Here is a 111,851-nt window from a genome sequence, read left to right on the forward strand (position 1 = left end):
CCTCGTCGACCATGCGGGCCCAGCGCGACCGCCGCGAGGTGCCCAGCACCAGCTGGGTGGCGTTGACCTGGCGGGCGAAATCGAGCAGTGCCACGGGCACGTCCTGGCCGGTGACGGTGTGCAGTCCGGCGCCGAGACTGTCGGCCAGGTCCCGTAGTCGCGCGAGGCGCTGGGCGGACACTCCGGCCAGGCCGTCGCCGCGGACCACGTGCACCACGATCAGATCGGCGCTGGATTTGGTGGCGATGCGGCTCGCGCGGCGCACGATCGTCTCCGATTCGGGCCCGCCGGTCACCGCGACCACGACGCGCTCGCGCGTCTCCCAGGTATCGGTGATCCGGTGGTCGTCGCGGTACTTGGCCAGCGCCGCGTCGACCTGGTCGGCCAGCCACAGCAGCGCCAATTCCCGTAGCGCCGTGAGGTTTCCGGGTCGGAAGTAGTTGCGCAGCGCGGCGTCGACCCGCTCGGCGGCGTAGACGTTGCCGTGTGACATCCGCCGCCGCAGCGCCTCGGGGGTGATGTCGACCAGCTCCACCTGCTCGGCGCCGCGCACCACCCAGTCGGGCACGGTCTCGCGCTGCACCACGCCGGTGATCTGCTGCACGACGTCGTTGAGGCTCTCCAGGTGCTGCACGTTGACCGTGGAGATCACATCGATGCCGGCGTCGAGCAGTTCGTGCACGTCCTGCCAGCGCTTGTCGTTGCGGGAGCCGGGCACGTTGGTGTGGGCCAGTTCGTCGACGAGCACGATCGCCGGGCGCCGCCGCAGGACAGCATCCACATCGAGTTCGGGCAGGGTGGCGCCGCGGTATTCGATCAGCTTCGGCGGGATGCGCTCGAGGCCCGCCAGCAGTTCGGCGGTCTTCGCGCGGCCGTGCGTCTCCACCACGGCGGCGACCACGTCCCGGCCGCGTTCCAGCCGCCGGTGCGCCTCGCTGAGCATCGCGAACGTCTTGCCCACGCCCGGTGCGGCGCCGAGGTAGATCCGTAGCTGCCCGCGCTTCACTCGTCCATCATGGCGCGGGTGGCGCGGCGTCCGTCTCGCGCCACGCGCTCGGTCGCCCGTGGGCGGCGCTGCGCGGTCGCGAGTATCCGCAGGGCCAGCGCGCAGGCCAGGAACCCGAGAAGGACCGCGGTGGTGACCGCGAAATCCGGCACTGTCTTCTCCTTACCGTCACTGTCGAGCACTCCACTGTCTACCGGGGCCGCTGCCGGACAGATGGATCTTTACGGCTTCTTGACGGCCGTCCGGCCGACGTTGACGGCATTCCGGTGCCCGGCGTGCACACCCCCTGTAAGTGGGACGTCAATTCGCGGCGGCGCAACGCTAAGAACGCGTCAACGACCTCGAAAACGGCCGAAGCAGACGCTTGACTCGCTCTGGCGCACCTCGGGTGCGCCGTGTCGAGAGAGGTTGTTTCCACATGTCTGTCGTGGTGTTCACGCTGCTGACCGTGGCGGTCTTCGCACTGCTCGGTCTGATCCAGCGGGGAGTCGAACGGCTGTGACGCAGAACATCATCGGCCTGGTGCTGGCCGTCGGCGTCGCGCTGTATGTCCTTGCCGCCCTGCTGTTTCCGGAGAGGTTCTAGGTGAACACGACTACCGCGGGGATACTGTTCGCGGTATCCCTGGTCATCGCGCTCGCGGTGGTGCACGTCCCCCTAGGTGACTACATGTACCGGGTCTACGCGGGCGCGAAGCACTCCCGACTCGAGCGCGGTATCTACCGGCTCATCGGTGTCGAGCCGGGTGTCGAGCAGAACTGGGGTGTCTACGCCCGCAGCGTGCTCGCGTTCTCGGCGATCGGCGTGCTGTTCCTGTTCTTCCTGCAGTTGCTCCAGGGCCGGCTGCCGTGGCACCTGAGCGATCCCGGTACCGAGATGACCGGTGGCCTGGCGTGGAACACCGCGATCAGCTTCGTCACGAATACGAATTGGCAGAACTACGCCGGTGAGTCCACGCTCGGGCACACCGTGCAGATGGCCGGGCTGGCGGTGCAGAACTTCGTCTCGGCCGCGGTCGGTATCGCCGTGGCGATGGCGCTGGTGCGCGGCTTCGCCCGCCGCGACACCGGCGACCTCGGCAACTTCTGGGTGGATCTGGTGAGGGGAACCATCCGGCTGCTGCTGCCGATCGCCTTCGTGTTCGCCGTCGTCTTCGTGGCGGCGGGCACGATCCAGAACTTCCATGTCTACGATCAGGTCGCGCGGACGGTGGCCGGTTCGGGATCGCAGACCCTGCCGGGTGGTCCGGTCGCGAGCCAGGAGGTCATCAAGGAACTGGGCACCAACGGCGGCGGCTTCTTCAATGTCAATGCCGCGCATCCGTTCGAGAATCCGACGACCTGGACCAACTGGCTGCAGATCTTCCTGATCCTGATGATCAGTTTCTCGCTGCCGCGCACCTTCGGCCGCATGGTCGGCAGTCCGAGGCAGGGATACGCGATCACCGCGGTGATGGGAACGCTCGCGATCCTCAGCGTCACCCTGACGAATCTGTTCCAGTTGCTGCATCACGGCACCGTGCCCACGGCGGTCGGTGCGGCGATGGCCGACGTGGAAACCCGCTTCGGCGTATCGAATTCGGCGACCTATGCCGCGGCCACCACGCTGACCTCGACCGGTGCGGTCGATTCGGCGCACGACTCCTACACCAGCCTCGGCGGGCTGTGGCCGCTGTTCAACATGCAGCTCGGTGAGGTCGCGCCCGGCGGTGTCGGCGCCGGGCTGTACGGCATGCTGATCCTGGCCGTGATCACGGTGTTCGTCGCCGGGCTCATGGTCGGGCGCACGCCGGAGTACCTGGGCAAGAAGATCACGCCGCGCGAGATCAAGCTGGCCGCCACCTATTTCCTGGTGAGTCCGCTGATCGTGCTGGTGGGCACGGCCGCCGCGATGGCCATGCCGGGGCAGCGCGCGAGCATGGCCAACACCGGGCCACACGGCCTGACCGAGGTGCTGTACGCCTTCACCTCGGCGGCCAACAACAACGGCTCCGCCTTCGCGGGCCTGTCCGGCAATACCGACTGGTACAACACGGCGCTGGGCCTGGCCATGGTGTTCGGGCGTTTCGTCCCGATCATCCTCGCGCTCGCGCTGGCCGGTTCGTTTGCCGCCCAAGGACATACCCCCGAGTCGATCGGCACGCTGGCGACGCATCGGCCGCAGTTCGTCGGCATGGTCGTCGGAGTGACGCTGATCCTCGTCGCGCTCACCTTCCTGCCCGCCCTCGCGCTCGGGCCGCTCGCCGAAGGAATCCACTCATGACCGCCCCCACCCTGGCGAAACCCCGTGTCGGCAAGGGCCTGTTCGATCCGCGGATGCTGGTGCGGTCCCTGCCGGACGCGTTCCGCAAGCTGGATCCGCGCACGCTGTGGCGCAATCCGGTGATGCTGATCGTCGAGATCGGCGCTGTCTGGTCGACGATCCTGGCGCTCGCCGAGCCGACCTTCTTCAGCTGGGCGATCGTCGTATGGCTCTGGCTCACAGTGCTTTTCGCTAATCTGGCCGAAGCCGTCGCCGAGGGCCGGGGCAAGGCGCAGGCCGACACGCTGCGCAAGGCCAAGGCCGACACCGTCGCCCGCAGGCTCGTGGATTGGCGGCCCGGGCAGCACCGCTACACCGAGGAGCGGGTCTCGGCGCCGCAGTTGCGGCGCGGTGACCACGTGGTCGTCGAGGCGGGCCAGGTCGTTCCGGGTGACGGCGACGTCGTGGAAGGCATTGCGTCCGTGGACGAATCGGCGATCACCGGGGAATCCGCGCCGGTGATCCGCGAGTCCGGCGGTGATCGCTCGGCGGTGACCGGCGGGACCACGGTGCTGTCGGACCGGATCGTCGTGGAGATCACGCAGGAGCCGGGCGGTTCGTTCATCGACAAGATGATCGCGCTGGTGGAGGGCGCGTCGCGGCAGAAGACGCCGAACGAGATCGCGCTGAACATCCTGCTGGCCGCGCTGACGATCATCTTCGTGTTCGCGGTGGCGACCCTGCAGCCGCTGGCGATCTTCGCCAAGGCGAACAACCCCGGCGTGCCGAGCACCGCGGCGCTGGGCGTGCACGGTGTCACCGGCATCGTGCTGGTGTCGCTGCTGGTGTGCTTGATCCCGACCACCATCGGCGCCCTGCTGTCGGCCATCGGCATCGCGGGCATGGACCGGCTGGTGCAGCGCAATGTGCTGGCCATGTCGGGGCGCGCGGTGGAAGCCGCGGGCGATGTGAACACGCTGCTGCTGGACAAGACCGGCACCATCACCCTCGGCAACCGGCAAGCGTCGGGATTCGTGCCGATGCCGGGGGTGACCGAGGACGAGATGGCCGACGCCGCACAGCTTTCCAGCCTGGCGGACGAGACGCCCGAGGGCCGCTCGATCGTGGTGTACGCCAAGCAGGCCCACAACAAGCGCGAGCGCACCCCCGGCGAGCTGACCGGGGCGCAGTGGGTCGAATTCACCGCTCGGACCCGGATGTCGGGTGTGGATCTGTCCGACGGCCATCGGTTGCGCAAGGGGGCGGCCAGCGCCGTCACCGAGTGGGTGCGCGCGCACGGCGGCGAGGTGCCCGACGCGGTCGGGGTGACCGTGGACGGAATCTCCGCTTCCGGCGGAACGCCGTTGGTGGTGGGGGAGTTCTCCGGCGGAAAAGCCCGGCTGCTCGGGGTGATTCACCTGCAGGACGTCGTGAAGCAGGGCATGCGGGAGCGTTTCGACGAGATGCGGCGCATGGGCATCCGCACGGTGATGATCACGGGCGACAATCCACTCACAGCCCGCGCGATCGCCGACGAGGCGGGCGTCGACGACTTCCTCGCCGAGGCCACGCCGGAGGACAAGCTGGCATTGATCAAGCAGGAGCAGGACGGCGGGCGGCTGGTCGCGATGACCGGTGACGGCACCAACGACGCGCCCGCGCTCGCCCAGGCCGACGTCGGCGTCGCGATGAACACCGGCACCTCGGCGGCCAAGGAGGCCGGCAATATGGTCGATCTGGACTCGGACCCGACCAAGCTGATCGAGATCGTGGAGATCGGCAAGCAGCTGCTGATCACGCGGGGCGCGCTGACGACGTTCTCCATCGCCAACGACGTCGCCAAGTACTTCGCGATCATTCCGGCGCTGTTCGTGGGGTTGTTCCCCGGGCTCGACGTGCTCAATGTCATGCGGCTGCACAGCCCGCAGTCGGCGATCCTGTCGGCGGTGATCTTCAACGCGCTGGTCATCGTGGCGCTGATTCCGCTGGCGCTGCGGGGTGTGAAGTACACGCCGTCGAGCGCGTCCGAGCTGCTGTCGCGCAATCTCGCCGTCTACGGCGTCGGCGGCATCGTCGCGCCGTTCCTCGGCATCAAGCTCATCGACCTGATCGTTCGATTCCTCCCCGGGATGTCCTGATATGCCTGCCTTTTCGATGCGCAAGACAACCTGGATCCGGCAGCACGCCGCCGCGCTGCGGGCGTTGCTGGTGCTGACCGTGATCACCGGAATCATCTATCCGGTCGCGGTTTTCGCTGTCGCGCAGCTACCCGGCCTGCACGACAAGGCGGAGGGGTCGCTGCTGCGGCAGGACGGCCGGATCGTCGGCTCGGCGCTGATCGGCCAGTCCTTCACCGACGGTAACGGCGCCGCGCTGGCGCGGTACTTCCAGAGCCGTCCGTCGAGTTCGGGGCCGGGCGACGGCTACGACCCGACCTCGACCAGCTTCACCAACCTCGGTCCGGAGAGCATCGTCGACACCCTCGCCGACGATCCGGACGATGCGAAACAGAGCCTGCTGACTCAGGTGTGCGCGCGCAGCAAGGCCGTCGGGGAACGCGACGGCGTGGACGGCCGCCGCCCGTTCTGCACGGAATCCGGTGTGGGGGCGGTGCTTTCGGTAATCGGTCCGCGTGACGCGAAGGGCGCCGTGCCCGTACCGGACAGGGTCGTCAGTGTCAACGAATCCTGTCCGGCCACACCGTTTCTCGAGACCTACGAGGGCGTGCGGGTCGAGTGTGCGAAGGTCGGCGAGGACTACTCGGCCGGGCTGATCGTGCCCGTCCGCGGTGCCGCCCCGGCCGGACCCGCCGTGCCCGCCGACGCCGTGGTCACCTCCGCCTCGGGTCTGGATCCGGATATCTCCCCGGAGTACGCGGGCATCCAGGTGTCGCGAGTCGCCAAGGCGCGCAACATCTCCGACGCCGATGTCCGAGCGGTGGTCCATGCGCACACCCGCGGCCGTGACCTCGGCTTCCTGGGCGAGCCTCGGGTGAACGTGCTGGAGTTGAATCTCGAGCTGGACCGTAGGTACCCGGTCAGGAACTGAGGGACTGTCGCAGCGCCGGGGCCACCCAGGTGGCTAGGTAGTCGCGCAGGTCGCGGCCGGTGCGCGGGGGGCGGCCGGGGTCGATGACGAAGGACTGCACGATGCGCAGCATGTGCTCGACCAGGCCGTCCAGGGCGGCGTCGGTGAGGCCCGCCGCCGCCCAGTCGACCGAATAGCGACGCAGGATCGAGCGGCCGAACGCCATCGCGGTATCGGAGGTGACTCCGGCCGAGAACGCCCCGGCGCGGCCCGGCGCGAGCAGCAGGCCGAGGTACCTGTCCTGCGGCAGGCGCTCGAGGGTGTAGGCGATGCCTTCCACCACGGCGGTCGCGGGATCGTGGATCCCGCTCAGATGGTCGGCCAGGATGTCGAGGAACTGTTCGGTGTGCGCGACGGCCGTCGCGATCAGCAGCGCTTCGGCGCTGGGGAAGTAGCGGTACACGGTCTGGCGGGTGACGCCGAGGTCGCGGGCGACCTCGGCGATGGTGAACTCCGCGCCGGAGCGGTCGATCGCGGCCGCCGCGGCGGCCAGGATTCGCTGCACGGCTTCGTCGTCGTCGCCGGGCGTCGCTCCGGACCATCCATGCGTGCGCACCGGGCTCACTCCTCACCTGCACCGATCATCGCCGACCTTACCGGCCGTCGGCGCGGACCTTGACCATACACATGGTCGAGGATGTATGGTCTTCGGCAGCTTACCCGGAGAAAAGGCACACCATGTCCGCCACGACGCCACCGCGCCCCAAGCAGCTCGATTCGCCGATGCTGCCGAAGATCTTCAAATACGCGGGGCGAGCGCAGGTTTGGGTGTACAAGCGGACCGGCGGACGCATCGGCGGGAAGTGGCGCATCGGCGCGGGCTTCCGCAAGCCGGTGCCGACGCTGCTGCTCGAACATCGGGGCCGGAAGTCCGGCACCACCTACACCACGCCGCTGCTCTACATCGCCGACGGTGACGACATCGTCATCGTCGCCTCCCAGGGCGGACTTCGTCACCATCCGCAGTGGTACCACAACCTGTGCGCTCACCCCGATGCCCACATTCGGATCGGTCGTGACCGCCGAGCGGTCCACGCCGTCACCGCCGACCCGGACCAGCGCGCCCGCCTCTGGCCCATGCTCCTCGACGCCTACGCCGACTTCGAGACCTACCAGTCCTGGACGGACCGGGAAATCCCGGTGGTGATCCTGCATCCCCGCTTGTCTTGACGGCCGACGCGGCTCCGGGTCCAGCCGGTCGCGGGCTACATCGGGAAGCAGCGGGCGAAGGCGAGGAGCAGGCGGGGGGAGCCGTGGGGGCGGATGCGGCCCAGGAGGAGTGCTCGGGGGAGGACGGACTTGTCGGTGAGGACGCGGAGCCAGGTGTGGGCGTCCGCGGTGATTCGGATGTCGGGGGTGCCTTGGTGGCCGTCGGTGATGTCGAGGGTGCGGTCGTGGATCGATACGGTGATCCGGCGTCGCTCGGCGCCGGTGAAGGTGAAGTGGTAGGTCGCGTCGAGGCCGCGGGATTGCTCGCGCTGGAACAGCAGTGGCATCCCGGCGACGAATCGGGCGATGCTGGTGGGGCGTAGGCCGCGGCCGACGAGCTTGGTTCGCTTCTCCGGGAAGCGGTGCGCGACATACTGTTCGGCGTCCGAGCCGCGGACGACGTAGACGGTTTCGGCCTTGTGCTGCAGCGGGCGCACCACGTCGTTGAGGTGGGCCCTGCTGTCGTCGAGGTAGGCGCCGATGACGTCCTCGCCCGCCGGGCAGACCGACATGCAGTACGCCGCTTTGTAATTGGCGCCGAACGACAGGCTCTGCCACATGGACGCGGTCTCGTTGTCGGCGACCCGCGATCGGTAATCGCCGGCGTCGCGGCTGTCGGCGAGCTGTTCCACCCACTCCCCGAAATTGCCGAGGAACTCCCGGTAGTTGTGGGTGTAGCAGGCGGAGAAGTCGAAGTAGCCGTCGGGGGAGATGGCCCCGGTCGGGCAGGCCGCCACGCACAGCTTGCACTCCAGGCACGGATCGAAGTCGATCGGCCGGGAGTATTCGCCGATCTCGGCGTCGATCACCACGGTGCCGAGCAGCACGAAGGACCCGAACTTCGGATGGATGACATTGCGGTGGATGCCCATCTTGCCCAGCCCGGCCGCCACCGCCACCGGCTTGTGCGAGACGACCCAGATCCGGTCCGGGAAGCGGTCCATCTCCATCGGGAAGCCGACGGCCGGATTCAACGCCCGCACACCCCGCTCCTGCAGCGCCGACACGATCCGGCGCGCCACGTCGTTGGTGTCGTCGGTGGCGTGGTGGAACTCGAGATTCGCCACCGACCGCGCGGGGCTGCGGATGCTGTCGCGGTTCATCCGGCACACGAAACCGATCAGTGCGCGGGCGCCGGGCAGCGCGGACTCGATCTCCGCGCGCTCGTCGGCCAGCTCCGGACGGTCGATCTCGACGAACCCCACGTCGTCGGCACCGGCCTGTAAGGCCAACTTTCGCAACCATTCCGCATCCAGCGGCCCCGGCCGCAGGACCGCATCGGCGGAGCGCTCACGAACCCGCACGACGGTGGGGTGCTCGTCGAACTTTCTCCGTTTGTCCATCCGGCAGCACCCGTCCGTCGACCGTGTTCCCTCGCGTGCGCATCGTATCCGCGCGGTCGGCACCCGGCGTGGACTTCGCGAATCATGCCGCGCGATAGTGAATTTCGCCGAAAATACCTACCGGATGGTTGTGACCGGGTACACCTACATCACCGGCGAAGCCGATAGCCGGACGGAAGCCAGGCGACGGTGAGTGTGATGACCAGGCGCGAGAACGCACCGGGACCGAAGCTGCCTATCGATATCCGGCGCTATCGTGTCGATGCCGCCGACCTGATGCTGGAGTTGCACCGCCGATACGGCGATATCGTCCGCTACCGGGTGGGCCCCCAACTGGTCCATCAGATCACCGACCCGGAACTCATCGGGCCGATCCTGCACGACAGGGACTCCTTCCGGCGCGGCAAGGTATATCGCGGATTCGACCTGTTCCTCGGCGACGGCATGCTCACCGCCGACGGCGAGAACTGGCGGGTCCGCCGCCGCGCCGGGCAGCCGCATTTCCGCACCGGACGACTGGCCGGGGCGATACCCGCGCTCACCGCCGCCGTGCGCGACCTACTGGCCCGCTGGGAAGTGCGCCTGGCCGCGGGCGAGCCGGTCGATCTCGTCCCCGAGATCATGCGGCTGACCTTGGACGCGGTGAGCCGCTCGCTGTTCGGCCGCACCCTGGGTGAGCACGGCGAGCGGGTGGTCGCGCTCGGTCCGGCCGTCCTGTCGGCCATGTTCCCCGGCAGCCCCGAGCAGTTGCTACCGTCCTGGCTGCCGACACCGGTGCGCCGCAGGCTGCGCACCGCGCAGGGGGCATTCGACGCGGCCGCCGCGGAGATCCTCGCCCGGCATCGGTCGGACCCGTCGCCGGACGGTCTGGTCGGCGACCTGTTGCGCGCCCAGCGCGCCGATACCGGAGCGGCGCTGACCCGGCCCCAGGTCGCGGAGGAGTTGCGGACCTACCTGTGGACCGGATACGAGACCACGGGCTGCGGCCTGGTGTGGACGCTCTACGAGATCGCGCGGCATCCGGCGGTCCAGGACCGGCTGCGCGCGGAGTTGCGCGCGGTGCTCGCGGGCCGGGCCCCGGCCGCGGCGGATCTCCCGCGCCTGGGGTATCTGCGGCAGGTGGTCGACGAGGCGTTGCGACTGCATCCGCCGATCCCGAGCTTTCCGCGAGAACCGGTGCGCCCCATGATTATCGGCGGCTACCGTATTCCGGCCGGTTCCACGGTCTTCCTCGGTTCCCGGGTGGTGCACCGTGATCCACGGTACTGGCCGGACCCCGAAGTCTTCGATCCCGGCCGGTTCGCACCCGATCACCCGAAACCGCTGCCCTACACCTACTTTCCCTTCGGCGGCGGTCCCCGCCGCTGCATCGGGGCGCCACTGGCCGAGTTGGAACTCGCGGTGGGCCTCGCCATGATCGTGCAGCGTTTCCGGCTCGGTCTCGACCCGGAAACGACTGTGCGCGAACACTTCCTGATATCGCTGCGGCCCCGCCCGGGCGTGCGGCTCACCCTCCGGGAGTGACCGGTCTCAGTGCAGCGCGCTGCCCGCCTGCCATTCCTCCCACGGAATGGTCCAGTCCCCGTTGTCCCACGACTGCAGCGGCGGCCCGGTGGTGTTGCGGACCTCCACCACATCGCCCGGCACCGCGAAGTTGTAGAACCACTTGGCGTTCTCGCCGTTGAGGTTCAGGCAGCCGTGCGAGGTGTTCTGACTGCCCTGCGCCCACACCGTGGAGTCCAGCTGGTGCAGGTAGATGCCGTCGCTGCTGATGCGGGTGGCCCAGTTGATGGTCTCCTTGTAGCCGAGCCGCGAGTTCACCGGCAGGCCGTAGCTGGCGGAGTCCATGATCACCGGATTGCCCTTGTCCATGACCGTGTAGACGCCGGCCGGCGTGTTGAAGTAGATGGTCTTGTTGCCGACCTGCTCGCTGCCGCCGCGCCCCATGGAGGTGGGCATGGTGCGGATCAGCTTGCCGTTCTCGAACACTTGCACCTGATGGGTGTTGTCGTCGGCGATCGAGATGTGCGACGGGCCGATGGTGAAGGTGGTCTTGGAGTCCTCCTGGCCGTACATGCCCTCGCCGAGTTCCGCGCCGAAGATGTTCGCCGCCACCGTCACCTTGGTGTTCGACGCCCAGTACTGCTGCGGCCGCCAGTGCGCGTTGCGGTCGTCGAACCAGTACCAGGAGCCCTGGACCGGCGGGTCCGATGTCACGCTCAACCGCTTCTCGGCGGCGGCGCGGTCCGGAATCGGCTCGTCGAAGTGCGCGACGATCACGGTGCCGACCCCGTAGGTGCCGCCGTCGGCCAGCGGTAGGCCACCCGTGGTGGTCAGGTACGCCTTGGTCTGGTTGCCCGGCGTCAAGGTCGAGAAGGAAGCCGTCAAGGGTCCGCTGGGACCGCTGATCGTCAACCCCTGCGCGGTAACCCGGTAGGTATGGCCGTAACCGAGCGGGCCGGTCGGTTTCCAAGCCGTTTTGTCCGGTGTGAGAATTCCTTCCACCGGTTTGCCCTGTTCGTTGGTCATCGAGACCGACGTCAGAATGCCATCGGAGGTGGAGACCTCGATTTTGCCTAGCGGGTCGACATCCTCACTCCCGGCTGCCGGGGTCACCGAGAGCACCGGCGCCGCCGGTTTCGGTGTGGCCGGGCCCGATTTCGAATCGGATCCCGACGAGGATGAGCACGCGGCCATCAGCATCGTCACCAGGGCGATTACACCCAATGCGACACAGAATCGGCAGCGGCGACCTGACATGGTGTCTCCTGCGCTCGCCGTGCGCTTGCCGAGCGAGTCCCCCGCAGCGCACCATCGCCTAACTGTCTTGCCGGGTAGTTTACGGGGAGACCCGGTCGGGAGGCACATCGAGGTGTTGCCCCAGGTTTACGAAACGGTTGTACGGGTACTCCCGTTACCGTTCTCTGCCCTCCGTAACCGCGCTGTCGTGGCGCTGGGGCACCAGGCCGAGTATCTGCTAGGGAAGAAGCTATGAGCGCTAACCTGATGATCGTAGAAGACGACGACCGGGTCCGGAGCGCCCTGCGGCTGGCCATGGAGGATGAGGGCTACGACGTCGAGGAGGCCGAGGAGGCGGAGGACGCCCTCGAGCACCTGCGCGACAACGGCGCACCCGATGTGATGATCGTCGATCTGATGCTGGGGGAGATGGACGGGTTCTCGTGTATTCGTGAGATCCGCCGCGATCACGATGTGCCGATAATAGTGGTCAGCGCGCGTGACGATACTCACGATGTGGTGGCCGCGCTGGAGGCCGGTGCCGACGATTTCGTCACCAAGCCGTTCGAGATCAAGGAGATCACCGCGCGGATGCGGGCACTGCGCCGGCGCGCGCAGCAGTTCGCCGAGCCCGATCCCGAGCCCGCCGCCCCCGAGGAGATGGTGCTCGACGCCGACCCCGACGAGCCGCTGGTGTTGTCGGTGGACGGCGGCACGGTGCGCCGCGGCGACGAGGAACTGCACCTGACGCTCACCGAGTTCCGGCTGCTGTGCGAACTCGCGGAGACGCCGGGCCGGGTGCTGTCCCGCAGCGTCCTGCTCGAAAGAGTCTGGGACCGCGGCTTTTTCGGCGACGAGCGGATAGTGGACGTGCATGTGCGCCGACTGCGCACCAAGATCGAGCGGGACCCCTCGGAGCCCTGTCTGGTCGTCACCGTGCGAGGACTCGGTTATCGACTCGATGTCCAGCGCTGAGCCGCGCCGGGGACTGCGCGAGCTGAGCCGCCAAAGTCTGCGCGGCCGAGCGATTTTCGCGTTCGCCGTGATGTCCGGCCTGGTGTCGGGGCTGTTCGTGGCGGTCGTGTCGGTCCTGTCCGAAGGTTTCTGGCTGCCCCTCGCGATCTGCCTGGTCGGGGGGACCGCGGTGGGCGCCGGATTCGGGTTGTGGCTGTCGCGGCGGTTGCTGGTGCCGCTGCGGCGGCTGACCCGGACCGCCGCGCGGATCGCCTCGGGCGAACTCGGCACCCGGCTGCCCGACACCGACGACCCCGATCTGGCGCCGACGGTGGACGCGTTCAACACCATGGTCGATTCTCTACAACGACGTATCGATCGCGAGCGGCGGCTGGTCGGTGACGTGAGTCATGAACTGCGTACGCCGTTGACGACGCTCACCACCAGCGTCGGGGTGATGTCGCGCTACGAGGAGGAACTCCCGCAGCGGTCGCGCCACGCGCTGGTACTGGTGCGCGCCGAACTGGAACATCTGCGCCGCCTGCTCGACGACCTGCTGGCGTTGGCTCGCGCGGAGGCGCGTATGCATCGCGCCGACGCCGAACCGGTATCGGTGCGCGAACTGCTCACCCACACCCTGTCCGAACTGCGCTACCCGCCCGATCTGCTGCACGTCGCCACCGATGCCACGGTGACCGGCCGCAAGCTGGAACTCGAACGGGCCGTGGTGAATCTGCTGGAGAACGCCGATCGCCACGGCGGCGGCGTGATGTCGGTGGGTGTGGATCGGGCCGGTGCGCAGGTGGTCATCACCGTCGACGACCACGGACCCGGTGTGGCACCGGAGGATCGGCAACGCATATTCGAACGTTTCGTGACGGTGCGTCGCGGCCGCCGCGCCGCCGCGGGCACCGGCATCGGGCTGGCGCTCGTCGCCGAAACCGTTGCCGCACATGGCGGAACGGTGGTGTGCACGGATCGGCCGGGAGGTGGTGCGCGCTTCGTCGTGCGGCTGCCCGCGAAGTGACGAAATTCACTGATTAAACGGATGTAACGTAACCGTAATGAACTCGACAGGTTGGGCTCAAAGTTCATTGGCAATTCTGGAAGGGTGATAGAGACCCGAACACGGAGTACTCCATTCGGTTCCCCTTCTCCCGATAGGCAGGATTCAGATCGGGATACCTCTGCGCCGGCGGTCATTCGCACGCCGCGGCTTGGTGACGGGGCGCCGATGTGGCGTATTGCCGTCGAATCCCAGGTATTGGACGCAAATTCCAGCTACGCCTACCTTCTGTGGTGCCGAGATTTCCGGGCGACCTCCGTCGTCGCCGAAATCGGATCGGAAATCGCAGGCTTCGTCACCGGATATCTCCGGCCCGAAGCGCCGGACACGGTATTCGTGTGGCAGGTCGCCGTCGACCACGCCTTCCGGGGCCGCGGACTCGGTGTGGCGATGCTGGATCAGTTGGTGGACAACGTCGCCGAGCACGGGGTATCGATGCTGGAGACGACGATTTCGCCGGACAACGCGGCCTCGCGGGCGATGTTCGCCTCGTTGGCGCGGCGCCGGGGCGCCCAGCTGACCCGAGAGACATTGTTCGAACCGCAAGATTTCCCGGACGGTCACGAATCAGAGGACCTGTACCGGATCGCGCCATTGCATTCCGTGGCGCACACCACACGAAAGGATCATCGATGACCACCGCTGAGATGACCGTTTTCGAATCGCTCGAATCCAATGTCCGTGGCTACTGCCGATCTTGGCCTACCCTGTTCGACACCGCGCAGGGTTCGTGGATCCGCGACGGCAGCGGACGCGACTATCTGGATTTCTTCGCCGGCGCCGGCGCATTGAACTACGGCCACAACAATCCCGTGCTCAAACAGGCGCTGATCGATTACATCTCGCGCGACGGCATCACGCACGGACTCGATATGTCCACCGTGGCCAAGCAGCAGTTGCTGGAGACGATCGACAGCGTGCTGCTCGATCCGCGCGGGCTGGACTACAAGGTGCAGTTCCCCGGCCCGACCGGCGCCAACGCGGTCGAGGCGGCGCTGAAGCTGGCGCGCAAGATCACCGGGCGCACCACGATTCTCAACTTCACCAACGCCTTTCACGGCATGACGCTGGGCGCGCTGTCGGTGACCGGCAACGCCACCAAGCGGGCCGGCGCGGGCGTCCCGCTGGTGCATGTGAATCCGATGCCCTACGACGGCTACCTGGACGGCGCCGACGAGCTGGCCTGGATGGAGAAGGCCCTCGACGACGGCTCCTCGGGTGTGGACAAGCCCGCCGCCGTGATCGTGGAGACCGTGCAGGGTGAGGGCGGTGTCAACGTCGCGCGTGCGGAGTGGCTGAAGCGGCTGTCGGAGCTGTGCGCGGCGCGCGACATCCTGCTGATCGTCGACGACGTGCAGATGGGCTGCGGCCGCACCGGACCGTTCTTCTCCTTCGAGATCGCGGGCATCACCCCCGACATCGTCACGCTGTCGAAGTCGATCGGCGGCTACGGCATGCCGCTGGCGCTGGTGCTGATGCGCCGCGAGCTGGACCAGTGGGCGCCGGGCGAGCACAACGGCACCTTCCGCGGGAACAACCCGGCCTTCGTGACCGCGACCGCCGCGCTGGAGCACTTCTGGTCCGACACCCGCCTCGCGGAGGCCACCGCCGCCAAGGGCGCGCGCATCCACAAGTCCTTCAGCGAGCTGTCGGAGAACTACGAGGGTGTGTCGACCCGTGGCCGCGGCCTCGTGCACGGCCTGGTGTTCGACGAGCCCTCCGAGGCGAACAAGGTCAGCCGGATCGCCTTCGAACAGGGGTTGCTGGTGGAGACCTCGGGCGCGGAGGATGAGGTGGTGAAGCTGCTGCCGCCGCTGACCATTACCGATGACGAACTCGACCACGGCCTGGGCATCCTGGGCAACGCGGTCGACATGGCCCGAGGAGGCAACTGACCATGATCGTGCGCACTACGGAGGAGATCACCGGCACCGACCGCGACGTCGCGGACGCCGGCTGGCGCAGCAAGCGGATCATTCTCGGCGGCGACAAGGTCGGTTTCTCTTTTCACGAGACCACGATTCAGGCCGGCACCGTGCACGAGTTCCATTACGCCAACCACGTCGAGGCGGTGTGGTTGATCGAGGGTGAGGCCACTCTCACCGATCTGGACAACGGTGTCACCTACGAATTGGGGCCTGGCTCGATGTACCTGCTGAACGGGCACGAGCGCCACCGCATCGAGACACGCACGCAGATGCGGGCGTTGTGTGTGTTCAATCCGCCGGTCACGGGCCAGGAGGTGCACGACGAGAACGGCGTCTATCCGTTGGTCGCCGTTCCAGACTAGGTAGGAGGACAACACCGCGATGACGTTGGCCGACAGTCGAATCGATCGCTACCGCACCCGAACGCTGACCGCGGTGCCGCCGATCGAACGCACCGATCCGACCGTGTGGGGCCGGATCACCTCGCCGGAACTGGCGAACTTCGACGCCGACGGGTACGCGATCATCGACCAGTTGCTGTCGCCGGAGGAGGTGGCCGACTTCTCCCTGGAGATCGACCGCCTGGCCGCCGATCCCGAACTGCGCCTGGACGATCGGGTGATCATCGAGAAGAAGTCGAACCGGGTGCGGTCGATCTTCGAGGTGCACAAGATCAGCCGGGCGGTCGCGGATCTGATCCGGGACGAGCGTGTGGTCGGGCTTGCCCGGCAGGTGCTCGGCTCCGAGGTGTACATCCACCAGAGCCGGGTCAACTACATGCCGGGTTTCGAGGGCGCGGGGTTCTACTGGCACTCCGACTTCGAGACCTGGCACGCCGAGGACGGCATGCCGTCCCCGCGGGCGGTGAGCCTGTCGATCGCGTTGACAGAGAATTATCCGTTCAACGGCAGCCTGATGGTGATGCCGGGCTCGCAGCGCACCTTCGTGCCGTGCCAGGGTGAGACTCCGGCGGAGCACTACCGGGAATCGTTGCGGGAACAGGAGATCGGCGTGCCCTCGCACGCCGACATCACCGATCTGGCCAACAAGCACGGCATCGCGCAGTTCACGGGGGCGCGCGGGTCGGCGCTGCTGTTCGATTCGAACATCATGCACGCCTCGGCCAACAACATCACGCCGTTCCCGCGCTCGAACATCTTCCTGGTGTTCAACAGCGTGGAGAACACCCTCGTGCCGGAGCCGTACGCGGCCAGGGAGATCCGGCCGACGTACATCGCCGCCCGGGACTTCGATCCCGTGCGGTAGCGGGGTTCGGGCCGTGCGACGGAGCACGGTGTCCGGTCGGGCCCGGCCGTCGAGCGAGCGCGTACATCACGGCCGGGTTACCGAAAGACGAGGCGCCGCCCGCTTCTTCGGAAGCGGGCGGCGCCTCGTCGGTTCGGATCAGTTCGGGCGGGTGAGCGCGGCGTAGCGGGCGATGTGGTGGTCCGCCGAGCCCCATTCGTACTGTATCGCGGTGAGGCGCTTGAAGAAATGACCGATGGCCAGTTCTTCGGTCATGCCCATGGCGCCGTGCAGCTGCACGGCGTGCTGACCGATGAAGCGGGCGGCGCGGGCCACGGTGGCCTTGGCCGCGGCCGCCGCGCGGGCCCGCTCGCCGGGTTCGGCGTCGAGCTTCAGCGTGACGAGATACGTTGCGGCGATGGCCTGTTCGAGTTCCAGGTGCATGTCGACCATGCGGTGCTGCAGCACCTGGAAGCTGCCGATCGGCACGCCGAACTGGCGGCGCTGTTTCGCGTACGCCACCGTGTCGGCCAGTACCTTGCGCATGCCGCCGACGGCCTCCGCCGCGATGGCGGCGATCGCCTCGTCCACGGCGCGGGCGAGCGAATCGTCCGCGCCCGCTTCGGTTCCCAGCAGGGCGTCGGCCGGGACCCGCACGCCGTCGAGCACCAGATCTGCGGCCCGGCGTTCATCGATGGTGCGGTACGGATGCTGGGTGAGGCCGGGCGCGTCGGCCTCGACCACGAACAGCGACAGCCCGGACGCGTCCGGCGTGCGGGCCGTGACCAGCAGGTGCGTCGCCAGTGGCGCGCTGGTCACCACGACCTTCGCGCCGTCGAGCACCCACGCGTCCCCGTCGCGCCGCGCGGTCGTCGCCACCCGGGTGATGTCGTAGCCCGAATCCGCTTCCAGCGCGGCCAGCGCCGTGATCACCGTGCCGGAGACGATGCCGCGCAACAGTTCCGTGGCGCGCTCGCCACCGGCCCGGCGCAGCAGCCCGCCGCCGAGCACGACTGTGTCGACGTACGGTTCGACGACCAGCGCCCCGCCCAGAGCCTCGGCGATGAGCAGCGTCTCGACCGCGCCGCCGCCGAATCCGCCCACCTCCTCGGGCAGGCTGGCGCCGAGGATGCCGACCTCGTCGGCGAAGGCGCGCCAGATCTCCGGCTGCCGACCGGCGCCCAGGCGGGCCGCGGCGCGGCTCTTCTCCAGGTCGTAGCGCGCCGCCAGGAACTCGGTGACCGTATCGCGGAGCAGTTGCTGTTCGGCGGTGAATTCGAAGTCCATGTCTACAGTCCCAGGGTTGCCTTGGCGATGATGTTGCGCTGAATCTCGTTGCTACCGGCGTAGATCGAGCCGGCCCGGTCGTTGAAGTAGCGCTGCGGCGCGACCGCCTGCCACTCGGCGCCGCTGAGGTAGCCGTCGGCCGGTGCGGTGAAGTCGGCCACCGGGCCGCCGGGCATGGTGCCGTGCGGCTGGTAGACCCGCCCGCGCGGGCCCGCGGCCGCCAGGGCGAGTTCGGTGAGCTGCTGGCTGAGTTCGGTGCCGAGGATCTTCAGCGTCGAGGCCGCCGGGCCCGGGTTTCGGCCCTGCGAGATCGCGGCGACCGTACGGTACTCGAGGATCTCGAGCACGTCGGCGCGGATGCGGATATCGGCCAGCCGGGCCGCGAACGCCGGATCGTCCAGCAGCGTGCCGCCGTTCGGACCGGGCTGGCTTCGCGCCTGTTCGGCCAGCGATTCGGCCATCACCTGCAGCATCGGGCCCAGGGCGCCGCCGCGCTCGAAGTTGAGCAGGTATTTGGCGACGGTCCAGCCGTCGTCGATGCGGCCGAGCACGTTCTTCTTCGGCACCCGGACCTGGTCGAAGAACACCTGGTTCTGCACCTGCTCACCGGAGGTCATCACCAGCGGGCGCACCTCGATGCCGGGGGAGTCCATCGGGATCAGCACGAACGTGATGCCCTGCTGCTTGCGCTCCAGCTTCGAGGTGCGCACCAGGCAGAAGATCCAGTTCGCCTCGGTGGCGTGCGTGGTCCAGATCTTGGAGCCGGTACAGATCAGATCGTCGCCGTCGTCGACGGCGGCCATGGTCAGCGAGGCCAGGTCCGAACCGGCCTCGGGCTCCGAATAACCCTGGCAGAAGAAGACCTCACCGGTGAGGATGCGGGGCAGGAAGTAGGACTTCTGCTCCTCGGTGCCGAACGCGATGATCGCGTGCGACACCATCCGGATCCCCATGGGCGACAACGCCGGTGCACCGGCCAGAATCGACTCGCGGTCGAAGATGTAGTGCTGGGTCATGCTCCAGTCGCAGCCGCCGTATTCCACCGGCCAGGCCGGCGCGGCCCAGCCGCGGGCGTGCAGGATGTGCTGCCACCGCATGCTGGCCTCGTGATCCGGGTAGACGCTCGTGGCGAGCTGCCCGGCGCGCCGGAGGTCGGGGGTCAGGTTCTCGTCGAGAAAACGCCGCACCTCGTCGCGAAACGCCAGATCGGTGGGCGACCATTCCAGATCCACGAAGAACTCCTTGTCCGATAAACGGAGCTTCACCTTCTCATTTACCGGCACCCGAACGCAAATGGTCGTTAACTTAATGCCGCTCTGTGCCATGGGCTCGCGGCCAGCCCTTGACATTCCACTGTGGAGGTAGGATCCTGATTACGTTCCACTTTGGAATATTGAATCTCGTCGACAGGAATACGGGCCATGGACATCACCACCGGCACCCGCGCCTCCGACGCCGAGCGTCAGCAGGTCGCCGACCTGCTGTCCCGGCACCTGAGCGAGGGGCGCATCGATCTCGCCGAATACGACCAGCGGGTGGCGCGCGTGTACGCCACGACCACGCGCGACGACCTGCAGCTGGTGCTGTCGGATCTGCCGAAACTGCCGCGGCGGCGGGCCGCGGCGCCCGGCCGGAATCCTGCGCGACTGCCGATCTGGCAGCGCATCGAGGGTGGCGCCTGGCTGGGCGTCGGGGTGCTGTGCCTGGTGATCTGGGCCCTGATCTCGCTGGGCGCGGGCGAATTCACCTACCCGTGGCCGCTGTGGGTGATCGGGCCGTGGGGTGCGGTGCTGGTGTTCCGCGTCCTCACCGGCTGGGAGTCGCGCGGATGCGGCGGGCCGCGCACGAACATGCCGTGACGACATCAGGACCCGGCATACGCGGAGCTACCCCCGGCTAGCGGGTAGATTGGCCTGCTGTGCACCTGAAGAGTCTGACGCTGAAGGGATTCAAGTCCTTCGCGTCCGCGACGACCCTGCGCCTGGAGCCGGGCATCACCTGCGTGGTGGGGCCCAACGGCTCGGGTAAGTCGAATGTCGTCGACGCGCTCACCTGGGTGATGGGTGAGCAGGGCGCGAAGGCGCTGCGCGGCGGCAAGATGCAGGACGTCATCTTCGCGGGAACGGCCGGGCGTGCGCCGCTGGGGCGCGCCGAGGTCACCCTGACCATCGACAACTCCGACGGCGCGCTGCCCATCGACTACTCCGAGGTGTCGATCACCCGCCGCATGTTCCGCGACGGCGCCGGTGAATACGAGATCAACGGCAATACGTGCCGCCTGATGGACGTGCAGGAACTGTTGTCGGACTCCGGCATCGGCCGGGAGATGCACGTCATAGTCGGGCAGGGGCAGCTCTCGGCGATCCTGGAATCGCGCCCGGAGGACCGCCGCGCCTTCATCGAGGAGGCGGCCGGTGTCCTCAAACATCGCAAGCGCAAGGAGAAGGCGGTCCGCAAGCTGGAGGCCATGCAGGCCAACCTGGCGCGCCTGACCGATCTGACCACGGAATTGCGCCGCCAGCTCAAGCCCTTGGGCCGGCAGGCCGAGGTGGCGCGCCGCGCCGCGACCGTGCAGTCCGAACTGCGTGACGCCAAACTCCGGCTGGCCGCCGACGATCTGGTGACGCGGCGCCGCGAGCTGGAAAGCCAGCAGAGCAAGGAGTCCTACGCCCGCGAGCAGCAGATCAACGTGCAGGCCGAACTCGACGCCGCCAATGCCGCACTGGCACAGCAGGAATTCGAGCTCTCGCGGCTGACGCCCGGCGCCGAGGCGGCCGCACAGACCTGGTTCCAGCTGTCGGCTCTGGTCGAGCGCGTCAACGCCACCATCCGCATCGCCCGCGACCGGGCCCGCAACCTGACCATCGATCAGCCCACCGGCACCGGCCGCGACCCGGAGCAGCTCGAGGCCGAGGCGGCGCGGGTGGAGGCCGAGGAGGCCGAACTGCTGGAGGCAGTCGAGGTCGCGACCGCGACCCTGGAGGCCGCCCGCGACCAGCTGCACGACCGCGAGCAGGCGGCCAAGGCGGCCGAGCAGGCGCACCTGGCCGCCGTGCGCGCCATCGCCGACCGGCGCGAGGGCCTGGCCCGGTTGTCCGGTCAGGTCGACAATCTGCGCACCCGCGCCCAATCCGCCGATACCGAGATCACCCGGCTCTCGGCCGCGCTGAGCGAGGCGCGGCAGCGCGGGGAGGACGCCGAGGCCGAATTCGAGTCGGTACAAGCCGAATTGAGCGAACTCGACGCCGGTGAGGAGAGTCTCGACGCCGCCTACGAGCACGCCGCCCAAGCCCTGGAGCTGGCCGACCGGCGCGTCACCGAACTGCGCGAATCCGACCGTGAGGCCGGGAAGAAGGTCGCCTCGCTGACCGCCCGCATCGAGGCGCTCACCATGGGCCTGTCCCGCAAGGACGGCGGCGCCTGGCTCCTCGAACACCACGCCGACGGCCTCCTCGGCCCCCTGTCCGGCCTCCTGCGGGTGCACCCCGGCTACGAATCCGCCGTCGCCGCCGCCCTCGGCCCCATGGCCGACGCCGTCGCCGCCGAAACCGGTACCACCGCCCACGCCGCCCTGACCGCCCTGAAGCAAGCCGACGGCGGCCGCGTCGCCCTGGTATACGGCCATGCCGCCACCCTTCGCCGAACCGATGCGGATGTGACCGGTGGCGCGCGAGCCTCGGAAGGTGCCGCGGACGTCGCCGATGGTGGGTCACACACCGAAGTCGTTGCGGCAGTAGACGACTCATCCGCCGAGCGTGGCCCGAGGAGGTCGGAGCGGGCCGGATTGCCGGAACGGGCGCGGTGGCTCGCGGAGGTGGTCGACTGTCCGGCGGAATTGCGGCGGGCCCTCGACGCGCTGACCGCCGGGACCGCGGTGGCCGATGATCTCGACGCCGCGGCCGAGGTGCTCGCGGCGTATCCGGACCTGCGCGTCGTCACTCGCGAGGGCGACCTCGCCGGGACCGGGTGGGTGCTGGGCGGGTCCGATCGCGCGCCGAGCCGACTCGAGGTTCAGGCCGACATCGATGCCGCGCAGGCCGAGTTGGAGTCCTGGCAGCGGCATGCCGAGGAGTTCGAGGCCGCGCTGTCGGGCGCCGAGGCCGAGCAGACCGACCGCAAGCAAGCCGCCGACCAGGCGCTGCTCGCCCTGCACGAATCCGACCAGGCGCTGGTGTCGATCTACGACCGGCTCGGCCGGCTCGGCCAGACCGCGCGCACCGCCCGGGCCGAATGCGAACGCCTGCAGCAACAGCGCGCCGCCGCCGAGGCCGCGCGCGAGGAGACCCTGCAGAAACTCGCCGAGCTGGAGGACCGGCTGCGGCACGCGGAATCCGAACAGTCCGAATCGGATTCGGACGCCGACGCGGGCACCGAGACCGCCGGCTTCGCGCGCGAGGAGGCCGCAGGCGCCCTCGCCGAGGCCCGCTCGATGGAAGTGGAGGCCCGGCTGGCGGTGCGCACCGCCGAGGAACGCGCGGAATCGGTACGGGGCAAAGCGGATTCGCTGCGCCGCGCCGCCCGCGCCGAACGCGAGTCCCGGGCCCGCGCCGAACGCGCCCAGGCCGCGCGCCGCCGGGCCGCCGAGGTCGCCGCCGTCGTCGCCGAATCCGCCGAGCGGGTCGCCGCCGAACTGGAAACCGTTGTGGGCGAAGCCTCCTCGCGCCGCGACGAACTGGTGCGTCGCCGCACCGACTGCGCCGCCCAGGTCGATCAGATCAAGGAGCGGGTGCGGGCGCTGACCACCCAGCTGACCCAGCTCACCGACGCCGTGCACCGCGACGAGGTGGCCCGGGCAGAGGCGGCGCTGCGCATCGAACAGCTCGAGCAGACCATCTCCGAGCAGTTCGGGATCGCCCTGGACGACCTGATCGCCGAGTACGGCCCGGACGTGCCGATGCCGCCGACCTCGCTGGAGCTGCAGGAGTACGAGCAGGCCAAGGAGCGCGGCGAGCAGGTCAGCCCGCCGCAGCCGATGCCCTACGACCGCGCCACCCAGCAGCGCCGCGCCAAACGCGCCGAGAAAGACCTCAGCACCCTCGGCAAGGTCAATCCCCTTGCGCTGGAGGAGTTCGCGGCCCTCGAGGAACGCTACAACTTCCTGTCCACGCAGTTGGAGGACGTCAAGAAGGCCCGCCAGGACCTGCTGGACGTGGTCGCCGAGGTGGACGCGCGGATTCTGCAGGTGTTCACCGAGGCATGGGAGGACGTCGAGCGGGAGTTCGTCGGCGTCTTCGCCAAGTTGTTCCCGGGCGGCGAAGGCCGGTTGCTGCTGACCGATCCCACCGACATGCTGACCACCGGGATCGAGGTGGAGGCTCGCCCGCCGGGGAAGAAGGTCAAGCGGCTGTCGCTGCTGTCCGGCGGCGAGAAGTCGTTGACCGCGGTGGCGCTGCTGGTGTCGATCTTCCGGGCCCGGCCCTCGCCGTTCTACGTCATGGACGAGGTGGAAGCGGCGCTGGACGATACCAACCTGCGCCGCCTCATCGGCCTGTTCGAGCAGCTGCGGGAGAAGTCGCAGCTGATCGTCATCACCCACCAGAAGCCGACCATGGAGATCGCCGACGCGCTCTACGGCGTGAGCATGCGCGGCGACGGTATCACCCAGGTGATCTCCCAGCGGCTGCGCGGGGAGAACCTGGTCGGGGCGGCCACCTAGCCCGTCGACGAACCGTCGAGCAGCGACTTCAGCTGTGCCGCACCGGTTTCGGCCAGCCAGTCGGCGAAGGTCCGCAGGCCCGGATGAATGACGCGCAGCGCCTGGATATCGGCGTGCCAGCCCGCGCCGCCATCGCCGACCAGCCGGGCGACCGAGGCGATCGGCTCGCCCAGCGCGGCCACCTCCGGCCCGGTGAGCTGGTGGTACCGGACTGGGATGCCGGTGGCCTCGGAGATCCGCGCCGTGGCGGCGGTCGGCGTCTGCTCGTCACCGGCGAGCTCGAGGATTCGGCCGTGGAAGCGCTCGGGTTCGGCGAAGGCCAGCGCCGCGATGACGCCGATATCGTCGACGGCGATCATCTGAACCGGGTGATCGGGTGCGAACAGGTGCCGGTGGACGCCGCCGGAGATCCCATCGATCGGTGCGCCCCGCACCAGATAGTTCTCCATGAACCGGACCGGCCGCAGCAGGGTGTAGCGCATGCCCCCGGCGATCACGGCCTGTTCGATCGCGTCCTTTCCGGCGGCTATGCGCTCACCGCCGGAGAACGAGCCGATGCCGGTGAAGACGAAATGATCCACCCCGGCCGCCCGGGCCGCCTCGACCAGGTGCACCCCGCGCCGAGCCTCCAGATCCTTGGCGTCGCTCGTCGGATCCATGGGGCTCGGCGGTACGGCGAAGACGCCGCGGGCTCCGGCGACCGCGGTGCGGAGCGTGGCGGGTGCGTCGAAATCGCCGGCCACGAGTTCCGCGCCGAGACGCGAGAGTTCCCGCGCCGCGGCGGTTTCCGTGTCGCGAACCAGCGCACGGACCGGATGCCCGTGCGCGAGGAGGTGGCGGGCCGTCGCGCCGCCCTGCTTGCCGGTCGCGCCGGTGACCAGAATGGGACCGTTCGATTCGGACATGAGCTTCCCTTCGATAGAATGCGGGTTGTTCGACCCGTATTCGGACCATAGGAGGGGCGAAGTGCCCGCTGCCAGTGTCGGATCGACGGCGCGTAACGAAACCGATCCGCGGCCGGGCAACCGGGCCGATGCCCGGCGGAACCGGGCGCGGATCCTGTCGGCCGCCCAGCGCGCCTTCGCCGAACACGGCACCTCGGTGTCGCTCGCCGAGGTCGCCCGGCGCGCCGGTGTCGGCGCCGGTACCGTGCACCGGCATTTTCCGGCGAAGACGGATCTGGTGGAAGCCGTTGTGCAGCAACGGATCGACCGACTGACCGCGCTGGCGATCGGCTATCGGGACGCGCCGGACGCGGGCGCGGCCTTCCTCGAATTCTGCGCCACGGTGGTGATCGGCGCGCCCCGCAACAAGGCGATGTGCGATGTGCTGGAGTCCGACGACGGCTGGCCCCGCGACCTGCTGCGCGGCGCGGGGGAGCGGTTCCACCACGCGCTGGAGGCGCTGCTGGTCGCCGCGCAGCGCGAGGGTTCGGTGCGCGCGGATCTCACCATGTCCGACGTGGTGGCGCTGTTCGCCGGATGCCTTGCGGTGCAGCGCTCTTCGGGCCGGCTCGACACGCTGTCACGGCCCGCCGCCCTGGTGCTGGACGCGATGCGCACCACCTCCTCCGAGCGCGTGACGAAACTCGGAACCCGACGCCCGGGCCGTAACGAAACGCATAACGGAACGGGTCGGTGCCCGGTCTGCGGCGAGGCGCTGCGGCCGGCCGTCACCGGCCGCCCGGCCCGCTACTGCTCCCCGGCCTGCCGCCAGAAGGCGCACCGCCGCCGCGTCGCCGCCGGGATCCATGGCACCGAGTCGGCCATCGAGCCTCGAATGGAACCGCTAACCTCGTCGCGTGCGAACCTTCGTGTGGCAGGGGATCGATGAGCCGCGGATGGAGATCGTCCGCGTCGAATCGCTGGACCGTGCCGACGGTACCCAGATCGGTCTGGCCTATGAATTGCGCTGGCGCCTCGACGGTCCCGAGTTGACCGTCGACCTCGGTGACGGTCCGGTGCGGCATCTTCTGGACGGCGCCGACTACTTCGATCTCCAGCACTCCGCGTACTTCAACTCCCTGCCCGCAGTGTGCGACGACCTGCTGGGTGCGGCGTCCGCGCCGCGGGACTACACCATGCGATTCGTCGCGGTGCCCGACCTGACCGCCACGCTCACCCCGCAGCGGTACGAACCGCGCGGCGGCGGCACGGTGCGGTTCGTCTCCGGCGACTACCGCGCCGACATCGATTTCGACGACGACGGATTCGTCCTGCTGTACGAGGACTACCTGCGCCGCGTGTATCCCTGACCCTCGCGGTCGTGAGCCGTGATACTTCTCACGCCGCGGCCGACGCGCCCGGGCCTACAGGAGATCGCTCACGTCGTCGGGAACGTCGACGGCGTATTTGCGGAGCGTGTCCATCGGGACGACCTCGAGCGCGTTCTCGTGGGTGGCGGCCAGGACGACCGGAGCGGCGACACCGTCCTCGTGGGCATGCAGCCAGCGCACCGCGACCACGCACCAGCGGTCGCCCGGTTGCAGCCCGGGGAAGTTGTTCTCCGGGCGCGGGGTGATCAGATCGTTGCCGATCGACTTCTGGTGCTCCAGGAACTCCTGGGTAACGACGGTGCACACCGTGTGGCTGCCCAGGTCTTCGGGACCGGTGCTACAGCAACCGTCCCGATAGAAGCCGGTGAGAGGATCGGTGCCACACTCCTCCAGCGGTCCCCCAAGCACATTTCGATCGGTCACGTCGCCGATCCTATTGTCTCGGTATCGGATTCGCCGAGCCTTCCGCCGTGTGGTGCTCACACGAGCAGACCGGTCGGTAGTTGATGGTGTCTACTACGCCGATTCCGGCGTGTCCTTTCCGGCCGGTGACCACCGGTTGTGTTAATGCGCGGTTCGAAGGTCGTACCCTCGACACATGCGGATCGCCTTCGGTACCGACGAATCCACCGACCTGACCCGGCACATGAAGGAGTGGCTGGCCGCCCAGGGTCACGAGCTGCTGGTGGTCGGCGAGGACATCGCGTGGCCGGAGGTGGGCAGCGGAGTCGGCGAGGCGGTCGCGCGGGGCGCGGCCGACCGCGGTGTGGTCTGCTGCTGGACCGGTACCGGCGTGTCGATCGCGGCGAACAAGGTGCCCGGCGTGCGGGCCGCACTCTGCACGGACGGCTCCACCGCCGCGGGCGCGCGGAAGTGGAACGACGCCAACGTGCTCGCCCTGGGCCTGCGGCTGACCTCGCCCACCCTCGCCGAGGAGATGCTCGACGCCTTCCTCACCACCGACCCCGATGTCTCGGAGGCCGGCAACTACACCCGGCTCACCTGAGCGATCCCCGTCCTTTCGACGACTCGGTCGCTGGTCGCGGGCCGACGCGCCCGCTGTCCGCCACCCGACAGCTGTAACTCCGGGTTCTGAAAGGATGGGGGCGTGACTGCGCAAGCTTGGATTCTGATCGCCGCGATCGCCGCCGTGCTGCTGGTGGCGTTCGTGTCCGGATTCGTTCTGTACCGGCGTCGCCGGGTGCGGCTGACACCGGCCGCGCCCGAGCGGGAGCTGACCGACCGGTCGGGCGGGTACACGGCGTCCGGCGGATTCAACTTCAGTCAGGGTGGCGCGGGAACCGCGACGCCGGCCCGTCCGGAACCGGTACCGCTCGAGCGCACCGACGACGAGGGCCAGCCGCACATCGGGGACGACGCTGCCATCCCGCGCGATTCGGCGCGCCGCACCATCACCGACGTCCGCCTCCCCGAGCCGGACACCGCGGCCACCACCGAGAAGACCGTCGGCGACGATGCCACGGCCGAGGACACCACAGCCGCCATCGAGGACACGACGGCCACCGAGGGCACGGCGGCCACCGAGGGCACGGCGGCCACCGAGGGCACGGCGGCCACCGAGGGCACGGCGGCTGCCGAGGACACGACGGCCACAGCGGACACGACGGCCACCGAGGGCACGGCGGGTGCCGAAGGTGCCGCAGCCGCCACTGCGGGCACCGCGCCCGCCACCAAGGAGACGGCGCCCGCCGCCAAGGACACGGCGCCCGCCACCAAGGAGACGGCGCCCGCCACTGACGGCACGGCAGCCGCCACCCCGGGCACCGCGCCTGCCACCGAGGCTGCCCCGCCCGCCGCCGGAACCCCTACTCCCGCACCGCAACTGGAGGAGATCGAGCCCACGGCCGGACGCCTCACCCGGCTGCGTGGCCGCCTGTCCCGGTCGCAGAACGCGGTGGGCAAGAGCCTGCTGGGGCTGCTCGGGGGTGGTGATCTGGACGAGGACTCCTGGGAGGAGATCGAGGACACCCTGGTCATGGCCGACCTTGGCACGGCCGTCACCGGCACGATCGTGGGGCGGCTGCGGGAGGAGCTCGCCGCGCGCAGCGTCCGGACCGAGGAGCAGGCCCGCCACGTGCTGCGCGATGTGCTGGTCGAGGCGCTGCGCCCCGAGCTGGACCGGTCCATCCGCGCACTGCCGCATGCCGATCATCCGTCGATCCTGCTGGTCGTCGGCGTCAACGGCACCGGCAAGACCACCACCACGGGCAAGCTGGCCCGCGTCCTGGTCGCCGACGGCCGCCGTGTGCTGCTCGGCGCGGCCGACACCTTCCGCGCCGCCGCCGCCGACCAATTGCAGACCTGGGGCGAGCGGGTCGGCGCGGAGACCGTGCGCGGCCGCGAGGGTGCCGACCCGGCGTCGGTCGCCTTCGACGCGGTCAGCGCCGGAATCGACAACGGAGTCGACGCGGTGCTGGTCGACACCGCGGGTCGCCTGCACACCAAGACCGGTCTCATGGACGAGCTGGGCAAGGTCAAGCGGGTGGTGGAGAAGAAGGCCGCGGTCGACGAGGTGCTGCTGGTACTCGACGCGACCGTCGGTCAGAACGGCCTGACCCAGGCCCGGGTCTTCGCCGAGGTCGTCGACATCACCGGCGTGGTGCTGACCAAGCTGGACGGGACCGCGAAGGGCGGTATCGTCTTCCAGGTCCAGCACGAGCTCGGCGTGCCGGTCAAACTGGTCGGTTTGGGTGAGGGCGCCGATGACCTGGCTCCCTTCGAGCCCTCCGCCTTCGTGGACGCGTTGCTGGGCTGACCTGCGGGAATCTCACCGAAAAAGCTCACCGCGGACACCTGCGCACGCTGCGTCCCGAACCGGTGTGAACGGCGCGAAACGCACTGGCAACATTGCAAGTTCATCCGTTCACCCAGCGGAAACATCGCGGCGTCACGGCGGAAACACCGACTGAGGAACCTACTCAACAGGCTCGTTTGCCGTAATCGGCAGGGCCCGAGATGAGGAGGAACAAAGGTGGCGTTTCCCGTAATCGGTGAACCCAATACCGGCGACACCGCATGGATGCTGGCGAGCTCGGCACTCGTGCTGCTGATGACACCCGGCCTGGCCTTTTTCTACGGCGGCATGGTGCGCGGCAAGAACGTACTCAACATGATCATGATGAGTATCAGCGCGATGGGCCTGGTGACCGTTCTCTGGTCGCTCTACGGCTTCTCGCTGGCCTTCGGCGACGACAAGGGCAACCTGTTCGGCGATCCGGCCCAGTACTTCGGGCTGAAGTCGGTCTTCGGCGGCAGCTACCTGGCCACCACCGACCCCGCCTCGCCCGCCGCGATTCCGGTGGCCGGCACGATTCCGCTGTCGGTGTTCGTGGCCTTCCAGCTGATGTTCGCCATCATCACCGTCGCTCTCATCTCGGGTGCGGTCGCCGACCGCCTCAAGTTCGGCTCCTGGCTGCTGTTCGCGGGTGTGTGGGCCACGGTCGTCTATTTCCCGGTGTCGCACTGGGTGTTCTCCTTCGACGGCATCACCGGTGAGCACGGTGGCTGGATCGCCAACAAGCTGAAGGCGATCGACTTCGCGGGCGGCACCGCGGTGCACATCAACGCCGGTATCGCGGGCCTGGTGCTGGCGATCGTGCTCGGCAAGCGCAAGGGCTGGCCCAAGACCCCGATGCGCCCGCACAACCTCCCCTTCGTGATGCTCGGCGCCGGACTGCTGTGGTTCGGCTGGTACGGCTTCAACGCCGGGTCGGCGACCGCCTCCAACGGCATCGCGGGCGCCACCTTCGTGACCACGACCATCGCCACCGCGGCGGCCATGCTGGCCTGGCTGGTGGTGGAGAAGATCCGCGACGGCAAACCCACCTCGCTGGGCGCGGCCTCGGGCATCGTGGCCGGTCTGGTCGCCATCACCCCGTCGTGTTCCTCGGTCAACGTCGTGGGCGCCCTGGCCATCGGCATCGTCGCGGGCGCGCTGTGCGCCCTGGCGGTCGGCCTGAAGTTCCGGTTCGGGTTCGACGACTCGCTCGACGTGGTCGGCGTGCACCTGGTCGGCGGTCTGATCGGCACCCTGATGGTGGGCCTGGTCGCCACCTCCGAGGCGCCCGCGGGAGTCGAGGGCCTGTTCTACGGCGGCGGTTTCGATCAGCTGGGCAAGCAGGCCGTCGGCGCGTTCGCGGTGCTGATCTTCTCCGGTGTCGTCACCGCGATCATCGCGCTGGCGATCAAGTACACCATCGGCCTGCGCGCCGGCGACGAGGCCGAGTTCCGGGGCATGGACGAGTCGGAGCACGCGGAAACGGCATACGATTTCGCTGCTGTGGGTGGCACGGCACGTACCGCCGTCAAGGAGGCATGACGCAATGAAACTGATCACTGCAATCGTCAAACCGTTCACGCTCGAGGACGTGAAGAGCGGGTTGGAGCAGGCGGGTGTGCTGGGCATGACCGTCAGCGAGGTGCAGGGCTACGGACGGCAGAAGGGCCACACCGAGGTCTACCGGGGCGCCGAGTACTCCGTCGACTTCGTGCCGAAGGTCCGCGTCGAGGTGGTCGTGGACGATGCCTCCGTCGAGAAGGTCGTGGAGGTGATCGTCGAGGCCGCCCGCACCGGCAAGATCGGTGACGGCAAGGTCTGGGTCACCCCGGTCGAAGCGGTGATCCGCGTCCGCACCGGCGAACGCGGGGCCGACGCTCTGTAGCGAACTACACCGCAGCGAACACAGAGAAGTGAGCGGCGGCCCCGCTCCGGCCGGACCGGCCGGGACGGGGCCGCGCGCATGGGACACCGTCGGCGCGGGTCCGCGGTTCGTCTCCCGCACCGGGTGCGCGGGGACACGGAATGGGTGGTGGTTGTGGGTTTGCAGGCGAACGACGACATGCCGGGCGGGGCAACGGATCTGGTGCGTGCCCGGGACCAACTGCTCGACGGCGGTGATGCCCGCCGGCCCCGCCTGGACGCCGAGTCGCTGCGCCAGGCCCTGGTGGATCTGCACGATCTGTGGCTCACCACCAAGGGCGCGGACCTCGGCATCACCGCCGACAGCGGTCTCGCGGTGGTCGCGGTCGGCGGCCTGGGGCGGCGGGAGATGCTGCCGTACTCCGATCTGGACCTGGTGCTGCTGCACGACGACGTGGACCCGAAGCGGGTCGCCGAGGTGGCCGATCAGCTGTGGTATCCGCTGTGGGACGCCCACATCAAGCTCGATCACAGCGTCCGCACGGTCCCGCAGGCGCTGCGGGTGGCGTCGGAGGATCTCACCGCCGCGCTCGGCATGCTCGAGGCCCGGCACATCGTCGGTGACCAGGAACTGAGCAACCTGCTGATCGGCGGGGTACGCCGGGAGTGGCGCACCGGAATCCGTTCGCGCTTCGGCGAATTGGTGGAGCAGGCGCGGGTGCGGTGGAAGCGCAGCGGCGAGATCGCCCATCGCGCGGAACCCGACCTGAAGAACGGCCGCGGCGGGCTGCGCGACATCCAGCTGCTGGACGCGCTGGCCATCGCCCAGCTGACCGACGCCATGCCCGGGCTCGGGCCGGACGTTCCCGGCGGCGGCCTGAAGCAGGCGCACCGGCGGCTGCTCGACGTGCGGACCGAACTGCACCGGGTGGCGCGCCGCTCTCGCGATCAGCTCCGCGCCCAGGACGCCGACGAGATCGGCGCCGCGCTGCGCATCGGTGACCGTTTCGATCTGGCCCGCACGCTCAGCGACGCCGCGCGCACGGTGGGCTACTCGGTCGACGTCGGGCTGCGCACCGCGGGCAACGCGCTGCCGCGTCGCGGACTCGCCCGGCTGCGCCGGGTGCCGGTGCGTCGACCACTCGATGAGGGGGTGGTCGAGCACGCCGGCGAGGTGGTGCTGGCCCGCGACGCGCGGCCGCAGAAGGACCCCGGCCTGATCCTGCGGGTGGCCGCCGCCTCGGCGCAGACCGGGCTGCCGATGGCGGCGACCACGCTCAACCGGCTGTCCGAGGACGCTCCCGAACTGCGCGAGCCGTGGCCGCGCGAGGCGCTCAATGATCTGCTGGTGCTGCTGGGCGCCGGGCGCGGCACCGTCGACGCGGTCGAGGCGCTGGACCGAACGGGCTTGTGGGGCAGGCTTTTTCCGGAGTGGGGCGCGGTGCGCGACCTGCCGCCGCGCGACCCGATGCACACCTGGACGGTGGATCGCCACCTCGTCGAGACCGTCGCCTATGCCAGCGCGCTCGGCACCCGGGTGTCCCGGCCCGATCTGCTGCTGCTGGGCGCGCTGCTGCACGACATCGGCAAGGGCCGGGTCGAGGACCACAGTGTCGTCGGCGCCGAACTGGCCACCCACATCGGCCGCCGGCTCGGGCTGTGGCCCACCGATGTGCGGACCGTGTCGGCGATCGTCCGCTACCACCTGCTGCTGCCGGAGACCGCGACCAAACGCGACCTCGATGATCCCGACACAGTGCGGCGCGTGGTCGACGCGCTCGACGGCGACCCGCAACTACTGGAACTGCTGCACACCCTCGCCGAGGCCGACTCGCTGGCCACTGGCCCGGGCGTGTGGGGCGACTGGAAGGCCGCGCTGATCGGGGAACTGGTCCGGCGCTGCCGCCTGGTGATGGCGGGAGAGCCACTGCCGCAACCGGATCCGATCGCCGACGAACTGCTGGAGCAGGCGAAGTCCGGCGGCGTGCACGTACAGCTGGTGCCCGGCGAGGGCCGCTACACCCACGTCGTCACCGTGATCGCGCCCGATACGCCGGGCCTGCTGTCCGACGCGGCCGGGGTGCTGGCGCTGCATTCGCTGCGGGTGCTCTCGGCGTCGCTCGCCGGTTCGGACGGAATCGCGATCGACCGGTTCGTGGTGACGCCGATGTTCGGCGATCCTCCGGACGCCGGCCTGCTGCGGCAGGAGCTGATCCGAGCCGTCAAGGGCGACCTGAACACCGGCGCGATGCTGGCGAAGAAGGAACGCGAGGCGAGCGTGCGAATCGGCCCGTACGCCCAGGCCCAGCCCCGGGTGATCTGGAGCGACACCGCCGTGCCCGGTCAGCCGCTGCTGCAGCTGCGCGCCGAGGACCGGATCGGGCTGCTCAGCCGATTGGCCGCGGCGCTGGCGGCCGCGGGAGCGAATGTGCGGTGGGCCAAGGTGGTCACGATGGGGTCGGCCGTGGTCGACGCCTTCTGCCTGGACCTGGGTGACGACGACACGCCCCAGCGGCGCACCGCGATCGAGGCCGCGGTGCTGGCGGTGGTTCCCCAGCCGGAACCGAAGAAACCGGCGGAAACGGACAGCGGCGCCAACTCCGGAGCGATTTACTGAGCGGTCGCCCCGTCTGCGAATTTCCGCGCAAACTGGTCATTTGCTGGTTGATCAGATCGTTGCGCGCAATTTGCTACAACCTGTAGCTCGTGTGACGCGCGCCACTCTACTATCGGAACCGTTTGATGTTCTTCCGTCGGAGCTGTCGCAGTACCTGTCATGGTGTCCGGAGCACGAGGGGAGCAGGTCGGTGGCTATTGAAGTGGTGTCCGCATCGACGATGACCAGCGATCTGACCCGGCACATCGCGCGCTGCGTGGGCGGGGACCGCTGGGTGGTGTCCTGGCTACCCGGTCGCACACTCACCGGTCAGCAGGCCGTGACGGCGATGACCATCGCCGCCACGGGCACCGATCACGACCCCTCCGACGCGGAGTGGGCGATGCTCGACAACATGGCCCTGGAACTGGGCCTGACCGCCCGCGAGGCGATGTACATGGTGGCCTCGGAGGATCACGACATCCGGCAGGCCCCGCGCCCGCGGCGCCGCTCGCTGGACTGACACCCCGGCGGACCCGATACCCTGGTATGTCGAGTGACGTCCGTCGAGATACCAGGAGCGCGATCGGTGTTCGAATCCCTGTCCGACCGGTTGACCGGTGCCCTACAGGATCTGCGCGGCAAGGGGCGGCTGTCACCGGCCGATATCGACGCGACCGCCCGCGAGATCCGATTGGCCCTGCTCGACGCCGACGTCGCACTGCCGGTGGTGCGGCAGTTCATCGCCCGGATCAAGGAGCGCGCCAAGGGCGCCGAGGTCTCGGCGGCGCTGAATCCGGCGCAGCAGGTCGTCAAGATCGTCAACGAGGAGCTCATCGGGATCCTCGGCGGTGAGACCCGCCGGCTGCGGTTCGCCAAGACCCCGCCGACGGTGATCATGCTCGCCGGTCTGCAGGGCGCCGGTAAGACCACGCTGGCGGGCAAACTCGCGAAATGGCTGAAGGGGCAAGGGCATACGCCGCTCCTGGTGGCCTGCGACCTGCAGCGTCCGGGCGCCGTCACGCAGTTGCAGGTGGTCGGTGAGCGGGCCGGGGTGCCGGTGTTCGCGCCGCACCCGGGCACCTCGATCGGCGGCGAGCACCCGCAGGGCATCTCGGTCAGCGAGCCGATCGACGTGGCGCGCCGGGGTATCGAGGAGGCGCGCGGCAAGCAGTACGACGTCGTCATCGTCGACACCGCGGGCCGCCTCGGCATCGACGCGGAGATGATGGGGCAGGCCGCGGGCATTCGCGACGCCGTGCAGCCCGACGAGATCCTGTTCGTGCTCGACGCCATGGTCGGCCAGGACGCGGTCAGCACCGCCGAGGCGTTCCGCGACGGCGTCGGGTTCACCGGTGTCGTGCTCACCAAGCTCGACGGCGACGCCCGCGGTGGCGCCGCGCTGTCGGTGCGCGAGGTGACCGGCCAGCCGATCCTGTTCGCCTCCACCGGTGAGAAGCTCGAGGACTTCGACGTCTTCCACCCGGACCGGATGTCGAGCCGCATCCTGGGCATGGGCGATCTGCTCACCCTGATCGAGCAGGCCGAACAGGTCTACGACCAGCAGCAGGCCGAGGAGGCCGCGCGCAAGATCGGCTCCGGCGAGCTCACCCTCGAGGACTTCCTCGATCAGATGCTGGCCATCCGCAAGATGGGCCCGATCGGCAACCTGCTCGGCATGCTGCCCGGCGCGGGCCAGATGAAGGACGCGCTGGCCCAGGTCGACGACAAGCAGCTGGACCGGGTGCAGGCCATCATCCGCGGCATGACGCCCGCCGAGCGCGCCAACCCCAAGATCATCAACGCCTCCCGGCGGCTGCGCATCGCCAACGGTTCGGGCGTCACCGTGACCGATGTCAACCAGCTGGTCGACCGCTTCTTCGAGGCCCGCAAGATGATGGCGCAGATGGGCCGCCAGATGGGCATGCCCGGCGGCGCGCGCCGAAATGCCAAGGGCAAGAAGGGGAAGAAGGGCAAGAAGGGCGGCCGCGGGCCGACGCCGCCGAAGGTGCGCGGCGGGTTCCCCGGCATGCCCGCGATGCCCCCGGGTGGCCTGCCCGGCGGCATGCCGGACCTGTCGAACATGCCCGCGGGCCTCGACGAGCTGCCCCCGGGTCTCGAGGGTTTCGATCTGTCGAAGCTGATGAACCGCAAGCCGAAGTAGGCTTCCGGCTTCTCTCTCGTCGGTTCGGGCCGTGGCGCGGCACCGACCGCGGGTGAGGCACAACGGTGCGACCAGGAGGCGCGATGCGACTGCACCTGCGGGGAGTGGTGCTCCCGGGGGGCGAGGTCCGGGACCTGTGGGTGCACGACGGCCTGATCTCCTTCGAACCCGTGCGCGAGGCCGAAACCCTGTGCCGCACAGGGTGGATCGTGCCCGGGCTGGTCGACGCCCACTGCCACGTCGGCATCCGGTACGGCGGCGGGCACGAGGACCGGGCGGGTGCCGTCGCCCAGGCCGAGACCGAACGTGACGCGGGCGCGTTGCTGCTGCGCGACGCGGGCTCGCCCATCGACACCCGGTTCATCGACGAGCGCGCGGACCTGCCGAAGATCATCCGCGCGGGCCGGCACATCGCCCGGCCCAAGCGCTACATCCGCGAACTGGGCATCGAACTGGACGACGAGCGCGACCTGCCGGACATCGTCGCCGAACAGGCCCGCCTCGGCGACGGCTGGGTCAAGATCGTCGGCGACTGGATCGACCGTTCCGTGGGCGATCTGCGCCCACTGTGGAGCGACGCCGTGCTGAAAGAGGCCATCGACGCCGCACATCGTGAGGGCGCCCGCGTCACCGCGCACGTGTTCGGCGAGGACGCGCTGCCGGGTCTGATCGGCGCCGGTATCGACTGCCTGGAGCACGGCACCGGGCTCACCGACGAGACCATCGAGATGATGGTGCGTCACGGCACGGCGCTGGTGCCCACCCTGATCAATATCGATACCTTCCCCGACATCGCCGACAGCGCGTCGAAGTTCCCGGTCTACGCGGCGCACATGCGGGACCTGCACCGCCGGGTCCGTGACACCGTCGCCGCCGCCCACGCCGCCGGTGTTCCCCTTTACACCGGCACCGACGCCGGAGGCTCGATCCGCCACGGCCGAATCGCCGACGAGATCGATGCGCTCACGGGTGCGGGCCTGACCCCGGACGAGGCGCTGGGCGCGGCCTCGTGGCGGGCGCGCGAGTGGCTCGGCCGTCCCGGCATCGAGCAGGGCGCCCCGGCAGATTTCGTGGTGTACGACGCCGATCCCCGCACCGGGCCGGATGTGCTCGCGGCCCCGGCGTTCGTGGTGCTGCGCGGGCGGGTCCACAACCGTCGTGACCCGGTGACCGCGCACCGCTGATTCGGCCACGGCCTGCGGACCGCCGCGTACATCGGGGAGCGTCCGGACAGTGGTCCCGAGCCCCGGCGGAGCCGATTTCATCCGGTCCGGGAACATCTGGCAGAATGATCGACCGTCCGCATCGGCGACCTCGGCTCATGCCGCAGCCGCCGATCTCGGGACAGTGTCAGCCCGTCTCCGGTTACGCACCGCGCGGCGGTCACACACTCTACGCAAAACCGGGCCCGCATCCGTGCGGGTCGCTGAATTGCGCCGTGACCAACCGGCTGCCCTCGAGCGGCCACCACCGAAAGGCAACAGCCATGGCTGTCAAGATCAAGCTCACGCGGCTCGGAAAGATCCGCAACCCGCAGTACCGCATCGTCGTCGCCGACGCGCGCACCCGCCGCGACGGCCGCGCCATCGAGAGCGTCGGCAAGTACCACCCGAAGGAAGAGCCCTCGCTGATCGAGGTCGACTCCGAGCGCGTGCAGTACTGGCTGGGCGTGGGCGCGCAGCCGACCGAGCCGGTCAAGCGCATCCTCGAGATCACCGGCGACTGGCAGAAGTTCAAGGGCCTGCCGGGCGCCGAGGGCACCCTGAAGGTCAAGGCCGCCAAGCCGAGCAAGCTCGACCTGTTCAACGCCGCGCTGGCCGCCGCCGACAGCGAGCCGGTCGCCGAGGCCGTGACCCCGAAGAAGAAGGCCGCGAAGAAGGCCGACGAGGCCGAGTCCGAGGCCGCCGAGGCATGAGCGCCGTCGTCGCCGATGCCGTCGAGCACCTGGTGCGCGGCATCGTCGCCAATCCCGACGACGTCCGCGTCGAGCTGATCACCAGCCGGCGCGGGCGCACCGTCGAGGTGCACGTCCACCCGGAGGATCTGGGCAAGGTGATCGGCCGCGGCGGACGTACCGCGACCGCGCTGCGCACCCTCGTCGCCGGTATCGGCGGCCGGGGCATCCGGGTCGACGTGGTCGACACCGACCAGTAGATGGAACTCGTCGTCGGGCGGGTCGCCAAGTCGCACGGCGTGCGCGGTGAACTCGTGGTCGAGGTGCGCACCGACGAACCCGAGGCGAGGTTCTCGCCCGGCACGGTGCTGCGAGGGCGGCTGCCCCGGACGCAGCAGACGCGGGAATACACGGTGGAGTCGGTCCGGGAGCACTCGGGCCGACTGCTGCTCTTCCTGTCCGGGATAACCGACCGCACGGCCGCGGATGCGTTGCGCGGCATGCTCTTTCTGATCGACACCGCCGACCTGCCGCCGTCGGAGGACCCGGACGAGTTCTACGACCACGAGCTCGAGGGCCTGACCGTGCGGCTCGGCGACGGCACCGAGGTCGGCACGGTGACCGAAGTGCTGCATTCCGCTGCGGGAGAACTGCTTTCGGTCCGCGCCGCGGACGACGGGCGTGAGATTCTGGTGCCGTTCGTGACCGCGATCGTGCCCACCGTGTCGCTCGCCGAGGGCCTGGTCGTCATAGATCCGCCCGAGGGACTGCTCGACAAGGAGTGAGCAATGAGTGCCGACGCCGCGCTCCGCATCGATGTCGTCACGATCTTCCCCGAATATCTGGAGCCGTTGCGAACGGCGTTGCTGGGCAAGGCGATCGACAAGGGGATCGTCGAACTCGGCGTGCACAACCTGCGGCGGTGGACCCACGACGTCCATCAGGCGGTGGACGACGCGCCGTACGGCGGCGGTCCCGGCATGGTCATGAAGCCGACCGTCTGGGGTGACGCGCTGGACGAGGTGTGCCCCGACGACGCGCTGCTGGTGGTGCCCACGCCCGCCGGTGTCCCGTTCACCCAGGCGACTGCCGAACGCTGGTCCAGCGAACGGCATCTGGTGTTCGCCTGCGGCCGATACGAGGGCATCGACCAGCGGGTCTTCGACGACGCCGCGCGCCGGGTGCGCGTCGAGGAGGTCAGCATCGGTGACTACGTGCTGATCGGAGGCGAGGCCGCGGTGCTGGTGATGGCCGAGGCGGTGGTCCGGCTCGTGCCCGGCGTGCTCGGCAATCAGCTGTCCCACCAACAGGATTCGTTCTCCGACGGCCTGCTCGAAGGACCCAGCTACACCCGTCCGGTCAGCTGGCGCGGACTCGAGGTCCCCGAGATCCTCTTGTCGGGCAACCACGCCCGGATCGAATCCTGGCGCCGCGAACAGTCCCTGTCCCGCACCCGCGCCCGCCGCCCCGATCTACTGCCCGCGGATCTTCCGGACGGCGGATAGCCGCACCGCGTGCGTGGGACCGGCCCTGAACCCGGCCGGAGCGGACACTTTCGGCGTGAGCGGGCGAGAACGGCCGCGTGCGTGCGCTCGGTGACCACCTGAGCGGAGGACAAGGGGAGCAGGAATCGCGACTGCCTGGTCGGACGGCAGTCTGCACGGATCGCGGTGGTTCTGGGCCGGTTGGCAGTGTGTGGGGATGGTGACTGCTCGGCCGGACGGCGGCGCGTACGGATCATGGTGGACCGGCCGGAGGACGCTGGTGGGCGGACGTTGCCTATACACGCCGCGGGTTTGCCCGGCGAGTTCGGTCGGCGTGCCCGTCGCGTGTCGCCGCTGTTGAGGCGGGTGCGGGGAGCGTGAGCGAATGCCGCTGCGGCACTTGGGGCGCGGGGCTGTGGCTTGCTGTCGGCGGGCGACGGTAGTGTCTGCGGGCGTGACGACAGCCCCAGAATCCGCCAGCGCCGGACCCGTCAGCACCGCAGCCGCTGGTTCCGTCTCGGCCGATCCGCCGGTCGTCGGGACCGTCCGCCTCGGCACCGTCAGCCGTCGCATCGCCGACGAGCTGAGCGTGCGCGACGAGCAGGTCCGCGCCGCCGTGGAGCTCCTCGACGGCGGCTCCACCGTGCCGTTCATCGCCCGGTACCGCAAGGAGGTCACCGGCGGGCTCGACGACGCGCAGCTGCGCCAGCTCGAGGAGCGCCTGCACTACCTGCGCGAACTGGACGAGCGCCGGGCGTCGATTCTGGAATCCATTCGCGGCCAGGGCAAATTGGACGCCGCTCTCGAACAGCAGATCATGCTCGCCGAGACCAAGGCCCGCCTCGAGGACATCTACCTGCCGTACAAACCCAAGCGGCGCACCAAGGCACAGATCGCCCGCGAGGCAGGTCACGAGCCGGTCGCCGACGCCCTGCTCGGCGACCCCACCACCGACCCGGCCCAGTACACCGCCGAACAGCTCGACGGCGCCCGCGCCATCCTGGTCGAGCGCTTCGCCGAGGACGCCGACCTGGTGGGCGAGCTGCGCGAGCTGATGTGGAACCGCGGCCAGATCACCTCGCGGGTGCGGCCCGGCAAGGAGGAGGCCGGCGCCAAATTCGCCGACTACTTCGAGTTCGGCGAGCCGTTCACCAAGCTGCCCTCGCACCGGATCCTGGCACTGCTGCGCGGGGAGAAGGAGGAGGTGCTGACGCTGCACCTCGAACCCGACATCGAGGAGCCGGAGCCCGGCGAGCGGTCGATCTACGAGGGCCGCATCGCCCTGAAGTTCGACATCGCCGACCAGGGCCGCCCGGCCGACACCTGGTTGCTGGACACCGTCCGCTGGGCGTGGCGCACCAAGCTTCAGGTGAGCCTCGGCATCGACATCCGGATGCGGCTGCGGCAGTCCGCCGAGAAGGACGCGGTCGACGTGTTCGCCGCCAACCTGCGCGACCTGCTGCTCGCCGCCCCCGCCGGCACCCGCACCACGATGGGCCTGGACCCGGGGTTCCGCACCGGTGTGAAGGTGGCGGTGGTCGACGGCACCGGCAAGGTCGTGGCTACCGAGACCATCTACCCGCACAAGCCGCAGGGGCAGACCGAGAAGTCGCTCGCCGTCCTCGGCGCGCTGGTCGCCCGCTTCGGCGTCGAGCTGATCGCCATCGGCAACGGCACCGCCTCGCGCGAGACCGATGCCCTTGCCGCCGAACTCATCTCGCGCATTCCCGAGAACAAGCCCACCAAGATCGTGGTGTCCGAGGCCGGGGCGTCGGTGTACTCGGCGTCGGCCTACGCCTCGCAGGAGCTGCCGGAACTGGATGTGTCGCTGCGCGGCGCGGTCTCCATCGCGCGCCGCCTGCAGGACCCGCTCGCCGAGCTGGTGAAGATCGACCCCAAGTCCATCGGCGTCGGCCAGTACCAGCACGACGTGTCGGAGACGCTGCTGGCCCGCTCCTTGGGCGCGGTGGTCGAGGACGCGGTGAACGCGGTCGGCGTGGATGTCAACACGGCCTCGGTGCCGCTGCTGGCGCGGGTGTCGGGCGTATCCACCGCGGTCGCGGAATCCATTGTGGCGCACCGCGATCAGAACGGCCCGTTCCGCAACCGCACCGCCCTGCGCGACGTGCCGCGGCTGGGCCCGAAGGCGTTCGAGCAGTGCGCGGGCTTTCTCCGCATCCGCGAGGGCGACGACCCGCTCGACAACTCCGCGGTGCACCCCGAGGCATACCCGGTGGTGCGGCGCATCGTCGACAGCACCGGGCGCGGCGTGCTCGAGATCATCGGCAACACCACCGTGCTGAAGTCGCTGCGCCCCGCCGACTTCACCGACGAGCGGTTCGGCCTCCCGACCGTCACCGACATCATCAGCGAGCTGGAGAAACCGGGCCGCGACCCACGCCCGGAGTTCAAGACCGCCGAATTCGCCGCCGGTGTCGAGAAGGTCGCCGACTTGCAGCCCGGCATGGTGCTTGAGGGCGTGGTCACCAATGTGGCCGCGTTCGGCGCGTTCGTGGATGTCGGCGTGCACCAGGACGGCCTGGTGCACGTATCGGCCATGTCGCACAACTTCGTCCGCGACCCGCGCGAGGTCGTCAAGTCCGGCGATGTGGTGAAGGTCAAGGTGCTGGAGGTCGACGTGCCCCGCCAGCGCATCGGCCTGAGCCTGCGCCTGGACGACGAGCCCGGCAAGCCGGAGAAGGGCGGCCAGGGCCAGCGCGGCCAGCGCCCGCAGGGCCAGGGCGGCAGTGGTCAGAATCGCGGCGGCCAAGGCGGCGGTGGTCAGGGTCGCGGTGGTCAGGGCAGTGGCACCCAGAATCGCGGCGGGCAAGGCGGCGGTCAGAATCGCGGCGGTCAGGCCCGAAACCAGCAGCGGCGCAACACCCCCGCGCCCAGCAACGGAGCCATGGCGGACGCACTGCGCCGGGCGGGCTTCGGCAAGTAGCCGAAACGGCGGAGTCGGAGCCGACACTCGCCCGTACCGGGTATCGGCCTCGAGCACTGTCCGGGGCGTGCATCGGGCGTCGACAGCTTTCGTCGTCCCAGCGCGCACCGTTCGAACCTCGTTCCGCTCATCTCGGCCATCGCTATGTCGGTCCGCATGATGTAGGCCCTCGCTATGTCGGCCCTCGCTATGTCGGCCCGCGTGATGTCGGCCCTCGCTATGTCGGCCCGCGTGATGTCGGCCGGACGCATCGATCGGTTCAGCCGGTCGATGCGTGCGTCCGACGAGGCTCGGACCTGCGACGGGGCGCAGATCTGCCAAGCTGATCTTCGCGTGGGCCGGGCGCGTGGGCGGCGAACATCCGGCCCGGCGGGTTGTGCGGTGTGTTGCGTGCGGTTCGGCTGGGCGTCACGAGCTTGCTGCACAATGTGGCTGAGGCGGGTCGGGCGCCGAACATCGAGTCCGCACGCCGACAGTGATCGCATATCCACGGCCGGAGCGATGGGGACATGGCAGCAATACGACGGTGGCTAGACGACTCCGTCATGGCGCAGGGCCGCCTGCCGCTGCTGTGTTTCCTGCTCGGCTTCATCGTCGGATTCCTGCTGATCCGGTTGAGCGTCCGGCTGATTCGCAAGCGGGTGCGCTGGTGGCCCGGCAATCTGCGCGCCGGTGACGTGCACATCCACCACATGGTGTTCGGCGTGGTGCTGGTGCTGCTGTCGGGGATCGGGCTGGTGGCGTCGTACGGCAGCGGGGTCGGTCCGGTCAGCGCGCTGGCCGCCGCGTTCGGCGTCGGCGCGGCCCTCGTGCTCGACGAGTTCGCGCTCATCTACTACCTGCGCGACGTGTACTGGGAGGAGCAAGGCCGCACCTCCGTCGACGCCGTGTTCGTCGCGCTCGCGGTGACCGGACTGCTGCTGCTCGGATTCCACCCGCTGTGGCTGCTGGAGGTCAACGACATCCGCTACGACGGCAGCGAACTGGGCCGAGTGCTGCTCGCCCTGTTCGCGCTGGGAAACCTGGCCCTCGCCGCGATCGTCATCGCCAAGGGCAAGATCTGGACCGGGCTGTTCGGCATGTTCTTCCTGCCGCTGCTGGTTGTCGGCGCGTTGCGGCTGAGCCGTCCCGGCGCACCCTGGGCGCGCTGGCGGTACGCGGGCCGGGCCAAGCTCATGCAGCGGGCGATCCGGCGCGAACGCCGCTATCGGCGGCCGGTCATCCGAGCCAAGATCTTCGTGCAGGATCTGATCGCGGGCAGCCCCGACGTCGCGCACGTGCGCCGGGCGACCGAGGAGGAACTGGCCCGCCGCGTGGTCCCCGCGCCCGCCCCGCCGCACCCGCTGCGCGTGGGCCGTAAGGTGGCGGACTGACCCCGCATCCGGCGTGGCATACCGGTCGGCGACCCGATTAACCGTCCGGTCCGGGGGTCTGGCACAATAGCCGGGTTGCCCTGGGCGAGTAGGCCCAGCGCACCGCCCATATCCGGAGCACGAACCGGTCGAGCCAGAGCCGCCAGGTTCCTCTGTTCACGCGAACTTCCAAAGGACGGAAATGAACACCCTCGACTTCGTCGACGAAAAGTCGCTGCGCACCGATGTCCCCGACTTCCGGCCGGGCGACACCGTCAACGTGCACGTGAAGGTCATCGAAGGCAACAAGGAGCGCATCCAGGTCTTCAAGGGCGCCGTCATCCGGCGCCAGGGTGGCGGCATCCGCGAGACCTTCACGGTCCGCAAGGTGTCCTTCGGTGTCGGCGTCGAGCGCACCTTCCCGGTGCACAGCCCCAACATCGACCACATCGATGTCGTGACTCGCGGCGACGTCCGCCGGGCCAAGCTGTACTACCTGCGCGATCTGCGCGGCAAGGCCGCCAAGATCAAGGAAAAGCGCTGACACGGCGACTTCCCACGAGAAACCCCCGGCCGGTCGGCCGGGGGTTTTTCCTTTCGTGCCGCCGGGGCGGCAGCGCGCGTCCCGTCGGACCGCCGGGCTACGCTGTTCGGCGTGGCAGACGAAATCTACTCGGTGCGGGTATCCGGAGCGGATGACGAACGCGCAGGGGCAACCACGCCGAGGCAGCGGCGCGCGCGATCGAAGAAGCAGAAGAAGCAGCGCCCGTTCTGGCAGGAGCTGCCGATCCTCATCGTGATCGCCGCGGTGATCGCCGCGCTCGTGGTGACCTTCATCGGCCGCCCGTACGTGATCCCCTCGCAGTCGATGGAACCGACCCTGCACGGCTGCGCCGGCTGCACCGGCGACCGCATCTACGTCGAGAAGCTCAGCTACGACTTCGGCGATCCGGGCCCCGGCGACGTGGTGGTCTTCGTGGGGCCGAGCAACTCCTGGAACAAGGCCTACCGCTCCAACCGGTCCGGGAACGTCGTCGTGCGCGGGGTGCAGAACTTCTTCTCATTCTTCGGGCTGGTCCCGCCGGACGAGAACGACCTGGTGAAGCGCGTGATCGCGACGGGCGGGCAGACGGTGCAATGCTGCGACACCGAAGGCCGGGTGCTGGTCGACGGCAAACCGCTCGACGAGCCGTACGCGCACTACAACTACCCCTACCAGCAGGGTCTGCCGTACGCCGTGAAGACCGCGGGCGGTCTGTCGATCAATCCGCGCGGCCGGGAATTCGGCCCGATCAAGGTGCCCGACGGCAACGTCTGGGTGATGGGCGACAATCGCAACGAATCCGCCGACTCGCGTGCGCACGTCGACGACGAGTACTCCGGCACCGTGCCCGTCGACGACATCCGCGGCAAGGCGGTGTTCAAGATCTGGCCGCCGAACCGGATCGGGCCGATCCGTTCCCAGGATCCCCAGAGCTGAGCGGCGCGCGTCGGGCGGACATAATCGAATGGTGGGTGTTGTGGCGCGGAATCAACAGCGCGCCGTCCGCAAGGGCAAGGGCGGCAAAGGGATTCGACCCCTCGCTGTTCGCAGTGGCGACTGGCCGCCGCGGGTGGTGATGCGCAAGGCCGGTGGCCTGCGCACCCTGGAGGCGGCGCTGATCCGCAGCGGGCTCGGGCCGGTCGCGGGCGTGGACGAGGCCGGGCGCGGATGCTGCGCGGGCCCGCTGGTGGTGGCCTCGTGCCTGCTGGCGCCGAAGGCGTACGACTCGCTGGCCGACCTGGACGACTCCAAGAAACTCACGGAGGCGACCAGGGAACGGCTGTTCCCGATCATCAAGCGGCGGGCGCTCGCGTGGCAGGTCGTGGTGATCCCCGCCTGGGAGATCGACGCCATCGGCATCCACGTCGCCAACATCGAAGGTATGCGCCGGGCGGTGGCCGGACTGGGCGTCCGGCCCGGCTACGTGCTCACCGACGGATTCCGGGTGCCCGGCATCACGGTGCCGTCGCTACCGGTGATCGGCGGGGACGCGGCCGCGGCCTGCATCGCGGCGGCCAGCATTCTCGCGAAAGTGACCCGCGACCACATCATGGTCGATATGGACCGCCGCCTGCCCGGTTACGGTTTCGCCGCGCACAAGGGCTACAACACACCCGAACATCTGGCGGCCCTGCGAGAACTCGGCCCCAGCAGTGAACATCGCCGATCGTGGCGGAACGTGCGGCTCAACGGCCGAGCCGAGGTGATCGACATCCAGGACGAACTGACGGAGGCAGAGCTGGCGGTGGAAATGATCGAACCGGACGCGGAGATCGCCGCGCCGGACATGCCCGGAACCAGGCGAGTGGCTACCGGCACCGCCCATGCGAGATGATGTGGTCAGCACCGCGTCATGGCGAGAAGGAGGACGTTCCACCAGATGAGCGCCGAGGACCTCGAGAAATACGAAACCGAGATGGAGCTCTCGCTGTATCGCGAGTACAAGGACATCGTCGGCCAGTTCTCGTACGTGGTGGAGACCGAACGCCGCTTCTACCTCGCCAACTCCGTCGAACTGCGACCGCAGAACGCCGATGGAGAGGTGTACTTCGAGGTACGCATGTCGGACGCGTGGGTGTGGGACATGTACCGGCCGGCTCGATTCGTGAAGCACGTGCGGGTCATCACGTTCAAGGATGTGAACATCGAGGAGTTGGAGAAACCTGACTTGAGGCTGCCCGAGTAGGCGGCGGCAGGTGGGCGTGTTGTCCACAGGTTCTCGGTTACTCACAGGGTTTCTGTTTGTGCTGGTCGGTGTCGGTGCGGGAGCTCGGCATTCGTTCACGCTGGGTGGGTGGCACATAATCTGGCGCTCGGCGCACACGGGGAAGAGCTGGCCGCGCAGTTCCTGCGTGAGGCCGGTATGGAGATCATCGAGCAGAACTGGCGGTGCCGGTACGGCGAGCTGGATCTGATCGGGCGGGAGGGCGACGTCACCGCCTTCATCGAGGTGAAGACTCGATCGGGGGTGGGGTTCGGGATACCGGCAGAGGCGGTGACCTTCACCAAACAGCAGCGCATTCGGCGCCTGGCATTGCTGTGGCTCGACGAGCAACCGGGGCCGTGGCGGCGCATTCGCTTCGACGTGGTGTCGGTGCTGCTGGTTCGCCATCGCGAGCCGGTGATCGAGCATCTTCCGGCGGTGTTCTGATGGCGCTCGGCCGGGCATACTCGGTCGCCGTCACGGGAGTCGACGGGCAGCTGGTGGAGATCGAGGCCGATATCGGGCAGGGCTTGCCCTCGGTCCATCTGGTCGGGCGGCCCGACACCACGCTCCAGGAATCCAGGGACCGGGTACGGGCCGCCGTGACCAATTCCGGCGAGAAGTGGCCCGACGGCCGGGTCATCATGGCGCTGTCCCCGGCGACGCTGCCGAAGATCGGCAGTGTGTACGACCTGGCACTCGCCACGGCCGTGCTCGACGCCGGTGACGCGATCCCGTCCACGCGGCTCGCGGGCACCGTGCTACTCGGCGAATTGGCGCTGGACGGACGAGTACGCCGGGTACGCGGCATCCTTCCCGCGGTGCTGGCCGCGCGCGGTGCCGGCAGGTCCACAGTGGTGGTGCCGGAGTGCGCGCTGGCCGAGGCGGGCTTGGTGGACGGAGTCACTGTGCTGGGCGCGTCGACCCTGCGCCAGCTGATCGACTGGCTGCGCGGCGAGGCTGTGCTGCGCGAGCCGGACGGCGCGCCGCCGCCGACCCAGCGCACCGGCGGCGACCTCAACGAGGTGGTCGGGCAGGACGAGGCCCGCTGGGCGCTCGAAGTGGCCGCGGCGGGTGGCCATCACCTGCTGCTCACCGGCCCGCCCGGCATCGGCAAAACCATGCTGGCGCAGCGCCTTCCGGGCCTGTTGCCGCCGCTGACGGAATCGGAGTCGCTGGAGGTGACGGCGATCCACTCGGTCGCCGGAACGCTGCCGGGCGACCATCCGCTGATCACCATGCCGCCCTTCGTCGCGCCGCATCACTCGTCGTCGGTGAGCGCCATGGTCGGCGGCGGATCCGGTTCGGCGCGGCCCGGCGCGGTCAGCCGCGCTCATCGCGGCGTCCTGTTCCTCGACGAGTGCGCCGAGATCGGCGCCAAGGTGCTGGAGTCGCTGCGAACTCCGTTGGAGGAGGGCGAGGTACGCATCGCGCGCCGGGACGGGGTGGCCCGGTATCCCGCCCGGTTCCAGCTGATCCTGGCCGCCAACCCGTGCCCGTGCTCACCCGCCCGCGACGTGGATTGCATCTGTGCGCCGTTGGCGCGGCGGCGATACCTGGGCAAGCTGTCGGGTCCGCTGATGGACCGCATCGATCTCTGGGTCCAGATGGTCGGCCAGGCCGCCGGAGCCTTCGCCTCCACCGAAGCCGAGAGCAGCGAGACGGTACGCGGGCGCGTGGAGGTGGCGCGGCAGGCCGCGGTGCGGCGGTGGGCGGCGTACGGCTGGGCCTCCAACGCCGAGGTCCCCGGACATGTGCTGCGCCAACACTTCCGCTTGCCGCGCGAATCGCTGGCCCCGGTGGAGAGTGCGCTGCGACAGGGCCGCATGTCGGCTCGGGCGGCCGACCGTGCCATCCGGGTCGCCTGGACGGTGTGTGATCTGCGCGGTGGCGATGTGCCGAGCACGCAGGACGTGTTGCAGGCGTTGAACTTCCGGCAGCGCGGGCCGTCGTGAACGCGTCCTCGGCACGACCTGCGGGTTCGTCGCTGGTGACCGCGCCCGGAAGACCGAATTATGTTGCGGCGCAGACGTACTCGATTGACAACGGACCGATGGAAATGGGGGGAGCGGTGAGCGATCAAGAGATGGATCTCGACGGCCTGGAACCATCCGGTGCGGGCTGTGGGCCACGACCTGGCGCTGGTGGCCCGCGAGGCGGTGCCACCGAACTGATGACCGTCGACACCGATGAGCGGCGCCTGGCGTGGATCTACCTGTCGCGGGTGGTCGGTGGACCCTGCGCGCCGCTGTCGGCGCTGATCGAACGAGTCGGTGTGGTCGAGGCGGCGCGGGCCGTGCGCGAATGCGATCTACCGGAGTCGCTGCGCGGCCCCACCGAGGCCCGCCGCGGAATCGACCGCGCCGAACGGGATCTGGAGGCCGTCACCGGTCTGGGTGGGCGCGTGGTGACGCCGGACGATCCCGAGTGGCCGGCCTGGCGCCTACTCGGCCTGAACCAACTCGACCCGGCGCGTGACGCCGGAGCCGCGGTCCCGCTGGTGCTCTGGGCACGTGGGCCACTGTCGCTGCTCGACTCGACGGACCGCGCGCTGGCCGTCGTCGGCGCCCGCTGCAGCACCGGCTACGGCGAACACGCGACCGCCGAGATCGTGGGCGAACTCGCCTACGGCGGTTGGACGATCGTGTCGGGCGCCGCCTTCGGCATCGACGGCACTGCCCACCGCGCGGCCCTGGCGGTCGGCGGCGCCACCGTCGCCGTCCTGGCCTGCGGTGTGGACCGGCCCTATCCCGCCCAGCACGAGCGCCTGCTCGCCGAGATAACCGAAACCGGCCTGGTGATCAGTGAATACCCGCCCGGCACCGCCGCGCACAAACACCACTTCCTCGCCCGCAACCGCCTGATCGCATCCCTCGCGGACGGCGTCCTGGTCGTCGAGGCGGGTCTGCGCAGCGGCGCCAGGAACACGATCAAATGGGCGCGACGCCTGGGCCGCCCCACGATGGCCGTCCCCGGCCCGATCACCTCATCCGCCTCGGTCGGCTGCCACCGCATGATCCGCGAAGGCGAAACACTGCTGGTAAGCCGAGCCGAAGAGGTCCTCGACGAACTGGGCCCACTGCGCCTCCCGCTCCCCACCACCCGATCGGACCCAGCCGAAGCCTTGGACGGCGATCCAGCCCTCATCTACACCGTTCTCCCCGCCGTAGGCTCCCGCAGCCCACTCGAACTAGCCCACCACACCGCGCTTCCCCTCCCCGCTGTCCGCGCAGCCCTGTCCGCCCTCGAACTGGGAGGCTTGGTAGCGCTGGACGAAAATGGTTGGTACCGAACGCATCCCGCCGAACCACCCCACCTCGACGACCCTCCCACCCGAGCCCTCCGCCCGCGCTCGGATCTACCGCCTCGCTAGGTGAGTCCGCCCGATTACGGGGTTTCGCTGAAGGTGCGGCGGTAGGCGCCGGGGGTGGTGCCGAGGTGTTCTCGGAAGTGGCGGCGGAGGTTGACTGCCGAGGCGAGGCCGACTCGGGCGGCCACGGCTTCTACCGGGAGATCGGTTTGCTCCAGCAGGGCGCGCGCGGCGTCGAGGCGCCGACCGAGTAGCCATTGGCCCGGACTGGTGCCTAGCTGGTCGGTGAAGCGGCGGGCGAGAGTTCGGGTCGACAGCCCGGCGTGCCTGGCGAGGCGGTCGACGGTCAGCGGGGCATCGAGACGGGAGGTGGCCCAATCCAGCAGCGGTGCCAGTGACTCGTCGGCCCTGGCGGGGGCGGGCTGGGTCGCGTACTGGAGCTGGCTGCCCTCTCGATGCGGCGGCAGCACCATGTGCCGGGCGATCTGGGCGGCATGCGCCGCGCCGTGGTCGGACCGCACGAGGTGCAGGCACAAGTCGATGCCTGCACCGGTTCCGGCGCTCGTCGCCACATCGCCGTGGTCCACGTAGAGCACGTCCGAGGCCAGCTCCACCTCGGGGAAGTCGGAGGCGAGTCGATCGGCGTGGCGCCAGTGGGTGGTGGCGCTGCGGCCGTCGAGCAGTCCGGTCTGCGCGAGGACGAACGCTCCCGTGCAGATGGCGACGATCCGCGCCCCGCGCCGGTGAGCGGTACGCAACGCCTCCACCACGGTCGAAGACGCGGGCGTGGCCGGTGGCTGCCAACCCGGCAGGACGACGGTGTCCGCCTCCCGCAACGCCGACAGGTCCGCGTCGACGAGCATCGCGTAGCCGGCGGTGGTCTGCACGGGCCCGGGCCGCTCGGCGCAGATTCGGAAGTCGTAGTGGGCCGGAAGGCCCGGCCGCACGGTACCGAATACCTCCGCCGCACAGCCCAACTCGAACGGCGACTGCGGCGGATTGACGAGTGCCACCACCCGATGACGACGCATGGCAGAAATATACCTAATGATGTCTTTTCGGACTCTCGGCGGGGAGGCATACTCGGGTCACAGTGGTCCCATGAGCGAATCCACGGAAACGGAAGTGGTGAGAAAAGAAGTCCGTGTCGACGGCGAGACGACCTCCTACCTGACCGCAGGCCGCGACGGTCCTCCGGTGTTGCTTCTGCACGGGACCTACTGGAGCCGAGTGTGGTTGCCGATACTGGAACCCCTCGCCGCGGCCGGGTTCCGTCCGATCGCGGTCGATTTCCCGGGACTGGGTCATTCGGGAGGCGAACTCACGCTGGAAACCGCCAGTGTCCCGGCCCTGGCGCAGTGGGTGCCGCGTTTCGCAGCCGCGCTGGGCCTCGCCGAGCCGATCGCCGTGGCAGGCCACGACATCGGCGGCGCTGTCGCTCAACATCTGCTCACTCGCGACTGGCCGATATCCCGGCTCGCCTTGGTCAACTCCGTCGCCTACGACTCCTGGCCCGCGCCGCACGTGGCCCGATTCCGCGACCCGGAGGTCATCGCGGCCACCACCGCCGAAGAACTCCTCACCGCCCGCCGCGAGGCGGTGACCAGAGATCTGGCCGGTGCCGCCACCCCACCGCTGGTCGCCGACTATCTGGAGCCGTGGACCGATCCACGCGTCCGCCGTTCCTGGCTGGCCATGGTGGGCGCGGCCGACAGCCGCCACACCCTCGACCTCGTTCCCGCATTGCGCCGCTCCACGACCCCCAAACTGCTGATCTGGGGCGAGGACGATCGCTTCGAGAAGATCGAGTACGCCGAAAAGCTCGTCTCGGAGATCCCGCACACCGCCCTCGTGCGCATCCCGAATGCCGCACACATCCCGACGGAGAACGCTCCCGGCCGAGTATCTCGCGCCCTTGTCGACTTCCTCACGGCGTAGCGGTGTCATCCAGGCCCGCTCACTGGTAGCGGCGACCACGGCGCCGCGCAGACCATGCGGAAACCGTTGTGGCAGGCAGCCTCCGGCGCGGGAGCTTGCGGCGAGCCTCGGTCCGGGCGACGGTGGAGGCATGGCCGACCTGCCCGAGGACCTTTCCGCTCTGCTCGACGAGTACGGGCGGCACCTGCGACTCGGACGGAACCGGTCGGCGCACACCGTGCGTGCCTACCTCGGCGATGCGCGCTCGTTGCTCGAACATCTGCTGTCGCGGTCGCCGGATTCCGGTGTGGCCGAGGTGGATCTGCCGCTGCTGCGGTCCTGGCTGGCCGAGCAGGCCGGCGGCGGCGCGGCGCGCACCACGATGGCCCGCCGGGCCTCGGCGGCGCGGACATTCACCGCGTGGCTCACCCACACCGGGCGGCTCGCGGTCGATCCGGGACCGCGGCTGGGTTCGGCCAGAGCCCACCGGGTGCTGCCCGCGGTGCTCGGCCTGGAGCAGGCGAGCACAGCCATGAAAGCCGCCGAATCCGGTGCCGCGCAACATGATCCGATGGCGTTACGGGACCGGCTGATCGTCGAGATGCTGTACGCGACCGGCATCCGGGTGAGTGAGCTGTGCGGGCTGGACATCGATGACGTGGACCGCGAACGCCGCTTGGTGCGGGTGCTCGGCAAGGGCAACAAGGAGCGCTCGGTCCCGTTCGGATTGCCCGCCGACCACGCCCTGGAGGCCTGGCTGCGCTCCGGTCGCCCGTCCTTCGCGACCGCCGACTCCGGCCGCGCTCTGCTGCTCGGCCGCCGCGGCCGCCGCCTCGATCAGCGCCAGGCCAGAACGGTGGTGCACGAGGTGGTCGCGGCCATCCCCGGCGCTCCCGACATGGGCCCGCACGGCCTGCGCCACACCGCCGCCACCCACCTGCTGGAGGGCGGTGCCGACCTGCGAGTAGTCCAGGAACTCCTCGGCCACGCGAGCATGGCCACCACCCAGCTCTACACCCACGTCTCCATCGACCGCCTGAGAAAAGTCCACGACCAGGCCCATCCCCGCGCCTGACCGATCCGCCCGCGTCGTTCTCGTCCACCCCGCTGCCTGCACTGTCCCGCTCATGGCGACCGACCGCGCGCGTCGTTCTCGTCTATCCGCTGCTTGCACCGTCCCGCTCATGGCGACCGACCGCCCGCGTCGTACTCGTCCACCCCCCGCCACCTGCACTGTCACGCCCATGGCGACCGACCCGCCCGTCGAACTCCCGGTGCGTAGCGGTCTGCCCACCGAACAGCCCTCCGCGAGCGGGCCGGCCCACCGAGGGCTTCTGTCGGCGCCGCGCTGCGGAATCGTTCCGCCAGGTGGGTGGCGCTACCCGAGCCTGCGTGGGTCTTGGCTGAGGCGCGCCTCCCGCAGCAGGCACAGAGCCGGTCCGAGGCATTGCGGTATGACGGAGCGCCGTCGTGACCTTGCTGTGCGAGCGATCGAGATTCGAACCGGCTTGTCGCGGTACCTTCGGCGCGATCGCCGCGTGCGGAAGTCGCGTTGCCGTGCCGTGGGGCCTAGCGGGGACGGACGGCGTCGATGTACCGGCCCGCGAAATAGCGTTGTGCCAGACGGCCGATCGGTCCGGCGAGGCGGGTGTACCAGGCGCCGGGGCGGGAGAAGGCGGCGATCAGGCCGTATACCGCGTCGTCGGCGGGGTCGTATTCCGCGGCGAAGAGTTCTTCGCCGATCTCCGGATGGCCGGGCAGTGTGCCGTAGGCGAAGCCGCGGCGGTTCGGCTCGTCGAGGACGTAGACGACTCGGCACGGGGCGACGATGCCGACGGGGCGCGGGCCGAGCCGGACGGTCAGCAGCGTGCCGGGCTCGGCGGTGGGGGTGCTCGCCGAGTGGAAGATGCCGGTGCCGTGCTGCATTCGATACGCGAGGATCTCGTTGCCCGCCGACTCGAACAGCGGCCGCCCGTAGCCGATGCGGCGGCGCAGCCGAAAATGGTGGTAACCAGGTGGGAATTCTCCATTGGCGGCACCGGTTTCGGCATAGGTGAACGGGGGAGTGTCGCTCGAATCGGGCATGAGGCCATCCTCCTCTCGACCGGGCCGGCCCGGGAACCACCGCTGCGGAGAAATGCCGAGATGTATCGCGAGCTATCGGCGATACTTCATGCTACCGTCGCTTAGGTAACCCTAATTATGGAGGTGTCTTCCTTGGCTCGCCCCCGTCACAGCTTCGTGGTCAGCCGTACCGAACGCCTGACCGACCACCTGATCCGGGTCTACCTCGGTGGACCGGGTTTCGCATCCTTCCAGCCCAACGGCTACACCGACGCCTACGTGAAATTGGCTTTCCCCGCCGCGGACGGCGAAACCGTGCGCACGTACACGGTGCGCGCGATCGACCCGAACGCGCAGGAGATCGCCATCGATTTCGTCTACCACGGCGACGAGGGCGTCGCCGGACCGTGGGCCGCGTCGGCCCAGCCCGGTGACGGGATCGAGCTCATGGGTCCCGGCGGGGCCTATTCGCCCAACCCCGAGGCGCGGTGGCATCTGCTGGCCGGCGACGAGGCCGCACTGCCCGCCATCGCGTCCGCCTGCGCCGCACTGGCGCCCGACGCGGTGGGCCGGGTCTTCGTCGAGGTCGCCGGTCCCGCGGACGAACTCGAATTCGACCGTCCCGCAGGCGTCGAGCTGACCTGGGTGCATCGCGGCGACGGTGTGCCGGGCGAGGCGCTCGCCGCGGCCGTCCGGGCCGAGCCCTGGCGCGACGGGCAGGTGCACGTGTTCATCCACGGCGAGGCCGAAGCGGTCATGCACGACCTGCGCCCCTACATCCGCAAGGAGCGCGGTGTCCCCGCGGCGTGGGCGTCGATCTCCGGATACTGGCGCCGCGGCCGCACGGAGGAGACCTTCCGCGAGTGGAAGCGCGAACTCGCCGAACGCGAGGGCACGGTCCCGGCCGGACGCTGAGCCCGAGCCCGCGCTTGAGCCCGAGCCCGAGCCGCGAGGGCGATGGATCGCGCGGCGTCCCTCGCTGCTGTGGTCGCCCGGGCAGGTCGGCCGATCGACATCGAGTGCGCATCTCCGGTCGGCCGCCGCGGGGACATGCCGATTGCGTGAGTCCCCGCCGCATGCGGGCGTACCTGCTGTGGCGACTTCCCGGAGCCCGCACACGCCACCGGACTCGACGGCTCCGTACACCGCCGAAGCCTCGGACCCGCTGCAACGGCGAGGCGATCACGCCGCCTCCACCGGTTTCAATCGCAGCGGCACAGCGCGGATCAGCGCGAGGGGGTCCAGGTACTCCCGCCCCCGCCGGACTCCCCAGTGCAGGCACGCGCCGTCGCACCCCGCGTGACCGGCCTCCAGCACTCCGAGCACCGAACCTCGGGAAACCCTGTGCCCCAACGTAACTGCGGCACGTACCGGCTCGTATGTGGTGCGCAGGCCGCCAGGATGATCGACCGACACCACGGGTTTGCCACCGACCTCCCCGGCGAAGGCGACCACTCCCTCACCCGCGGCCAGCACGGCCTGCCCGGCGCTCCCGCCGAGATCCACTCCGCGATGCCCGGGCAGCCAGTCCTGCGGCGGCTTGTCGAACCGGCGCAGCACCGGCGGCCGCGGCTGCAACGGCCACCCGAAGACCGCGCCCGGCGCCGCATCGGCCTCGGGCGCGGGCAGCAGAACCGGCAGCAACAGCCACCCCAGCACGAACACGATCACCCGGCGCATACCCCGACCCTGCCGCCCGCCGCGGCCGCGCGAAAGCCTCGCTCCGGCGAGTGTGGATGAATCCGGAATTGTGAACAACGCGCACTCCGACCCCCACACCCACCGATTAGGTCCCCAACAGGCCGGGAGCGTAGACTGGCCGGGCGGTTCGCCCAGGGTGGACCGACTTCGCGCGCCCGCATCGCAAGGGTCGCCGGCTGGTCCCGAGTGTTCTTCCGAAACCCGGGTCCGGTGGCCTCGGGCGCCAGGGCGGGGATCGCCGATCCCCGCGTCAACCGGCAACGAAAGCGAGATACGAGAGCCATGGCTGTCGTAACAATGAAGCAGCTGCTCGACAGCGGCGCACACTTCGGGCACCAGACCCGCCGTTGGAACCCGAAGATGAAGCGGTTCATCTTCACCGACCGCAACGGCATCTACATCATCGACCTGCAGCAGACGCTGACCTACATCGACAAGGCGTACGAGTTCGTCAAGGAGACCGTCGCCCACGGTGGCACCGTGCTGTTCGTCGGCACCAAGAAGCAGGCGCAGGAGTCCATCGCGTCGGAGGCCACCCGCGTCGGCATGCCGTACGTGAACCAGCGCTGGCTCGGCGGCATGCTCACCAACTTCTCGACCGTGCACAAGCGCCTGCAGCGCCTCAAGGAGCTCGAGGCGATGGAGCAGACCGGCGGTTTCGAGGGTCGCACCAAGAAGGAAATCCTCATGCTCACGCGTGAGAAGAACAAGCTGGAGCGCACCCTCGGCGGCATCCGCGACATGGCCAAGGTGCCCTCGGCCATCTGGGTCGTCGACACCAACAAGGAGCACATCGCCGTCGGCGAGGCCCGCAAGCTGAATATCCCGGTCATCGCGATCCTGGACACCAACTGCGACCCCGACCTGGTCGACTACCCGATCCCGGGCAACGACGACGCGATCCGGTCGGCCGCCCTGCTCACCAAGGTCGTCGCCTCCGCGGTCGCCGAGGGCGTGCAGGCTCGTGCCGCGCGCGCCGGTGGCGACGCCAAGCCCGAGGCCGGCGCCGGCGAGCCGCTCGCCGAGTGGGAGCAGGAGCTGCTGGCTCAGGCGACTCCGGCCACCGACGAGGCTGCCCCCGAGACGGCCGCCGAGGCGGAGCTGAAGGAGGAGCCGGCCACCAAGACCCCGGCCGACTTCTGATCGCTCGCGAAATGTTTGTTCACCGTGCCGACCCTTCCCATTCGGAAGCGGTCGGCATGGTGTTGCCAGAGACCTGAACCTTTACCGTTGAAGGAGGCTCGCCAGGATGGCGAACTACACCGCCGCGGATGTCAAGCGGCTCCGTGAGCTCACCGGCTCCGGAATGATGGACTGCAAGAAGGCCCTCGAGGAGACCGACGGCGATTTCGACAAGGCCGTCGAGGTCCTCCGCATCAAGGGCGCCAAGGATGTCGGCAAGCGTGCCGAGCGCGCCACCGCCGAGGGCCTGGTCGCCGCCTCGAACGGCGTTATGTTCGAGATCAACTCCGAGACCGACTTCGTCGCCAAGAACGACGAGTTCCAGAACGTCGCCGGCGACATCGCCGAGGCCGCGGCCAAGGCCCGCCCGGCCGACCTGGACGCGCTGAAGGCGCTCGACGTCAACGGCAAGACCGCCGACCAGGTCGTGCAGGAGCTGGCCGCGAAGATCGGCGAGAAGCTGGAGCTGCGCCGCGTCGTCTCCTTCGACGGCCCGGTCGCGACCTACCTGCACAAGCGTTCCTCGGATCTGCCGCCCGCTGTCGGCGTGCTGGTCGAGTACCAGGGCGAGGGCGAAGCCGCCGCCGAGGCCGCGCGCGCGGCCGCCATGCAGGTCGCCGCGCTGAAGGCCCGCTACGTCAGCCGCGACGAGGTCCCGGCCGACGTCGTGGAGAAGGAGCGCGGCATCGCCGAGGCCACCGCCCGTGAGGAGGGCAAGCCGGAGGCCGCGCTGCCGAAGATCGTCGAGGGCCGCGTCAACGGCTTCTACAAGGATGTCGTGCTGCTGGAGCAGCCGTCGGTCACCGACTCCAAGAAGACCGTCAAGCAGCTGCTGGCCGACGCGGGTGTCACCATCACCCGCTTCGCCCGCTTCGAGGTCGGTCAGGCGTAGTAGTTCGAGAAGGGCTCCCGCGCAACCGAACCGGTTGTGCGGGAGCTTTTTGCTGCGCGGCATGATTCGGACGCTGTCCGAAGTGCGCCGGGATGGTCACGAAACAGTGGGTCGGTGCGCGTTCGGCCAGGGGTGTAGGGCAGGATGGACGCAGCTTTTGTCACCGTCCCGTGTACCTCCCGACACCGGATGGTCTTTTCGCGTGTGTACCAGGTTGCCGAGGAGAAGGAGACCGATGTCGGACCCGGAACCGGCCCGAAAGGGCTATCGCCGAGTACTCCTCAAGCTGGGCGGGGAGATGTTCGGCGGTGGCAACGTCGGGCTCGACCCGGACGTGGTGCAGACGGTGGCCGAGCAGATCGCCGAGGTCGTCGGCTCCGGTGTGCAGGTGGCGGTCGTCATCGGCGGCGGAAACTTCTTCCGTGGCGCCGAACTCGAGGAACGCGGCATGGAGCGGGCCCGCTCGGACTACATGGGCATGCTCGGCACGGTGATGAACAGCCTTGCGCTGCAAGACTTTCTGCAGCAGCAGGGCGTGGACACCCGCGTGCAGACGGCGATCACGATGGGCCAGGTCGCCGAACCCTATCTGCCGCTGCGGGCCAAGCGGCATCTGGAGAAGGGACGGGTGGTGATCTTCGGCGCCGGCATGGGCATGCCGTATTTCTCCACCGACACCACCGCCGCCCAGCGTGCGCTGGAGATCGGCGCGGAGGTGGTGCTGATGGCCAAGGCGGTGGACGGAGTGTTCGACGACGACCCGAAGGTGAACCCCGACGCCATCCAGTTCACCGAGGTCACACACAAGGAAGTGCTCGAACGCGGGCTGAAGGTCGCCGATGCCACCGCATTCAGCCTCTGTATGGACAACCAGATGCCCATGTTGGTGTTCAATCTTCTGACGAAGGGCAATATCGCCCGTGCGGTGGCCGGTGAGAAGATCGGCACATTGGTTCGGTCCTGAATCGTGGCCCGCGAAGCCCGGTACCGACATACGACGAATGCTGTGGAGGAAACGGTCGTGATTGAAGAAGCGCTCTTCGACGCCGAGGAGAAGATGGAGAAGGCCGTCTCGGTGGCGAAGGACGACCTCGGAGGCATCCGGACCGGACGCGCCAACCCGAGCATGTTCAACAGGATCGTCGTCGACTACTACGGGGCGCCGACGCCGGTCACACAGATGTCGAGCATCACGGTGCCCGAGCCGCGCATGGTCGTCATCAAGCCGTACGAGCAGGCACAGCTACAGGCGATCGAGACCGCCATCCGCAACTCGGACCTGGGCGTGAATCCGACCAACGACGGCAACATCATTCGCGTGTCGATCCCGCAGCTGACCGAGGAGCGCCGCCGCGAGTTGGTCAAGCAGGCCAAGTCCAAGGGCGAGGACGCCAAGATCAGCATCCGCAACGTGCGGCGCAAGGCGATGGAAGAACTGGGCCGCATTCAGAAGGACGGCGAGGCGGGCGAGGACGAAGTGGGCCGCGCCGAGAAGGAACTGGACAAGACGACGCACCGGTACGTCGCCCAGATCGATGAACTGGTCAAGCACAAGGAATCGGAACTGCTCGAGGTCTGAGGCCTTCGGCAGTTTGCCCGCCGGGGCCGGGGACGGAGTAGACGACAAGTGAGCGACGGGACAATGGTGGCCGAAGAAGCCGCCGCCGGCGATGCGGTGCCGGCGAGCGAGGCGCCCGGTGTGACGCCGGCGCGGGAAACACCGTCGGCGGCGCAGCCGGACGGTAAGACCTCGCGTGCCGGCCGGAACTTACCCGCGGCGCTGGGCGTCGGCTTGGCGCTCGGCCTGTCGCTCATCGCGATCCTGTTGTTCGTCCCGAAGGTGCTCGTCGGTGTGGTGGCGGTGGCCATCGCGGTCGCCACCTGGGAGGTCGCCAAGCGGCTGCGCGAGGCCGATGTGCTCGTGCCCCGCATCCCGCTGCTGCTCGGCGGGCAGGCGATGCTGTGGCTGGCCTGGCCGTTCGGCACCGAGGGTGTGGTGGGGGTGTTCGCGGGCACGGCGCTGGTGTGCATGGGCTGGCGGCTGTTCGACCACGGCTTGGCGGCGACGCCGCGAAACTTCCTGCGCGACACCGCGATCACGCTGTTCGTACTGGCGTGGGTGCCGCTGCTGGCGTCGTTCGCGGTGCTGCAACTGCTGCAGGACGACGGCAACCTGCGGGTGCTGACCTTCATGATCCTGGTGGTCTGCTCGGACGTCGGCGGCTATGTGGCCGGGGTGCTGTTCGGCAAGCATCCGATGGTTCCGGCCATCAGCCCGAAGAAATCGTGGGAGGGTTTCGCCGGGTCGTTGGTGTTCTGCATCATCGGCGGCCTGCTGACGGTAACCCTGCTGCTGCAGGCGAACTCGATGATCGGCGTGCTGGCCGGTATCGCGGTGGTGCTGGTCGCGACCGGTGGCGACCTGGTCGAGTCGCAGGTGAAGCGCGAGTTGGGCATCAAGGACATGGGCACGCTGCTGCCCGGGCACGGCGGCATCATGGACCGGCTGGATTCGATGCTGCCGTCGGCGTTCGTGTCGTGGGTGGTGTTCACCGCACTGCTGTAGCCGCTCAGCCCCTTTTGGCGGCCCGGCGCAGCTGCAGGATTCGCCCGCCGCCGACGAGTGCCATCACGAGAGCTCCGGCGATCACCGAGAGCAGAATGGTGATCCCGAGAGGTAGCGAGAAGCTCCAGAAGAACAGTGTCACCTCGGCCTTGTCCAGGTTCTGCAGGATGAAGACCAGCAGGATGATGCCCAGTACCGCCGCGGCGACGAGGGCGACCCAGGTGTAGCCGGTGCGGGTTCTGAGCGAGCGTTTGCGCGGTGTCGTCGGCGGGGCCTGTGTGGCGGGCGGTGACTCCGCGCCGGGAGCCGCGGGCGTGGCGGGGGTTACCGGTGTGCCGGGCCCGGTGCCGGTGTACGGGTCGGATCCCGAGGTCGGTGTAGCTTCGCTAGTCATATTCCGATCATTGCCGGTAGCTATCGTCTTTACACGCATATCCGTCCGCTGATCTCGGCATGTGACCGCCGCCTCCGCGCCCACCTGCCGGTTCGGTCCGCGCTGATGGAACAATGGGGTGGTTATGGCTACCTCCCTCCCGCTCGTCTTCGACGCCCCGCGCCGGGGCATGCCGCCGCGTCACCTCGCCGATCTCGACGCGGACGAGCGGCGCAGCGTGATCCAGGAACTCGGCCTGCCGAAGTTTCGCGCCGACCAGATCGCCCGCCAGTACTACGGCCGCCTCCAGGCCGACCCGGAACAGATGACCGACCTGCCCGCCCCCCTGCGCGCCACGGTCGCCGAGGCCCTGTTCCCGCCGCTGCTGACCGAGGTCCGCCACGTGGTCTGCGACGACGGCACCACCCGCAAAACCCTCTGGCGCGCCGGCGACGGCACCCTGCTGGAGTCGGTCCTCATGCGCTACCCCGACCGCAACACCCTGTGCATCTCCAGCCAAGCCGGCTGCGGCATGGCCTGTCCGTTCTGCGCCACCGGCCAGGGCGGCCTGAACCGCAACCTCTCCACGGCCGAGATCGTCGACCAGGTCCGGGCCGCCGCGGCCGCCCTGCGCGACGGCGAGGTGGCAGGCGGGCCGGGGCGGTTGTCGAACATCGTGTTCATGGGCATGGGGGAGCCGCTGGCCAACTACAAGCGCGTGGTCGCGGCCGTCCGCCGAATCACATCGCCCGCGCCGGACGGACTGGGCATTTCGCAGCGAAATGTCGTGGTGTCGACCGTCGGCCTGGCCCCGGCAATCCGCAAACTGGCCGACGAGGGCCTGTCGGTGACTTTGGCTGTCTCCCTGCACACTCCGGACGACGAACTACGAGACACGTTGGTTCCCGTCAACAATCGCTGGCCGATCGCCGAAGTCCTCGACGCCGCAAAATATTACGCCGACAAATCCGGCCGCCGAGTCTCCATCGAATACGCCCTGATCCGCGACATCAACGACCACCCCTGGCGCGCCGACCTCCTCGGCTCCAAACTCCACAAAGCCCTGGGCCCCCGAGTCCACGTAAACCTCATCCCCCTCAACCCCACCCCAGGCTCGAAATGGGACGCCAGCCCCAAACCGGTCGAACGCGAGTTCGTCCGGCGAGTAGAGGCCCAGGGCGTGCCGTGCACGGTGCGCGATACGCGGGGGCAGGAGATCGCCGCAGCTTGCGGGCAATTGGCGGCTGAGGGCTGATTCTGACAGCGAGTTCCGAGCACGAGCTCTGATGTGTCGACCTGAATCCCGATCGACTTAGCGATGCATCGACATCTGTGGTAGCAGTTCCTGGGTCGGCGTTATAGTGGCGCTCTTCTTATTGCGGATCTTGGCGGACGTCAACGAATTGACTCCGGCGATGGCTTCGGCGACTGCGTAACCGACCTCTTTAGGCCCCGCGACAGTCGTAATTCCCCGCGGTGTCTTCCGCGTCGCGATCCCGTCCCAGTAACCGCCATCCCGTGCCCAATGGATCTCATCGAGCATCTCGAGCAGTTCCTCACGACTGGTAGAGGGGTATCCAGAGGTGTTCGGAACAGTCGTGACAGCACGATTGGCTGCGACACCGATGCCAGCCATAATCGCGGGCGACCCAATTAGGTTGGTGTCCTTATCGGCGAAATGTTCCGCGAACTGTTGCAAGATTGCGTGGACGAGATCGGTAATCTCTTCCAGCACAGAGTCGAAATCGGATCCTTCTGGCAGTGGAACCGGTTTGGCGCCGTATTGCAGGCCGGAGCGGCCCAGCAACGTGGTAACTACCAAGGTACGCAACGCGCTGAGGGTGACCCACTGCGGTGACCGCTTGCCGACCTGACGACTAGCCTGTTGAACGATGCTCGCGACGGGAACCATCTGGCCGTTCGGTTGCAGGATGGGCTTTGCCATGAGAGCCCGAACGATCTGGGTGGCCGGGTCACGTTGATCTTTCGCGATTGCCTCGTTGGCATTTACCTGGGCACCGAGAACGTTCCGCTCGTAAAAGAGGGCTTGTAAACGTTCAACAGGCAGTCCATGATGGATCTCCACCGGGATACGGACATTCTCTAGTGCGTCCTCGCTCTCCGGATCCGATCGCACAAGTTCCGCGTATTTTCGGTGGGCATCTTCCCACGCTGCGCGCTGAGTTTCGCCGTCCACCGCCAGAAAGAGTCGGCCGAAAGGTATCCCTATTTTTGCTGTGCCGTCCTCGGACGGCACGACGGTAAGCTTCGTAGGAGTCCCGAGGCAAATTGGAGGTGTGCCTCGATGTTTCTGCTCACGTACCCGCTCGAAAATAAAGTCGGCGTACTTCGGCACATTTGTCTTCTTGGCGCCCGTGAAATACCGCTGGACCGTCTCTCGGCGTTCAGCAAGCTCGGCGACCATGGGGTTTGCCATCAGGGCCGGGCGTAAACGCTTGTCTTCGAAAGTGCGTGGATCCGGCACGAGCTGCATCAAATGTCCGAGCGAGATGGTGGCCAGAACCTGGTTTTCGTCTACAATCAAGCAAGGAATAGCTGATGCTTTACTCGGATCGATCGACTGGCGCTGATATGGATTTGCCATCGCGGTGAATTCTCCTTCGGGAGCTTATCCCAGCACGACGGCAGCATAGAATGACGGTCTACTTTGCGGTCGAGGACTGCGGGAGTGTTCGCTCTCCAGCTCTTTGTTGGAGGCATAGCCATTAGAGCATCTCGAGCGGGGAGAGCGCCACTACTCGAGTAAGATCTTTTCCGTCTCGAGTATCAACAAATAGAACCGGGCGGTTGCCAAAACGAGGTGCGGCGCTGTCCAGTATGCCGCCTTAGCTGCGGAAGTCATCTCTTGATCATGATCATGTGTGGTGGATGCGGCTCGCACCGCCGTGTATGGGTGCCGTGTTTACCCCTCTGAATCGCGGCAAAGCCATGGTCTATGTTGACTGAGGTCTGTGCTTGCCATTTCGATAGTTTCAATTGGATCCCTAATACCAACTGGTCTCGATAAACTGCTGTGGTTTGGCTAATAGGCTGCGGGGCCGTTGCCGCGATGGCGGTGTTGTGCGGCACCGGTCTGCTCAACGGTTCGGATCTTGGAATCGCCGAGAACGCGGACGAGGCCCGGGGCATGCTCGACCCCGGGCCTCGTCGGACTGCGTACAGCGGGTGGTCGGCGGCTTGGGCTGCTGTCGACCACCGTGTCCTCGGGGGCACCCGGGGACGGGGGAGAGTTTACGGCTGCGGGACCGTGCGGGAAGGTGGTTCCGGACGGGAGCAATTGATCTGTTATCTCCAACCGAACGGTTCGGTTCGGGGTCGGCGTGTGAAGATGCATCGATCCACGACACGCCGCGGTGCCATCTCCGGTTTCCGGCAACAGCTGGGCAATATGTCGGCGATTGCCATTCGGAGGAAGGGGACGGTGTGGCGATGGTCGACACTCCGGTGCCGCAAGTGTGGCCGCGGCGGGTGGCGCGGCGGCGGGATCGGCGGCGGTTCGCGTTGGGTGCGGTTGCGGTGCTGTCGAGTCTGGCGAGTGTGGACGCGGCCGTGCACGCGGTGGCGATGCCGCAGGTGACACGGGAATTCGAGATGGGTTCGGGGACTGCGGCTCCGGCCTCCTGGATCGGTAGTGCGGTGACGGTGGCGTTGCTGCTGGGGTCGGGGGTGCTCGCCGACCGTACCGGGCGGCGGGCGCTGTTGCTCGCGGGTGGGATCGGCATCGTGATCGGTTGTCTGATCAGTACTTTCGCTGCCGACGAATGGATCTTCCTCGGCGGTCGTGTGGTGACCGGGATGGCGACCGCGGCGGTCGTGGTGACGGCATTGTCGGTGTTGCCGCGTTTGTTCTTCGCGTCCGAATTGCCTGCGGTGGTGGGGATGTGGCTGGCCGTGCAGTCGGCGGCGGTGCTGGCCGGTGGGCTGGGTGGTGGTGTGCTGGTGACAGTGATCGGCTGGCGGACAGGGTATTTGCTGACCGCCGGGTTGGCGGTGGGCGTACTGGGGCTCGGATGGTTGGTGGTGCCCGCCGCGGAGCCTGCCGGGGATCGGCGCGCCGACATCGTTGGTGCGCTGCTGGCAGGGTCGGCACCCGCCATGCTGTTCATCGGCATCGGGCGTGCGGTCGAGAACGGCTGGCGCAGTCCGCTAGTGGCCGGTTCGGTAGCCGCGGCCGCCGGGCTGGCGGTGATGTTCGTGTGGTGGGAACGCCGTCGGGCCGACCCGGCACTGCCTGTGCGGCTGATGCGCTCGACGCCGTTCGCCGCGGCCTGCGTGGCGGGCCTCGCGAGTGAGGTCGCGGCGGCCGTGTATCTGTTGCCTATCGTCGCGCTCCTGAGCAGTCCGGCCGAACCGGCGCTGACCGCGCTGGTGCTCGCCGTTCCGATGTTTCTCGGCATGATCATCGGCGCGGTGCTGTCCGGATCCGCGCGGCAGCAACTGGTGCCGCTGCGAGCGCTGCTCGTCTCCGGCCTGCTGTGCTGCGCGTGCGGTGCGACTCTGGGCGCGGGTGTGGATGTGCGGGACGAATCCTGGCTGTACGCGACGGCGGGGACGGTCGTCGGATTCGGCGTGATGTGGACGCGCGCGCCGCAGACGTCGGTGATCATCGCGGCTGTTTCACCGCAACACGCTGGGTCTGCCGCCGCGGTACAGGCCACGGCCCTGCGGATCGGTTCGGTGCTCGGCCCCGCGGCGCTGGGACCGATCGTGGTGCTGTTCGGTGGTGGCGGCACGGCCGCGTTCTTCCACGGATTTCCCGCGGCGCTGCGGGTGACGGCTGTGGTGCTCGCTGCCGCGGCCGCCGCCATCGGCATCGGCATGTACAACCATCGAGCGCGCACGACGGCCGAGGCGGCTACCTATTGCCGCTACCGCGCCCGACCGAGCCGCCGAGTGCGCCGAGGCTCGGCAGCCCTGCGATACGCGACGTAATGCGTTGTGCCGTCGGGCAACCCGCCGCGGACGAACCTACGTCGGCTCCACGGCAGGATCGACTCCGGCTGGCCCGGAATGACGTACTCCACCCGCACCGAATCGGGAGAATGCACGAATTCCTGTGTCGTGACCGTCAATTCGACGTGTCCCGGCCCCGACAGAGTCCGCGCGGAGTTGCACCACGACCCGACCGGTTTCACGGTGATGTCGCCGCGCGCCCCGGTGTCGATGTTGTGCCAGGACACGTACGCGGTGGTGGCGCACGTGCCGATGCCCTGAAACGCGCTGGTCCAGATGGATCGAGGACACGAGTCCTGGTCCACGTTCCCACGGATCGTGCCGTAGCAGAGGCCCGCTTCCGTGGCGGAGGTTTCGAGGACGGGATCTGCCTCGATTCGCTGTGAGATCTACGTCACAGCAATAACATCTTCCTATGTCAGCCCTGCGGAACGGATCAATGGCGATCGAGGGCCGGGTCGAGCGCATTCAGGCAGGCGCGCCCAAGGTGACCTTTCGCGCCGGAACGGGACAGATATTGGCGGCCGCCGTGCGCGCGGCCGATCGCGAACGGTACCGGATCGACTATCCCGAGCGTCCCGAGGTGTGGGTGGAACCGAAGGATTCCTCGTCCACCTCGATATACCGTGCGGACGGAGCGGTCGTCGGCACCATTCTGCGCGCGGCGTCGGCCACCGCGGTCACCGCGACAGGCGGCACCCTGTTCCATTTCGTCCGAGATCCGGGCATGCTACGCACCCCCGAACGTGCGCGCCTGCTGGTGCTCGACCGGTCCGGCGGCGAACTCGGTTGCCTGGACATCGGATACACCGGGCCTCGCCCCGACCGGATCGCCGTCCGCGGGCTGCTCCTGCGGGACCGGGTCGAGCAGGACATGCTGCTCGGCGCCTGCGTGGACATGACGCTCGGCCTGCGAAACTACGGCGGCGGGCGGGAACAGGGCTCCCCATGACCCACCCGATACCCTTACCGGAATGAGCGAATTCGCCCCCGATGCGCTGCGCGTGGGTTACGTCCCCGGCGTGATCGTGGCCAAGTGGGCGCGCCGGTGGAGCGAGCGATTCCCGGACAGTCCGATGGACCTGATCGGCGTACCGCAGGCCGAGCAGGACGCGGCGCTGCGTGACGGCCGCGTCGACATGTGTTTCGTGCGCCTGCCGATCGACCGTGACGGCATGCACGCCATTCCCCTCTACCGCGAACTGCCGGTCGTCGTCGTGCCCAAGGACCATCCGATTTCGCTGTTCGACGAGGTGACCGAGGCGGACCTGGCCGACGAGCGGATGCAGGACGCCGGTGACATCGACGAGCTGGCGGGCACGGTCGAACTCGTCGCGGCGGTCGGCGGCGCCGCCGTCATGCCGCAGTCGCTGGCCCGGCTGCATCACCGGCGCGACCTCGTCTTCCGCACCGTCACCGACCTGCCGGGCACCGAGGTAGCCCTGGCGTGGCCGGTCGAGCGGACCACCGAGACCGTCGAGGAATTCATCGGGATCGTGCGCGGCCGCACCGAGCGCAGTTCCCGATCACCCTCGGGTCGTGCGAAAGACGTTGCGGCCGAACGCGACACACCGCGGCGGAAGGAGCCGGGCAAACGAACGTCCGGCGGTCGGGGGACCGCCGGACGCGGAAATCCGGGACGCGGCAGGCCGACCCGCCGCCGGGGGCGTTAGCGCGGCTTGTTCTTCAGGAACGAATCGCGGATCAGCACGCCCGCGAGCGCGACGGCGAAACCGATGAGAAACAGGTAGCCGATGTTGCCGGTGCCCGACGAACTGCCCTGCGGACCCTCGAACAGCATGCCCAGCAGGATCACCACGACCACCCAGCCGGCGGCGCGGAAGGTGCGCCGCGACTCGCCGCTCCAGCCCCACGCCGCGGAGGGAACCTCGGCGGGATCGACCTTGGTGACGACGGTGCTCTTGGCGGGCTCCAGTTCCGTGGCGGCCACGTTCGCTCCCATCCGTTCCAGTTCGTTGCACAACCAGTGCGCACTCTCGTCACTATGTTGGCATACGACTGCCCGTCGTAGCCAGCGGGGTGAGCGGGTGTCGGCGGCGGCTGATCGGGAACAATGGAAGGGTGTCCGACATCGTGAGAGTCCTGCTGCTCGGTAGCACCGGTTCCATTGGCACACAGGCGCTGGAGGTGATGGCCGCCGACCCGGAGCGGTTCCAGGTGGTCGGTCTGGCCGCTCGCGGCGGCAACACCGAGCTGCTGGCCGAACAGATCCGGGCCACGGGCACCGGCAACGTCGCCGTCGCGGATCCGGTCGCGGCCGCGAAACTCGGTGTCGCGCTTGCGGGTCCGGACGCGGTGACCGAACTGGTCCGCCGCACGGAGGCGGACGTGGTGCTCAACGCGCTGGTGGGCGCGCTGGGTTTGGAGCCGACGCTGGCGACCCTGGAGTCCGGCAAGCGGCTCGCGCTGGCGAACAAGGAATCCCTGGTAGCGGGCGGTTCGCTGGTGACCCGTGCGGCCGCGCCCGGCCAGATCGTGCCGGTGGATTCGGAGCATTCGGCGATGGCCCAGTGCCTGCGCAGCGGCCGCGAGAGCGAGGTGGACCGACTGGTGCTTACCGCCTCCGGGGGACCGTTCCGCGGCTGGACCACCGAAATGCTCGAATCGGTGCGCCCGGAGGAGGCGAAGGCGCACCCCACCTGGTCGATGGGCCTGATGAACACCCTGAACTCGGCGACGCTGGTGAACAAGGGCCTGGAGCTGATCGAGGCGCACATGCTCTTCGGCATCGACTACGACAGGATCGACGTGAGCGTGCACCCGCAGTCGATCGTGCACTCGATGGCGACGTTCACCGACGGTTCCACCATCGCCCAGGCCAGCCCGCCTGACATGAGACTGCCCATCTCGCTGGCGCTGGGCTGGCCGGACCGGGTGCCGGGGGTACTCGCTCCGCTCGACTTCGGCAAGGCCTTCACCTGGGAATTCGAACCGGTGGACAATGTCGTGTTCCCCGCCGTGGAGCTGGCGCGGCAGGCCGGAAAGGCCGGCGGTAGTGTGACGGCGGTCTACAACGCGGCCAACGAGATCGCGGTGCAGGCGTTCCTCGACGGGCAGATTCGTTTCCCCGACATCGTGGGTACGGTGGCGCAGGTGGTCGAGTCGGCCGATCAGTGGAGCGCGGAACCGGCTACCTTGGACGAGGTGCTCGCGGCCGACGCGTGGGCTCGGCAGCGTGCGCGCAAGCACGTGGGTAATTGACGCAGGAGGGTTCGATACCGCATGGGGTTCGCGATCGGGTTCGTGCTGTTCGCCCTCGGTATCACGGTATCGGTGGCCCTGCACGAATGTGGCCATATGTGGACGGCGCAGGCCACGGGCATGAAGGTGCGCCGCTATTTCGTGGGGTTCGGGCCGAAGATCTTTTCCTTCCGCCGGGGTGATACCGAATACGGTCTGAAGGCATTGCCGCTGGGCGGTTTCTGCGATATCGCGGGCATGACCGCTCTCGACGAGCTGGAACCGGAGGATGTGGACCGGGCCATGTACCGGCAGGCCACGTGGAAGCGGTTGCTGGTGATGTCCGGCGGCATCCTGATGAACTTCTTCCTCGGCTTCCTGCTGATCGTGTTGCTGGCGGTGGCGTGGGGGCTGCCGCGCCTGGACGCTCCGCCGGAGACGCAGATCATTCCGGCCGGATGTGTGGCGCCGCAGAATCCGGACGGCAGCGCGGCGCCGTGCACTGGCGAGGGTCCCGCGCAGGTGGCCGGTCTGCGGCGCGGCGATTTGGTGAAGGCCATCAACGGTGTGCCGGTGAAAAGCTGGAACGATTTCCGCAAGATCACCGAAACCCAGTCCGGCCCGATCCTCTACACGGTCGAACGGGACGGGCAAAAGCTCGACATCTCGGTCATGCCGGAGCGCGTGGCCACGTATCCGCTGAAGCCGGATTCGGACGAGCGCGTGACCGAGCCGGTATACGTCAGCAAGGTCGGAGTAGGCCAGGATTTCTATCCGCCGACGAAATACGGTCTGCTGCCCGCGATTCCGGCCTCGATTTCCTTCACGGGGGAGATGTTCGCCAAGACGTTCCAGTCGCTGGCGCAGATGCCGACCAAGGTGGTGAACCTGTGGCACGCGGTCACCGGAGGTGAGCGAGACGCGGACACTCCGGTCAGCGTGTACGGCGCCAGCAAGATCGGCGGCGAAACCGCCGAGCGCGGGCTCTGGGGCGTATTCGTACTGGTGCTGGCGAGCCTGAACTTCTTCCTCGGGGCCTTCAACATTCTGCCGCTGCTGCCGCTGGATGGCGGGCATATCGCGGTGGTGCTGTATGAGAAGGTGCGCAATGTCCTGCGCGGGCGCAAGGGTCTGCCGCCGGGCGCTCCGGTGTACTATATGAAGCTGCTACCGGCCACCTATGTAGTCGTTGTCATCGGAGGTGCCTACATGATCCTCACCCTCGTAGCCGATATCGTGAACCCTATTAAACTGTTTCCTTAGGAGTTTCCTTTCTCGCGGTATGCCGATAAGGCCGCCGAGGTAGCCGTTGGTAAGCGCGATAAATTCGTGTCGATAGGTCGCGAAGCGGTATTTCCGCTGTCCGGAGCGGACGGTGATCGAATGCTCGGACGGCACCAGCCCGAGATGGGGCTTCACCTGATGGACAGGCCCGAGGCGGCATTATCGCCGAACGGGTGGCTGGTTGTGCTCGCTCGGCTGTCGGATTTGGTCGTTCGGGCTGCCAGATCGTTTTATCCCGGTGTCGCGACCAGGGCGGTCTTGCAGGTCGCGATTCGATGCTGCAAGCCAAGAATTTAACCTGGTGGGAATGTTCGGGCGGTAGCGTCCTTCGGGTTCGCAGATGTGAGGAGGCGTGATGGTGTCGAAGAAGGACGCGGGGTTGGCTGTGGTGGCGGCTAAACAGCGGCTCGGGGTTTCGTGGGCGCAGTTGGCCGAGGCTATCGGGAAGGCGCCGGCGTGGACGGTCGCCGCACTGCTCGGGCAGCATCCTGTGCCCGCGGAGGCTGCGAAAACCGTTGCGGCGATGCTCGATCTGAATGGCGAGACGGAACTGGCGTTGCAGGCGCAGCCCACGCGTGGCGCCCTGGAGACCGCGGTGCCTACCGATCCCACGATCTACCGGTTCTATGAGGTCCTGCAGGTGTACGGGCCGGCGATCAAGGAACTGATTCACGAGGAATTCGGTGACGGCATCATGAGCGCCATCAATTTCCGGATGGACGTCAAGCGTGTGGAGGATCCGGCCGGGGATCGGGTCGTGGTGACGCTGGACGGGAAGTTCCTGCCGTATCAGTGGTGAATCAGTTCTCCCCGGCCGCGATATCGCGCAGCAGAGTCCGGCAGAGGTGGTCGGCGCGGCGAGTGGTTTCCGGCTGGCGGTGGTTCGGGCTCAGGGCGAGAACTTGCGCGCAGGCCGTGTCGATGCTGATCCGGTGGCCCACCGAGACGTAAACCGGTTTGACGTCCCTCTGGGTGCGTAGTGCCCTGCCGACGATTTCCCCGTCCAGCGTGATGTCGCTGACCGAGCCGCGTTCGGCCGCTGGTTCTTCGCACTCGCCCAGCACGTTCTTGGCGACGCCGATGGTCGGCAGGCCCGTGATCAATCCGAGGTGACAGGCCAGTCCGAAACGGCGCGGATGCGCGATGCCCTGCCCATCGCACACCAGGAGATCCGGTGTGGTGCCGAGTTTTTCCAGCGCGGCGAGAGTGGTGGGCAGTTCACGGAAGGCGAGCAGACCCGGGACGTAGGGGAAGGTGACTTCGCCTCGAGCCGTGGCGGTGTCGACGGGTTCGAGGGTGTCGGCATCGAGGACGACCACGGCCGCGACGACCTGCCCCGCGTCGTCGTAGGCCGAGTCGAGTCCGGCGACGGTGCGGAAGTTCGGCGGACGGGGATCGGTCGTATCGACCGATGTTCGCAGCCTTTCCTGCATCTCGATAGCCGATTCAGGGCTGGTCGGCAGCTCTACCGGGCTTCCGACACCGATCCGGATCGCCTGTGGGGGAGTATGTTTCGAGACGGGAGCCGTCATGGGACGTTCATACCAGCTGTGCGATCGAGTTCAGGTGGGCGGGTAGCGGCGGAGCCATTCCGCGTCGGTGAGGACGTCGCGGAGTTCGGTGGCGAGGTCCTGGGCGAAGGCGTCGAGGGTGCCGACCGAGGCGACCGGTTCGCGAAGAGCCTTGGGTACAGCCTGAATTCCGTACTCGGCGCCGATGAGCATTCCCGCCACGGCCGCGACTTGGGGGCGGTGGGTGGCGTAATTCAACGCCAGGAGCAGTGCCTCGCGTATGTAGTCGCTGACCATGGCGGAGTAGAGGGCGATGCCGAGTGCTTCGACACCGTCGGCGCCGCCGTTGGGGAAGTGGCGGCGGAGGCTGCTGGGCTGGGTGGGGACCCACTCGTCGCGGACCAGCGAAACCACGGTATCTATTGCCGCGAGGGTCTTTTCATGTCCCGATCGTTTGCTCGCCTGGCTGTAGCCAGCGGCGAGGCAGTCCATGAACGGATGGTCGCGGAGCTGCTGGTGCAGGATCACGGCCAGGGCAGCCGCGGGGAGGTAGTCGTCGGGGTGTGGGTGGGTGAGGGCGGCGATGGCGACGGCGAGATCGAAGGTCTCCGACAGATCCTCCGACCATACTGCGGCGAGGGCGGCACGAACCAGGACATCGGCGCCTCGGGCTTCGCTGCGCGGGTCGGCGGGAGTCGAGATGGTGCCGGTGGAGGCGAATCCAAGTAGAGCGTCGAGGACCGCGGCGTCCGGGTCTCGGTTGGAGACAAAATTGGTGTCGTGCCCGGCAAGTCCGTCGGGGTAATCGTGATCGCCGGCGTCACGCGCATAAATGCCGCCATAAATGCGCCATTCGCCGACGGCGCTCACCGACCGCTTCATGTAATAGAGCCAGCGTTGCAATGCGTGCTGCACGGTTGACACCGGGTCGACCGGCTGCCCGATACGTCTACCGGCGAGTGCGCGTATCAATCCCTCCGCGGAGTATCCCATCAACTGGGTGATCCAGGTCGATGGCATGAACGATGCTGGAAGAAAGTCGACGAACTTCTCCTGCGCGCGTATCGGTGCCCCCGCATCCCAGGGAAATGAGGTCAAACCGAAATGGTCTCGCGCATAAGCGAAACCATCACCGATACCGGCGCCGACCATAGCCCCTCTCAGGCGCTCGGCTCCTGTCGGTATCGGCAGCCGCCGCGTACCCCCGGGGAAGCTGCCGCTCACTTCGTCCGATCGCGCACTGTAGTCCAGTTCGGCCTCTACGGGAGCCTCGACGTCGACGTAATGTTGGTTGTAGTCGCTATTTTCGACCGTCCGGGTTTCCGGCCGGAACTCCGCGCGATCTCGCCACCGCCTGGCCCAGTCGTCGTGCCAGTGCCCGACCTTGATGCTGCGTCTGTTGCTTTCCGCATTAGGCCAGCCTCTCGGGGCGATTCGGTGGTCTCTCAATGTTGCTCCTGTTCGAGAATCATTTCGGCATCCCAGGCGATATGCTCGCCGGGCTCCATGAAAACTGATTTGCCGGGCCATGTATGCTGCCTCGATTGTCCGGGAATGGCGTCGGCAGGTCGGCCGAGTTGTGAAATCTCTTGTGGTGTAGGGAAGTTGGGCGATCCTACGTGGAAGCGGTTGAGGATCTCTTGTCCCTGGCTGATGGTGGAGTTGAGATCCGTGAGTTGGTTCTCGAGGTGTGATCGTTCTGGCCCCGGGGGAAGGGGACTCAGTTGCCGCTGCAGAAGCTCAGCTCTGTGTATCGCCTTTTCGATCTCGTTTTCCAGTCGTGGGCGAATTTGGTCGACGGCTTGGTGGTGGTCGGCGAATGTGAAACCCTGTCGTGCCCATGCGTAGCTTCCGACGTCGATATTGGCCAGCAGAACGACGTTGTGCACCCCCGACTCTCGGTACCAGCCGAACATGACACGGTTGAACTCGGTGGCGAACCCTTGCCCCTGCACGCTGCGGATCAACTCGAGGTCCTGGTGGATGACGCTTATACGCCCGTTATTCTCGAGTGTGAAGATGCGTGTGACAGATCCGACCCATTTTCCGTCTGCGTCATATATTTCCGCCATCATTTTCAAGTCGTACGTCGGCAAAGCATGAAATGGGGACAAACCGCCGATGACGTGCTCGACTCGGACGCGAAGCCCACTGTATTCGCCATCGATCGCTTGTCGGAGCAACGGTAGCCACCGGTCCGGGTCGGCCTGTTGATGATTCGGCGGGAACAGATCTCGCAACCTCGGCCGGGGCTCGTCCGGTCGAGTCGGCGAATCGTCGTTAGTGTCAGTGGGCGGCGGCGGGGGGGCCGTCCGGTCGGAACTCGGCCCCTCGTGAGGAGGCCGAGAGCCGCGCTCTACCGGATCGTGTTCCGGCGTGCGTGAATCGGCGGGCTCCGTCGACTGGCGTTCCGGGCGCCAAGCGCTATCCGGCCTGCGCGGCGGCTCCGTCCCGGGCTCGGGCCGCCAGTGCTCCGCACCGGGCTGCCGCGCGGGATGGTCAGGCGGCAAGTTCGGATGCCTACCGTCCCAACCGCGTCCATGGTCCGTTGTCGGCGGACGGTTGCCGACCGGATGCGGCACCTGAGGGTGAGTGGTGGTTTCGCGTGGCGGGGTTCCCGAGTGATTCGTCGGTGGCCGTTGTACGGGAATGTGATTCGGCTCGCCGCGGTAGTCGGGGCGCCCGCGGCTCTCCGGCGGGGACATTGGACGGGTCGGCTGATTGTGGGCGGCGGAATGCGGCGGGCGGGGGTCGGTCGGACGGGACGGGGTTGCCGAGTGGGGTGGGGCGGTGCTGCGGTCGTTGTACGGGGTGCGGTTCGACGGGTGTGGCGGTCGGGTGGCGGGGTCGTGGGGCCGGGCTGCGGGCGGCATCGGCGGTCGTGACGAGGGGCCGTAAGGCTGCGCCGGATGCGGCGGGCGGGAGGGGTCGTTCGGCGGGCGTGTGTGTGCCGGCGGTGTGCCGGTTGCGCTCGGTTGCCCTGGGTGACGCGGCGTTCCGGCATGCGGTGGTGTCGCGCCGGGAATGTTTGGCCGCGCCTGCGGTATCGGTGTCGTCGGTGCTGATTCGAGACCGGGCCGGGACCTCTGGGCCGGCGGTATGCCGGCTGCGTCCGGCCGCGCCGGATGAGGTGGGAGTCCGGCGCGTGGTGGTGTGCTGGGGTTGGTTGGTGTCGTGGGGTGTGGTGGGAGACCCGCGCGCGGCGGGGTGTGGGCGTGGGGTGGTGCGCCATAGGGTGGCGTGCCTGGGTTGTGGGGCGGTGCTGAGTGTGGTGGGAGTCCGGCACGTGGTTGCGTGCCGGGGCCGTTCGGTGATGTGTCAGGCGGCAGGCCGGCGGTGGGCCGGGGCGTGTGTGGTGGTGGGACGGGACGCGCGGGCGGGTTCGATTCCGGGGCGCGGGTGAGGTTTTCGCCGGGGCTCGGGTGTGGTTGTGGGTAAGGACGGCCGGGAGCGGGCGTGGCTCGGCCCGGGTTCCCGGCGCCGGGCGCGGGATGTCTTGTGGTGGGGCTGTTCTCGGGGGTCGCCGCAGGTCCGCTGGTGGGCTGCGGCCACCAGTCCGGCAGCCGGGTGGCGTCGGCGTGATGGTTGGGGTTCTGATGCGCCCAGCGTGGCCGTTCGGGCGTTTGTCCCTGGTCTGGGTACGGACCGGTCGGCTGGGCGGGTGGTGGCGTCGATGCCGGGGAGCGGGGCGGAATGTCCGAGCGTGTCGGTTGTCCGGGAGGCGCATTCGTTGGGCCCGGCTCCGGGCGGACATCGTCGGGATGCGGATCGGGGCCGACAGGTGGCGGAGTGGTGTCGGGGCGGCGGAGGTCGGGGCCCACAGGTGTCGGTTGGAAAGGTGTGCTGCCCGGCGTGGGTGTGTTTACCGGAGCTGCGTCTCCCACGGTCGGAGTCGCGTTACCCGGGATCGGTGTGGAGTGTGTGTCGGGTGCGAGGTCCGGGTTCGGGTTCCGGAACGTGTCCGTCCCGTGGCCGCTCGGGTCGCGCGGCGGCTGGTGGGCGGTTTGTCCGGCGGCTGGATTGTCTGGGCTCAGCGGATGCCCGGTATCTGTGTCGAGAATCAGCTCCCCGTTCCAGAGGATCGATTCGCCAGGCTCCATGAATATCTTTTTGCCCGGCCACGTTTGGTTCCTCGCCTCTTCGGGACTGAGATCGGCCGGTCGACCGAGTTGTGAAATTTCCTTCGGCGTAGGGAAGTTGGGCGAGCCTACCTCGAAGCGGTCGAGGATCTCCCGTCCCTGGCTTATCATAGAGTCGAGATCATCGAGTTGCCTCTCGAGAGGTGATCGCTCCTGTCCTGGAGAAAGTGAATTCAGCTGCTGCCGCAGCGCTTCTGCCCTCTGGACCGCCCTATCGATCTGGTCCTCGAGTCGAGGGCGAATCTGGTCCATAGCTACGTGCTGGTCGGCGAACGTGAAACCATGCCGCGCCCATGCATAGCTTCCGACGTCGATATTGGCCAACAGAGTAACTTTGTGCACTCCCGACTTGCGATACCAGTCGAACATGGCACGGTTGAATTCGGTGGCGAACCCTCGACCCTGAACGTCTTCCTCCACTTTGAGGAAGTCGTGATTGGCGGTTATGCGCCCGTCTCCGTCGATTGCGAAATCGCGGCTGAACTCCCCGACCAGCCTTCTGTACCCGAACCTATCGGGGAGGCTAAATATTTTCCCCTTCACACTGAATTCGTTGGGGATACAGGTGACCTTGTCGACCTCGACGCGTAGCCCTCCGTATTCACCATCGATCGCCTGCCGGAGCAGCGGCAGCAACCGGTTCGGATCGGCCGGACGACCATTGGATGGGAACATGTCCCGCAGACTCGGCCGGGGCTCGTCCGGTCGAGCCGGCGAATCGGCGTCAGCCGGAGAGCGGGGCGGCCTGTCCGGGTGGATCGGTTGTTCGGGAGGCGTGTGTGTACGTTCCGGCCCGGTACGGACGTCGTCGGGACGCGAATCGGGGCGGACAGGCGGTGCAGCGGTGTCGGCGTGGTGGGGGGCGGGACCCACGGGTATCGGGTGGGAAGGCGTGGTGCCCGGTGCGGGTGTATTTGCCGGAGGTGCGTCTCCCACTGGGCGAGAGGTGTTTTCCGCCGCGCGTGTGTGGTACGAGTCGGACTCGATGTTGAGGCTTGTGTACCGAGGTGTGTTGTCTGCGTGGGTATCGCCTGGGTCGGCGGTTTCGTCGTGGTTGGGTGTCTGTCGCTCTGGGGAGTGTGTAGGAGGGTCCAGATTGAGGCTCCACTCCGGGGGAGTCTCCCGCCCCTGGTCGCTCGGCGCCGACCGGTCGTGGGTGGAGTCGGGGCTGGCGGCGGTCTGTTCGGGTGCCTCGATCGGGGGCAGGTCGAGGGTGAAGTCGGTGGGTTCCGGAGCCCGTGCGGGTCGGTGTGGAGGGAGGTCCAGGCTGGAGCTCTCTAGGCCTGGATCAGACCCCTGGTCGGCCAGGTTCCTTCCTTGCGGAACCGGTGGAAGATGTGGCCCGCCGTCTCCATGGGTAGGCCGTCCCCCTTGTTGTCCGGGTCCCGGATCTGACGTGTCTGCTTGTCGATGATCAGGCGGCGGTCCAGATTCTTCTCCGTCGCCCCGAAGAGGTACTCCACCTCGTTCTGGTCGTCCCGAATCTGGTTGTAGAACACCATCAGTGCCATTCTGGTCCTTTCGTGGCGTGTCGTAGCTTTCGCCGGTGCGGGCGGGTACGTCGGCTTGCCAATTGAACGACTCGTTCGCCCTGTAGTGCGCTTCTGCTGCGGAGGCGCCCGGGTTCTCACGCAAGTATCGGGCCTCAGCGAGTTCGTGCTCGAGAAGGACGATGTCCTGTGGCAGCGGCTCTCCGGCCCGCAGTCGGATCCAGGCCTCCGCGATGGAACGCGAGGGGACGAACCGCCCTCGCCTGAGACCACCGTTCTGCTGATCGTTGAGCAGATGCTCGTCGCGCATGAGATGGTTCTTGATCTGCTCGATCTCGGCGCGGTCGAAACCGGTGCTGCCGTCCCGTCGGGGCTGATCGGCGAGATTGTGCGCGATGTCCGCGATGTCGCTGTCGTCGGCTCGGAAGTGCTCGTAGGCGGCCTCGGCCCACTCCACGTCATGAGACGGATCGCGGGGGCCGATCGCGCCGCCGGTCTGCACGAGTTCGCGGTCCGCGTCCTGGGTCGGAGCGTCGAAATGGTCGGCGAACTGTTCCGGCCGTTCGTTCCGCGACGAGGTTGGCTGCTGCGTGGCATCGGCGCGCGACGGGGTCGCCGGGCGAGCCGGCGGCGTGGCCGGACGTGGTGATGTCGGTCGCGCGGCGTCGGGTGTGGCGTTCGGCCGAGCCGGTGATTCCGGTCGACCGGGTTCCGGTCGGTGGGTGGTGTCGGGGCGGGTGCTTGTGCCGGGCAGCGTTGGGGGAGCGGCGGTTTCGGCGCGGGATGGTGTCGGGGTGGTAGGGGTGTCCGTGGCCGGGGTGTGAGGTGATGTAGCGGGGCGCTGGGTGGTGTCGGGGGTGTTCGTGGTGTGCGGGGAGAAGCCCGACATGGATGGCGTGCTGGTTGCGGGAGTTGTTGTGCTGGAAGAGGTTTGGGTGGCCGGCGGGTTGGTGTCGGCAGTTGGAGGTGCGGGGGCCGCGTGCTCCGGGGCTGGGCGGGTGTCGCCGGTGTCGGGCGGCGTGTCGACGGCCTTCGGTTCCGTGGGGTGCGGGCCCGGTGGGGTGGGGTCGGCGCTGTCGTGCGGGCTGGGCTGCGGCGGGACGGAAGTATCGGAATCGGGTGTGCTCGTGCCGTTTTCGTGTAGTGCCGGGGTTGGATTTCCGCTGTCCTGGGTGGCGGGGGGAGGGTTGTGGGAATCCGTGGGGCCGACGCCGGTGTCGGGCGCGAGGGTGTCCGGCGAAGCCGGGACGTTCGGATTCGGAGGTGTGGTGGGAGTTCCGATGTCAGTGTTACCGGGGGCGGTGCCGGGGTCGTTTGCGGCCGGATTCTGGGAGTGCGAATAGCTGGTGTCGGGAGAGACGCCGGTGTCGGAAAGTGCCGGAGTGTCGGTGGTTTTCGGTGGTGGAGTGGGGCTTGCGGTATCGGCGGGGGTGGGGCTGGACGGGCTGCTCTCGCCGGGCTCGTCTTTGCTGGTGGTCGAGCCGGGGTCGTGTGCCGCGGAGCTCGTGGTGGCCGCGCCGGGATCGTTCGTGCCGGAACTGGGGTTGCTCGCTGCGGGATCGTTCGTGCCGGGACTCGGGTTGCTCGCTGCGGGGTCGTTCGTTCCAGCGCCGGAGTCGTTACCGGCTGGGGGTTTTTCTCCGCTGTTGTGTTCTCCGGAGGTGCTGACTCCGTTGAGGTGGCCGTGCGGGCCCGCGCTGGCTGCGGTGGTTGCGACGGAGGTGGACACGCCGGAGGTGAGGCTCTCCAGGCCGATCTCGAACTTGCCGCCGAACGGGACGGTGGCGGCTTGGCCCGCGACATCTCCGGCGACGCCCCCGACGCTGTCGGCGGCTGCCACGGCGCCGAGGCGGCCGAGTTTGCTGTCGATGTTCATCACATTGTTCAGCGCGCCCCCGCTGCCCAGGCCGCCGCCGACCGCGCCACCGACTGTTCCGGCGAAGGAGACCAGGCCGAGCGATTGCCAGTCCTTGCCGGTCATCCCATCGCGGTCGCCCCGGGCCATTTGCAGCAGGAGGCCGCTGAGGTGAGAGCCGCCCTCTTCCGCGAGACCTGCGAGTGCGCCTATCGCAGCCGCGCGCGCGATGGCCCGGGACAGGATGCGCTGGATCAGGCCGCGCACGAGCGACCGGATCGCCAGCTGGGTCGCCACCCGGGCGGCGACTCCTGCGGCGGCGCCGATCCCGGTCCATGATGTCGCGAGTGCGACGGCGAGTTCGGCGGCCAGGATGATCATCGCCGCGATGATCGTGAACTTGGTGTGCTCGATGTCGAGAGCGCCCTTGTCGAGGGTGTCAGCCTGGAATTTGCACCGGTCGATCAGTTCCTGTATCGCGCCCTGGTCGCCGCCGATGGAGGACCACATGGTGGCGACCGTGTCGTGGGCCTGACCCGACGACAGCGCAGTCAGGACGTCGCGCACGATGGCGTCGGAGTCCTCGTCGATCGTGCCGAGTGTCTCGGCGAGGCCGTCCCAGGAATCGGCGAGGCGCCGCATCGCGGTCTCGTCGCCCTCCGGCCAATCTCCGGCGCCGACTACGTATTTCGCGACCCATTGCAGTGAATCAGGGATTTCGAGACCCATGGTTCAGACCGCGAGTCCGCCGGCGTTGGCGCCGTCCTGACCGGCCAGCAGGTCAGCGGATTGCGCCATGTTCTCGCCGATCCGGGTCAAGAGCGAGGACAGGCCGTCCACCGACTGCACCAGTTCGTCGATCCCGACGTAGTTCGTCTCGAAGGCTTTGCCCACCTCGTCATCGCCCCAGCATCGCCCCTCGGCAGTGATCGATTCCTGCAGCAGGGTCAGTGCATTCTTCACCCGCGTGCCGACATCGGTGAAGCGGGGCTGCGTGGCGCGCAGGGCCGCTGGGTCGACGCGCAACGGGTCCACAGCGGCTCCTTCGGGTAGTCGGGTGCTTCATCAAGGTTGGACGGGGACGAACCCGTTTCGGTTCCAGCGAATATCCGGCAGCGTTCCTCCCGCGGCGTCAGCGCCGGTCGTCGAGGTAGGAGCGGTTGCGGTAATAGTCGTCTTCCTCTTCCTCGTCCAGCGGCGGCGGCGCCTGGGCATCCGGGGTCGGCTCCGGCAGCAGTGACCTGACCAGATCCTTGATGCTCGGGGCGCCCGGGACGATGTCGGAAAGATCGGGGAGCTCGCCCGCCAACTCCTCGATGGGCGCGACGGCCTGCTGTGACTGCTCGGTCGCGGCGCGGGCGGCGGCCTGCGCGGCCTCGGCCATCGAGCGGCCCAGTTTCTCCGGTGTAGAGCGCTTGAACGCCTCGGGCACCAGATGCACCTCGAGTGGTACCCCCGACACGTTGCTGACCACTCGCACCAGATTGTCCGACGACCAGGCCTCCCCGGTGGTCGACGCCAGCCGGGAGTGCAGGTCGGCCAGTTCGCGGCGCTGTTGCTCGTAGGTCTCGAGCATCGAGTCCACCTGGATGCGCAACTCCTCGTTGCGGGCGCGCATCGCTTCCCGCTCGCTATCGGTCATGCCACCTCCCCAATTCGGTTCCCCCTATAGACCCGACGCAACGGGGCGGCGGTCGGTTCCCTCTTCTGTCCGATTCCATCACCGGGCGGACATCACAGGCAAGTGCAACGGCGCCGCGGCACGCCGGAGCGGCACGTCATATCACCGGTGAAGTGGTCCTGAACAGGTCAGACACGCCCGGGAGCGGCCGATCGGTCAACTTTCTCCGCGCCGATCCCCGGATCGCGACGAATACCCGATGGACAACGACGTTTCTCACGAGCGGTCGTTGTAGGTGCTCTCACAGCGTCCGTTACGGCGACACCACTAGACTCGGCCCCGACACGGTGAGCACACACGAAAGTAGGCAACTGAACGTGAGCCAGCGCAGCGAGCGAATCGACGACGCAGCGCGACAGCCTGCGCCGACAGTGAGCGAGGCACGGCCGTGAGCGGAGCCGTCGCATTGGGTATGCCGTCCGCGCCCGCGGCGGTTCTCGCACCCCGCCGCCAGACCCGCCAGCTACAGGTGGGCAAGGTCGGGGTCGGCAGCGATTTCCCGGTGTCGGTGCAGTCGATGACGACCACCAAGACCCACGACGTGAATTCGACCCTGCAGCAGATCGCGGAGCTGACCGCCTCCGGCTGCGACATCGTGCGGGTGGCCTGCCCGCGCCAGGAGGACGCCGACGCGCTGTCCGCGATCACCAAGAAGTCCCCCATCCCGGTGATCGCCGACATCCATTTCCAGCCGCGCTACATCTTCGCCGCGATCGACGCGGGTTGTGCGGCGGTCCGGGTGAACCCGGGCAACATCAAGGAATTCGACGGCCGGGTCAAGGAGGTCGCGAAGGCGGCCGGCGCCGCGGGCATCCCGATCCGCATCGGCGTCAACGCGGGCTCGCTGGACAAGCGGATGCTCGAGAAGTACGGCAAGGCGACGCCGGAGGCGCTGGTGGAGTCGGCGCTGTGGGAGGCGAGCCTGTTCGAGGAGCACGGCTTCGGCGACATCAAGATCTCGGTGAAGCACAATGACCCGGTGATCATGGTGGAGGCCTACCGGCAGCTGGCCGCGCGCTGCGACTACCCGCTGCACCTGGGCGTCACCGAGGCCGGTCCGGCGTTCCAGGGCACCATCAAGTCGGCGACGGCGTTCGGCGCGCTGCTGAGCCAGGGCATCGGTGACACCATCCGGGTCTCGCTGTCGGCGCCGCCGGTCGAGGAGGTGAAGGTCGGCAACCAGATCCTGCAGTCGCTGAACCTGCGCCCCCGCAAGCTGGAGATCGTCTCGTGCCCGTCCTGTGGCCGCGCCCAGGTCGATGTGTACACCCTGGCCAACGAGGTCACCGCGGGTCTGGAGGGCATGGAGGTCCCGCTGCGGGTGGCCGTCATGGGCTGCGTGGTCAACGGTCCGGGCGAGGCGCGCGAGGCCGATTTGGGCGTCGCCTCGGGCAACGGCAAGGGCCAGATCTTCGTCAAGGGCGAGGTGATCAAGACCGTGCCCGAGCATCAGATCGTGGAGACGCTGATCGAGGAGGCGATGCGCATCGCCGAGTCGATGGGCGAGTCCGGCACGGGCGAGCCGGTGGTCACCGTCGGATAGTCCCGGTGCGGGCGTGAGAACGTGTGCGGTACATCGCTCCCGATGACCAAACAGCAGCGTGTTCGCGAGGTTCGTGGCAGGCTGTGAACGTGCGGAGTGTGCTGGAGCCGAGCCGCCGGACGAGGTCCTCCGGTGCCCGCCAGCTCGCGAATCGCGATCTGGCACTGGTGCAACAAGTACTGGACACCGACCCGGTGGCCAGCTGTATGGTCGCCGCGCGACTGCAGGAGTACGGCCTGGACACCCGGGGTGGACAGGGCGAGCTGTGGAGTCGCGGCGGCCCCGCCGAGTCGCTGTGCTTCTCCGGCGCGAACCTCGTGCCGTTGCGCGGCGGGCCGGATGATCTGCGCGCTTTCGCCGAGCGGGCGGCGCGCTGGCCGCGGTTGTGCTCGTCGGTGGTGGGCCGGCAGGAGTTGGCGCTGCCGCTGTGGGAGATGCTGGCCGACCGCTGGGGCCCGGCCCGTGACCTGCGGGCCGACCAGCCACTGCTCGCGCTCGACGGCCCCGCCTACGCCGTGGCCGATCCGCGCGTGCGCCGGGTGCGGGCCGACGAACTGGACCGCTATCTGGTCGCCGCGATCGCCATGTTCACCGAGGAGATCGGCGTCGATCCCCGCGCCGGGGACGGCGGCCGCAGTTACCGCCGCCGGGTGGCGAGCCTGATCCAGGCGGGCCGGGCCTGGGCCCGGTTCGAGGACGGCGTGGTCGTCTACAAGGCCGAGGTCGGTGCGGTATCGCGGCGTACCGGGCAGATCCAGGGCGTCTGGGTGCACCCGGAGTGGCGTGGCCGGGGCCTCGGCACCTCGGGCACCGCGGCGGTGGCCAACGCGGTGGTCGCCTCGGGTCGTACCGCGAGCCTGTATGTCAACTGCTACAACGAGGTCGCCCGGCGCGCGTACGCGAAGGTCGGATTCCGCCAGGTCGCCACGTTCGCAACGGTTCTCGTCGACTGAGGCCGGAAATCGCGGGCGCGCCCGCGTCGTGTCGTCCCGGTCGCGGGAGGCCGGCTGGCTACCATCGCTGTCGATGTCGACACCCGAAAGACGTTGTGTGGGGCGCGGCCTCGCGCCGCGAAGACGTACGGCCGCGCTGCTGTCGGCCGCCGCGCTCGCGCTGGCGGTGAGCGGCTGCGGTTCCGGCTCCCAGGGCCCGGTGGCCGTGGCCGACGACTTCCTGGCAGCGGTCGCCCGGCACGATGTGGCAGGTGCCGGGAAGCTCACCAACCAGCCCGACAAGGCAAGCGCCGCACTGGCTTCGGCATGGGACAGGCTGCAGGCCGAGGAAGTGACCGCGCACACCGGCGACGCCCGCGTCACCGGTGACACCGCCACCGTCGACTACACCTACCGCTGGCGGTTGCCGAAGAACCGGATCTGGACCTATACCGGACAGCTGCAGATGGGCCGCAGCGACGGCCGCTGGCAGGTGCGCTGGACGGCATCGGACATTCACCCCAAACTCGGCGACACCCAGACCATGGAGCTGCGCGCGACGCCCGCGCCGCGCGCCCGCGTCAACGAACGCTCCGGCAGCGATGTGCTGATTCCCGGTACGGTGCACCCGATTTCATTCACCGCGAGTGCCGCGCCGGACCCTGGTTACGTGGCCGCGGCCCTCGCCGAGGCCCTGCATCCCTTCGACGAAACCCTCACCGCGGACTCGGTCCGTACCGCCGCGGGCAAGAGCTCCGGCCCGTACACCGTTGCCGCCCTGACCGATTGGGAGTTCGAGCAGATACGCGACGACCTGCTCGGACTGCCCGGCGTGCGCTTCGGCGAGCAGGCGGACCTGGTCGCCGTCGACCGACATTTCGCCCCGGACCTGATGACGCAGATCCGCAAGACGGTCGCCGACGAGGTCGACGGCAAGGCGGGCTGGTCCGTGGTCACCATGAACGCCAACGGCGCCGACGTCGACGTGCTGCACGAGGTGGACCCGCAGCCCGCGCCGTCGTTCTCGCTGAGCATCGACCGCAATGTGCAGAACGCCGCGCAGCGGGCCGTCGATGTGCGGACCGAGCAGGCCATGATGGTGGTGTTGCAGCCTTCTACGGGCGCTGTACTGGCGGTGGCTCAGAATCGGGCGGCCGATGCCGACGGCCCGGTCGCCACGTCGGGGCTGTATCCGCCGGGTTCCACCTTCAAGACGGTGACGGCGGCCGCGGCGATGGCGGCGGGCACCGCGACTCCGGAGACGGTGGTGCCGTGCCCGAGCCGGATCGTGATCGGCGAGCGCACCATCCCGAACTACGAGCTGTTCACCATCGGCGACGTGCCGATGGCGACCGCGTACGAGCGGTCCTGCAACACCGCGTTCGCCAAGATCGCCAGCGAACTGTCCCCGGACGCGCTGACCGACGCGGCGGCCCGGCTCGGGATCGGCCCGGATTACACCGTGGTCGGGCTGCCGACGGTGTCCGGTTCGGTGCCTCCGGCGCGGGAGCAGGTGCAGCGCACCGAGAACGGCATCGGCCAGGGCAAGGTGGTGGCGAGCCCGTTCGGGATGGCGCTGGTCGCCGCGACCGTCGCGCACGGCTCGGCGCCGACGCCCTATCTGATCGCGGGCTACCGGACCGAGGTGAACGGCGACCGCCCGGCGTTGTCGCCGAAGGTGGCCGAGGGCTTGCGCATGATGATGCGCAAGGTGGTGACCGGAGGCACGGCCGAGCGGATCGCCGATCAGGGCGAGGTGTACGGCAAGACCGGTGAGGCGGAGGTCGAGGGCGGCTCGCATTCGTGGTTCATCGGCTACCGCGGCGATCTGGCCTTCGCGACTCTGCTGGTGCGCGGCGGTAGTTCGGACAATGCGGTCGCTGTCACCCGCGACATGCTGGCCGCTCTGCCGCCGGGTACCGCATAGCATTCGGGTTCACAAAAGAATTGTGTTGCAATCTCATTCGTACGGAACGTTTCCCGGGGACCTGGGAAAACTTCTGGCAAACGACGACGACCGGATGCCCGGCTGGGTGCGGCATCCGGTCGTCCGGTCGCAAGGAACGTGTTCGGCCGTGATTTATGGCGAGTGCACCTCCATTCCGCTCGTGGCCGTCGAGGCGGCGTTCTCGACGGGGGCGGCTCCGGCCGAGGCGTCCCCGAGCAGTTCCACGGCACCGGTACCGGCGAGGAGCATGCCCGCGGTGATGAGGGTGAGCGTCGAACGCTTCATGGTCTTCTCCCTTGTGGGTGAGCGAGATCCAATGGGCTCGAACTATCGGTCGCCGGCTTTGGCCGACTGGACCGACCGTAGAACGCGAGCAATCTCCTAGACAACCCCTCGATGCGCAATAGCACAGATCGCGGAAATCGCGCTGCAGGTCACGCGCGTGTCGGTAACCTTTTTGTTATTCGGCCCGGCGCAGACTGGCGGCGAGATGATGCTGTTTCGGCTGCCCGGCGGCGGCCATCCGCAAGGTGTAATCGATGGTGTCGCCCGACAATCGGATCGATCGGCCGAGCGCGGTGACCAGCTTGGCGGTGGTGGTGCGCCCGATGTGGGTCGAGTCCAGTTCCAGCCGCAGGCCGCCGTCGGCGACGTCGACGCTGCCCTCGCAGATCTCGGTGATCCCGGTCGGGTGGGCGAGGATCAGCTCGATGCGGTCCGGTCCGGCGCAGCGCAGGTAGCCGGTCTCGGCGTGCAGCGAACGACCGTCCTCGGCGTGCCGGGTCCGCTGCCGGTAAGTGAGGAACGGGCGGCCGACGTGACCGAAGTGGATCTCCTCGTGGTAATCGAACGCCTCGATCGTCGGATACTCCCCGTGGCCGGAGCCGCGCCAGACGCCCAGCAGCGGGGCGAGGTGGGCGATATCGGGATGAGGCGCGACGGCGGGCTGGGGTTCGAGCACGGCGGTCAGCATAGTGGCCGCGGGCCGCGGTGGCGCGCGGACGGCGCACCGGTTCGGCACGAATGCCCGTGACCCCGCTTGACGCCTCGCATCGGCACGCTGCTCAACCGCGCGAACACGGGTCGCGCCGGCCGGACACGCCGTGCCGGACCGGTGCCGTCGAACGATGTCCGCGTTTCGCGCCGTATGTCTGGTGAGATGAGACGAGCTGCCGTCGGCGCGGGGAGGTAGTAGGGGATGGGGATCGACGTGACGACGCGAACCGAGCCGCCGCGGCGTTCGGCGTTGCGGCAGTGCTGGGTGCTGGCAGTGCGCCTGGTCCGTCCGTCGCTGCGCAACGGCGAGGTGGTCACGGCACTGCTGTCGCCGGCGGTGTTCACGGTCGGGTTCTACGTGCCGCTGGATCGCGTGATGAACTTCGCCGGGCACGGACTCAGCAGCTACGCGCAATTCCTGATGCCGATGATCGTGATGCAGGCGGTGGCGTTCTGCGGCACCGCGGCGGCGTTCCGATCGGCCACCGACGCGCGCGACGGCCTGGACACGCGGTTCGCGACGATGCCGATGCCCGCGGCCGCGCCGCTGGCGGCCCGGACCGCGGCGGCGTTGTACCGGGTAGCGATCGCGCTGGCGGCGGCGGTGGTGTGCGGGTACACGATCGGGTTCCGGTTCTACGGTGACGCCTGGCAGACCGCCGCGTTCCTGTGTTTCGCCATGCTGCTCGGTCTGATGATGTGCCAGCTCGGTGATCTGCTGGGCGCGTTGTCGAAGAGTCCGGAGGCGACGACGCAGGTGCTGGTGCTGCCGCAGCTGATCCTCGGCATGGTGTCCACCGGGTTCGCGCCCGCGAGTCAGTTCCCGGATTGGATAAGGGGCTTCGCGCGCGACCAGCCGGTATCGCAGTTCGTGGGTACATTGCGGGTGCTGGCGGGCGACAGCGCCGGACGGGCCGGGGTGGCGAACTGGGCGTCGGCGGGGCCGGGGCTGGGCTGGACGCTGGCGGGCCTGGTCGCGTTCGGTGGCGCGTCGGTGTTGGTGGCGGTACGGAGGCAGCGATGACGACGCAGGTGCGGACCGCCTCGGCCACCGATCTGCCGGTGGTCGCGTTCCCGACCGAGACGTGGCGGCTGCTGCTGCCGCAGACGGTGGTGCAGACCCGGCGGCTGCTGGTGCGCTGGCGGCGCGATCCGCTGACGATGGCGCAGTCGCTGCTGTTCCCGGCCCTGTTGCTGGTGATGCTGAATACCGTACTGGGACGGCAGATTTCGGCGTTCTCGGGCGCGGACGCGCTGTACGGATCGGTGCCGATGGTGACCCTGGTGTCGGTGATGTCGGGCTCGCTGGCGGGGGCGATCACGCTCGGCCGCGAACGCGACGACGGTCTGCTGGCACGGTTCTGGGTGCTGCCGGTGCACCGCGCGTCGGGTCTGCTGGCGCGCGTTCTCGCCGAGGGGGTGCGCATCCTGGCGTGCACGCTGGTGCTGTTCGGCGTCGGTCTGCTGCTCGGATTCCGGTTCCGCCAAGGGCTTCCGGCGGCCGTGGCGCTGGTCGGGGTGCCGCTGATGTACGGGCTCGGGTTCGCGACCATGGTCACGGCCGTGGCGTCGTACTCCGCCAAACCCGCTCTGGTGGAGGCGATCTCGCTGGGATCCTCGCTGCTGATGTTCTTCTCCACCGGATTCGTGCCGCTGGCGGCCTACCCCGCGTGGGCGACACCGATTGTGGCGCACTCGCCGATGTCGTACGCGGTCGACGCCATGCGCGGGCTGTCGCTGGGCGGTCCGGTCCGCGAACCGTTGCTGGCGACCGTCGCGTGGTCGTCGGGCGCGATGCTGGTGTTCGCGGTCCCCGCCGTCATCGGCTACACGCGTGCCAGTCGGCGTTGATCCCCGGCCCGGGAGTGACAGCGGGCGATCACGACTATCGGGGCACGAACCGGGATGGTGGTCCCGCACCTACCGCAGGTCGTCGGCCACTCGGGCGACCAGGTTGGTGGAGTCGCGGGGGCTGAGGGCCATGGCGCGGAGTTGGTCGAACATTACCCCGAAGCGGCGAATCTCGTTGTGGCCCTCCACGATATCGTCTCCGGCGATGCCCTCGACGTAGACCAGTTCGGGGTCGGCGGGGTCGTGGAAGTCCAGGACGACGAAGGAGCCGACCATGGCGGGGTGCGCGCCCGCGTCGAACGGCAGCACCTGCAGGATGACGTTGCGTTTCTCCGCTTCCTCGACCAGTCGCAGCAACTGGCCCCGCATCACCTCGCGGCCGCCGACGACGCGCCGGATCGCCGCCTCGTCCAGCACCACCCACAGCTCCAGCGGCTCCTCCTTGGCGAGCAGCTTGGCGCGTTCGAAGCGCGCGCGCAGGCGCTGTTCGATGACCGCGGTCTCGACCTTCGGCATCGCGGTGTCCAGCACCGCCCACGCGTACTGTTCGGTCTGCAGGAGGCCGGGGATGAACGATGTCTGGAACAGCCGGGCCGAGAGCGCCTCGGTCTCGAAGTTGATGTAGGCCGCGTACACCTCGGAGACCGCCGCCTCGAAAGGCCGTGACATGCCGGGCTTCTGGGCTTCCTGGAGCAGTTGCAGCGCGTCCGACCGCTGCGGCTCCTCGATGCCGTACAGGTCCAGCATCGCCATCAGGGTGCGGCGCTGCGGGCGCGCCTGCGCCGTCTCGATCCGGTACAGCGTGGTGACATTGATGCCGGTGCGAGCGCTGACGACCTCCTTGCTGATCCCGGCGTTCTCGCGCATCTCCTGCAGAAGTGCGGCCAATCGCCTGAGCTGGACCGTCAGCACCGTCCGCTTGCCTGCCATCGTGCCCGTTCTCCTCTGAACGTGCCGCCTCTGTTGTGGCCTTCGCGTACGCCCGAGCGGCACTGTCGGCTTGCCGCGCCGCGCCCTTGTCGAGCTCGAGCATAACCATTGCGCCGGCGAACGAAGCCCCGCCACCGGAAAGCTGGTGGCGGGGCGGCGCAGTGGCGGCGCGATTGAGCGGGGTAGCTCGGTCGTGTACCCCACGGCGAGGTAACGCCGTGGGGTATGCGGCTCGGGGCGAAGTTATTCCGCTGCGGCGGCGAAGCCGGTGCGGAGGTCCTCGAGGATGTCGTCTATGCCCTCGATGCCGACGGCGAGGCGGACCAGGCCGGGGGTGACGCCGGAGGCCAGCTGTTCCTCGGGGGTGAGCTGGGAGTGGGTGGTGGAGGCGGGGTGGATGACCAGCGAGCGGACGTCGCCGATGTTGGCGACGTGGCTGTGCAGGGTCAGCGCGTCCACGAACTTCTTGCCCGCGTCGACGCCGCCCGCCAGCTCGAACCCGATGATCGCGCCGGTTCCCTTGGGCGCCAGCTGCTTTCCGCGCTCGTACCACGGCGACGACGGCAGCCCGGCGTAGGACACCGAGGTGACTTCTGTTCGCCCGGTGAGGAATTCGGCCACCGCCTGCGCGTTCTGCACGTGCCGCTCCACCCGCAGACTGAGGGTTTCCAGCCCCTGGCTGATCAGGAACGCGTTGAACGGCGAGATCGCCGAGCCGAGGTCGCGCAGCAGTTGCACCCGTGCCTTGAGCGCGTAGGCGGGCGCACCCAGTTCGGCGAACACCACGCCGTGGTAGCTGGGGTCGGGCGTGGTGAAGCCGGGGAAGCGCGACCTGCCGTCGGCGTCGGTGACCGTCCAGTCGAAGGTGCCGCCGTCGATGATCACGCCGCCGATGGCCGCGCCGTGACCGCCGAGATACTTCGTCGCCGAGTGCACCACGATGTCCGCGCCGTGCCGCAGCGGCTGGATCAGGTACGGCGTGGGCACGGTGTTGTCGACGATCAGCGGCACTCCCGCGGTGTGCGCGACCTCGGCGATGCCGGGGATGTCGAGGATGTGGTTCTGCGGGTTGGACACCGTCTCGCCGTACAGCGCCTTGGTATTGGGCCGGATCGCGGCGCGCCACTGCTCGAGGTCGTCGGGATCCTCGACGAAGCTGACCTCGACACCCAGCTTCGGCAGCGTGTAGTGGAAGAGGTTGTAGGTGCCGCCGTACAGCCGCGGGCTGGACACGATGTGGTCGCCCGCGTTCGCGATGTTGAGGATCGCGAAGGTCTCCGCCGCCTGCCCGGAGGCCAGCAGCAGCGCGGCGACACCGCCCTCGAGCGCCGCGATCCGCTGCTCCACCGCGTCCTGGGTCGGGTTGATGATGCGGGTGTAGATGTAGCCGGGCTCGGCGAGACCGAACAGCGCGGCGGCGTGGTCGGTGTCGCGGAAGGTGTAGGAGGTGGTCTGGTAGATCGGCAGGGCGCGGGCGTTGGTGGTGCCGTCGGGCACCTGGCCCACATGGACCTGCTTGGTCTCGAAGGACCAGTGCTGGGACGGGTCGGCCGGCGCGGCGGGGTCGGTCATCTGGCTCTCCTGGGGTGTGGATACGGACGTCGAGCGAACGGAACTACATTCCGCCGGTCGAGGGCATTGTTTGAATCGGCTGGATTCGAACTCCGCGCGTGTCGCCGGTCGGTGCGGGCGTGTCGGCATTCGCAGCGACTTCCCGGAATCGGCTCTGAACTGCCGTCTACGACCGCACCGCCGCGTCGCGCTGCCGCGCCTGCGGCCGGAGCCCGGCCAGGACCACCGTGAGGAGGTGGTTGGGGGCGCCGCGGCGGTGAGCGCGACGGGCCGCGGTGGCGGCGCCGACGAGCAGGTCCATGGCGTCGGCGGTGTCCAGGTCGGCGCGGACCGCGCCGGCTTGCTGGGCCCGGCGGAGCAGCACATCGAACCGAGTCCGGAACTGATCCCGAACCTCTTCGGGGACAATGGTTTCCGCGCCCGACTCCAAGGCTTCGCAGAGCGCCTGGTTCAGCGCCACCTCGTCGACCAGCTGGGTGAAGTAGTCGAGGAAGGTCCGGCCCGGGTCGGCGTCGGCCTCGGTGAGGGCCCGCGCACGCTCGACGAATCGCTCGAGGCGGCCACGCAGCACCGCCTCGTACAAGGCATCTCGGGTGGGGAAGTGCCGGTAGACCGTGCCGACGCCGACTCCGGCGCGGCGCGCGATCTCGTCGAACGACACCGCCAGGCCCTCGGCGGACAGCATGTCCCGTGCGGTGGACAACACCAGATCGCGGTTGCGGCGAGCGTCCGCGCGCATCGGTTTGGCAGCCTGGGCAGCTTCGTCGACCACCGCACGATCGTACCTGCGACATTGCGAAGTGGAGAAGATTCTCCGTATAGTCTGAAGCGGAGCTAACTCTCCGATTAGTTCGAGGGTGACAGATCGAGGAGAAACCACAGTGGACCAGGTTGTTTTCGTGACCGGCGCGACCGGGCAGCAGGGTGGAGCCGTCGCGTACCGGCTCCTCGGCGACGGGTGGCGGGTGCGCGCGCTGACCCGGAACCCGGACGGCGCGGCGGCTCGTGCGCTGGCGGCGGCGGGCGCGGAGGTCGTGGCGGGCTCGCTGGAAGACCCGGCGGCCATCGACCGCGGCGTGGCCGGAGCGTACGGCGTCTTCAGCGTGCATCCCGGACCGCTGTCTCCGGAGCAGGACGAGGTGAAGGCGGGCAGGGACATTGCCGACGCCGCGCTGAAACACGGTGTGGCACACCTGGTCTACAGCTCGGGCCTGGCCGCCGACCGGGGTGGCCATAATCGGCGCCTTCGCCGCCCTCGCCCTGGCGCGCCCCGGCGAATTCCGTGGCCGGACACTCGAATTGGTCGGAGACGCGTTGACGCCGCCCGAGGTGGCCGCCGAGATGAGCGCGGCCGTAGGGCGTCCGATCCCCTACCTCCAGCGGCCCATCGAGGAACTACGCCGCATCAACGAACGCTTCGCCCGCGGTTACGAACTCATCAACAGCGGCGCCATCAGCGACATCGATGTGGATGTCGCCGAACTGCGCCGACTGCACCCCGGCCTGATGACCCTGCGTGACTGGCTGAAACACCGTGGCGCGCAACTGCTCCGGCCACTACTGGGGTGAGCGCCCGGTCGGCTGTGACGGCGTGGTGAGCAGTTCGATGACCGCCTTGGCCTCCTCGGTGGTCGGGGTCGGCAGGCTGCCCCGGCCGTGGATCAGCCCGATGCCCAGATAGACCATGGTTCCGGCGCGCAGCCGGGCCTGGGTCGCGTCGAAGCCGAGTTCGAGCATGGTCTGCTCGACGATCTCGAAGATCTTGCGTTCCAGCGCCTGTACCGCGCCCGCCACCTTCGGATCGTTGCGCGCCCACTCGCGCACGGTAGCCTCGACGATCCAGGTGCTCTGGTCGACCAGCAGCGACGTCATGTTCTCGATGCGCTGCTCGACGGGGATGGAGTCGACGGCACCCAGCGCGCGGACGGCGTCGGCCTGCACGGCACTCCACCGCTCGGCCATGGCCTCCATCAGTTGCTGGATGTCGTCGAAATGCCAGTAGAAGCTGCCTTTCGTCACGCCCAGTTCGCTGCACAGCCGCGGAATCCTGCTGGCGCCCACGCCTTCTCGGGCCAGCAGTGCGAGCGCCCCGTCGACCCAGTCGTCGTAGGACAGGCGCGGCGTGCGGCTGCGACCGCGCCGCTGCGCCTCGGCCTTCTTCGATCGTCGCGGGCGAGCGGCGGACACCGGCTCGTCCGGGGAGGGCGTCCCGGCGGCCGGTTCCGGGGGGATCTGTGCGGCTGCCACGCCTCGATGCTAGGTCAGGGCTTGCGTGCCACCCCGCCGTACGCGGCGATGTCGCGCAGACCGGACAGTTCGTGCTCGGGACGGCGCCAGTGGGTGATCTTCCCGAAGCCGGGCTCGAGCAGTTCGTAGCCCTCGAAGACCGCGCGCAGCTGCTCCTGCGTGCGCGGATAATACGGTGCGCCACCGGATTTCGCGTATTCCTCGCACATCGCCACGTAGGTGGGGCTGTCCACGGTGCCGTCCCAGTACACCAGGTGACTGCCGGAAGGTACCGCGTCCAGCACGGTGTGGACGATGCGCAGCAGGTCGTCGTAGGTGCGGGCGTGCCCGAGCACGCCCATGAACATCACGACGATCGGCTGGGTGAAGTTCAGGATGTTCTTGGCCTCGGCGACGATCTGCTCCGGCTCGTGGAAATCCGCCTCGATGTAGGTGGTGACGCCCTCGTGGGTGGTGCTGGTCAGCAGGGCGCGCGCATGGGTGAGGACCAGGGGATCGTTGTCCACGTAGACGATTCGGGAATCCGGATTGATGCTTTGGGCGACCTGGTGGGTGTTCTGCATGGTGGGCAGCCCGGTGCCGATGTCGAGAAACTGCCGGAGGCCGACGTCCTGTGCCAGGTGGGTGACCGCACGGATGAGGAAACGCCTGCTCTCGGTCGCCATGGTCCCGATGTCGGGGTCGATCTGCAGGCTGGCGTCGCCGACTTCGCGGTCGATGTCGTAGTTGTCCTTACCGCCCATCCAATAGTTCCAGATCCGGGCGGAATGCGGTATGTCGGTACGGATCTCGGTGTTGTGCCCTGTCGGCATGTGGGGTCGGCTCCTCGTCGAGGTCCCGGAACGGTGCCGCCGCGCGGGAGGCACGAACGGGGTCGTTGTCTGATCTGTCCAGTGACAGTACAAGATTCGTCGCCGGTCGACAGCGGATCCGCGGACGGTTAACTGCCGATTGGCCGGGGCGGGCCGGACGCGGAGCGGCAAACCCGGGGCAGCGGTTCACCGGCCGGTGTTGACATATGCAGGTGATTGCCTGCATAATTTCGGGGTGCAATCCGAACCCGAGATGGACGCCGTCTTCAAGGCGCTGGCCGACGGCACTCGCCGGCTGCTGCTCGACCGGCTGCGCGAGCGCAACGGCCAGACGCTGCGGGAGCTGTGCGAGCGGGTCGACATGGCCCGGCAGTCGTTGACCCAGCACCTCGACATTCTCGAGCGGGCCGGGCTGGTGACCGTGCTGCGGCGCGGGCGCGAGCGGGTGCACTACATCAATCCGACACCGATTCACGACATCGAACAGCGCTGGATCTCGGTTTTCGACCGTCCTCGGCTGGATGTCCTGCGCGCCATCAAGAACCAGGCAGAGGAGTACGCCATGACCGCCACCGTGCCGAGCTACGTCTACGTCACCTATATTCACGCCAGTGCCGAGCAGGTATGGAAGGCACTGACCGACGCCGACCTGACCGCCCGATACTGGTTTCACGAGAATGTGTCCGACTGGCAGCCCGGTTCGCCCTGGGAGCACCGTCGCGCCGACGGCTCCGGCACGATCGACGTCGTCGGCGAGGTGCTCGAGTCCGAGCCGCCGACGAAGCTGGTCCTGACCTTCGAGGATTCCCCCGAGCAGGACCGCTCGCCCTCTGTGGTGACCTTCCTGATCGAGTCCCACCGCGACATCGTCCGGCTCACCGTCACCCACGAGAACCTGCCGAACGAGGAAATGCTGCAAGGCATTTCGCGCGGCTGGCCCTCGGTGATCGCCAACCTCAAGTCGCTACTGGAAACCGGCGAGGTCCTCCCGCAGGCCCCGTGGGAGATGGACTCGGCGGTGCACGCCTGATGTCGGACACCACCGCATTGCGCGAGGCCTACGACTCGCTTCTGGAAGCCGTTGGGACAGTAGGCGCTTCGGCCCACCTCCGGACGCCCCCACCGGGTGAATGGAATGCCGAGCAGATTCTGGCCCACGTCTGCCTCGTCACGGCGGGCACCATCGCCGCGATGGCGGCGGTCGCGGCGGGCGAGCACACCACCTACGACAATCGCCACGCTCTCGACACCTGGACCATCGACCGCGTGGCCGAGCGTGCGGGCGGATTCTCCGGCCTGCGTGAGCGCCTGCGCCGGCAGGCCGACATTCTCTGCGGCTTCGGCGGACCGGCACTGTCCGATGCCGAACTCGACAGCCCCGTCCCGCTTCTCGGCCTTTCCGCGGGCACCCTGCTCAACGAGGCGGTCGTACCGCTGCGCGGGCTGTTCGAGGGCCTGGCCGACATCGAAATTCCCAACCACACCCGACAACTGCTGGCTCTACTGCCCGAGAGCGCCGCGGTCTGACGTACGACATCCGCACGACGCGGATCGGCAACCTCGGAGCGGGGGATTGCCGAGCGTTCCGGTCAGTCCGGCGGCTCGTCCTGCTCGTCCGCGGTGATGAGTTCGGGCGCGACTTCGCGGGTCGCCATGCCCGCGTCGCCGCCCTGGTCCGTGGGTCCGGGCCGACCGCCCTTGGGCTCCTTCGGGTCTTCGTCGTCCCGGTCCTGTTGGCGCGGCATGTCGATGCCCCTCTCGTCGTCCCTGCGGCCGTGGCCGGTCTCGTCGCTGGGCTACCTCCGGACGCGCTCGGCAAACCTCCCCGCGGTGTGGGGCCGCAAGGGCCGAGCCCGCGTTGGCCGTGGCGGCCGCGCCCGCTTTGACCGTGGCGTCGCTCAGCCGCGGTCGTAGGCGTCTTCGTCGAGGGGGGTGATCCACGCCTGGTCGACCCGGTCGGCGATATCCGCGGCGTCGAAGGCGGCCCGCATACGCTCGGCCAGGGGATGCACGCGCGTGGTGTCCAAACCGTGGAGACTGTCGTGCGCGACGGTCGCCTGTTCGGCACGGTCGGCCTCGGCACCGGCCGGGATCGTGTTCATGACCAGTTCCTTTCGCGAGGTGCGGGCGGATTCGCGGACGGCGGGAGTGGGCTCGCCGGTGGCGCGGCGAGCCCACTCCCGGTATCGGGCCGGCACGATCGTGCCGGCAGGAACTCGGATGTTCGGGTCCGTGCGGGTGACCGCCGGCGGGCCTGTCACGAGAGTGACTGTGCGCGCGGGAAATTCATCGGTGCGCTGCCGCATCGAGAGCCGGCTGGTCCCGTCACGGACGAACGTGTGCTGAGAACGGGCATCACCTCCCTTCCCTTGTGCGATCCCGGGACTACGTCCGGAACGACTACGCCTGGATTGATTATGCCTGGATTGACTATGCCCGGATTCGTTTGTTCAGCTGATGAGATAATCTCTGTCAACTGACACAACTTCTTTGTAGCACTGCTCCGATATGTAGGCAAGCGCGATATGTAGGCAAGCACTCCGTGGCTAAGCTTCGGCCGCTCCGTCGTCGCCGCGAAGCCGGTCGCGTTCGGCGGTCAGTGCGGAGTTGGCCTCGGTGAGGGCGGCGTTGGCGTCCTCGAGTTCGAGGATGCGCCCGATGGCCGCCAGGTTCATGCCCTGCCGTGCCAGCGTGGTGATGCGGTGCAGTCGTGCCAGGTCGTCGCCGCTGTAGCGGCGGGTGCCGCCCGGGCTGCGGGCGGGACTGATCAGCCCGTGCTGCTCGTACAGGCGCAGGGTCTGCACACCGATGTCGGCCAGTTCGGCGGCGACCGAGATCGCGTACACCGCCTGACCGGAGTGGGGCAGGTGGTGATCGTGCCGGTCCGTCGCCATTGGTACTCCTCACTGTCGCTGTCGACAGGATATCTGAACCGGCGCCTTGCACTCTCCTGTGTTGAGTGCTAAAAAATATCTCTGTCAGCAGACAGAGATTATCTCGTATGAGCTGACCGGCGCTTCGAGTTCCCGCAGGGGTCGGGAGCCGACGGTTCTTGCTGTCGACGGGTGGGCCCGGACGGGCTGCGGTCTCCGGGCTCACCCGAACTCGCCTCGCGCGCGCACCGAGGTTTCGCGACGATCACAGGGCCCCAACAAGTGCGGACGCAATCTTGCGTTCTTGCATATGTAAGAGCATGATCCCAGCTAGCCTAGTGGTGACCACCGATCGAAGACCGGTATAGCGAAACCCGGAGATCAACATGTTTGTGCGATCAACAGTGCATTCGGGTGTGTTCGGGGTGCGGCGATGACAGTGTCGATTGCCGAGGTGCTGCCCACCGCACCGCAATTGCTGTGCGCTTTCCAAGGACGCCGATTCCAGGATCGGGTCCTGCTGCGCACCGCGCGCGCCCTGGCGGAGTTGCACAGCCGTCGTGCGCAGGTGCGTGATCCGCTCATGATGGCGGAGATCGACTGTCGGCGTGGAGAACTCGTCGACGACATCAACGACTGGGTGGATCAGCAGGTGCCGCAGCATCGCAACGGCGCCTCCCTGCACACCGAGAGCCTCGGCGCGGTGGTCGATCGGATGGCGCGAAGCTGGGTCGATGCCAACCAGGTGATCGACCGGGAGGGCCCGCGCAGCGACAACACCCATAAACACTGGTATCACCTGGCCGAACTGGTGGACGGTTACACCGATCTCGTCATCGACGTGGCCGGTGGCCGCCGCCGGTTGCCCGAGCAGTGACCCGTCCCGTCAGCGCACCGCGGCGCGTCCCCGCAGTCGCCCCAGCACCAGCAGCGCCAGCAGCGTGACCGCGACGAGCAGCGTGGTGCAGGCGGCCGCGTCGAACACCTCGCCGCGGTCGGTGGCGGCGAAGATGGTGACGGGCAACGTCTTCCACGTCGCGGGGTAGACCATGACGGTCGCGCCCAGCTCGCCCATCGACAGCGCGATCGCCAGGCCCGCCGCGGCGCCGAGCGCGGGGAGTAGCAGCGGCAGCGTGATGCGAGTCAGGACTCGGGCCGGGCCGGCGCCCAGTGATTCGGCCGCTTGGCGGTAGGCGGGATCGAGCCGGTCGAGCGCCGCGGCGACCGCGCTGAACGCGTAGGACAGCACCAGCACCGAATGCGCCACGATCACAATCCATTTGGTGCCACCCAGCAGCAGCGGGCGCTCGTTGAAGGTGATCAGCACGCCCAGGCCGATCGCCACCGACGGAACCGCCACCGGCAGATGGAAGATCGCGTCGGTGGTGCGCCGCCACCAGGTCGGCGCCTCGTGCGCGGCGAGCGCGGCCCAGGTACCCAGCAGCAGCGCCGCCGCTCCCGCCAGCAGCGCCGTCTGCAGACTGACCGCCAGGCTCGCCGCCTGCTCGCCGGACAGCGCCTGCCGGAAATTCCCGAAACCCAGTTCCGCGGGGAGCGGGCCGGTCCAGCGGCCCGCGAGCGCGGCCGCCACCACGGTCGCGATCGGAGCGGCGAACACCACCAGGACGACGAGCGCGAACACCGTGAGCACCAGCATGCGCCCGCGTCGAGTCCAGATCAGCACGGTCAGCCCTCCCGAGTCCGAAACCTGGTGAACCAGGCGAAGATCAGCCGATAGCCGAGGTACAGCGACAGTGACAGCACCACCTGCACGGAGGCCAGCACCGCCGCACCCGGCAGGTCGAAGGTGACGATGCCGCGGGTGTAGATCAGCGCGGGCAGGGTGATGACGCCCTTGGCGCCGGTGAACAGCACGATGCCGAACTCGTTGAGCGTCAGCAGCAACACCAGGCTGCCGCCCGCCGCCAGCGCCGGCCACGCCTCCGGTAACACCACCTGCCGCAGTACCCGCCACGGTGACGCGCCCAGGCTCGCGGCCACGTCCAGTTGCTCGCGCGGGAGTTGCGCGAACGCCGCCAGCAGCGGGCGCACCACGAACGGGGTGAAGTAGGTGATCTCGGCGAGAATCACGCCGGTCGGCGTGGTCAGGAAATCGACAGCGGCAGAGCGGTTTCCGGTGATCTCCGCGATGAGCGCGTTGACCGCGCCCGCCGTGCCGTAGAGGAAGGTGAACGCCAACGTGACCAGGAACGACGGCAGCGTGAGCACGGTATCGATCAGCCTGCCCACCACACCCGAGCCCGGAAACGGGACGAAGGCCAGCACCACGGCCAGAAAGGTGCCCAGCACCAGGCAGCCCGCGGTAGAACACACCGCGATGGACACGGTGCGCCACAACGCATCCCGGAACACGTGCGATCCCAGCACCCGCGACCACACCGCCGTGCCCCGGCCCGAGGGCGTCTCGGTGGACTCCGCGAGCACGCGGACGATCGGCACCACGGCCATCGCGACGACGATCAGCACCGGCGGCAGCGTCCAGCCGATCTGCCGCCAATTCGCCCGCGCCGCAGCCCGATCCGGCTCGGGCTCGACCACCGGTGGCTCGAGCGTCGCTGACGTACTCATACCGACCTCACCCGCCCCGAACGGCTGCGCGGCGCGGATACGGGCAGCCCGACCGGACAGACGGCGGGAGATCTCGCCGCCGAACGGGCCGATGCCGGTCGCGGCATGGACCAGCGGGCCGCGGCCCGCTGCCGGGCGAGGTCGCCGGCGGGCCGGCACGGGGCGGCCCCGGGTCGCACCGGTGTGGCTCGGCGTCGGAAGGTGCGGCGGGTGTGGCGCGTTCCTTCCGGGGCCGGGCCGGGTTGTGCGACCCGGGGGCCGGGGCGTGTGGTGGTGTGGGCGCGGTCCCCCTCATGGAACGCGTCCTGATCACACGCCAGGTTCGTGGTAAGCGACGAAGGGGCCGGGGCGGCGGTCGTCGCGGGAACCCGGTGCGGTCCCGGGCGGAAGCCGCCGCTACGGGCGGCTGTCGGCCCGGCATCGCGGGCGTGGTGCCGCGGACGGGGGTGCGGGCGGTTCATATGCCGGAACCCACGGCGGCCCTGCCGGTTTCGGCGCCGACCGCGGCCGGGATGAGCACCCCGGCCGGATCGGGTAGCCGTACACCGACGACCGCGCCCACCGCGGTCTCGACATGCCCCGGCGCATCGGCGACCAGCTCGCCCGGCAGGCCGTCGACATCGAGTACCAGTCGCGTGGTGGACCCGCGCCACACTGTGGAGACGACAACCGCCGACAGCGCGTCTCGGTCGGCGGTGCCCGGCGTCGGCCGCTGACCCGCCGCGCTGACCCGCACGGTGTGCGGCCGCACGCACAGCAGGACTTCGGCGTCCGGAGCCCATTCCCGCTGGCCCACACCCGGTTTCGGAGCTTCCGCGCGCAAGGTGCTCGTGCCCGCCGTCACCAGCGCGGCCGTGCCGGACACGTGGTTCACCCGGCACGGGACCAGATTCGCCCCGCCCAGGAAGGCGGCGGTGAAGGAGCTGGGCGGGCGGCGCCACAGGTTCTCGGCGGTGTCGACATCGACCAGCCGCGCGTCGCGCATGACCGCGATCCGGTCGGCCAGCGCCAGCGCCTCGGCCTGGTCGTGAGTGACGTACAGCATCGCGGTGTCCGGCAATGCTTTTCGCAGCTGTTGCAGCTCGGCCAGCATGGACTGGCGCAGTTGGGCGTCGAGGGCGGCGAGCGGTTCGTCGAGCAGCAGCACCCGGGGACGGATGGCCAGCGCCCGCGCGATCGCCACCCGTTGCTGCTGCCCGCCGGACAGTTCGCGCGGGAGCCGACCCGCATACCCGGCCATCCCCACCATCTCCAGCGCTTCGGTCACGCGTGCGCCGATCTCGCCGCGCGGCACCCGGTGCGCCCGCAACCCGAAGGCGACATTGTCCCGAACTCGCATGTGCGGGAACAGCGCATAGGACTGCACCACCACACCGATGCCGCGCGCGGCGGGGGACAGGCCGGTGACGTCGCGGCCCGCCAGGCGTACCGCACCCGAGGTCGGCCGGACGAAACCGGCCAGCGCCTTCAGCGCGGTCGACTTGCCGGACCCGCTGGGCCCCAGCAGCGCCACGGTCTCGCCCGCGGCGACGCGCAAGGTGAACTCGGCCAGCGCCACGGTCGATCCGCGCCCGCGGCCGTAGCGGACGCCGACCCGGTCGAACACGATCGCGGGCTCGGCGGCGGCCGCGGCGGTCGCCGATCCGGTCGAAGTGGTGGGTGCGGACATGTCAGCTACCGGTGGCTTTCTGGTAGGCCGCGATATCGCCGTCCAAATCCTCGAGCACCTCGTTCCAGTCGGGCCGCACCACGGTCACGTCCCGGATCAGCGCGGAGGGCGAGACAGCACCGTCGGCGGGCGGTACATCCGGGACGTCCCGGCGGGCCGGGAAGGCCATCGCGTCGGGGCCGAGAGTTCGCTGCGCCTCTGTCGAGAGTAGGTACTCCATCAGTTTCCGCGCGGCGTCCCGGTGCGGCGCGCCCTTCGCCATACCCATCACGTACGGCACCGCGACCGTGCTGCGCTTGCCGTCGGCGGTGGCGGGAAAGAAGACGGTGAACCTCGACCCCTTCTCCTTGATACTGGCCAGGTTCATCTGGACGTCGCCGTTGGCGATCAGCAACTCGCCGTTGTCGACCTTCGGCTGCAGTTTGCCGGTGGACGCGGACGGCCCGACATTGTTGGCCTGCAGCTTGGCCAGGTAGTCCAGCGCGCCCTGCTTGCCGAACAATTGCTGTAGCAGGATCAGGACCGCGGTGCCGTCGCCCGCCTGCCCGGGCGTGGAGTACTGGAGTTTGCCCCTGAACTGCGGTTCGAGCAGGTCGTCCCAGGTGAGCGCGGCGTCGACGGACGGGTTGGCGATGAAGGACAGGTAGTTTCCGGCCAGGGTGACGTACTTGCCGCCCGGGTCCTTGTCGGTGTCGGGCACCGCGGCGGTGTCGACGCCGCTGTCCTGCAGCAGCCCGGACCTGTTCGCCTTCTGGATGAACGGCGGCAGGGTGACGAGTACATCGGCCTGCGGGTTGGACCGCTCCTTGTCCACCCGGTTGACCATCTCGCCGGAGCCCGCCTCGACCAGGTTCACCGAAATGCCGGTCCGTTCCTCGAATTTCGCGAATCGGTCCCGGTACCAGGCACCCATACCGTCTGCCGAATAGACGGTCACGGTGGTGCCGTCGGAGGAGGAGGTTCCGGTGCCGCCGCACGCTGTCACCGAACAGGCGACGGCGGCGGCGAACAGCACTGCGTCGAGTGCGCGGCGCGGTGTCGAAATACGCACGATAACAGCAACTTTCGTGTGCGGGGTGGACTGATCGGAGTCAGGGCAGAAGTAGCAGATCCGCGAACTGCACCACGGACGGCAGCACATGGGTCGCGCCCGCGGCCGACAACTGTGCGTGATCGTGGGCGCCGGTGAGCGTCCCCGCGACGATGCGGGCGCCCGCTGCCAGACCGGTGCCGATGTCGCTGGCCGTATCGCCCAGCACCGCGACGCGATCCACCGCGTCGATGCGCAGTCGGAGCACGGCGGTGAGCACCAGATCCGGATAGGGCCGGCCCCGCCCGGCCTGCGCCGGGGACAGTGTCAGGTCGGCGATGTCGTGCCAGCCCAGCGCGTCCAGCAGCCGGTCCTGGGTGCCGCGACTGAAACCGGTCGTCAGCGCCACCTTGATCCCGGCCGCCCGCAGCCGCGTCATCGCCTCGGCCGCACCGGGAATCGGCGTCGCATCAGCGGCGAACTCGTCGTAGGCGGCTTCGAAGGCCCGGTTCGCCAGCTGCGCGCGGTCCTCGTCGCCGAGCAGGGCGCGGAACACGGTGATCTTCGACCGGCCCATGGTGTCGACCACGTACCGGCGGGCGGCCTCGCGTTCGGGGCCCGTCGCGGGGATCCCGGCGGCGGTGGCGGCGGCGTCGAAGGCGCGCAGCACCAGCCCGCCGTCGGCCACGGTGGTCCCAGCCATGTCGAGGACGGCCAGCTCGATATCGTTGTGCGACAAGGTGTTTCCCTTCACAGGTGCAGCAGGTCGGCGGTTTCCTCGCCGAGCGCCGGGCCGAGCGTCATGCCGCGGCCGCCCGGCCCGGTGATCACCCAGACGTTCTCGGCGGCGCGGGCGCGCGTGACGATGGCGTTCGGATCGATGCTCTGGCTGTAGACACCGGCCCAGCGCCGCACCACCGGCGGCAGTTTGCGGCCCAGCAGTTCCTCGGTGACCGAGGTGAGGTGCTCGTACGGGGCCTCGTCGACGTCGAAGGCGAACGGCTCGTCGTACTCGTGGGTGTCGCCGATGGTGAGCCCGCCGTGCAGGCGCTGCACGCACAGCAGCTGCATCCGGTGCCGGGCGGCGGTGAAGGTCTGGGACTGTTCCCGATTCAGCCGGGCGAGCTGGGGTCCGGCGAAGGCGGGGTAGTAGCGGAAGCTGTCGCCGTCGGCGATCGCGGTGGTCAACTGTTCGCCCAGCGGCGCGGTCTGCATCATCTGCAGCCGGACCCGGCGGACGGGGAGGTCGCCGGCCAGTTCCCGGGTGAGCCCGCCGTGCGCGGCGCCCGGGCACACCAGCACCAGGTCGGCGGCGAAACGGCGGCCGCGGTCGTCGACGACGGCGTCGCCGGAGATCGCGCGCGCCTCGGCGCCGGCGTAGAAGGCGTAGCGGCCGGTGGCGTCCAGGTAGGCCCGCAGGGCGGGGAGCGCCTGGCGGGACTCGACCGCGGCATCGGTCGAACAGTGCAGTCCGGCAAGGAATTTGCCGCGCAAGGCGGGGTTGAGGGCGCGCACCCGGTCGGGTTCGAGGAGTTCGAAACCGCGCTCCTCGGCGGTCGGGTCCGCCGCCGCGGCCTCGGCCACCGCGAGTTCGGCGTCGGTGCGGACCAGCGTCAGCGAACCCGAGGGGCGGAATCCCACGCCCGGTACCTTGCCGCCGATCTCCTCCCACAACCGGCGCGATCGCAGCGTGATCGCCAGCTCGTGTGCGCTGCGGCCGGACACCCAGACCAGGCCGAAGTTGCGGACCGTCGCCCCGCGGGCCTCGCTCTCGCGCTCGAGTTGCACGACCTCGTGCCCGCGGCCGATGGCGGCCAGGGCGTGCGCGGTGCCCAGGATGCCGCCGCCGATGATGACCAATCGCATGCCGACCATGATGCGCAATGGTCTAGACCGGTGAGTGTTTCGCACGCGAACTCCAGGTTAATATTTGGTATAGACCAATTCCGGGTAGGCTGTCGGTATGGACGCAATCGACGTGGCAGCGGTGACGCCGGGGCCCGGCGCCGACGAGATGTCCGCCGCGAGTGCGGATTCGGGCGCCCGGCTGCCCAAGGCCTACCGCGTGCGCACGCAGATCGAGCGCATCATCGGGGAACTCGACGAGGGTGATCCGGTCCCGTCCGAGCGCGAGCTGGCCGCCCGGTTCGAGGTCGCGCGCGAGACGGTCCGCCAGGCGTTGCGAGACCTGTTGGTGGAGGGGCGGATTCGGCGGCAGGGTCGCGGCACCGTCGTCTCGCGGCCGAAGCTGGTGCAGCCGCTGTCGCTGCGCTCCTACACCGAGGCGGCGCTGAGTCTGGGGCGGCAGCCGGGGCGCGTGCTGGTCGGCTGGGACGACGTTCCGGCCGACGCCGAGACCGCCGATGCGCTGGGCGTCGGAGTGGGCGCCACGGTCATGCACCTGGAGCGCGTGCTGCTGGCCGACGGCGAGAAGATCGGTCTGGAGAGCACCTATCTCACGGTGGAGCGGTTCGGCGGGCTGCGAGGTTCCTACGACCCGACCACCTCGCTGTACGCGGCCATCCGCGCCGCCGGTGTCGTCTTCGGCGCGGCGCGCGAGCGCATCGAAACCGTGCTCGCCTCGCCCCGCGAGGCCGCTCTGCTGGAGTGCACCACCGCGCTGCCGATGATTCTGCTGCACCGCCGCACCGTCGACGCCGACGGCCGCGCCATAGAACGCGTCCGCGCGCTCTACCGAGGCGACCGCATCGCGTTCGAGGCCCAGTTACGGGAGTGAGGTGGGGACGCCCCGCGCGGTCGGGACGGATACTCTGGACAGCATGTCTGTCCGTACTCGCCAGCCACTCGTCCCCGGAACCCAGTCGCCGATCCGTGAGGTCCCGCGCTCGATCGAGCGTCCGGAGTACGCGTGGAAGAAGACCGTCAACGAGGGCCGCGAACCCTGGGTGCAGACACCGGAGACGATCGAGAAGATGCGGCTGGCCGGGAAGCTGGCCGCGCAGGCGCTGCAGGAGGCCGGTAAGGCGGTCGCGCCGGGCGTCACCACCGACGAACTGGACCGGATCGTGCACGAATACCTGTGCGACCACGGCGCCTATCCCTCGACGCTGGGCTACAAGGGTTTCCCGAAGTCGTGCTGCACCTCTCTGAACGAGGTGATCTGCCACGGCATCCCGGATTCGACGGTGATCGAGGACGGCGACATCGTCAATATCGACGTCACGGCCTACATCGACGGCGTGCACGGCGACACCAACGCCACCTTCCTGGCCGGTGACGTGGACGAGGAGGCGCGGCTGCTGGTCGAGCGCACCCGGGAGGCCACCATGCGGGCCATCAAGGCGGTGCGGCCGGGCCGGGCGCTGAACGTGATCGGCCGGGTCATCGAGTCCTACGCCAACCGTTTCGGCTACGGCGTGGTGCGCGACTTCACCGGCCACGGCGTCGGCCCGACCTTCCACAGCGGCCTGGTCATCCTGCACTACGACCAGCCGGCCATCGAATCGGTCATCGAGCCGGGCATGACCTTCACGATCGAGCCGATGATCAACCTGGGCGGCATCGACTACGAGATCTGGAACGACGGCTGGACCGTGGTGACCAAGGACCGCAAGTGGACCGCTCAGTTCGAGCACACCCTGGTCGTGACGGACGAAGGCGCCGAGATCCTCACCCTCCCGTGAATGGGGCGCTGCTGGTCGCGGGTACCACCTCGGACGCCGGGAAAAGCGTTGTCGTAGCCGGGATCTGCCGCATGCTGGCGCGGCGGGGCGTGCGGGTGGCGCCGTTCAAGGCGCAGAACATGTCGAACAACTCGGTGGTGACCCTGGACGGCGGGGAGATCGGCCGGGCGCAGGCGCTGCAGGCGCGGGCGTGCGGGCTGGAGCCGAGCGTACGGTTCAATCCGGTGCTGTTGAAGCCGGGTAGCGATCGGCGGTCGCAACTGGTCGTGCGCGGCAAGGCGGTCGATACCGTGGGCGCCGCGGACTACTTCCGGCACCGGCAGCGGCTCAGCGGGGTGGTGGCCGACGAATTGGCCGCGCTGCGAGCCGATTTCGATGTCGTGATCTGCGAAGGGGCGGGATCGCCCGCCGAGATCAACCTGCGCGCCACCGATCTGGCCAATATGGGCCTGGCTCGCGCGGCGAATCTGCCGGTACTGCTGGTCGGCGACATCGACCGCGGCGGCGTGCTGGCGCATCTGTTCGGCACCGTCGCGATTCTCGAACCCGAAGACCAGCAACTCATCTCGGGTTTCATCGTGAACAAGTTCCGCGGCGACGTCGAGCTGCTGCGGCCGGGCATAGACCAGCTGGCCGCGCTCACCGGGCGTCCGACCCTGGGCGTGCTGCCCTTTGCCGAAGAACTCTGGCTCGACGCCGAGGACTCGCTCGGTACCGTCGCCGACGCCCCGGTCGGGCGGCCGAATCCGCCGGTCGGGACGCAATGGCTCACCGTCGCCGCGATCCGGTTTCCGCGCATCTCCAACTCCACCGACATCGAGGCCCTGGCGTGCGAGCCGGGCGTCGCGGTGCGCTGGGTGGGTGACCCCTCCCGCCTCGCCGACGCCGACCTCGTGGTGCTCCCCGGCAGCAAGTCCACGGTGAGCGACCTGGAATGGTTGCGCCGCACCGGAATAGCCGACGCGCTGGTGGCCCGGGCGCGGGTGGGCGGCCCGATCCTGGGCATCTGCGGCGGCTACCAGATGCTCGGCCGCCGCATCAGCGACGAGGTGGAATCGGCGGCGGGTGAGGTGCCCGGCCTCGGTCTGCTGGACCTCGAGATCGAATTCGCCGACCCCAAGGTGCTGCGCCGCACGACCGGATCCGTGTCCGGGAAGGATCGAATCCCCGTGCGCGGCTATGAGATTCACCACGGCCGGGTAAGCCGCACCGGCGACCCCGCGTGGCTGGAACTCGCCGACGGTAACCCGGAGGGCAGCGCGAGCGGCGCGATCTGGGGCACCCATCTGCACGGCCTGCTGGAATCCGACGAGTTCCGCCGCTCCTGGTTACGCACGGTCGCCGAGCGCGCCGGTCGAGCGGGTTTCGTTGTCGCGCAGGATGTCTCGGTGGCCGACGTGCGCACCGCGCAGCTCGACCTGCTGGCCGATCTGATCGAGAAACATCTCGACCTCGACCACCTCGAGCGCCTCCTCACCACCGGCGCGCCGCCCGGCCTGCCGACGCTGACCGTCAGCGGCCGGACCGAACGCCGCAGCGCGGCACCGCCGTAGTGGCACGACCGACCAGTGCGTCGACGCGCCGATCGCCATGCCGAAGGGTGGTCAGCAACACGCGGTCGGGAGCCGCGACGACGTGTAGCGTGAGTCGGCATGGAAACTCGGCGGATCGCGGTCGGGGACCGCGCGTGGACCGTGCGAGTCGGTGGACCGCAATCACGGCACACCGTACTGCTGCTGCCCGACGCGGGTGACCCGGTCGACGTGTACGACCGGGTGTGCGCCCGCCTGCACACCTCCGACCTGCGTACGATCGCGGTGGAAACCCTCGACGACCTGGACCAGACCGGGGTCTACGCCATCCTCGACGACCTCGGGGTGCCGTGGACGAACCTGGTCGGCGCCGGGGCGGGCGCCGACCTCGCGTGGCAACTCAGCGCCCGCGGCTTCGGCCGGTTCATCGGACTCGTCGTCGCCGGTCGGGCGCACCCGGCCGTACCTGCCGCCGGGGGCGCGACCGATGCCGCCTGCCCGGCCGTGGAACTACCCACCACCGTGATCGCTACCAAGGACCTGCCGCGCTCGGCCGCCGACGCCAGCGGACGGTTCGTGTTCGGCGAGTTCCGCGTCACCCAGGTGGACGTCGCGCACGTCGCCACCGAGGCCGATCAGGAACTGGCGACGGAGATCGTGCTGCGCAGCGGCCTGTGGTGAGCTTCAGCCCTTCGAGGTGAACTCGGCCAGCCACGCCAGCCAGGCGTCGAGCTCTTCGAACGCGGTCGCGCGCACCGGCTCCGAGGACAGGAACACGTCGTGGCGGGCGCCCTCGATCGGCACCACGTTGGTCCGCACGCCCAGGCAACCGGACCAGCGCTGGATCTGACGCACGTCGAGGACGGTGTCGGCGACATCGGCCGCCGGGCCGTACTCGCGCATGAACTTCGTCACCTTGGACCGCAGCACCAGCGCCGGCACCCCGACGTCGAGTCCGCGCTGCAGCCGCGCGTGCCCCTGCCGGATCGCGCGCAGCCAGCCGAAGTGCACGGGAAAGCCCGTCAGCGGCTTCCAATCCAGGTCGTAATCCCACTCGCCGGACACGCTGCGATGCAGGCTGTCGCCGTAGGTGCTCAGCTCGGCGCCGGGCATCCGCGCCATGGCCCGCACCCGGCCGAGGCCGTTGATCACCGCCGTGCCGATCGTGCGGTAGTAGGCCGGGCCCTGCAGGTCGAACCACGGACTGTTCAGCACCAGCCCGGTGATGCCCTGCGCGGCAACGCCTTTCGAGCGCTCGAGCCGGTCCAGCCAGAGCGGCAGCACCAGGCCCCCGGTGGAGTGCGCCATCAGCAGCACCGGCAGCCCGGTCTCCGCGCGCACGATGCGCAGCGCCTCGTCCAGTTCGGCGTCGTAGAGCGACAGGTCGCTGACGTAGTGCGCGGTCTGCCCCGGCCGCCGGGACCGGCCGCACTTGCGCAGATCCAGCGCGTAGAAGCGAAAGCCCTGCGCGGCCATGTGCTCGGCCAGATGCTTCTGGAAGAAGTAGTCGGTGAAGCCGTGCACGTACAGCACGGTTCCGGTGGCGTCGGCGCGGGCGCCGGCGGTATAGCGCACCAGCGTGGCCTCGACGGTGCCCTCGCCGTCCGGGTCGGCGCCCAGTGGGATGGTCAGTTGCTCGTATTCCTCGCCCAGCACATCGGGTTGCCAGGACGCGGCACGGGTGGGTGCAACGGGCGTCTCGTTCGTCACAGCTCCACGATATTCGACCCGCTCATCGATGGCGGAGGGAGGGAAGTCGGTCACATCCTGTGTTGGCGTATTCAGGAACGGGCATGGTGAGGGGCAGAATCAGGTTGAAGTGAACGGCGGGTAACCTTCCCGCTGAAGTTGCTGACCCGCTCGCAGGACAAGGAAGTCGATCTACCCGTGCCGAACGCTGCGATGACTGAAAAGACCGATGTAGTCCTCATCGGTGCCGGCATCATGAGTGCCACCCTCGGGGCGCTGCTACGTCAGTTGCAGCCCGATTGGTCGATCACCATGTTCGAGCGGACCGATGCCGCGGCCCCGGAGAGCAGTGACCCGTGGAACAACGCGGGCACCGGCCATTCGGCGCTGTGCGAGCTGAACTACAGCCCGCAACAGCCCGACGGTTCGGTCGACGTGTCCAAGGCCGTGGACATCAACGAGCGGTTCCAGGTATCGCGGCAGTTCTGGGCGCACGCGGTGGAGACCGGGGTGCTGGGCGACCCGTCGGAGTTCATCAACCCGATCGCGCACGTCAGCTTCGTGCACGGCGCCGACAACGTCGACTACCTGCGCAGGCGGTACGAGGCGCTGGCGCGGCACCCGCTGTTCGAGGGCATGGAGTACATCGATACGCCCGACGAGTTCGCGCGGCGGCTGCCGCTGATGGCCAAGGGCCGCGACTACTCCGACCCGATCGCGCTGAACTGGAGCGACCGCGGCACCGACATCGACTTCGGCTCGCTGACCAAGCAGCTGCTGGCCTACCTCGGCGGGAGCGGCGTCGAGATCGCGTTCGGCAGCCAGGTGCGCAACCTCGACAAGCAGTCCGACGGCAGCTGGAACGTCCGGGTCCGCAACACCCGCACCGGCGGAAACCGCACGGTGAACGCGAAATTCGTCTTCGTCGGCGCGGGCGGGTACGCGCTGCCGCTGCTGCAGAAGTCGGGCATCTCCGAGATCAAGGGCTTCGCCGGGTTCCCGGTCAGCGGCCAGTTCCTGCGCTGTACCAACCCGGCGCTGATCGAGCAGCACAACGCCAAGGTGTACGGCAAGGCCGCGGTGGGCGCGCCGCCGATGTCGGTGCCGCACTTGGATACTCGCGTGATCCGGGGCAACGCCGGGCTGCTGTTCGGCCCCTATGCCGGCTGGACGCCGAAGTTCCTCAAGGACGGCAAGCTCACCGACCTGTTCAAGTCGGTGCGCGCGGGCAATGTCACGCCCATGCTGGGCGTCGCCGCCACCGAGCTGGGCCTGGTCAAGTACCTGGTCAGCGAGCTGCTCAAGTCTCCGGCGGGCAAGGTGAACACGATGGAGGAGTTCATCCCGCGCGCCGACGGCCACGACTGGGAGCTGATCACCGCCGGTCAGCGCGTGCAGATCATCCGCCGCAAGGGCATCGGCGGCGTGCTCGAGCTGGGCACCGCCGTGATCGCCGCGGCCGACGGTTCGGTCGCCGGCCTGCTCGGAGCCTCGCCGGGCGCCTCCACGTGCGTCAGCGCCATGCTCGACGTGCTGCAGCGGTGCTTCCCGGCCGAGTACGAGCAGTGGACGCCGAGGCTGAAGGAGATGGTGCCCTCGCTGGGCATCAAGCTTTCGGAGAATCAGGGCCTGTACCGCGAGGTGTGGGATTGGTCGACCAAGGCGCTGCGGCTGGAACGGCCGGAATCCACGGGCGGCAACACGCCGGTACCGGCCGGGGTCGCGCGGAACTGAACTATGTGATAGCAAGACGCGATGATGTCAACGGTTGCTCTGAAACGGTCGTGGGCCGCGGATCTCGACACCGCGACCCTCTACAAGCTGTTGCAGCTTCGCGTCGCGGTCTTCGTGGTCGAGCAGAAGTGCGCGTACCCGGAGCTGGACGGTCTCGACCTGCTGCCGGAGACGCGGCACCTCTGGCTCGACGACGAGGGTGAGATCATCAGCACCCTGCGGTTGCTCGAGGAGCACAAGGACGGCGTGAAGTCGTTCCGGATCGGCCGGTTGTGCACCACCCCGCCGGCGCGCGGGCACGGTTACACCACCCGGCTGCTGCAGGCCGCGCTCGCCGAGACCGGTTCGGCCACCGTGCGTTTGAACGCGCAGACCTACCTGATCGACATGTACACCAAGCACGGGTTCAAGCCCGACGGCGAGGAGTACATCGAGGACGGCATTCCGCACGTGCCGATGCGACGCGGCTGATGTGCCGAAGTCCCGCAGCCGGTAAGGGCTGCGGGACTTCGCCTTTCGAAGGGCTCAGGCCGCGGTGACGGCGAAGAAGGCGCGGGTGTGGGCCGGTCGTTCGATCTCGTCGACCACCGCGCGGGCGAAGTCCGGATAGGTGATGCGCAGGTCGAAATCGGCCGGGGTGACGCGGTAACGGCCGACCGGGTCGCCGGTGTGGTCGAAGTCGCCGGACGGGGCCACGACCGTCCAATCGATCGTGGTGTCCGCCGAGCGCAGGACATCGGTGCCCGCGCCGTGGCCGAGGATGAACGGTCGGTGCTCGGCCGGGAATTCGATGGAGTCGCGCAGGAGTACACCGTCGGCGTTGGGGAAGCTGGTGGCCAGGCCGATCGCGACGAGCCGGGGGACGCCCGCGGTGGTGAGTCCGGTGAGCAGGGCACGGGCGGCGGCGGGGAAGAACTCGGCCGCGGGGATGTCCAGCGTCGCGGCGGCATGTACCGCGACGTCGTGGCCCGCGGCCAGTTCCGCGATCCGCGCGGCGTCGGTGACGTCGCCGGTCGCGGCGTCGAGGTCCGCGTGCTCGGACGCGTCGCGCACCACGCGCGTCACCGTGTGGCCGCGGGACTGCGCCTCCGCCGCGATGGTGCGGCCCGCTCGGCCGCCTGCTCCGAAAACGATGATTTTCGCCATGTCCGGGACGGTAGCGGCGACCATGGTTACCGCCGGGATACCTCGCGCCTGGCTAGGCTGGGACGATGCGATCGCTACAGCCGCAGATGTTCGATGAACTGTGCCCGTCGGTCCTGTCGCCCGTCCGCATCGGGGACAAGTGGGGCGCACTGATCGTGGCGTGCCTCGCCGACGGCCCCCGTCGCTACTCCGAATTGCGAATCCCCTTGGCGCGCATCACGCCCAAGGTCATGACCCAGTCGCTGCGGACCCTCGAACGCCTCGGCCTGGTCACCCGGACCGTCGCGGGCCGCCAGGTCACCTACGAGCTCACCGCGCTCGGTTACAGCATGCTCGAGCCGCTACAGGCCATCTGCGCGTGGGCGGCCGAGCATTGGGACGAACTGGTCGATGCCGTGGACCCGGACGAGGAGTCGGCGCTGGGCGCCTGAGCGGCGTGGATCAGAACCTTTGCCGCGCTTGCTGATCCGGGGCGCTCTCGGCCGTTTCCTCCCGGCGCAGGTCGCGGACGAGCAGGGTGGCGCCCGCGACCGCGCCGGGCATGAGGAACACCGCTACGAACGGGATGAGGAAGACCGCCGCCAGTGGAATGCCGAAGCCCCACACCAGCATTCGGCGGGTGCGCAGGAGGTTCAGCTGGTCGCGGAGTTCGACGCCGCGGCGGGCCAGCGCTACCGAGGTCAGTTCCTGGGCCAGGAACCACCCGGTGACGCAGACGCCCAGGACGGGCACCACGGTCTGGCCGACCACCGGCAGGAATCCCGCCGCGAACAGCAGCACACCCCAGCAGGCGGCGCGCACGACTATTCGGAGCCCGTCGCGCACCGAGATCCACAGTTCGCGCAGGAACGGCAGCCCGGATTCCGGCGCGGCGCCCTCCGGCGACCGCGACCGGTCGACCTGCTCGGACAGTGCCTCGTAGAACGGCTGCCCGATCACCAGCGTCACCGCGGTGAAGGTGACCACCGACAGCAGCAGCCCGAGCGCCACCAGCAACACGGCGAGGAATCCCCGCAGCAACCCCGGCCACGGCGACGCCCAGGAGTCGGCGAACGGCGTGGCCCGATCGACGATGTCGCCCGCGAAGACCACCAGCG

113 protein-coding genes and 2 pseudogenes (2 of these 115 running past the window's edge) are annotated in these 111,851 nt (G+C 68.7%); 74 read left to right on the plus strand and 41 right to left on the minus strand.

The genetic code is table 11. From position 1 onward, the window contains the following. Positions 1-1,006: the beginning of a sensor histidine kinase gene (locus NWFMUON74_RS10485; RefSeq protein ID WP_187687626.1), read on the minus strand. The gene continues 1,535 nt to the left of window position 1, outside the view; the window shows 1,006 of its 2,541 coding nt (coding positions 1-1,006); it begins with the start codon at positions 1,004-1,006; its stop codon lies off the left edge, out of view. Further along, positions 1,003-1,158: a hypothetical protein gene (locus NWFMUON74_RS10490; RefSeq protein WP_187687627.1), complete on the minus strand. Its 156-nt coding sequence runs from the start codon at positions 1,156-1,158 to the stop codon at positions 1,003-1,005. The genes NWFMUON74_RS10485 and NWFMUON74_RS10490 overlap by 4 nt, the downstream gene beginning before the upstream one ends. A 61-nt stretch (positions 1,159-1,219) precedes the next feature. On the opposite strand from NWFMUON74_RS10490, the gene NWFMUON74_RS10495 reads away from it, so the two are divergent. Genes NWFMUON74_RS10495 through NWFMUON74_RS10510 form a run of 4 tightly spaced genes read left to right on the plus strand, consistent with a single transcriptional unit; the run spans position 1,220 to position 6,295 of the window. Next, entirely contained in the window at positions 1,220-1,591 is a 372-nt protein-coding gene (locus NWFMUON74_RS10495; RefSeq protein ID WP_187689062.1) for a potassium-transporting ATPase subunit F, read from the plus strand. Continuing rightward, complete coding sequence (gene kdpA / locus NWFMUON74_RS10500) at positions 1,592-3,268, plus strand: potassium-transporting ATPase subunit KdpA (RefSeq protein ID WP_187687628.1); 1,677 nt, start codon at positions 1,592-1,594, stop codon at positions 3,266-3,268. Further along, positions 3,265-5,385, plus strand: coding sequence for a potassium-transporting ATPase subunit KdpB (kdpB, locus tag NWFMUON74_RS10505; RefSeq protein ID WP_187687629.1), 2,121 nt, complete (start codon positions 3,265-3,267; stop codon positions 5,383-5,385). The genes kdpA and kdpB overlap by 4 nt, the downstream gene beginning before the upstream one ends. A 16-nt stretch (positions 5,386-5,401) precedes the next feature. Then, positions 5,402-6,295, plus strand: a complete 894-nt coding sequence (locus NWFMUON74_RS10510) for a potassium-transporting ATPase subunit C (RefSeq protein WP_187687630.1) — start codon at positions 5,402-5,404, stop codon at positions 6,293-6,295. On the opposite strand, the gene NWFMUON74_RS10515 is transcribed toward NWFMUON74_RS10510, so the two are convergent. Continuing rightward, on the minus strand, positions 6,285-6,890 hold the full coding sequence (locus tag NWFMUON74_RS10515) for a TetR/AcrR family transcriptional regulator (RefSeq protein WP_187687631.1): 606 nt from the start codon (positions 6,888-6,890) through the stop codon (positions 6,285-6,287). The two genes, NWFMUON74_RS10510 and NWFMUON74_RS10515, sit on opposite strands and share 11 nt — an antisense overlap. Positions 6,891-7,012: 122 nt before the next feature. Here NWFMUON74_RS10515 and NWFMUON74_RS10520 point away from each other — a divergent pair, with 122 nt between their 5' ends. Continuing rightward, complete coding sequence (locus NWFMUON74_RS10520; protein ID WP_187687632.1) at positions 7,013-7,504, plus strand: nitroreductase family deazaflavin-dependent oxidoreductase; 492 nt, start codon at positions 7,013-7,015, stop codon at positions 7,502-7,504. 35 nt (positions 7,505-7,539) lie between these two features. Here NWFMUON74_RS10520 and NWFMUON74_RS10525 read toward each other — a convergent pair whose 3' ends face one another. Next, positions 7,540-8,886 (minus strand): 4Fe-4S binding protein, encoded by a 1,347-nt coding sequence (locus NWFMUON74_RS10525; protein WP_187687633.1) that lies wholly within the window; start codon positions 8,884-8,886, stop codon positions 7,540-7,542. A gap of 198 nt (positions 8,887-9,084) precedes the next feature. Between NWFMUON74_RS10525 and NWFMUON74_RS10530 the strand changes: the two genes are divergently transcribed. Beyond that, positions 9,085-10,410 (plus strand): cytochrome P450, encoded by a 1,326-nt coding sequence (locus NWFMUON74_RS10530; protein WP_187687634.1) that lies wholly within the window; start codon positions 9,085-9,087, stop codon positions 10,408-10,410. Positions 10,411-10,416: 6 nt separating this feature from the next. Here the strand turns inward: NWFMUON74_RS10530 and NWFMUON74_RS10535 are convergent, their stop codons facing one another. After that, positions 10,417-11,646 carry a L,D-transpeptidase gene (locus NWFMUON74_RS10535; RefSeq protein WP_187687635.1) on the minus strand — a complete coding sequence of 410 codons (1,230 nt, stop codon included), beginning with the start codon at positions 11,644-11,646 and terminating at the stop codon, positions 10,417-10,419. Positions 11,647-11,877: 231 nt separating this feature from the next. Between NWFMUON74_RS10535 and NWFMUON74_RS10540 the strand changes: the two genes are divergently transcribed. From NWFMUON74_RS10540 to thpD, 6 genes are all read left to right on the plus strand, one after another. Then, positions 11,878-12,600 carry a response regulator transcription factor gene (locus NWFMUON74_RS10540; protein ID WP_187687636.1) on the plus strand — a complete coding sequence of 241 codons (723 nt, stop codon included), beginning with the start codon at positions 11,878-11,880 and terminating at the stop codon, positions 12,598-12,600. After that, complete coding sequence (locus NWFMUON74_RS10545) at positions 12,587-13,606, plus strand: HAMP domain-containing sensor histidine kinase (protein WP_232110947.1); 1,020 nt, start codon at positions 12,587-12,589, stop codon at positions 13,604-13,606. Before NWFMUON74_RS10540 ends, NWFMUON74_RS10545 begins: the two co-directional genes overlap by 14 nt. A gap of 87 nt (positions 13,607-13,693) precedes the next feature. Next, positions 13,694-14,281: a diaminobutyrate acetyltransferase gene (ectA, locus tag NWFMUON74_RS10550; protein WP_425300442.1), complete on the plus strand. Its 588-nt coding sequence runs from the start codon at positions 13,694-13,696 to the stop codon at positions 14,279-14,281. Further along, positions 14,278-15,540 (plus strand): diaminobutyrate--2-oxoglutarate transaminase, encoded by a 1,263-nt coding sequence (ectB, locus tag NWFMUON74_RS10555; protein WP_187687638.1) that lies wholly within the window; start codon positions 14,278-14,280, stop codon positions 15,538-15,540. Before ectA ends, ectB begins: the two co-directional genes overlap by 4 nt. A gap of 2 nt (positions 15,541-15,542) precedes the next feature. Then, a complete protein-coding gene (locus tag NWFMUON74_RS10560) occupies positions 15,543-15,935 on the plus strand; it encodes an ectoine synthase (RefSeq protein WP_187687639.1) in 393 nt (130 codons plus the stop codon). Positions 15,936-15,954: 19 nt separating this feature from the next. Beyond that, entirely contained in the window at positions 15,955-16,839 is an 885-nt protein-coding gene (gene thpD / locus NWFMUON74_RS10565; protein ID WP_187687640.1) for an ectoine hydroxylase, read from the plus strand. 138 nt (positions 16,840-16,977) lie between these two features. Here thpD and NWFMUON74_RS10570 read toward each other — a convergent pair whose 3' ends face one another. Beyond that, positions 16,978-18,105 (minus strand): acyl-CoA dehydrogenase family protein, encoded by a 1,128-nt coding sequence (locus tag NWFMUON74_RS10570; protein ID WP_187687641.1) that lies wholly within the window; start codon positions 18,103-18,105, stop codon positions 16,978-16,980. 2 nt (positions 18,106-18,107) lie between these two features. Further along, positions 18,108-19,337 (minus strand): acyl-CoA dehydrogenase family protein, encoded by a 1,230-nt coding sequence (locus NWFMUON74_RS10575; protein WP_187689064.1) that lies wholly within the window; start codon positions 19,335-19,337, stop codon positions 18,108-18,110. A 189-nt stretch (positions 19,338-19,526) separates the two neighbouring features. Here NWFMUON74_RS10575 and NWFMUON74_RS10580 point away from each other — a divergent pair, with 189 nt between their 5' ends. Together NWFMUON74_RS10580 and NWFMUON74_RS10585 are read left to right on the plus strand one after the other, a co-directional pair. Then, positions 19,527-19,964: a DUF1707 SHOCT-like domain-containing protein gene (locus NWFMUON74_RS10580; protein ID WP_187687642.1), complete on the plus strand. Its 438-nt coding sequence runs from the start codon at positions 19,527-19,529 to the stop codon at positions 19,962-19,964. A 59-nt stretch (positions 19,965-20,023) separates the two neighbouring features. Then, positions 20,024-23,761: an AAA family ATPase gene (locus NWFMUON74_RS10585; RefSeq protein ID WP_187687643.1), complete on the plus strand. Its 3,738-nt coding sequence runs from the start codon at positions 20,024-20,026 to the stop codon at positions 23,759-23,761. On the opposite strand, the gene NWFMUON74_RS10590 is transcribed toward NWFMUON74_RS10585, so the two are convergent. Further along, a complete protein-coding gene (locus NWFMUON74_RS10590; protein WP_187687644.1) occupies positions 23,758-24,666 on the minus strand; it encodes an NmrA/HSCARG family protein in 909 nt (302 codons plus the stop codon). The genes NWFMUON74_RS10585 and NWFMUON74_RS10590 overlap by 4 nt on opposite strands. A 61-nt stretch (positions 24,667-24,727) precedes the next feature. On the opposite strand from NWFMUON74_RS10590, the gene NWFMUON74_RS10595 reads away from it, so the two are divergent. Both NWFMUON74_RS10595 and NWFMUON74_RS10600 read left to right on the plus strand, forming a co-directional pair. After that, positions 24,728-25,594, plus strand: a complete 867-nt coding sequence (locus tag NWFMUON74_RS10595) for a TetR/AcrR family transcriptional regulator (protein ID WP_232110948.1) — start codon at positions 24,728-24,730, stop codon at positions 25,592-25,594. Continuing rightward, positions 25,563-26,015 carry a putative glycolipid-binding domain-containing protein gene (locus NWFMUON74_RS10600; protein ID WP_187687646.1) on the plus strand — a complete coding sequence of 151 codons (453 nt, stop codon included), beginning with the start codon at positions 25,563-25,565 and terminating at the stop codon, positions 26,013-26,015. Before NWFMUON74_RS10595 ends, NWFMUON74_RS10600 begins: the two co-directional genes overlap by 32 nt. Before the next feature lie 54 nt (positions 26,016-26,069). Here NWFMUON74_RS10600 and NWFMUON74_RS10605 read toward each other — a convergent pair whose 3' ends face one another. Continuing rightward, complete coding sequence (locus tag NWFMUON74_RS10605) at positions 26,070-26,459, minus strand: DUF2237 family protein (RefSeq protein WP_024806481.1); 390 nt, start codon at positions 26,457-26,459, stop codon at positions 26,070-26,072. A 175-nt stretch (positions 26,460-26,634) separates the two neighbouring features. Here NWFMUON74_RS10605 and NWFMUON74_RS10610 point away from each other — a divergent pair, with 175 nt between their 5' ends. The 21 genes from NWFMUON74_RS10610 (at position 26,635) to dprA (ending at position 49,250) form a co-directional block, all read left to right on the plus strand. Further along, complete coding sequence (locus NWFMUON74_RS10610; RefSeq protein ID WP_187687647.1) at positions 26,635-27,042, plus strand: RpiB/LacA/LacB family sugar-phosphate isomerase; 408 nt, start codon at positions 26,635-26,637, stop codon at positions 27,040-27,042. Positions 27,043-27,144: 102 nt separating this feature from the next. After that, complete coding sequence (gene ftsY / locus NWFMUON74_RS10615) at positions 27,145-28,812, plus strand: signal recognition particle-docking protein FtsY (protein ID WP_187687648.1); 1,668 nt, start codon at positions 27,145-27,147, stop codon at positions 28,810-28,812. Between the two features lie 216 nt (positions 28,813-29,028). Then, the gene (locus tag NWFMUON74_RS10620; RefSeq protein ID WP_187687649.1) at positions 29,029-30,375 is read left to right on the plus strand and encodes an ammonium transporter; all 1,347 of its coding nucleotides are present in this window, start codon (positions 29,029-29,031) and stop codon (positions 30,373-30,375) included. A gap of 4 nt (positions 30,376-30,379) precedes the next feature. Next, entirely contained in the window at positions 30,380-30,718 is a 339-nt protein-coding gene (locus NWFMUON74_RS10625; protein WP_187687650.1) for a P-II family nitrogen regulator, read from the plus strand. 177 nt (positions 30,719-30,895) lie between these two features. Continuing rightward, the gene (locus NWFMUON74_RS10630; protein WP_187689065.1) at positions 30,896-33,313 is read left to right on the plus strand and encodes a [protein-PII] uridylyltransferase; all 2,418 of its coding nucleotides are present in this window, start codon (positions 30,896-30,898) and stop codon (positions 33,311-33,313) included. A 190-nt stretch (positions 33,314-33,503) separates the two neighbouring features. Further along, positions 33,504-33,815: a hypothetical protein gene (locus NWFMUON74_RS10635; RefSeq protein WP_232110949.1), complete on the plus strand. Its 312-nt coding sequence runs from the start codon at positions 33,504-33,506 to the stop codon at positions 33,813-33,815. A 66-nt stretch (positions 33,816-33,881) separates the two neighbouring features. Further along, on the plus strand, positions 33,882-35,456 hold the full coding sequence (gene ffh / locus NWFMUON74_RS10640) for a signal recognition particle protein (RefSeq protein ID WP_187687651.1): 1,575 nt from the start codon (positions 33,882-33,884) through the stop codon (positions 35,454-35,456). 83 nt (positions 35,457-35,539) lie between these two features. Next, complete coding sequence (locus tag NWFMUON74_RS10645) at positions 35,540-36,640, plus strand: amidohydrolase family protein (protein ID WP_187687652.1); 1,101 nt, start codon at positions 35,540-35,542, stop codon at positions 36,638-36,640. 302 nt (positions 36,641-36,942) lie between these two features. After that, positions 36,943-37,371, plus strand: a complete 429-nt coding sequence (gene rpsP, locus NWFMUON74_RS10650) for a 30S ribosomal protein S16 (RefSeq protein ID WP_187687653.1) — start codon at positions 36,943-36,945, stop codon at positions 37,369-37,371. After that, complete coding sequence (locus NWFMUON74_RS10655; protein WP_187687654.1) at positions 37,368-37,610, plus strand: RNA-binding protein; 243 nt, start codon at positions 37,368-37,370, stop codon at positions 37,608-37,610. Before rpsP ends, NWFMUON74_RS10655 begins: the two co-directional genes overlap by 4 nt. Continuing rightward, entirely contained in the window at positions 37,611-38,135 is a 525-nt protein-coding gene (rimM, locus tag NWFMUON74_RS10660; RefSeq protein ID WP_187687655.1) for a ribosome maturation factor RimM, read from the plus strand. Between the two features lie 3 nt (positions 38,136-38,138). Next, on the plus strand, positions 38,139-38,855 hold the full coding sequence (gene trmD, locus NWFMUON74_RS10665; protein WP_187687656.1) for a tRNA (guanosine(37)-N1)-methyltransferase TrmD: 717 nt from the start codon (positions 38,139-38,141) through the stop codon (positions 38,853-38,855). Between the two features lie 433 nt (positions 38,856-39,288). Beyond that, positions 39,289-41,778, plus strand: a complete 2,490-nt coding sequence (locus NWFMUON74_RS10670) for a Tex family protein (protein ID WP_187687657.1) — start codon at positions 39,289-39,291, stop codon at positions 41,776-41,778. 509 nt (positions 41,779-42,287) lie between these two features. Beyond that, positions 42,288-43,151: a hypothetical protein gene (locus NWFMUON74_RS10675; protein WP_187687658.1), complete on the plus strand. Its 864-nt coding sequence runs from the start codon at positions 42,288-42,290 to the stop codon at positions 43,149-43,151. A 181-nt stretch (positions 43,152-43,332) separates the two neighbouring features. Continuing rightward, positions 43,333-43,674: a 50S ribosomal protein L19 gene (gene rplS, locus NWFMUON74_RS10680; RefSeq protein WP_187687659.1), complete on the plus strand. Its 342-nt coding sequence runs from the start codon at positions 43,333-43,335 to the stop codon at positions 43,672-43,674. A 111-nt stretch (positions 43,675-43,785) separates the two neighbouring features. Next, positions 43,786-44,610, plus strand: a complete 825-nt coding sequence (gene lepB / locus NWFMUON74_RS10685; protein ID WP_187687660.1) for a signal peptidase I — start codon at positions 43,786-43,788, stop codon at positions 44,608-44,610. A 91-nt stretch (positions 44,611-44,701) separates the two neighbouring features. After that, positions 44,702-45,508: a ribonuclease HII gene (locus NWFMUON74_RS10690; protein WP_269475347.1), complete on the plus strand. Its 807-nt coding sequence runs from the start codon at positions 44,702-44,704 to the stop codon at positions 45,506-45,508. A 45-nt stretch (positions 45,509-45,553) separates the two neighbouring features. Continuing rightward, a complete protein-coding gene (locus NWFMUON74_RS10695) occupies positions 45,554-45,859 on the plus strand; it encodes a DUF2469 domain-containing protein (protein WP_011210678.1) in 306 nt (101 codons plus the stop codon). Between the two features lie 108 nt (positions 45,860-45,967). Beyond that, entirely contained in the window at positions 45,968-46,324 is a 357-nt protein-coding gene (locus NWFMUON74_RS10700) for a YraN family protein (RefSeq protein ID WP_187687662.1), read from the plus strand. Further along, positions 46,324-47,832, plus strand: a complete 1,509-nt coding sequence (locus NWFMUON74_RS10705; protein ID WP_187687663.1) for a YifB family Mg chelatase-like AAA ATPase — start codon at positions 46,324-46,326, stop codon at positions 47,830-47,832. Before NWFMUON74_RS10700 ends, NWFMUON74_RS10705 begins: the two co-directional genes overlap by 1 nt. A 218-nt stretch (positions 47,833-48,050) precedes the next feature. Then, a complete protein-coding gene (gene dprA / locus NWFMUON74_RS10710; RefSeq protein WP_187687664.1) occupies positions 48,051-49,250 on the plus strand; it encodes a DNA-processing protein DprA in 1,200 nt (399 codons plus the stop codon). 14 nt (positions 49,251-49,264) lie between these two features. Here the strand turns inward: dprA and NWFMUON74_RS10715 are convergent, their stop codons facing one another. Further along, positions 49,265-50,218, minus strand: coding sequence for a GlxA family transcriptional regulator (locus NWFMUON74_RS10715; protein WP_187687665.1), 954 nt, complete (start codon positions 50,216-50,218; stop codon positions 49,265-49,267). A gap of 70 nt (positions 50,219-50,288) precedes the next feature. Here NWFMUON74_RS10715 and NWFMUON74_RS10720 point away from each other — a divergent pair, with 70 nt between their 5' ends. Together NWFMUON74_RS10720 and NWFMUON74_RS10725 are read left to right on the plus strand one after the other, a co-directional pair. Continuing rightward, entirely contained in the window at positions 50,289-51,125 is an 837-nt protein-coding gene (locus NWFMUON74_RS10720) for an alpha/beta fold hydrolase (protein ID WP_197987000.1), read from the plus strand. Between the two features lie 130 nt (positions 51,126-51,255). Further along, positions 51,256-52,179 carry a tyrosine recombinase XerC gene (locus NWFMUON74_RS10725; protein WP_187687667.1) on the plus strand — a complete coding sequence of 308 codons (924 nt, stop codon included), beginning with the start codon at positions 51,256-51,258 and terminating at the stop codon, positions 52,177-52,179. A gap of 494 nt (positions 52,180-52,673) precedes the next feature. Here NWFMUON74_RS10725 and NWFMUON74_RS10730 read toward each other — a convergent pair whose 3' ends face one another. Next, positions 52,674-53,189 carry a DUF1990 domain-containing protein gene (locus tag NWFMUON74_RS10730; protein ID WP_187687668.1) on the minus strand — a complete coding sequence of 172 codons (516 nt, stop codon included), beginning with the start codon at positions 53,187-53,189 and terminating at the stop codon, positions 52,674-52,676. Between the two features lie 132 nt (positions 53,190-53,321). On the opposite strand from NWFMUON74_RS10730, the gene NWFMUON74_RS10735 reads away from it, so the two are divergent. Beyond that, on the plus strand, positions 53,322-54,083 hold the full coding sequence (locus NWFMUON74_RS10735; protein ID WP_187687669.1) for a siderophore-interacting protein: 762 nt from the start codon (positions 53,322-53,324) through the stop codon (positions 54,081-54,083). A gap of 267 nt (positions 54,084-54,350) precedes the next feature. On the opposite strand, the gene NWFMUON74_RS10740 is transcribed toward NWFMUON74_RS10735, so the two are convergent. Then, entirely contained in the window at positions 54,351-54,848 is a 498-nt protein-coding gene (locus tag NWFMUON74_RS10740) for a M23 family metallopeptidase (RefSeq protein ID WP_187687670.1), read from the minus strand. A gap of 303 nt (positions 54,849-55,151) precedes the next feature. On the opposite strand from NWFMUON74_RS10740, the gene rpsB reads away from it, so the two are divergent. The 5 genes from rpsB (at position 55,152) to NWFMUON74_RS10765 (ending at position 59,509) form a co-directional block, all read left to right on the plus strand. After that, positions 55,152-56,012: a 30S ribosomal protein S2 gene (rpsB, locus tag NWFMUON74_RS10745; RefSeq protein ID WP_187687671.1), complete on the plus strand. Its 861-nt coding sequence runs from the start codon at positions 55,152-55,154 to the stop codon at positions 56,010-56,012. Positions 56,013-56,118: 106 nt separating this feature from the next. Beyond that, a complete protein-coding gene (gene tsf / locus NWFMUON74_RS10750; RefSeq protein ID WP_187687672.1) occupies positions 56,119-56,943 on the plus strand; it encodes a translation elongation factor Ts in 825 nt (274 codons plus the stop codon). Positions 56,944-57,178: 235 nt separating this feature from the next. Beyond that, positions 57,179-57,907, plus strand: a complete 729-nt coding sequence (gene pyrH / locus NWFMUON74_RS10755; protein ID WP_187687673.1) for a UMP kinase — start codon at positions 57,179-57,181, stop codon at positions 57,905-57,907. 57 nt (positions 57,908-57,964) lie between these two features. Continuing rightward, on the plus strand, positions 57,965-58,522 hold the full coding sequence (gene frr / locus NWFMUON74_RS10760; RefSeq protein WP_187689067.1) for a ribosome recycling factor: 558 nt from the start codon (positions 57,965-57,967) through the stop codon (positions 58,520-58,522). 63 nt (positions 58,523-58,585) lie between these two features. Then, the gene (locus NWFMUON74_RS10765) at positions 58,586-59,509 is read left to right on the plus strand and encodes a phosphatidate cytidylyltransferase (RefSeq protein WP_187689068.1); all 924 of its coding nucleotides are present in this window, start codon (positions 58,586-58,588) and stop codon (positions 59,507-59,509) included. Between the two features lie 4 nt (positions 59,510-59,513). On the opposite strand, the gene NWFMUON74_RS10770 is transcribed toward NWFMUON74_RS10765, so the two are convergent. Beyond that, a complete protein-coding gene (locus NWFMUON74_RS10770) occupies positions 59,514-59,903 on the minus strand; it encodes a LapA family protein (protein ID WP_187687674.1) in 390 nt (129 codons plus the stop codon). A 124-nt stretch (positions 59,904-60,027) separates the two neighbouring features. On the opposite strand from NWFMUON74_RS10770, the gene rlmN reads away from it, so the two are divergent. Then, positions 60,028-61,137: a dual-specificity RNA methyltransferase RlmN gene (rlmN, locus tag NWFMUON74_RS10775; protein WP_187687675.1), complete on the plus strand. Its 1,110-nt coding sequence runs from the start codon at positions 60,028-60,030 to the stop codon at positions 61,135-61,137. Between the two features lie 57 nt (positions 61,138-61,194). Here rlmN and NWFMUON74_RS10780 read toward each other — a convergent pair whose 3' ends face one another. Next, positions 61,195-62,487, minus strand: coding sequence for a DNA sulfur modification protein DndB (locus tag NWFMUON74_RS10780; RefSeq protein ID WP_187687676.1), 1,293 nt, complete (start codon positions 62,485-62,487; stop codon positions 61,195-61,197). An 845-nt stretch (positions 62,488-63,332) separates the two neighbouring features. On the opposite strand from NWFMUON74_RS10780, the gene NWFMUON74_RS10785 reads away from it, so the two are divergent. The 4 genes from NWFMUON74_RS10785 to NWFMUON74_RS10800 all read left to right on the plus strand — a co-directional run bounded on the left by NWFMUON74_RS10785 (position 63,333) and on the right by NWFMUON74_RS10800 (position 66,529). Further along, on the plus strand, positions 63,333-64,835 hold the full coding sequence (locus NWFMUON74_RS10785) for an MFS transporter (protein ID WP_187687677.1): 1,503 nt from the start codon (positions 63,333-63,335) through the stop codon (positions 64,833-64,835). 129 nt (positions 64,836-64,964) lie between these two features. After that, the gene (locus tag NWFMUON74_RS10790; RefSeq protein ID WP_187687678.1) at positions 64,965-65,117 is read left to right on the plus strand and encodes a hypothetical protein; all 153 of its coding nucleotides are present in this window, start codon (positions 64,965-64,967) and stop codon (positions 65,115-65,117) included. Positions 65,118-65,271: 154 nt separating this feature from the next. After that, the gene (locus NWFMUON74_RS10795) at positions 65,272-65,808 is read left to right on the plus strand and encodes a hypothetical protein (RefSeq protein WP_187687679.1); all 537 of its coding nucleotides are present in this window, start codon (positions 65,272-65,274) and stop codon (positions 65,806-65,808) included. 22 nt (positions 65,809-65,830) lie between these two features. After that, positions 65,831-66,529, plus strand: a complete 699-nt coding sequence (locus NWFMUON74_RS10800; protein WP_187687680.1) for a LysR family substrate-binding domain-containing protein — start codon at positions 65,831-65,833, stop codon at positions 66,527-66,529. Here NWFMUON74_RS10800 and NWFMUON74_RS10805 read toward each other — a convergent pair. Further along, positions 66,526-66,807, minus strand: coding sequence for a DUF2631 domain-containing protein (locus tag NWFMUON74_RS10805; protein WP_232110951.1), 282 nt, complete (start codon positions 66,805-66,807; stop codon positions 66,526-66,528). The two genes, NWFMUON74_RS10800 and NWFMUON74_RS10805, sit on opposite strands and share 4 nt — an antisense overlap. Positions 66,808-66,938: 131 nt before the next feature. Here NWFMUON74_RS10805 and dxr point away from each other — a divergent pair, with 131 nt between their 5' ends. From dxr to cynS, 3 genes are all read left to right on the plus strand, one after another. Next, a complete protein-coding gene (dxr, locus tag NWFMUON74_RS10810) occupies positions 66,939-68,078 on the plus strand; it encodes a 1-deoxy-D-xylulose-5-phosphate reductoisomerase (protein ID WP_269475329.1) in 1,140 nt (379 codons plus the stop codon). A 21-nt stretch (positions 68,079-68,099) separates the two neighbouring features. Then, positions 68,100-69,320, plus strand: a complete 1,221-nt coding sequence (locus NWFMUON74_RS10815) for a M50 family metallopeptidase (RefSeq protein ID WP_187687683.1) — start codon at positions 68,100-68,102, stop codon at positions 69,318-69,320. A 379-nt stretch (positions 69,321-69,699) separates the two neighbouring features. Then, positions 69,700-70,140, plus strand: a complete 441-nt coding sequence (gene cynS, locus NWFMUON74_RS10820) for a cyanase (RefSeq protein ID WP_425300507.1) — start codon at positions 69,700-69,702, stop codon at positions 70,138-70,140. A gap of 1 nt (position 70,141) precedes the next feature. Here the strand turns inward: cynS and nfi are convergent, their stop codons facing one another. The 3 genes from nfi to NWFMUON74_RS10835 are packed head-to-tail and all read right to left on the minus strand — an operon-like array spanning position 70,142 to position 73,092. Further along, positions 70,142-70,873, minus strand: a complete 732-nt coding sequence (nfi, locus tag NWFMUON74_RS10825; RefSeq protein WP_187687685.1) for a deoxyribonuclease V — start codon at positions 70,871-70,873, stop codon at positions 70,142-70,144. Between the two features lie 30 nt (positions 70,874-70,903). Continuing rightward, a complete protein-coding gene (locus NWFMUON74_RS10830; RefSeq protein ID WP_187687686.1) occupies positions 70,904-72,301 on the minus strand; it encodes an ADP-ribosylglycohydrolase family protein in 1,398 nt (465 codons plus the stop codon). Further along, the gene (locus NWFMUON74_RS10835; protein WP_187687687.1) at positions 72,298-73,092 is read right to left on the minus strand and encodes a hypothetical protein; all 795 of its coding nucleotides are present in this window, start codon (positions 73,090-73,092) and stop codon (positions 72,298-72,300) included. Before NWFMUON74_RS10835 ends, NWFMUON74_RS10830 begins: the two co-directional genes overlap by 4 nt. 1,216 nt (positions 73,093-74,308) lie before the next feature. On the opposite strand from NWFMUON74_RS10835, the gene NWFMUON74_RS36540 reads away from it, so the two are divergent. Both NWFMUON74_RS36540 and NWFMUON74_RS10840 read left to right on the plus strand, forming a co-directional pair. After that, a complete protein-coding gene (locus NWFMUON74_RS36540; protein WP_269475330.1) occupies positions 74,309-74,434 on the plus strand; it encodes a hypothetical protein in 126 nt (41 codons plus the stop codon). Positions 74,435-75,249: 815 nt separating this feature from the next. Beyond that, complete coding sequence (locus NWFMUON74_RS10840) at positions 75,250-75,582, plus strand: hypothetical protein (RefSeq protein ID WP_187687688.1); 333 nt, start codon at positions 75,250-75,252, stop codon at positions 75,580-75,582. Between the two features lie 686 nt (positions 75,583-76,268). Here the strand turns inward: NWFMUON74_RS10840 and NWFMUON74_RS10845 are convergent. Further along, on the minus strand, positions 76,269-76,502 hold the full coding sequence (locus NWFMUON74_RS10845) for a hypothetical protein (protein WP_187687689.1): 234 nt from the start codon (positions 76,500-76,502) through the stop codon (positions 76,269-76,271). Between the two features lie 145 nt (positions 76,503-76,647). On the opposite strand from NWFMUON74_RS10845, the gene NWFMUON74_RS10850 reads away from it, so the two are divergent. Together NWFMUON74_RS10850 and NWFMUON74_RS10855 are read left to right on the plus strand one after the other, a co-directional pair. Beyond that, a complete protein-coding gene (locus NWFMUON74_RS10850) occupies positions 76,648-77,130 on the plus strand; it encodes a hypothetical protein (protein WP_187687690.1) in 483 nt (160 codons plus the stop codon). Between the two features lie 1,140 nt (positions 77,131-78,270). Continuing rightward, positions 78,271-78,675: a hypothetical protein gene (locus NWFMUON74_RS10855; protein ID WP_187687691.1), complete on the plus strand. Its 405-nt coding sequence runs from the start codon at positions 78,271-78,273 to the stop codon at positions 78,673-78,675. On the opposite strand, the pseudogene NWFMUON74_RS37010 reads toward NWFMUON74_RS10855, so the two are convergent. The 3 genes and pseudogenes from NWFMUON74_RS37010 to NWFMUON74_RS10870 form a co-directional block, all read right to left on the minus strand. Beyond that, a pseudogene (locus tag NWFMUON74_RS37010) lies at positions 78,676-79,065 on the minus strand (WXG100-like domain-containing protein); the annotation flags it as partial. 3 nt (positions 79,066-79,068) lie between these two features. Then, on the minus strand, positions 79,069-79,371 hold the full coding sequence (locus NWFMUON74_RS10865; RefSeq protein WP_187687693.1) for a WXG100 family type VII secretion target: 303 nt from the start codon (positions 79,369-79,371) through the stop codon (positions 79,069-79,071). A gap of 97 nt (positions 79,372-79,468) precedes the next feature. Continuing rightward, positions 79,469-79,978, minus strand: coding sequence for a YbaB/EbfC family nucleoid-associated protein (locus tag NWFMUON74_RS10870; RefSeq protein ID WP_187687694.1), 510 nt, complete (start codon positions 79,976-79,978; stop codon positions 79,469-79,471). Between the two features lie 451 nt (positions 79,979-80,429). On the opposite strand from NWFMUON74_RS10870, the gene ispG reads away from it, so the two are divergent. From ispG to NWFMUON74_RS10885, 3 genes are all read left to right on the plus strand, one after another. Beyond that, a complete protein-coding gene (gene ispG, locus NWFMUON74_RS10875) occupies positions 80,430-81,560 on the plus strand; it encodes a flavodoxin-dependent (E)-4-hydroxy-3-methylbut-2-enyl-diphosphate synthase (protein WP_425343089.1) in 1,131 nt (376 codons plus the stop codon). 89 nt (positions 81,561-81,649) lie between these two features. After that, on the plus strand, positions 81,650-82,513 hold the full coding sequence (locus NWFMUON74_RS10880) for a GNAT family N-acetyltransferase (RefSeq protein WP_187689069.1): 864 nt from the start codon (positions 81,650-81,652) through the stop codon (positions 82,511-82,513). A 73-nt stretch (positions 82,514-82,586) separates the two neighbouring features. After that, positions 82,587-84,419 carry a penicillin-binding transpeptidase domain-containing protein gene (locus NWFMUON74_RS10885; protein ID WP_187687696.1) on the plus strand — a complete coding sequence of 611 codons (1,833 nt, stop codon included), beginning with the start codon at positions 82,587-82,589 and terminating at the stop codon, positions 84,417-84,419. A 153-nt stretch (positions 84,420-84,572) separates the two neighbouring features. On the opposite strand, the gene NWFMUON74_RS10890 is transcribed toward NWFMUON74_RS10885, so the two are convergent. Both NWFMUON74_RS10890 and NWFMUON74_RS10895 read right to left on the minus strand, forming a co-directional pair. After that, positions 84,573-84,725, minus strand: a complete 153-nt coding sequence (locus tag NWFMUON74_RS10890; RefSeq protein WP_187687697.1) for a hypothetical protein — start codon at positions 84,723-84,725, stop codon at positions 84,573-84,575. Between the two features lie 175 nt (positions 84,726-84,900). Beyond that, complete coding sequence (locus NWFMUON74_RS10895; protein WP_187687698.1) at positions 84,901-85,413, minus strand: peroxynitrite isomerase; 513 nt, start codon at positions 85,411-85,413, stop codon at positions 84,901-84,903. 237 nt (positions 85,414-85,650) lie between these two features. On the opposite strand from NWFMUON74_RS10895, the gene NWFMUON74_RS10900 reads away from it, so the two are divergent. Together NWFMUON74_RS10900 and NWFMUON74_RS10905 are read left to right on the plus strand one after the other, a co-directional pair. Then, complete coding sequence (locus NWFMUON74_RS10900) at positions 85,651-86,460, plus strand: ABC transporter permease (protein ID WP_232110953.1); 810 nt, start codon at positions 85,651-85,653, stop codon at positions 86,458-86,460. Continuing rightward, positions 86,457-87,287 (plus strand): ABC transporter permease, encoded by an 831-nt coding sequence (locus tag NWFMUON74_RS10905; protein ID WP_187687700.1) that lies wholly within the window; start codon positions 86,457-86,459, stop codon positions 87,285-87,287. The genes NWFMUON74_RS10900 and NWFMUON74_RS10905 overlap by 4 nt, the downstream gene beginning before the upstream one ends. 69 nt (positions 87,288-87,356) lie before the next feature. Here NWFMUON74_RS10905 and NWFMUON74_RS10910 read toward each other — a convergent pair whose 3' ends face one another. The 3 genes from NWFMUON74_RS10910 to NWFMUON74_RS10920 form a co-directional block, all read right to left on the minus strand. Next, the gene (locus tag NWFMUON74_RS10910; RefSeq protein ID WP_187687701.1) at positions 87,357-88,217 is read right to left on the minus strand and encodes a helix-turn-helix domain-containing protein; all 861 of its coding nucleotides are present in this window, start codon (positions 88,215-88,217) and stop codon (positions 87,357-87,359) included. A gap of 243 nt (positions 88,218-88,460) precedes the next feature. Further along, entirely contained in the window at positions 88,461-89,789 is a 1,329-nt protein-coding gene (locus NWFMUON74_RS10915; RefSeq protein WP_187687702.1) for a bifunctional o-acetylhomoserine/o-acetylserine sulfhydrylase, read from the minus strand. Positions 89,790-89,955: 166 nt separating this feature from the next. Beyond that, positions 89,956-90,561: a TetR/AcrR family transcriptional regulator gene (locus NWFMUON74_RS10920; protein WP_187687703.1), complete on the minus strand. Its 606-nt coding sequence runs from the start codon at positions 90,559-90,561 to the stop codon at positions 89,956-89,958. A gap of 127 nt (positions 90,562-90,688) precedes the next feature. On the opposite strand from NWFMUON74_RS10920, the pseudogene NWFMUON74_RS36860 reads away from it, so the two are divergent. Together NWFMUON74_RS36860 and NWFMUON74_RS35980 are read left to right on the plus strand one after the other, a co-directional pair. Further along, a pseudogene (locus tag NWFMUON74_RS36860) lies at positions 90,689-91,003 on the plus strand (NmrA family NAD(P)-binding protein); the annotation flags it as partial. A 13-nt stretch (positions 91,004-91,016) separates the two neighbouring features. Continuing rightward, positions 91,017-91,358 (plus strand): NmrA family NAD(P)-binding protein, encoded by a 342-nt coding sequence (locus NWFMUON74_RS35980; protein WP_232110954.1) that lies wholly within the window; start codon positions 91,017-91,019, stop codon positions 91,356-91,358. Here the strand turns inward: NWFMUON74_RS35980 and NWFMUON74_RS10930 are convergent. Beyond that, on the minus strand, positions 91,347-92,036 hold the full coding sequence (locus NWFMUON74_RS10930; protein ID WP_232110955.1) for a TetR/AcrR family transcriptional regulator: 690 nt from the start codon (positions 92,034-92,036) through the stop codon (positions 91,347-91,349). The genes NWFMUON74_RS35980 and NWFMUON74_RS10930 overlap by 12 nt on opposite strands. A gap of 14 nt (positions 92,037-92,050) precedes the next feature. Continuing rightward, entirely contained in the window at positions 92,051-92,848 is a 798-nt protein-coding gene (locus tag NWFMUON74_RS10935) for an SAM-dependent methyltransferase (protein ID WP_187687704.1), read from the minus strand. 253 nt (positions 92,849-93,101) lie between these two features. Between NWFMUON74_RS10935 and NWFMUON74_RS10940 the strand changes: the two genes are divergently transcribed. Both NWFMUON74_RS10940 and NWFMUON74_RS10945 read left to right on the plus strand, forming a co-directional pair. Then, positions 93,102-93,878: an ArsR/SmtB family transcription factor gene (locus NWFMUON74_RS10940; RefSeq protein ID WP_187689071.1), complete on the plus strand. Its 777-nt coding sequence runs from the start codon at positions 93,102-93,104 to the stop codon at positions 93,876-93,878. Beyond that, positions 93,878-94,375 carry a DinB family protein gene (locus NWFMUON74_RS10945; RefSeq protein ID WP_187687705.1) on the plus strand — a complete coding sequence of 166 codons (498 nt, stop codon included), beginning with the start codon at positions 93,878-93,880 and terminating at the stop codon, positions 94,373-94,375. Before NWFMUON74_RS10940 ends, NWFMUON74_RS10945 begins: the two co-directional genes overlap by 1 nt. A 62-nt stretch (positions 94,376-94,437) precedes the next feature. Here NWFMUON74_RS10945 and NWFMUON74_RS10950 read toward each other — a convergent pair whose 3' ends face one another. The 3 genes from NWFMUON74_RS10950 to NWFMUON74_RS10960 all read right to left on the minus strand — a co-directional run bounded on the left by NWFMUON74_RS10950 (position 94,438) and on the right by NWFMUON74_RS10960 (position 95,742). After that, positions 94,438-94,593: a hypothetical protein gene (locus NWFMUON74_RS10950; RefSeq protein ID WP_187687706.1), complete on the minus strand. Its 156-nt coding sequence runs from the start codon at positions 94,591-94,593 to the stop codon at positions 94,438-94,440. A 153-nt stretch (positions 94,594-94,746) separates the two neighbouring features. Beyond that, entirely contained in the window at positions 94,747-95,109 is a 363-nt protein-coding gene (locus tag NWFMUON74_RS10955; RefSeq protein WP_187687707.1) for a hypothetical protein, read from the minus strand. A gap of 285 nt (positions 95,110-95,394) precedes the next feature. Next, positions 95,395-95,742: a MerR family transcriptional regulator gene (locus NWFMUON74_RS10960; RefSeq protein WP_187687708.1), complete on the minus strand. Its 348-nt coding sequence runs from the start codon at positions 95,740-95,742 to the stop codon at positions 95,395-95,397. A gap of 496 nt (positions 95,743-96,238) precedes the next feature. Between NWFMUON74_RS10960 and NWFMUON74_RS10965 the strand changes: the two genes are divergently transcribed. After that, on the plus strand, positions 96,239-96,598 hold the full coding sequence (locus NWFMUON74_RS10965) for a DUF4254 domain-containing protein (RefSeq protein WP_232111144.1): 360 nt from the start codon (positions 96,239-96,241) through the stop codon (positions 96,596-96,598). Between the two features lie 9 nt (positions 96,599-96,607). On the opposite strand, the gene NWFMUON74_RS10970 is transcribed toward NWFMUON74_RS10965, so the two are convergent. The 6 genes from NWFMUON74_RS10970 to NWFMUON74_RS10995 all read right to left on the minus strand — a co-directional run bounded on the left by NWFMUON74_RS10970 (position 96,608) and on the right by NWFMUON74_RS10995 (position 102,875). After that, positions 96,608-97,405, minus strand: coding sequence for an ABC transporter permease (locus tag NWFMUON74_RS10970; RefSeq protein ID WP_187687710.1), 798 nt, complete (start codon positions 97,403-97,405; stop codon positions 96,608-96,610). A gap of 2 nt (positions 97,406-97,407) precedes the next feature. Then, positions 97,408-98,310: a 2-aminoethylphosphonate ABC transporter permease subunit gene (locus NWFMUON74_RS10975; protein WP_187687711.1), complete on the minus strand. Its 903-nt coding sequence runs from the start codon at positions 98,308-98,310 to the stop codon at positions 97,408-97,410. A gap of 457 nt (positions 98,311-98,767) precedes the next feature. Continuing rightward, positions 98,768-99,979, minus strand: coding sequence for an ABC transporter ATP-binding protein (locus tag NWFMUON74_RS10980; RefSeq protein WP_187687712.1), 1,212 nt, complete (start codon positions 99,977-99,979; stop codon positions 98,768-98,770). Position 99,980: 1 nt separating this feature from the next. Beyond that, a complete protein-coding gene (locus NWFMUON74_RS10985; protein WP_425300663.1) occupies positions 99,981-101,030 on the minus strand; it encodes a 2-aminoethylphosphonate ABC transporter substrate-binding protein in 1,050 nt (349 codons plus the stop codon). Between the two features lie 40 nt (positions 101,031-101,070). Then, positions 101,071-101,748, minus strand: a complete 678-nt coding sequence (locus NWFMUON74_RS10990) for a phosphonatase-like hydrolase (protein ID WP_269475331.1) — start codon at positions 101,746-101,748, stop codon at positions 101,071-101,073. An 11-nt stretch (positions 101,749-101,759) separates the two neighbouring features. Continuing rightward, positions 101,760-102,875 (minus strand): TIGR03364 family FAD-dependent oxidoreductase, encoded by a 1,116-nt coding sequence (locus NWFMUON74_RS10995; RefSeq protein ID WP_187687715.1) that lies wholly within the window; start codon positions 102,873-102,875, stop codon positions 101,760-101,762. 148 nt (positions 102,876-103,023) lie between these two features. Between NWFMUON74_RS10995 and NWFMUON74_RS11000 the strand changes: the two genes are divergently transcribed. From NWFMUON74_RS11000 to NWFMUON74_RS11015, 4 genes are all read left to right on the plus strand, one after another. Next, positions 103,024-103,746 (plus strand): GntR family transcriptional regulator, encoded by a 723-nt coding sequence (locus NWFMUON74_RS11000; RefSeq protein ID WP_187689072.1) that lies wholly within the window; start codon positions 103,024-103,026, stop codon positions 103,744-103,746. Between the two features lie 43 nt (positions 103,747-103,789). Further along, the gene (gene map / locus NWFMUON74_RS11005; RefSeq protein WP_187687716.1) at positions 103,790-104,653 is read left to right on the plus strand and encodes a type I methionyl aminopeptidase; all 864 of its coding nucleotides are present in this window, start codon (positions 103,790-103,792) and stop codon (positions 104,651-104,653) included. After that, positions 104,650-106,206, plus strand: coding sequence for a cobyric acid synthase (locus NWFMUON74_RS11010; protein WP_187687717.1), 1,557 nt, complete (start codon positions 104,650-104,652; stop codon positions 106,204-106,206). Before map ends, NWFMUON74_RS11010 begins: the two co-directional genes overlap by 4 nt. A gap of 99 nt (positions 106,207-106,305) precedes the next feature. Then, positions 106,306-106,866, plus strand: a complete 561-nt coding sequence (locus NWFMUON74_RS11015; RefSeq protein ID WP_187687718.1) for an alpha/beta hydrolase — start codon at positions 106,306-106,308, stop codon at positions 106,864-106,866. Positions 106,867-106,869: 3 nt separating this feature from the next. Here the strand turns inward: NWFMUON74_RS11015 and NWFMUON74_RS11020 are convergent, their stop codons facing one another. Beyond that, the gene (locus NWFMUON74_RS11020) at positions 106,870-107,895 is read right to left on the minus strand and encodes an alpha/beta hydrolase (RefSeq protein ID WP_187687719.1); all 1,026 of its coding nucleotides are present in this window, start codon (positions 107,893-107,895) and stop codon (positions 106,870-106,872) included. A gap of 192 nt (positions 107,896-108,087) precedes the next feature. On the opposite strand from NWFMUON74_RS11020, the gene mqo reads away from it, so the two are divergent. Further along, entirely contained in the window at positions 108,088-109,608 is a 1,521-nt protein-coding gene (gene mqo / locus NWFMUON74_RS11025; protein ID WP_187687720.1) for a malate dehydrogenase (quinone), read from the plus strand. 21 nt (positions 109,609-109,629) lie between these two features. Next, positions 109,630-110,079 (plus strand): GNAT family N-acetyltransferase, encoded by a 450-nt coding sequence (locus tag NWFMUON74_RS11030; RefSeq protein ID WP_187687721.1) that lies wholly within the window; start codon positions 109,630-109,632, stop codon positions 110,077-110,079. 54 nt (positions 110,080-110,133) lie between these two features. On the opposite strand, the gene NWFMUON74_RS11035 is transcribed toward NWFMUON74_RS11030, so the two are convergent. Next, positions 110,134-110,754 carry an NAD(P)-dependent oxidoreductase gene (locus NWFMUON74_RS11035; protein ID WP_187687722.1) on the minus strand — a complete coding sequence of 207 codons (621 nt, stop codon included), beginning with the start codon at positions 110,752-110,754 and terminating at the stop codon, positions 110,134-110,136. A 65-nt stretch (positions 110,755-110,819) separates the two neighbouring features. Between NWFMUON74_RS11035 and NWFMUON74_RS11040 the strand changes: the two genes are divergently transcribed. Further along, positions 110,820-111,185, plus strand: coding sequence for a winged helix-turn-helix transcriptional regulator (locus NWFMUON74_RS11040; protein ID WP_187687723.1), 366 nt, complete (start codon positions 110,820-110,822; stop codon positions 111,183-111,185). Between the two features lie 10 nt (positions 111,186-111,195). Here NWFMUON74_RS11040 and NWFMUON74_RS11045 read toward each other — a convergent pair whose 3' ends face one another. Then, positions 111,196-111,851, minus strand: the 3' portion of a protein-coding gene (locus NWFMUON74_RS11045) for an EI24 domain-containing protein (protein ID WP_187687724.1). The gene runs 133 nt beyond the window's last position; only the last 656 of its 789 coding nucleotides appear in the window; its start codon lies beyond the right edge, outside the window; it ends in the stop codon at positions 111,196-111,198.

It is taken from the genome of Nocardia wallacei, assembly GCF_014466955.1.
GTDB lineage: Bacteria > Actinomycetota > Actinomycetes > Mycobacteriales > Mycobacteriaceae > Nocardia > Nocardia wallacei.

Coding starts and splice junctions, on each gene's coding strand:
- NWFMUON74_RS10495 (WP_187689062.1), top strand. CDS start 1,220: ATGGATCTTTACGGCTTCTTGACGGCCGTCCGGCCGACGTTGACGGCA.
- kdpB (WP_187687629.1), top strand. CDS start 3,265: ATGACCGCCCCCACCCTGGCGAAACCCCGTGTCGGCAAGGGCCTGTTC.
- NWFMUON74_RS10510 (WP_187687630.1), top strand. CDS start 5,402: ATGCGCAAGACAACCTGGATCCGGCAGCACGCCGCCGCGCTGCGGGCG.
- NWFMUON74_RS10520 (WP_187687632.1), top strand. CDS start 7,013: ATGTCCGCCACGACGCCACCGCGCCCCAAGCAGCTCGATTCGCCGATG.
- NWFMUON74_RS10525 (WP_187687633.1), bottom strand. CDS start 8,886: ATGGACAAACGGAGAAAGTTCGACGAGCACCCCACCGTCGTGCGGGTT.
- NWFMUON74_RS10530 (WP_187687634.1), top strand. CDS start 9,085: ATGACCAGGCGCGAGAACGCACCGGGACCGAAGCTGCCTATCGATATC.
- NWFMUON74_RS10535 (WP_187687635.1), bottom strand. CDS start 11,646: ATGTCAGGTCGCCGCTGCCGATTCTGTGTCGCATTGGGTGTAATCGCC.
- NWFMUON74_RS10540 (WP_187687636.1), top strand. CDS start 11,878: ATGAGCGCTAACCTGATGATCGTAGAAGACGACGACCGGGTCCGGAGC.
- NWFMUON74_RS10545 (WP_232110947.1), top strand. CDS start 12,587: ATGTCCAGCGCTGAGCCGCGCCGGGGACTGCGCGAGCTGAGCCGCCAA.
- ectB (WP_187687638.1), top strand. CDS start 14,278: ATGACCACCGCTGAGATGACCGTTTTCGAATCGCTCGAATCCAATGTC.
- NWFMUON74_RS10560 (WP_187687639.1), top strand. CDS start 15,543: ATGATCGTGCGCACTACGGAGGAGATCACCGGCACCGACCGCGACGTC.
- thpD (WP_187687640.1), top strand. CDS start 15,955: ATGACGTTGGCCGACAGTCGAATCGATCGCTACCGCACCCGAACGCTG.
- NWFMUON74_RS10570 (WP_187687641.1), bottom strand. CDS start 18,105: ATGGACTTCGAATTCACCGCCGAACAGCAACTGCTCCGCGATACGGTC.
- NWFMUON74_RS10580 (WP_187687642.1), top strand. CDS start 19,527: ATGGACATCACCACCGGCACCCGCGCCTCCGACGCCGAGCGTCAGCAG.
- NWFMUON74_RS10590 (WP_187687644.1), bottom strand. CDS start 24,666: ATGTCCGAATCGAACGGTCCCATTCTGGTCACCGGCGCGACCGGCAAG.
- NWFMUON74_RS10610 (WP_187687647.1), top strand. CDS start 26,635: ATGCGGATCGCCTTCGGTACCGACGAATCCACCGACCTGACCCGGCAC.
- NWFMUON74_RS10625 (WP_187687650.1), top strand. CDS start 30,380: ATGAAACTGATCACTGCAATCGTCAAACCGTTCACGCTCGAGGACGTG.
- NWFMUON74_RS10630 (WP_187689065.1), top strand. CDS start 30,896: ATGCCGGGCGGGGCAACGGATCTGGTGCGTGCCCGGGACCAACTGCTC.
- NWFMUON74_RS10645 (WP_187687652.1), top strand. CDS start 35,540: ATGCGACTGCACCTGCGGGGAGTGGTGCTCCCGGGGGGCGAGGTCCGG.
- rpsP (WP_187687653.1), top strand. CDS start 36,943: ATGGCTGTCAAGATCAAGCTCACGCGGCTCGGAAAGATCCGCAACCCG.
- NWFMUON74_RS10655 (WP_187687654.1), top strand. CDS start 37,368: ATGAGCGCCGTCGTCGCCGATGCCGTCGAGCACCTGGTGCGCGGCATC.
- rimM (WP_187687655.1), top strand. CDS start 37,611: ATGGAACTCGTCGTCGGGCGGGTCGCCAAGTCGCACGGCGTGCGCGGT.
- trmD (WP_187687656.1), top strand. CDS start 38,139: ATGAGTGCCGACGCCGCGCTCCGCATCGATGTCGTCACGATCTTCCCC.
- NWFMUON74_RS10675 (WP_187687658.1), top strand. CDS start 42,288: ATGGCAGCAATACGACGGTGGCTAGACGACTCCGTCATGGCGCAGGGC.
- rplS (WP_187687659.1), top strand. CDS start 43,333: ATGAACACCCTCGACTTCGTCGACGAAAAGTCGCTGCGCACCGATGTC.
- NWFMUON74_RS10695 (WP_011210678.1), top strand. CDS start 45,554: ATGAGCGCCGAGGACCTCGAGAAATACGAAACCGAGATGGAGCTCTCG.
- NWFMUON74_RS10705 (WP_187687663.1), top strand. CDS start 46,324: ATGGCGCTCGGCCGGGCATACTCGGTCGCCGTCACGGGAGTCGACGGG.
- dprA (WP_187687664.1), top strand. CDS start 48,051: ATGACCGTCGACACCGATGAGCGGCGCCTGGCGTGGATCTACCTGTCG.
- NWFMUON74_RS10715 (WP_187687665.1), bottom strand. CDS start 50,218: ATGCGTCGTCATCGGGTGGTGGCACTCGTCAATCCGCCGCAGTCGCCG.
- NWFMUON74_RS10720 (WP_197987000.1), top strand. CDS start 50,289: ATGAGCGAATCCACGGAAACGGAAGTGGTGAGAAAAGAAGTCCGTGTC.
- NWFMUON74_RS10725 (WP_187687667.1), top strand. CDS start 51,256: ATGGCCGACCTGCCCGAGGACCTTTCCGCTCTGCTCGACGAGTACGGG.
- NWFMUON74_RS10730 (WP_187687668.1), bottom strand. CDS start 53,189: ATGCCCGATTCGAGCGACACTCCCCCGTTCACCTATGCCGAAACCGGT.
- NWFMUON74_RS10740 (WP_187687670.1), bottom strand. CDS start 54,848: ATGCGCCGGGTGATCGTGTTCGTGCTGGGGTGGCTGTTGCTGCCGGTT.
- rpsB (WP_187687671.1), top strand. CDS start 55,152: ATGGCTGTCGTAACAATGAAGCAGCTGCTCGACAGCGGCGCACACTTC.
- tsf (WP_187687672.1), top strand. CDS start 56,119: ATGGCGAACTACACCGCCGCGGATGTCAAGCGGCTCCGTGAGCTCACC.
- pyrH (WP_187687673.1), top strand. CDS start 57,179: ATGTCGGACCCGGAACCGGCCCGAAAGGGCTATCGCCGAGTACTCCTC.
- NWFMUON74_RS10765 (WP_187689068.1), top strand. CDS start 58,586: ATGGTGGCCGAAGAAGCCGCCGCCGGCGATGCGGTGCCGGCGAGCGAG.
- NWFMUON74_RS10770 (WP_187687674.1), bottom strand. CDS start 59,903: ATGACTAGCGAAGCTACACCGACCTCGGGATCCGACCCGTACACCGGC.
- rlmN (WP_187687675.1), top strand. CDS start 60,028: ATGGCTACCTCCCTCCCGCTCGTCTTCGACGCCCCGCGCCGGGGCATG.
- NWFMUON74_RS10780 (WP_187687676.1), bottom strand. CDS start 62,487: ATGGCAAATCCATATCAGCGCCAGTCGATCGATCCGAGTAAAGCATCA.
- NWFMUON74_RS10785 (WP_187687677.1), top strand. CDS start 63,333: ATGGTCGACACTCCGGTGCCGCAAGTGTGGCCGCGGCGGGTGGCGCGG.
- NWFMUON74_RS10795 (WP_187687679.1), top strand. CDS start 65,272: ATGTCAGCCCTGCGGAACGGATCAATGGCGATCGAGGGCCGGGTCGAG.
- NWFMUON74_RS10800 (WP_187687680.1), top strand. CDS start 65,831: ATGAGCGAATTCGCCCCCGATGCGCTGCGCGTGGGTTACGTCCCCGGC.
- NWFMUON74_RS10815 (WP_187687683.1), top strand. CDS start 68,100: ATGGGGTTCGCGATCGGGTTCGTGCTGTTCGCCCTCGGTATCACGGTA.
- nfi (WP_187687685.1), bottom strand. CDS start 70,873: ATGACGGCTCCCGTCTCGAAACATACTCCCCCACAGGCGATCCGGATC.
- NWFMUON74_RS10845 (WP_187687689.1), bottom strand. CDS start 76,502: ATGGCACTGATGGTGTTCTACAACCAGATTCGGGACGACCAGAACGAG.
- NWFMUON74_RS10870 (WP_187687694.1), bottom strand. CDS start 79,978: ATGACCGATAGCGAGCGGGAAGCGATGCGCGCCCGCAACGAGGAGTTG.
- ispG (WP_425343089.1), top strand. CDS start 80,430: ATGCCGTCCGCGCCCGCGGCGGTTCTCGCACCCCGCCGCCAGACCCGC.
- NWFMUON74_RS10885 (WP_187687696.1), top strand. CDS start 82,587: ATGTCGACACCCGAAAGACGTTGTGTGGGGCGCGGCCTCGCGCCGCGA.
- NWFMUON74_RS10890 (WP_187687697.1), bottom strand. CDS start 84,725: ATGAAGCGTTCGACGCTCACCCTCATCACCGCGGGCATGCTCCTCGCC.
- NWFMUON74_RS10895 (WP_187687698.1), bottom strand. CDS start 85,413: ATGCTGACCGCCGTGCTCGAACCCCAGCCCGCCGTCGCGCCTCATCCC.
- NWFMUON74_RS10905 (WP_187687700.1), top strand. CDS start 86,457: ATGACGACGCAGGTGCGGACCGCCTCGGCCACCGATCTGCCGGTGGTC.
- NWFMUON74_RS10910 (WP_187687701.1), bottom strand. CDS start 88,217: ATGGCAGGCAAGCGGACGGTGCTGACGGTCCAGCTCAGGCGATTGGCC.
- NWFMUON74_RS10915 (WP_187687702.1), bottom strand. CDS start 89,789: ATGACCGACCCCGCCGCGCCGGCCGACCCGTCCCAGCACTGGTCCTTC.
- NWFMUON74_RS10935 (WP_187687704.1), bottom strand. CDS start 92,848: ATGCCGACAGGGCACAACACCGAGATCCGTACCGACATACCGCATTCC.
- NWFMUON74_RS10940 (WP_187689071.1), top strand. CDS start 93,102: ATGGACGCCGTCTTCAAGGCGCTGGCCGACGGCACTCGCCGGCTGCTG.
- NWFMUON74_RS10945 (WP_187687705.1), top strand. CDS start 93,878: ATGTCGGACACCACCGCATTGCGCGAGGCCTACGACTCGCTTCTGGAA.
- NWFMUON74_RS10950 (WP_187687706.1), bottom strand. CDS start 94,593: ATGCCGCGCCAACAGGACCGGGACGACGAAGACCCGAAGGAGCCCAAG.
- NWFMUON74_RS10960 (WP_187687708.1), bottom strand. CDS start 95,742: ATGGCGACGGACCGGCACGATCACCACCTGCCCCACTCCGGTCAGGCG.
- NWFMUON74_RS10975 (WP_187687711.1), bottom strand. CDS start 98,310: ATGAGTACGTCAGCGACGCTCGAGCCACCGGTGGTCGAGCCCGAGCCG.
- NWFMUON74_RS10980 (WP_187687712.1), bottom strand. CDS start 99,979: ATGTCCGCACCCACCACTTCGACCGGATCGGCGACCGCCGCGGCCGCC.
- NWFMUON74_RS10995 (WP_187687715.1), bottom strand. CDS start 102,875: ATGCGATTGGTCATCATCGGCGGCGGCATCCTGGGCACCGCGCACGCC.
- NWFMUON74_RS11000 (WP_187689072.1), top strand. CDS start 103,024: ATGTCCGCCGCGAGTGCGGATTCGGGCGCCCGGCTGCCCAAGGCCTAC.
- map (WP_187687716.1), top strand. CDS start 103,790: ATGTCTGTCCGTACTCGCCAGCCACTCGTCCCCGGAACCCAGTCGCCG.
- NWFMUON74_RS11015 (WP_187687718.1), top strand. CDS start 106,306: ATGGAAACTCGGCGGATCGCGGTCGGGGACCGCGCGTGGACCGTGCGA.
- mqo (WP_187687720.1), top strand. CDS start 108,088: ATGACTGAAAAGACCGATGTAGTCCTCATCGGTGCCGGCATCATGAGT.
- NWFMUON74_RS11030 (WP_187687721.1), top strand. CDS start 109,630: ATGATGTCAACGGTTGCTCTGAAACGGTCGTGGGCCGCGGATCTCGAC.
- NWFMUON74_RS11035 (WP_187687722.1), bottom strand. CDS start 110,754: ATGGCGAAAATCATCGTTTTCGGAGCAGGCGGCCGAGCGGGCCGCACC.
- NWFMUON74_RS11040 (WP_187687723.1), top strand. CDS start 110,820: ATGCGATCGCTACAGCCGCAGATGTTCGATGAACTGTGCCCGTCGGTC.